This is a genomic window from Streptomyces sp. NPDC059248 (genome assembly GCF_042753905.1).
In the GTDB taxonomy this organism is placed as follows: Bacteria; Actinomycetota; Actinomycetes; order Streptomycetales; family Streptomycetaceae; genus Streptomyces.
Genome location: NZ_JBHYZV010000005.1, coordinates 57,672 through 151,766, shown reverse-complemented (window position 1 = coordinate 151,766; position 94,095 = coordinate 57,672). Strand labels below are relative to the sequence as shown.

At 72.4% G+C, this 94,095-nt stretch carries 83 protein-coding genes and 1 riboswitch (1 of these 84 cut by a window edge); of the genes, 64 read left to right on the top strand and 19 right to left on the bottom strand.

What is annotated here, in order from left to right; genetic code table 11:
• Positions 1-107: 107 nt before the first annotated feature.
• Complete coding sequence (locus ACFXG1_RS04150) at positions 108-1,772, bottom strand: hypothetical protein (RefSeq protein WP_384717433.1); 1,665 nt, start codon at positions 1,770-1,772, stop codon at positions 108-110.
• A 406-nt stretch (positions 1,773-2,178) separates the two neighbouring features.
• Positions 2,179-4,404 carry an elongation factor G-like protein EF-G2 gene (locus ACFXG1_RS04145; protein WP_384721595.1) on the bottom strand — a complete coding sequence of 742 codons (2,226 nt, stop codon included), beginning with the start codon at positions 4,402-4,404 and terminating at the stop codon, positions 2,179-2,181.
• Between the two features lie 520 nt (positions 4,405-4,924).
• Here ACFXG1_RS04145 and pgsA point away from each other — a divergent pair.
• The 15 genes from pgsA (at position 4,925) to ACFXG1_RS04070 (ending at position 20,626) form a co-directional block, all read left to right on the top strand.
• Complete coding sequence (gene pgsA, locus ACFXG1_RS04140) at positions 4,925-5,593, top strand: phosphatidylinositol phosphate synthase (RefSeq protein ID WP_384740826.1); 669 nt, start codon at positions 4,925-4,927, stop codon at positions 5,591-5,593.
• Positions 5,590-6,519, top strand: a complete 930-nt coding sequence (locus ACFXG1_RS04135; protein WP_384740823.1) for a phosphatidylinositol mannoside acyltransferase — start codon at positions 5,590-5,592, stop codon at positions 6,517-6,519. Before pgsA ends, ACFXG1_RS04135 begins: the two co-directional genes overlap by 4 nt.
• Complete coding sequence (locus ACFXG1_RS04130; protein WP_384740820.1) at positions 6,516-7,700, top strand: glycosyltransferase family 4 protein; 1,185 nt, start codon at positions 6,516-6,518, stop codon at positions 7,698-7,700. Before ACFXG1_RS04135 ends, ACFXG1_RS04130 begins: the two co-directional genes overlap by 4 nt.
• A 314-nt stretch (positions 7,701-8,014) precedes the next feature.
• Positions 8,015-8,560, top strand: a complete 546-nt coding sequence (locus tag ACFXG1_RS04125) for a hypothetical protein (RefSeq protein ID WP_384740817.1) — start codon at positions 8,015-8,017, stop codon at positions 8,558-8,560.
• Positions 8,561-8,766: 206 nt separating this feature from the next.
• Complete coding sequence (gene pdxS / locus ACFXG1_RS04120; protein ID WP_384740814.1) at positions 8,767-9,687, top strand: pyridoxal 5'-phosphate synthase lyase subunit PdxS; 921 nt, start codon at positions 8,767-8,769, stop codon at positions 9,685-9,687.
• On the top strand, positions 9,687-10,274 hold the full coding sequence (gene pdxT / locus ACFXG1_RS04115) for a pyridoxal 5'-phosphate synthase glutaminase subunit PdxT (protein ID WP_384740811.1): 588 nt from the start codon (positions 9,687-9,689) through the stop codon (positions 10,272-10,274). The genes pdxS and pdxT overlap by 1 nt, the downstream gene beginning before the upstream one ends.
• 76 nt (positions 10,275-10,350) lie before the next feature.
• Positions 10,351-11,103: a YebC/PmpR family DNA-binding transcriptional regulator gene (locus ACFXG1_RS04110; RefSeq protein WP_384719119.1), complete on the top strand. Its 753-nt coding sequence runs from the start codon at positions 10,351-10,353 to the stop codon at positions 11,101-11,103.
• Between the two features lie 117 nt (positions 11,104-11,220).
• Positions 11,221-11,775, top strand: a complete 555-nt coding sequence (ruvC, locus tag ACFXG1_RS04105) for a crossover junction endodeoxyribonuclease RuvC (RefSeq protein ID WP_384719121.1) — start codon at positions 11,221-11,223, stop codon at positions 11,773-11,775.
• Entirely contained in the window at positions 11,772-12,386 is a 615-nt protein-coding gene (gene ruvA, locus ACFXG1_RS04100) for a Holliday junction branch migration protein RuvA (RefSeq protein ID WP_384740806.1), read from the top strand. Before ruvC ends, ruvA begins: the two co-directional genes overlap by 4 nt.
• A gap of 95 nt (positions 12,387-12,481) precedes the next feature.
• Complete coding sequence (gene ruvB, locus ACFXG1_RS04095) at positions 12,482-13,594, top strand: Holliday junction branch migration DNA helicase RuvB (protein WP_384719125.1); 1,113 nt, start codon at positions 12,482-12,484, stop codon at positions 13,592-13,594.
• Positions 13,595-13,762: 168 nt separating this feature from the next.
• Positions 13,763-14,311, top strand: coding sequence for a preprotein translocase subunit YajC (gene yajC / locus ACFXG1_RS04090; protein WP_384740802.1), 549 nt, complete (start codon positions 13,763-13,765; stop codon positions 14,309-14,311).
• A 144-nt stretch (positions 14,312-14,455) separates the two neighbouring features.
• A complete protein-coding gene (gene secD, locus ACFXG1_RS04085) occupies positions 14,456-16,228 on the top strand; it encodes a protein translocase subunit SecD (RefSeq protein ID WP_384720079.1) in 1,773 nt (590 codons plus the stop codon).
• Positions 16,229-16,230: 2 nt separating this feature from the next.
• Positions 16,231-17,361, top strand: coding sequence for a protein translocase subunit SecF (gene secF, locus ACFXG1_RS04080; RefSeq protein WP_384720081.1), 1,131 nt, complete (start codon positions 16,231-16,233; stop codon positions 17,359-17,361).
• 5 nt (positions 17,362-17,366) lie between these two features.
• On the top strand, positions 17,367-17,909 hold the full coding sequence (locus ACFXG1_RS04075; RefSeq protein WP_384720077.1) for an adenine phosphoribosyltransferase: 543 nt from the start codon (positions 17,367-17,369) through the stop codon (positions 17,907-17,909).
• Positions 17,910-18,079: 170 nt separating this feature from the next.
• A complete protein-coding gene (locus ACFXG1_RS04070) occupies positions 18,080-20,626 on the top strand; it encodes a RelA/SpoT family protein (RefSeq protein WP_384740798.1) in 2,547 nt (848 codons plus the stop codon).
• Between the two features lie 492 nt (positions 20,627-21,118).
• On the opposite strand, the gene ACFXG1_RS04065 is transcribed toward ACFXG1_RS04070, so the two are convergent.
• Positions 21,119-22,348, bottom strand: coding sequence for a DUF349 domain-containing protein (locus ACFXG1_RS04065; RefSeq protein WP_384740796.1), 1,230 nt, complete (start codon positions 22,346-22,348; stop codon positions 21,119-21,121).
• Positions 22,349-22,537: 189 nt separating this feature from the next.
• Positions 22,538-23,338: a peptidylprolyl isomerase gene (locus tag ACFXG1_RS04060; protein WP_384740793.1), complete on the bottom strand. Its 801-nt coding sequence runs from the start codon at positions 23,336-23,338 to the stop codon at positions 22,538-22,540.
• A 269-nt stretch (positions 23,339-23,607) separates the two neighbouring features.
• Between ACFXG1_RS04060 and ACFXG1_RS04055 the strand changes: the two genes are divergently transcribed.
• On the top strand, positions 23,608-24,315 hold the full coding sequence (locus ACFXG1_RS04055; protein WP_384740790.1) for an MBL fold metallo-hydrolase: 708 nt from the start codon (positions 23,608-23,610) through the stop codon (positions 24,313-24,315).
• A gap of 13 nt (positions 24,316-24,328) precedes the next feature.
• Positions 24,329-25,600 (top strand): histidine--tRNA ligase, encoded by a 1,272-nt coding sequence (hisS, locus tag ACFXG1_RS04050; protein ID WP_384719561.1) that lies wholly within the window; start codon positions 24,329-24,331, stop codon positions 25,598-25,600.
• Positions 25,601-25,837: 237 nt separating this feature from the next.
• On the opposite strand, the gene ACFXG1_RS04045 is transcribed toward hisS, so the two are convergent.
• Genes ACFXG1_RS04045 through ACFXG1_RS04030 form a run of 4 tightly spaced genes read right to left on the bottom strand, consistent with a single transcriptional unit; the run spans position 25,838 to position 29,437 of the window.
• Positions 25,838-26,458 carry a response regulator gene (locus tag ACFXG1_RS04045; protein ID WP_384721457.1) on the bottom strand — a complete coding sequence of 207 codons (621 nt, stop codon included), beginning with the start codon at positions 26,456-26,458 and terminating at the stop codon, positions 25,838-25,840.
• On the bottom strand, positions 26,455-27,711 hold the full coding sequence (locus ACFXG1_RS04040) for a sensor histidine kinase (RefSeq protein ID WP_384721460.1): 1,257 nt from the start codon (positions 27,709-27,711) through the stop codon (positions 26,455-26,457). The genes ACFXG1_RS04045 and ACFXG1_RS04040 overlap by 4 nt, the downstream gene beginning before the upstream one ends.
• The gene (locus ACFXG1_RS04035) at positions 27,669-28,526 is read right to left on the bottom strand and encodes an ABC transporter permease (protein ID WP_384721463.1); all 858 of its coding nucleotides are present in this window, start codon (positions 28,524-28,526) and stop codon (positions 27,669-27,671) included. Before ACFXG1_RS04035 ends, ACFXG1_RS04040 begins: the two co-directional genes overlap by 43 nt.
• Positions 28,523-29,437: an ABC transporter ATP-binding protein gene (locus ACFXG1_RS04030; protein ID WP_384740785.1), complete on the bottom strand. Its 915-nt coding sequence runs from the start codon at positions 29,435-29,437 to the stop codon at positions 28,523-28,525. The genes ACFXG1_RS04035 and ACFXG1_RS04030 overlap by 4 nt, the downstream gene beginning before the upstream one ends.
• A 145-nt stretch (positions 29,438-29,582) precedes the next feature.
• Here ACFXG1_RS04030 and ACFXG1_RS04025 point away from each other — a divergent pair, with 145 nt between their 5' ends.
• Both ACFXG1_RS04025 and ACFXG1_RS04020 read left to right on the top strand, forming a co-directional pair.
• On the top strand, positions 29,583-30,221 hold the full coding sequence (locus tag ACFXG1_RS04025; RefSeq protein WP_384718028.1) for a vitamin K epoxide reductase family protein: 639 nt from the start codon (positions 29,583-29,585) through the stop codon (positions 30,219-30,221).
• 127 nt (positions 30,222-30,348) lie between these two features.
• Positions 30,349-31,698, top strand: coding sequence for a replication-associated recombination protein A (locus tag ACFXG1_RS04020; RefSeq protein WP_384718021.1), 1,350 nt, complete (start codon positions 30,349-30,351; stop codon positions 31,696-31,698).
• Between the two features lie 31 nt (positions 31,699-31,729).
• Here the strand turns inward: ACFXG1_RS04020 and ACFXG1_RS04015 are convergent, their stop codons facing one another.
• Positions 31,730-32,437, bottom strand: a complete 708-nt coding sequence (locus ACFXG1_RS04015) for a DUF2470 domain-containing protein (protein ID WP_384718026.1) — start codon at positions 32,435-32,437, stop codon at positions 31,730-31,732.
• A 194-nt stretch (positions 32,438-32,631) separates the two neighbouring features.
• Between ACFXG1_RS04015 and rpsD the strand changes: the two genes are divergently transcribed.
• The 15 genes from rpsD to nusB all read left to right on the top strand — a co-directional run bounded on the left by rpsD (position 32,632) and on the right by nusB (position 47,245).
• Complete coding sequence (rpsD, locus tag ACFXG1_RS04010) at positions 32,632-33,246, top strand: 30S ribosomal protein S4 (RefSeq protein ID WP_358824876.1); 615 nt, start codon at positions 32,632-32,634, stop codon at positions 33,244-33,246.
• 346 nt (positions 33,247-33,592) lie between these two features.
• Positions 33,593-34,054, top strand: coding sequence for a DUF948 domain-containing protein (locus tag ACFXG1_RS04005; RefSeq protein WP_384718018.1), 462 nt, complete (start codon positions 33,593-33,595; stop codon positions 34,052-34,054).
• Positions 34,055-34,060: 6 nt separating this feature from the next.
• Positions 34,061-34,414 (top strand): DUF6167 family protein, encoded by a 354-nt coding sequence (locus ACFXG1_RS04000; protein ID WP_384718016.1) that lies wholly within the window; start codon positions 34,061-34,063, stop codon positions 34,412-34,414.
• On the top strand, positions 34,414-37,083 hold the full coding sequence (gene alaS, locus ACFXG1_RS03995; RefSeq protein WP_384740778.1) for an alanine--tRNA ligase: 2,670 nt from the start codon (positions 34,414-34,416) through the stop codon (positions 37,081-37,083). Before ACFXG1_RS04000 ends, alaS begins: the two co-directional genes overlap by 1 nt.
• Positions 37,080-37,544 (top strand): Holliday junction resolvase RuvX, encoded by a 465-nt coding sequence (gene ruvX, locus ACFXG1_RS03990; protein WP_384740775.1) that lies wholly within the window; start codon positions 37,080-37,082, stop codon positions 37,542-37,544. The genes alaS and ruvX overlap by 4 nt, the downstream gene beginning before the upstream one ends.
• 107 nt (positions 37,545-37,651) lie before the next feature.
• Complete coding sequence (mltG, locus tag ACFXG1_RS03985; protein WP_384740772.1) at positions 37,652-39,592, top strand: endolytic transglycosylase MltG; 1,941 nt, start codon at positions 37,652-37,654, stop codon at positions 39,590-39,592.
• Between the two features lie 2 nt (positions 39,593-39,594).
• Positions 39,595-40,464, top strand: a complete 870-nt coding sequence (locus tag ACFXG1_RS03980; RefSeq protein ID WP_384723172.1) for a shikimate dehydrogenase — start codon at positions 39,595-39,597, stop codon at positions 40,462-40,464.
• 155 nt (positions 40,465-40,619) lie between these two features.
• Entirely contained in the window at positions 40,620-41,804 is a 1,185-nt protein-coding gene (gene aroC, locus ACFXG1_RS03975) for a chorismate synthase (RefSeq protein ID WP_384740770.1), read from the top strand.
• Positions 41,801-42,322, top strand: coding sequence for a shikimate kinase (locus ACFXG1_RS03970; protein WP_384740767.1), 522 nt, complete (start codon positions 41,801-41,803; stop codon positions 42,320-42,322). The genes aroC and ACFXG1_RS03970 overlap by 4 nt, the downstream gene beginning before the upstream one ends.
• Complete coding sequence (gene aroB / locus ACFXG1_RS03965) at positions 42,319-43,410, top strand: 3-dehydroquinate synthase (protein WP_384723512.1); 1,092 nt, start codon at positions 42,319-42,321, stop codon at positions 43,408-43,410. Before ACFXG1_RS03970 ends, aroB begins: the two co-directional genes overlap by 4 nt.
• Complete coding sequence (locus tag ACFXG1_RS03960) at positions 43,407-43,847, top strand: type II 3-dehydroquinate dehydratase (RefSeq protein WP_384723515.1); 441 nt, start codon at positions 43,407-43,409, stop codon at positions 43,845-43,847. Before aroB ends, ACFXG1_RS03960 begins: the two co-directional genes overlap by 4 nt.
• A gap of 182 nt (positions 43,848-44,029) precedes the next feature.
• A complete protein-coding gene (locus ACFXG1_RS03955) occupies positions 44,030-44,929 on the top strand; it encodes an AAA family ATPase (RefSeq protein ID WP_384740764.1) in 900 nt (299 codons plus the stop codon).
• Between the two features lie 151 nt (positions 44,930-45,080).
• A complete protein-coding gene (locus ACFXG1_RS03950) occupies positions 45,081-46,184 on the top strand; it encodes an aminopeptidase P family protein (protein WP_384740761.1) in 1,104 nt (367 codons plus the stop codon).
• A gap of 58 nt (positions 46,185-46,242) precedes the next feature.
• Entirely contained in the window at positions 46,243-46,809 is a 567-nt protein-coding gene (gene efp, locus ACFXG1_RS03945) for an elongation factor P (protein ID WP_006350346.1), read from the top strand.
• A gap of 1 nt (position 46,810) precedes the next feature.
• Complete coding sequence (gene nusB / locus ACFXG1_RS03940; protein WP_384722350.1) at positions 46,811-47,245, top strand: transcription antitermination factor NusB; 435 nt, start codon at positions 46,811-46,813, stop codon at positions 47,243-47,245.
• Between the two features lie 364 nt (positions 47,246-47,609).
• Here nusB and bldD read toward each other — a convergent pair whose 3' ends face one another.
• On the bottom strand, positions 47,610-48,110 hold the full coding sequence (gene bldD, locus ACFXG1_RS03935) for a transcriptional regulator BldD (protein WP_384721875.1): 501 nt from the start codon (positions 48,108-48,110) through the stop codon (positions 47,610-47,612).
• Positions 48,111-48,368: 258 nt separating this feature from the next.
• Between bldD and pyrR the strand changes: the two genes are divergently transcribed.
• From pyrR to ACFXG1_RS03865, 14 genes are all read left to right on the top strand, one after another.
• On the top strand, positions 48,369-48,950 hold the full coding sequence (gene pyrR, locus ACFXG1_RS03930; RefSeq protein ID WP_384721878.1) for a bifunctional pyr operon transcriptional regulator/uracil phosphoribosyltransferase PyrR: 582 nt from the start codon (positions 48,369-48,371) through the stop codon (positions 48,948-48,950).
• Positions 48,951-49,104: 154 nt separating this feature from the next.
• Complete coding sequence (locus ACFXG1_RS03925; protein WP_384740756.1) at positions 49,105-50,106, top strand: aspartate carbamoyltransferase catalytic subunit; 1,002 nt, start codon at positions 49,105-49,107, stop codon at positions 50,104-50,106.
• Positions 50,107-50,108: 2 nt separating this feature from the next.
• Positions 50,109-51,395, top strand: a complete 1,287-nt coding sequence (locus ACFXG1_RS03920) for a dihydroorotase (protein WP_384740754.1) — start codon at positions 50,109-50,111, stop codon at positions 51,393-51,395.
• On the top strand, positions 51,392-51,976 hold the full coding sequence (locus tag ACFXG1_RS03915; protein WP_384716420.1) for a hypothetical protein: 585 nt from the start codon (positions 51,392-51,394) through the stop codon (positions 51,974-51,976). Before ACFXG1_RS03920 ends, ACFXG1_RS03915 begins: the two co-directional genes overlap by 4 nt.
• Complete coding sequence (gene carA / locus ACFXG1_RS03910) at positions 51,973-53,121, top strand: glutamine-hydrolyzing carbamoyl-phosphate synthase small subunit (RefSeq protein ID WP_384716417.1); 1,149 nt, start codon at positions 51,973-51,975, stop codon at positions 53,119-53,121. Before ACFXG1_RS03915 ends, carA begins: the two co-directional genes overlap by 4 nt.
• Positions 53,114-56,431 (top strand): carbamoyl-phosphate synthase large subunit, encoded by a 3,318-nt coding sequence (carB, locus tag ACFXG1_RS03905; RefSeq protein WP_384740750.1) that lies wholly within the window; start codon positions 53,114-53,116, stop codon positions 56,429-56,431. The genes carA and carB overlap by 8 nt, the downstream gene beginning before the upstream one ends.
• Before the next feature lie 120 nt (positions 56,432-56,551).
• Positions 56,552-57,691, top strand: coding sequence for a quinone-dependent dihydroorotate dehydrogenase (locus ACFXG1_RS03900; RefSeq protein ID WP_384716410.1), 1,140 nt, complete (start codon positions 56,552-56,554; stop codon positions 57,689-57,691).
• Positions 57,688-58,533, top strand: coding sequence for an orotidine-5'-phosphate decarboxylase (gene pyrF / locus ACFXG1_RS03895; RefSeq protein WP_384740746.1), 846 nt, complete (start codon positions 57,688-57,690; stop codon positions 58,531-58,533). Before ACFXG1_RS03900 ends, pyrF begins: the two co-directional genes overlap by 4 nt.
• A 339-nt stretch (positions 58,534-58,872) precedes the next feature.
• Positions 58,873-59,196: an integration host factor gene (locus tag ACFXG1_RS03890; RefSeq protein ID WP_003956414.1), complete on the top strand. Its 324-nt coding sequence runs from the start codon at positions 58,873-58,875 to the stop codon at positions 59,194-59,196.
• A 61-nt stretch (positions 59,197-59,257) separates the two neighbouring features.
• Positions 59,258-59,830, top strand: coding sequence for a guanylate kinase (gene gmk, locus ACFXG1_RS03885; protein WP_384740743.1), 573 nt, complete (start codon positions 59,258-59,260; stop codon positions 59,828-59,830).
• A gap of 119 nt (positions 59,831-59,949) precedes the next feature.
• A complete protein-coding gene (rpoZ, locus tag ACFXG1_RS03880) occupies positions 59,950-60,222 on the top strand; it encodes a DNA-directed RNA polymerase subunit omega (RefSeq protein ID WP_358824854.1) in 273 nt (90 codons plus the stop codon).
• Between the two features lie 103 nt (positions 60,223-60,325).
• The gene (gene coaBC, locus ACFXG1_RS03875; protein WP_384740739.1) at positions 60,326-61,582 is read left to right on the top strand and encodes a bifunctional phosphopantothenoylcysteine decarboxylase/phosphopantothenate--cysteine ligase CoaBC; all 1,257 of its coding nucleotides are present in this window, start codon (positions 60,326-60,328) and stop codon (positions 61,580-61,582) included.
• 258 nt (positions 61,583-61,840) lie between these two features.
• The gene (gene metK, locus ACFXG1_RS03870) at positions 61,841-63,052 is read left to right on the top strand and encodes a methionine adenosyltransferase (protein ID WP_384720744.1); all 1,212 of its coding nucleotides are present in this window, start codon (positions 61,841-61,843) and stop codon (positions 63,050-63,052) included.
• Between the two features lie 197 nt (positions 63,053-63,249).
• On the top strand, positions 63,250-65,394 hold the full coding sequence (locus ACFXG1_RS03865; RefSeq protein ID WP_384740735.1) for a primosomal protein N': 2,145 nt from the start codon (positions 63,250-63,252) through the stop codon (positions 65,392-65,394).
• A 121-nt stretch (positions 65,395-65,515) separates the two neighbouring features.
• On the opposite strand, the gene ACFXG1_RS03860 is transcribed toward ACFXG1_RS03865, so the two are convergent.
• A complete protein-coding gene (locus ACFXG1_RS03860) occupies positions 65,516-66,043 on the bottom strand; it encodes a hypothetical protein (protein WP_384724065.1) in 528 nt (175 codons plus the stop codon).
• Between the two features lie 322 nt (positions 66,044-66,365).
• On the opposite strand from ACFXG1_RS03860, the gene fmt reads away from it, so the two are divergent.
• The 4 genes from fmt (at position 66,366) to ACFXG1_RS03840 (ending at position 70,642) form a co-directional block, all read left to right on the top strand.
• The gene (gene fmt / locus ACFXG1_RS03855) at positions 66,366-67,313 is read left to right on the top strand and encodes a methionyl-tRNA formyltransferase (protein WP_384740731.1); all 948 of its coding nucleotides are present in this window, start codon (positions 66,366-66,368) and stop codon (positions 67,311-67,313) included.
• Between the two features lie 96 nt (positions 67,314-67,409).
• A complete protein-coding gene (locus ACFXG1_RS03850; RefSeq protein WP_384722922.1) occupies positions 67,410-68,855 on the top strand; it encodes an RsmB/NOP family class I SAM-dependent RNA methyltransferase in 1,446 nt (481 codons plus the stop codon).
• A 153-nt stretch (positions 68,856-69,008) separates the two neighbouring features.
• Positions 69,009-69,416: a YciI family protein gene (locus ACFXG1_RS03845; protein WP_384740728.1), complete on the top strand. Its 408-nt coding sequence runs from the start codon at positions 69,009-69,011 to the stop codon at positions 69,414-69,416.
• Positions 69,417-69,433: 17 nt separating this feature from the next.
• Positions 69,434-70,642, top strand: coding sequence for an RNA polymerase sigma factor (locus ACFXG1_RS03840; protein ID WP_384740838.1), 1,209 nt, complete (start codon positions 69,434-69,436; stop codon positions 70,640-70,642).
• 15 nt (positions 70,643-70,657) lie between these two features.
• Here ACFXG1_RS03840 and ACFXG1_RS03835 read toward each other — a convergent pair whose 3' ends face one another.
• A complete protein-coding gene (locus ACFXG1_RS03835) occupies positions 70,658-72,400 on the bottom strand; it encodes an AIPR family protein (RefSeq protein WP_384740725.1) in 1,743 nt (580 codons plus the stop codon).
• A gap of 202 nt (positions 72,401-72,602) precedes the next feature.
• Between ACFXG1_RS03835 and rpe the strand changes: the two genes are divergently transcribed.
• On the top strand, positions 72,603-73,298 hold the full coding sequence (gene rpe / locus ACFXG1_RS03830) for a ribulose-phosphate 3-epimerase (protein ID WP_384712369.1): 696 nt from the start codon (positions 72,603-72,605) through the stop codon (positions 73,296-73,298).
• Between the two features lie 215 nt (positions 73,299-73,513).
• Positions 73,514-74,494, top strand: a complete 981-nt coding sequence (locus tag ACFXG1_RS03825; protein WP_384712387.1) for a sugar-binding transcriptional regulator — start codon at positions 73,514-73,516, stop codon at positions 74,492-74,494.
• Between the two features lie 94 nt (positions 74,495-74,588).
• Here ACFXG1_RS03825 and ACFXG1_RS03820 read toward each other — a convergent pair whose 3' ends face one another.
• Positions 74,589-75,434 (bottom strand): metallophosphoesterase family protein, encoded by an 846-nt coding sequence (locus ACFXG1_RS03820; RefSeq protein ID WP_384740722.1) that lies wholly within the window; start codon positions 75,432-75,434, stop codon positions 74,589-74,591.
• Between the two features lie 317 nt (positions 75,435-75,751).
• On the opposite strand from ACFXG1_RS03820, the gene ACFXG1_RS03815 reads away from it, so the two are divergent.
• The 3 genes from ACFXG1_RS03815 to ACFXG1_RS03805 all read left to right on the top strand — a co-directional run bounded on the left by ACFXG1_RS03815 (position 75,752) and on the right by ACFXG1_RS03805 (position 80,015).
• Complete coding sequence (locus tag ACFXG1_RS03815) at positions 75,752-77,218, top strand: GuaB1 family IMP dehydrogenase-related protein (protein ID WP_384722701.1); 1,467 nt, start codon at positions 75,752-75,754, stop codon at positions 77,216-77,218.
• A gap of 286 nt (positions 77,219-77,504) precedes the next feature.
• Positions 77,505-77,960, top strand: coding sequence for an Lrp/AsnC family transcriptional regulator (locus ACFXG1_RS03810; RefSeq protein WP_384740717.1), 456 nt, complete (start codon positions 77,505-77,507; stop codon positions 77,958-77,960).
• A 363-nt stretch (positions 77,961-78,323) separates the two neighbouring features.
• Positions 78,324-80,015, top strand: a complete 1,692-nt coding sequence (locus ACFXG1_RS03805) for a flavin monoamine oxidase family protein (protein ID WP_384722439.1) — start codon at positions 78,324-78,326, stop codon at positions 80,013-80,015.
• On the opposite strand, the gene ACFXG1_RS03800 is transcribed toward ACFXG1_RS03805, so the two are convergent.
• Complete coding sequence (locus tag ACFXG1_RS03800; RefSeq protein ID WP_384740714.1) at positions 79,976-80,764, bottom strand: TetR/AcrR family transcriptional regulator; 789 nt, start codon at positions 80,762-80,764, stop codon at positions 79,976-79,978. The two genes, ACFXG1_RS03805 and ACFXG1_RS03800, sit on opposite strands and share 40 nt — an antisense overlap.
• 154 nt (positions 80,765-80,918) lie before the next feature.
• Between ACFXG1_RS03800 and ACFXG1_RS03795 the strand changes: the two genes are divergently transcribed.
• Positions 80,919-81,665, top strand: a complete 747-nt coding sequence (locus ACFXG1_RS03795) for an SDR family NAD(P)-dependent oxidoreductase (RefSeq protein WP_384740710.1) — start codon at positions 80,919-80,921, stop codon at positions 81,663-81,665.
• Positions 81,666-81,750: 85 nt separating this feature from the next.
• Here ACFXG1_RS03795 and ACFXG1_RS03790 read toward each other — a convergent pair whose 3' ends face one another.
• The 3 genes from ACFXG1_RS03790 to ACFXG1_RS03780 all read right to left on the bottom strand — a co-directional run bounded on the left by ACFXG1_RS03790 (position 81,751) and on the right by ACFXG1_RS03780 (position 85,662).
• On the bottom strand, positions 81,751-82,437 hold the full coding sequence (locus ACFXG1_RS03790) for a DUF5995 family protein (RefSeq protein ID WP_384740707.1): 687 nt from the start codon (positions 82,435-82,437) through the stop codon (positions 81,751-81,753).
• A 71-nt stretch (positions 82,438-82,508) separates the two neighbouring features.
• On the bottom strand, positions 82,509-83,918 hold the full coding sequence (locus ACFXG1_RS03785) for a uracil-xanthine permease family protein (RefSeq protein ID WP_384740704.1): 1,410 nt from the start codon (positions 83,916-83,918) through the stop codon (positions 82,509-82,511).
• A 499-nt stretch (positions 83,919-84,417) separates the two neighbouring features.
• Positions 84,418-85,662: an MFS transporter gene (locus ACFXG1_RS03780; RefSeq protein ID WP_384740701.1), complete on the bottom strand. Its 1,245-nt coding sequence runs from the start codon at positions 85,660-85,662 to the stop codon at positions 84,418-84,420.
• Positions 85,663-85,869: 207 nt separating this feature from the next.
• Between ACFXG1_RS03780 and ACFXG1_RS03775 the strand changes: the two genes are divergently transcribed.
• Positions 85,870-87,036 (top strand): ROK family transcriptional regulator, encoded by a 1,167-nt coding sequence (locus tag ACFXG1_RS03775; protein ID WP_384740698.1) that lies wholly within the window; start codon positions 85,870-85,872, stop codon positions 87,034-87,036.
• A 153-nt stretch (positions 87,037-87,189) separates the two neighbouring features.
• Here the strand turns inward: ACFXG1_RS03775 and ACFXG1_RS03770 are convergent, their stop codons facing one another.
• Entirely contained in the window at positions 87,190-88,308 is a 1,119-nt protein-coding gene (locus ACFXG1_RS03770; RefSeq protein WP_384740695.1) for a response regulator, read from the bottom strand.
• A complete protein-coding gene (locus tag ACFXG1_RS03765; RefSeq protein WP_384723718.1) occupies positions 88,301-88,564 on the bottom strand; it encodes a hypothetical protein in 264 nt (87 codons plus the stop codon). Before ACFXG1_RS03765 ends, ACFXG1_RS03770 begins: the two co-directional genes overlap by 8 nt.
• Before the next feature lie 348 nt (positions 88,565-88,912).
• Here ACFXG1_RS03765 and ACFXG1_RS03760 point away from each other — a divergent pair, with 348 nt between their 5' ends.
• The 5 genes from ACFXG1_RS03760 to ACFXG1_RS03740 all read left to right on the top strand — a co-directional run.
• Positions 88,913-89,917, top strand: coding sequence for a D-2-hydroxyacid dehydrogenase family protein (locus tag ACFXG1_RS03760; RefSeq protein WP_384740692.1), 1,005 nt, complete (start codon positions 88,913-88,915; stop codon positions 89,915-89,917).
• A 277-nt stretch (positions 89,918-90,194) separates the two neighbouring features.
• Positions 90,195-90,325, top strand: a riboswitch (FMN riboswitch).
• A gap of 168 nt (positions 90,326-90,493) precedes the next feature.
• Entirely contained in the window at positions 90,494-91,612 is a 1,119-nt protein-coding gene (gene ribD / locus ACFXG1_RS03755; RefSeq protein WP_384740689.1) for a bifunctional diaminohydroxyphosphoribosylaminopyrimidine deaminase/5-amino-6-(5-phosphoribosylamino)uracil reductase RibD, read from the top strand.
• A 1-nt stretch (position 91,613) separates the two neighbouring features.
• The gene (locus ACFXG1_RS03750; protein WP_384740686.1) at positions 91,614-92,228 is read left to right on the top strand and encodes a riboflavin synthase; all 615 of its coding nucleotides are present in this window, start codon (positions 91,614-91,616) and stop codon (positions 92,226-92,228) included.
• Complete coding sequence (locus ACFXG1_RS03745) at positions 92,225-92,869, top strand: nicotinamide riboside transporter PnuC (RefSeq protein WP_384740684.1); 645 nt, start codon at positions 92,225-92,227, stop codon at positions 92,867-92,869. The genes ACFXG1_RS03750 and ACFXG1_RS03745 overlap by 4 nt, the downstream gene beginning before the upstream one ends.
• Positions 92,866-94,095: the 5' portion of a bifunctional 3,4-dihydroxy-2-butanone-4-phosphate synthase/GTP cyclohydrolase II gene (locus tag ACFXG1_RS03740; RefSeq protein WP_384740681.1), read on the top strand. 60 nt of this gene lie beyond the right edge of the window; only the first 1,230 of its 1,290 coding nucleotides appear in the window; its start codon is at positions 92,866-92,868; its stop codon lies off the right edge, out of view. The genes ACFXG1_RS03745 and ACFXG1_RS03740 overlap by 4 nt, the downstream gene beginning before the upstream one ends.

The following is a 94,095-nucleotide window of genomic DNA, read 5'->3' as shown; positions in this document are numbered from 1 at the left end:
GGTCGGCGGGGGGCCGGCGCCCCGGCCTCCCCGCGGCGGTCTCTGGGGGGGGGGGGGGGGGCCCCGCCCCCCCCCCCCCCCGTCATCCGTTCCGGTCGTACGGGACGCTACGCGTCGTACAGATCCGCCTTCTTCGGCGCCGGGTCCTGCACCGCGCCGCTGACCGCCAGGGACCGGCTGCCGAAGCGCTCGGTGTCCACGCCGTTCTCCTCCAGCACCTTCAGCGCCGCCGCGTGGGCGACCCGCAGAACCGGGGTCGCCGCGCGCATCGCGTCGTCCGCCATGAACCGGTGCCGCCACGGCTGCTCGGCCCAGGCGTGCCGCAGACCGAAGGGCTCCGGCAGCGCCAGCTTGCCGCCGAAGTACTCCAGCAGCGGCGGATACCAGGTGAGGGGCGCGCGCACCGCGAGCCGGACCACTTCCTTGGCCTCCACCAGCGGCAGTGTGATGTCCCGGGTCTCCCAGAACCGGATCGTCTTGCTCACGGTCTTCGTCTTGGGCGACGACTTGGTGGTGAACAGGCCGTGCACCGGGCCCAGGGCATGGCCGGTGACCTCCACCCGCAGCGTCTCGTGGAGCACCGTCACCGTGATCATCATGGTGATCACCAGCTGGCCGTCCCAGAGGACGAACTGCACCCCGAGATAGTGCCGGTTGCCGCCGCCGAACTGCACATGGTTGCAGATCCGCTGTATCTCGTGCGGCTTGACCTGGAACGCCTCCACGTCCTGGCCCTCCGGCCGGGAGACCCCGCCCGCGCCCTCCGCGACCGGTGTGACGATCCAGTGCTTGACCACCGGGGTGGGGAAGCCGCCGGAGTTCAGCGGGCCGCGCTCCAGCAGCTTCAGCCGGTCGTGGATCGCCCTTATGACATCCCAGCTGCGGAACTGGTTGATCTCCTTGCCCGCTTCCTTGGGCACCAGCTCCTCGGCCATCTGCCAGCTGCCCCAGCGCGTGCCCATGCCCAGTATCCCCTTGGGGCCCGCGTAGAACACCGAGTTCGCCTGCTGCTCGGCGGAGAGCTTCTCCAGCCCCTGGCGCAGCTCCTCACGGGCCGTCTCGTTGGGGTTGCCCGGCACGGCCTCCGGGACCTTCGCCGCTATCCCGCCGCCCGACAGCAGCCCGTCCCAGCGGGCGCGCATATCGACGGCCGACCGCTCGCAGACCCGCTTGGCCAGGAACCACCCCACCACGGGGGCGACGATCACCCCGCGGACGTACCAGCCGAGGATCCCGGTGAAGGGCAGCCGGATCAGCAGCACCACGGCCACCAGGGCGATCCCCACCAGCAGGACCGTGCCCAGTGCCCCGGCCTTCTTGTCCTGCGCCCCCGCCAGCGTCCTGCGGAGCTGGAAGACCCCCATCCACAGCAGCATCCCGGGCAGGAACAGCAGCCCGAATACGGCCGTGATCACGGTCAGCTTGGTGTCGCGCTCCTTGCGGAGCCCGGTGGCCGCCAGACAGTGCTCCACGATCGTCCTGGCGTCGGTGCCGAAGGACTGGATCAGCGCCCCGCGCCCACCGCCGAGCGTCCTGACCTGCACCGCCCGGGAGAACGCCTCCCCGAGATTGGGTTCGAAGAGGGAGAACTTCCCCTTCTTCACCTCCGACTTGTGCCAATCGTTGTTGGCGTCGAGGATCTGCTCGACCGGGCTGTCGCGGTACGCGGCCGAGGCCAGGGCGTTCGTCGCGGCCGTCTGGCCCGCCGAACCCTGGATGGGGATCTGTGCCCCGGGTGAGAAGTCGAATCCGTCCGCCACTGCCGCCCCCATCGCCCCGTCGCCGCCGCCTGCCGCTCTGCTGCGGCCCTTTCCCAACTGCCCTGTTCCGCACACCTGCTGAACTGGGCACCTCAGCGTATCCGGGGCGTAGGCGCTTCGTCACGGGAGCGCGGAAACGGCCGGATCCGCCCGCAGGTCCCGCCGGAGCGATCCGACGACGCCCGCCGCCGCCCGTCGCCGCCCGGTGGCTCCGGCGGGACCGCCGGGCGCACGCCCGGACGGTCCCGCGCCCCGCCGGGCGCGCGGCCGTGTGCCCGCCGTATCACCGCGTCGCCGCAGCTCCCGGCGGGGGCGCACGGCCGGCGTACGGGGCGGAGCGAGTCCCGCGCCCGGACGGGACCGCCGGTGCGCGCCGCGCGAACGGCGCGCACCCCCGGTGCCCCGCGCCCCGCGCGCCCTAGGTGTTCTCGGCGGGCTCCTCCCGGAGCCGGTCCGCGATCTGCTGGGGCATCGGCTCGTGCCGGGCGTACGAGCGGCTGAACCGGCCCGTGCCGTGCGAGATCGACCGCAGATCGACCGCGTACCGCCCGATCTCGATCTCGGGCACCTCGGCCCGGACCAGGGTCCGGGAACCGGCGGACTGCTCCGTACCGACGACTCTTCCGCGCCGCCCCGACAGATCGCTCATGACCGGCCCGACGTACTCGTCCGGGACCAGTACGGCCACCTCGGCCACCGGCTCCAGCAGATGGATCGGGGCGTCCGCCGCCGCCTCCCGCAGGGCCAGCGCGCCCGCGGTCTGGAACGCCGCGTCCGACGAGTCCACCGAGTGGGCCTTGCCGTCGCGCAGGGTCACCCGGATGTCGACCAGCGGATACCCGGCCGCCACCCCGCGCGCCGCCTGGGCGCGGACCCCCTTCTCCACCGACGGGATGAACTGCCGCGGCACGGCGCCGCCGACCACCTTGTCGACGAACTCGAACCCCGAGCCCGCGGGCAGCGGTTCGACGTCGATCTCGCAGATCGCGTACTGCCCGTGGCCGCCCGACTGCTTCACATGGCGCCCCCGGCCCCCCGAAGGACCGCCGAACGTCTCCCGCAGGGCCACCTTGTGCGGAATCACGTCCACCTCGACGCCGTACCGGGTCCGCAGCCGCTCCAGCGCCACATCGGCGTGCGCCTCGCCCAGACACCACAGCACCAGCTGGCGGGTGTCCTGGTTCTGTTCGAGCCGCATCGCCGGGTCCTCGGCGACCAGCCGGTTCAGCCCCTGGGACAGCTTGTCCTCATCGGCCTTGCCATGCGCCCGTACGGCCAGCGGAAGCAGCGCGTCCGGCATCTCCCAGGGCTCCATCAGCAGCGGATCGTCCCGGCCGGAGAGCGTGTCACCCGTCTCGGCCCGGCCCAGTTTGGCCACACACGCCAGATCACCGGCGATGACATGGGGCAGCGGACGCTGCTGCTTGCCGAACGGGACGGAGAGCGCGCCGACCCGTTCGTCCGCCTCGTGCAGATCCTCCGGCTCCCGGCCCCGGCCGTCCGCGCCGTGCGCGGCGACCCCCGACACATGCACCGTCTCATCGGGCCGCAGCGTGCCGGAGAAGACCCGGACCAGGGAGATCCGGCCGACATACGGGTCGGACGACGTCTTGACGACCTCGGCGACCAGCGGTCCTTCCGGATCGCACACCGGCCGCGGCCTGACCGCGCCCCGCGGCGACGTCACCCGCGGACACTCGGTCTCCAGCGGGGTCGGGAAACCCCGGGTGATCAGCTCCAGCAGCTCGACCGTGCCGATGCCCTCCCGGGCCCCGTCCGCGGCGGGCGCCGCGGCCAGCACCGGATGGAAGGTGCCCCGGGCGACCCCCTTCTCCAGATCGTCGATCAGTGTCTTGACGTCGATGTCCTCACCGGCGAGATACCGGTCCATCAGACTCTCGTCCTCGCTCTCGGCGATGATCCCCTCGATCAGCCGGTTGCGGGCGTCCTCGATCAGCGGCTCCTGCCCCGCGTCGGGCGGGACCTCCTCCCGGTGCCCACCGGAGTAGTCGTAGACCTTCCGGGTCAGCAGCCCGACGAGACCGGTGGTCGGGGCGTGCCCGTCAGGGCCCGGCTCCCCGTACTGCGGCAGATACAGCGGCAGTACGGCATCGGGGTCGTCGCCGCCGAACAGCTCCGCCAGTACCCGGGTCAGCTCCTCGTAGCCGGCCCTCGCGGTCTCCAGATGGGTGACGACGATCGCCCGCGGCATCCCGACGGCCGCGCACTCGTCCCACACCGCCCGGGTCGACCCGCCGATCGCGCCCGGCTCCTGCGCCGCCGACACCACGAACAGCGCCGCGTCCGCCGCGCGCAGCCCGGCCCGCAGCTCACCGACGAAGTCCGCGTACCCCGGGGTGTCCAGCAGATTGATCTTGTAGCCGTCCCATTCGAGCGGGACGAGGGAGAGCTGTACGGAGCGCTGCTGGCGGTGCTCGATCTCGTCGTAGTCGGAGATCGTGCCGCCGTCCTCGACCCGGCCCGCCCGGTTCACCGCCCCGGCGGTCAGCGCCAGCGCCTCGACCAGTGTCGTCTTGCCCGAACCGCTGTGGCCGACCAGCACCACATTCCTCACGGACGAGGGCCGGTCGGCCGTTGTCGCCCTTCCGGCGGCTCCGGGATGGGTGTTCGCCTTGTCGCCCATGAATCCTGCCTCCCGATCGATCGGAGCGATGCGTCGGTATCGCGGTACGCCGTCTTCGGTACGCCGTCTTCGGTCGTGCTCTGCCGGGCGTGCGGGGAAGAGATGCGGGTGCCGGGCCGCGGGCGGGGCGGGAAACGGGTCCTGAAAGGGCCGGGGAGGGGTTTCGGAGGGGTCGCAGGGAGCCGCTCCTCGGTGCCCGCGGTCGCCCTTCGAGCTTTCCACCGACGCCGGGGCGCGTCCATACGTCGCGCGCCGCCGACCGCCGGGAGGGAGCCGCGATGGCGCGTACCGGTCGGACCCGGCCCGGCCCGGCGGCCTGGGGGGACCCCGCGCGGCGGCCTGGGAGGACCCGGCGCGGCCGCCTGTGGGATCCGGCACCGGCCGCCGGGTGAGGGGCGCAGGAGCGGTCCCCGGGCCCGCCGTCCCGGGCGCCCGGCCGGTACCGGGCTCCGGTCGTGGCTACGATGGGGCGGCCGGTGGCCGATGGGGCCGCCTGGCGGAACCGAACCCCGGGAAGGCCATGCTGAACAAGTACGCGCGTGCATTTTTTACGCGTGTCCTCACACCGTTCGCCGCGTTTCTCCTCCGCCGAGGGGTGACGCCCGACGCGGTCACCCTGATCGGCACGGCCGGAGTCGTCGCGGGCGCGCTGGTCTTCTTCCCGCGCGGCGAGTTCTTCTGGGGCACGATCGTCATCACGCTCTTCGTCTTCTCCGACCTGGTCGACGGCAACATGGCCCGCCAGGCCGGGATCTCCAGCCGCTGGGGCGCCTTCCTCGACTCCACGCTCGACCGGGTCGCCGACAGCGCCATCTTCGGCGGCTTCGCGCTCTGGTACGCGGGCAAGGGCGACGACAACATCCTGTGCGCCGTGGCGATCTTCTGCCTCGCCAGCGGCCAGGTCGTCTCGTACACCAAGGCCCGCGGCGAGGCCATCGGACTGCCGGTGGCCGTGAACGGCCTGATCGAGCGGGCCGAGCGGCTGGTGATCTCCCTCGTCGCCGCCGGGCTCGCCGGACTGGCCGCCTTCGGGGTGCCCGGGATCGAGATCCTGCTGCCCATCGCCCTGTGGATCGTCGCCGTCGGCAGCGCCGTCACCCTCGGACAGCGGGTCGTGACCGTACGCCGGGAGTCCGCCGAGGCGGACGCGGCGGCCCGGGACTCCGGCCACGAGGCCGGGGCCGCATGAGCGGCGCAGCGCCCGCGACCGCCCGCGAACGGCTCGTGGACGGGATGTACGGACTCGGCTGGAGCACCGTGCAGAAGCTCCCCGAGCCCGTCGCAGCCCGGCTCGGCCGGACCATCGCCGACACCGCCTGGCGGCGGCGCGGCCCCGCGATACTGCGGCTGGAGGCCAATCTGGCGCGTGTCGTCCCCGACGCCGGGCCCGGGCGGCTCGCCGAACTGTCCAAGGCCGGCATGCGCTCGTACATGCGGTACTGGATGGAGTCCTTCCGGCTGCCCGCGTGGAGCACGGAGAAGGTCCGCGGCGCGGTCCACATCCACGACGTCCACCGGCTGACCGACGCGATCGCCGCCGACCGGGGCGCGATCCTCGCCCTGCCGCACCTCGCGAACTGGGACCTGGCGGGCGTCTGGGTCACCCGCGTCCTCGGGACCCCCTTCACCACCGTCGCCGAACGGCTGAAACCGGAGTCCCTCTACGACCGCTTCGTGGCCTACCGCGAGAGCCTCGGCATGGAGGTCCTCCCGCACGCGGGCGGCTCCGCCTTCGGCACCCTCGCCCGGCGGCTGCGGGACGGCGGACTCGTCTGCCTGGTCGCCGACCGCGATCTGTCGTCCTCGGGTGTCGGGGTCGACTACTTCGGGGAGACCGCGCGGATGCCCGCGGGCCCGGCGCTGCTGGCCCAGCACACCGGGGCCCTGCTGCTCCCCGTGACGCTCTGGTACGAGGACGACGCCGTGATGCACGGCCGGGTCCACCCGCCGGTCGAGGTGCCGGACTCGGGGACCCGCGCCGAGAAGGCGTCCGCCATGACACAGGCCCTGGCGGACGTGTTCGCCGCGGGCATCGCCGAGCACCCGGAGGACTGGCACATGCTGCAACGGCTGTGGGTGGCGGACCTGGAGCCCCGGGAGGTCGGCGCGGTATGAGGATCGGCATCGTCTGCCCGTACTCCTGGGACGTCCCCGGCGGCGTCCAGTTCCACATCCGCGATCTGGCCGAGCATCTCATCCGGCTCGGCCACGAGGTCTCCGTCCTCGCCCCCGCCGACGACGACACCCCGCTGCCGCCGTACGCCGTCTCCGCCGGGCGGGCCGTACCCGTCCCGTACAACGGCTCCGTCGCCCGCCTCAACTTCGGTTTCCTGTCGGCGGCCCGGGTCAGGCGCTGGCTCCACGACGGCACCTTCGACGTGATCCACATCCATGAGCCGACCTCGCCGTCGCTCGGTCTCCTCGCCTGCTGGGCCGCGCAGGGCCCCATCGTGGCCACCTTCCACACCTCGAACCCGCGATCCCGCGCCATGATCGCCGCGTATCCGATCCTCCAGCCCGCCCTGGAGAAGATCAGCGCGCGGATCGCGGTCAGCGAGTACGCCCGGCGCACCCTGGTGGAACACCTCGGGGGCGACGCCGTCGTCATCCCCAACGGCGTCGACGTCTCCTTCTTCGAACGCGCCGAGCCGCGCCCGGAATGGCAGGGCGGCCCGCACGGCGGCGTCCTCGGCTTCATCGGCCGGATCGACGAACCCCGCAAGGGCCTGCCCGTCCTGATGAAGGCGCTCCCCAGGATCCTCGAAGCCCGCCCCGGGACCCGGCTGCTCGTCGCCGGGCGGGGCGACGAGAAGGAGGCGGTGGCGTCCCTGCCGCCGGAGCTCCGCTCCCGGGTCGAGTTCCTCGGCATGGTCGGCGACGAGGACAAGGCACGGCTGCTGCGGAGCGTCGATGTGTACGTGGCACCCAACACCGGGGGCGAGAGCTTCGGCATCATCCTCGTCGAGGCGATGTCGGCGGGAGCGCCGGTACTCGCCGCCGACCTCGACGCCTTCGCCCAGGTACTCGACCAGGGCGCGGCGGGCGAACTCTTCGCCAACGAGGACTCCGACGCGCTGGCCGACGCCGCGATCCGGCTCCTCGGCGACCAGGGCCGCCGCGCGGAGCTGCGGGAACGGGGCCTGGCCCATGTCCGCCGCTTCGACTGGTCCACCGTCGGGGCGGACATCCTCGGGGTGTACGAGACGGTGACCGCGGGCGCGGCCTCCGTGGCCACGGACGACCGCCCGGGGCTCCGCACCCGCCTGGGCCTCTCCCGCCGCGTCGCCTCCCGCTAGGGTCCCGAGCCCGCTCGGGGCGCGCCTCTCCCGGGCGGCCCGGGACCCTGGACCGGACGCGTCCGGCGTCCACGGGTGTTCTTCGGACCGCGCCCCGGTGGGTGGTTGCTCGCGCAGTTCCTCGCGCCCCTAGAAGCCCTCGGCTGGGCGACCGGGTCAGGTGGGGTGGTCAGGGGCGCGGGGAACTGCGCGACAAGCCACGGACGGGCTGCGGACGAAGGACAACCTCGCCCGGAGGGGCGGGGACTCCGTGGGGGCGGCGGCGGCTCCGGGGCGACTCCACGGCACGAGGAGCCCCGTTAAGCTAGCGCAGCGTGACCGCAACGCTCATTTGGATTCTCGTGGCGCTCGTCGCCGTCGGGCTCTACCTCAGCTGGACCGCCGGCCGTCTCGACCGCCTGCACACCCGGATCGACGCCGCCCGCGCCGCCCTCGACGCGCAGTTGCTGCGGCGCGCATCGGTGACGCAGGAACTGGCGACGTCCGGCGTACTCGATCCCGCCGCCTCGATCGTCCTCTACGAGGCCGCGCACGCCGCCCGCCAGGCCGAGGAGGACCAGCGGGAGGTCGCGGAGAGCGAGTTGAGCGCCGCGCTGCGCGTGGTGTTCGAGGAGCCCGCGCAGGTGGAGGCCGTCCGCGAGGTCCCCGGCGGGGACGAGGCGGCGACGGAGCTGGCGCAGGCCGTCCGCCGGGTCCCCATGGCGCGGCGGTTCCACAACGACGCCGTACGCGCCGCCCGCGCCCTCCGCCGCCATCGCACGGTGCGCTGGTTCCGGCTGGCGGGGCACGCCCCGTTCCCCCTCGCGTTCGAGATGGACGACACGCCCCCCACGGCGCTCGCGGACCGCCCCGGCAGCTGATCCGAGCCGCCACCGCGCCATGGGGCGAAAAGAGCCACCCGCGGGAAACCGGCCCCTCGAAGCCCGCGGCCTTCCCTCGTGACCAGCCAAAACGATCCACCGGCTGTTCATTGGCCCTTGTCGCGGCCCGATGTGTGGTTGTTCCATCGGTGTCGCGGCCGTCATCGGCCGCACCGCCGCAGCAACCGTCATCGAGTGAGGTCCCCGTGTCCAGCACGCTCTCCAGCACCCCGCAGTCCGACGCTCCCGCGACCGGCACCGCCCGCGTGAAGCGCGGCATGGCCGAGCAGCTCAAGGGCGGCGTCATCATGGACGTGGTCGACGCCGAGCAGGCGAAGATCGCCGAGGACGCGGGCGCCGTCGCCGTCATGGCCCTCGAGCGGGTACCCGCCGATATCCGCAAGGACGGCGGGGTGGCCCGGATGTCCGACCCCAACATGATCGAGGAGATCATCGAGGCGGTCTCCATCCCCGTCATGGCCAAGTCCCGGATCGGCCACTTCGTCGAGGCCCAGGTGCTCCAGTCCCTCGGTGTCGACTACATCGACGAGTCCGAGGTGCTGACCCCCGCCGACGAGGTCAACCACTCCGACAAGTGGGCCTTCACGACGCCGTTCGTCTGCGGTGCCACCAACCTGGGCGAGGCGCTGCGCCGGATCGCCGAGGGCGCCGCGATGATCCGCTCCAAGGGCGAGGCCGGCACCGGCAACGTCGTGGAGGCCGTGCGCCATCTGCGGCAGATCAAGAACGAGATCGCGAGGCTCCGCGGCTTCGACAACAACGAGCTGTACGCCGCGGCGAAGGAGCTGCGTGCCCCGTACGAGCTGGTGCGGGAGGTCGCCGAGCTGGGCAAGCTGCCGGTCGTGCTGTTCTCCGCCGGTGGTGTCGCCACCCCCGCCGACGCCGCGCTGATGCGCCAGCTCGGTGCCGAGGGCGTCTTCGTCGGCTCCGGGATCTTCAAGTCCGGGGACCCGGCGAAGCGCGCCGCCGCGATCGTGAAGGCCACCACCTTCTACGACGACCCGAAGGTCGTCGCGGACGCCTCCCGGAACCTGGGCGAGGCCATGGTCGGCATCAACTGCGACACCCTGCCCGAGGCCGAGCGCTACGCGAACCGGGGCTGGTAGTGACCACCCCGCTGATCGGTGTCCTCGCCCTCCAGGGCGACGTACGGGAGCATCTGATCGCCCTGGCCGCGGCGGACGCCGTGGCCAGGCCCGTACGGCGGCCCGAGGAGCTGGCCGAGGTCGACGCCCTCGTCGTCCCCGGCGGCGAGTCCACCACGATGTCCAAGCTGGCGGGCCTCTTCGGGATGATGGAGCCGCTGCGGGAGCGGGTCCGCTCGGGAATGCCGGTCTACGGCACCTGCGCCGGTCTCATCCTGCTCGCGGACAAGATCCTCGACCCGCGTTCGGGCCAGGAGACCATCGGCGGCATCGACATGATCGTCCGCCGTAACGCCTTCGGCCGCCAGAACGAGTCCTTCGAGGCGGCGGTCGACGTCGCCGGGATCGCGGGCCCGGTGGACGGGGTCTTCATCCGCGCGCCGTGGGTGGAGTCCGTGGGCGCGGCCGTGGAGGTCGTCGCCGAGTACGACGGTCATATCGTCGCCGTACGCCAGGGCAACGCGCTCGCGACCTCCTTCCACCCGGAGCTGACCGGCGATCACCGGGTCCACGGTCTGTTCGTGGACATGGTGCGCGCCGCCGGGTGATCCGGTCCCGGTAGGATCGGCGGTCCGAGCACAGCGGCAACGCGGCAGCACTGGGTAACGCGAAGGAGACAGGCAGATGTCCGGCCACTCTAAATGGGCTACGACGAAGCACAAGAAGGCCGTGATCGACGCCAAGCGCGGCAAACTCTTCGCGAAGCTCATCAAGAACGTCGAGGTCGCGGCCCGGATGGGCGGCGCCGACATCGAAGGCAACCCGACCCTCTTCGACGCCATCCAGAAGGCCAAGAAGCAGTCGGTGCCGAACAAGAACATCGACTCCGCGGTCAAGCGCGGCGCCGGCCTGGAGGCGGGCGGCGCGGACTACGAGACGATCATGTACGAGGGCTACGGCCCCAACGGGGTCGCGGTGCTCATCGAGTGCCTCACCGACAACCGCAACCGCGCCGCGTCCGACGTCCGGGTCGCGATGACCCGCAATGGCGGCTCCATGGCCGACCCGGGCTCCGTCTCGTACCTCTTCAACCGCAAGGGCGTCGTGATCGTCCCCAAGGGCGAGCTGACCGAGGACGACGTCCTGGGCGCCGTGCTGGACGCGGGCGCCGAGGAGGTCAACGACCTCGGTGAGTCCTTCGAGGTGCTGAGCGAGGCCACCGACCTGGTCGCGGTCCGTACGGCGCTCCAGGAGCAGGGCATCGACTACGACTCCGCCGAGGCCAACTTCGTCCCGACCATGCAGGTCGAGCTGGACGAGGAGGGCGCGCGGAAGATCTTCAAGCTGATCGACGCGCTGGAGGACAGCGACGACGTCCAGAACGTCTTCGCCAACTTCGACGTCTCCGACGAGATCATGGAGAAGGTCGACGCCTGAACAGGCCGCGACAGGGCGGGCCGAAGGGGGAAACACCCTTCGGCCCGCCCTTCTTCGCGTCCGTTGTCGGTGGCGCCCGATAGCCTGCACAAACAGATGACCGAAGGAGGCGGCGGCGTGCGAGTGCTGGGGGTCGACCCGGGGCTGACCCGGTGCGGCGTGGGGGTGGTCGACGGTGTCGCGGGCCGCCCGCTGACCATGATCGGTGTCGGGGTCGTACGGACCTCGCCCGACGCCGACCTCGCCCGCCGGCTGGTCGCCGTCGAGGAGGGCGTCGAGAGCTGGCTCGACGAGTACCGCCCCGAACGGGTCGCCGTCGAACGGGTCTTCAGCCAGCACAACGTCCGTACGGTGATGGGCACCGCCCAGGCCAGCGCCGTCGCCATGCTCTGCGCCGCCCGGCGCGGCATCCCCGTCGTCCTGCACACCCCGAGTGAGGTCAAGGCGGCCGTCACCGGCTCGGGACGGGCCGACAAGGCCCAGGTCGGTGCCATGGTGACCCGGCTGCTGCGGCTCTCGGAGCCGCCCCGCCCGGCCGACGCGGCGGACGCCCTGGCGCTCGCCATCTGCCATATCTGGCGCAGCCCCGCGCAGAACCGTCTCCAGGAGGCCGTCGCCCGCCACCGCGCCCCCGCTCCGTCAGCCCGACCCCCGAAAGGCCGTACCGCATGATCGCCTTTGTCCGCGGCGAGGTCGCCGCGCTCGCCCCCACCACCGCGGTGGTCGAGGTCGGCGGGGTCGGCATGGCCCTCCAGTGCACCCCCGACACGCTCTCCCGGCTCCGGATCGGCCAGGAGGCGACCCTGGCCACGTCCCTCGTCGTCCGGGAGGACTCCCTCACCCTCTACGGCTTCGCCGACGAGGACGAGCGCCAGGTGTTCGAGCTGCTCCAGACCGCGAGCGGGGTCGGCCCCCGGCTCGCCCAGGCCATGCTCGCGGTCCACGCGCCCGACGCCCTGCGGCGCGCGGTGGCGACCGGCGACGAGAAGGCGCTGACCGCCGTCCCCGGGATCGGCAAGAAGGGCGCCCAGAAGCTGCTGCTGGAGCTGAAGGACCGGCTCGGCGCCCCGCTGGGCCCGGTCGGCGCCGCCCCCGGCGCCGTCGCGTCCGCCCCGGCCTGGCGCGATCAGCTGCACGCCGCCCTCATCGGCCTCGGCTACGCCTCCCGGGAGGCCGACGACGCGGTGGCGGCCGTCACCCCGCAGGCGGAGGCCGCCGGTGAGCGGCCCGCCGTGGGCACCCTGCTGAAGGCCGCGCTCCAGACCCTGAACCGCACCCGGTGACCGGCCCCCGCTGAGCCCCGGCCGGGACCGCCGACCGGTCACCCGCCCGCCCCACCGCGGCCCCGCGCCGCCCGACGACACGAGGCACACCTCCTGTGAACCGGTACGACAGCCCCGCCGACGACGGCGACCGGGAGTACCCGGCCCCCGCCGATCCGGACCCGGCCGACGACGGACGGCTCGTCGGCGCGTCCGCCGACGGGGAGGACCAGGCCGTCGAGGCGGCCCTGCGGCCGAAGTCGCTGGACGAGTTCGTCGGCCAGGAGCGGGTACGGGAGCAGCTCGACCTGGTCCTGACGGCCGCCCGCGCCCGCGGCGCCACCGCCGACCACGTGCTGCTGTCGGGCGCCCCCGGCCTCGGGAAGACCACCCTGTCCATGATCATCGCCGCCGAGATGCAGGCCCCGATCCGGATCACCTCCGGGCCCGCGATCCAGCACGCGGGCGATCTCGCGGCCATACTGTCCTCCCTCCAGGAGGGCGAGGTCCTCTTCCTCGACGAGATCCACCGGATGTCCCGGCCCGCCGAGGAGATGCTCTACATGGCGATGGAGGACTTCCGGGTCGACGTGATCGTCGGCAAGGGCCCGGGCGCCACCGCCATCCCGCTGGAGCTGCCGCCCTTCACCCTGGTCGGCGCCACCACCCGGGCCGGACTGCTGCCGCCCCCGCTGCGCGACCGCTTCGGCTTCACGGCCCATATGGAGTTCTACGACCCCGCCGAGCTGGAGCGCGTCGTCCACCGTTCGGCCCAATTGCTCGATGTGGAGATCGACACCGAGGGCGCGGCCGAGATCGCCGGGCGCTCCCGGGGCACGCCCCGGATCGCGAACCGGCTGCTGCGCAGGGTCCGGGACTACGCCCAGGTCAAGGCGGACGGCGTGATCAACCGGACGATCGCCGCCGCCGCCCTCGGGGTGTACGAGGTCGACGGCCGCGGCCTCGACCGGCTCGACCGGGCCGTGCTGCGCGCCCTGCTCAAGCTCTTCGGCGGCGGCCCGGTGGGGCTCTCCACCCTGGCGGTGGCCGTGGGGGAGGAGCGCGAGACCGTCGAGGAGGTCGCCGAGCCCTTCCTGGTCCGGGAGGGACTGCTCGCCCGTACGCCCCGGGGCCGGATCGCCACCCCCGCGGCCTGGGCGCACCTGGGGCTCACCCCGCCCGCCCAGGCACCGGGCGCAAGCGGACAACAGGGCTTGTTCGGGGCGTGACGGCGCGGATACTCCCGCTGCCAGGAACTACGGTGGGATGCTGGGCGTTGTTCCAATGATGCGGACTCGCCTAGACTCCGCCGATGCCGCCCTTCTCAGGTCGGCGCGCCCACCCCCGCAGATAAGGCCGCCTCACGCTGTGCGGTCGTGTGAAGGAAGTTTCGTCCCGTGAGTCTCCTGACTTTCCTCCCCTTCATCGTGCTCATCGGGGCCATGTTCCTGATGACCCGCTCCGCCAAGAAGAAGCAGCAGGCGGCGGCGCAGATGCGCGACAACATGCACCCCGGCACCGGGGTGCGGACGATCGGAGGCATGTACGCCACCGTCAAGGAGCTCCACGACGAAACCGTGCTGCTCGAGGTCGCTCCCGGCGTGTACGCGGTATACGCCAAGAACGCCATCGGCGCGGTCCTCTCGGACGAGGAGTACAACCAGATCGTCCACGGTGACGAGCCCGACGAGGAGCTTCCGGCCGTCCCGGACGACGCCTCGTCGCTGACGGAGGCCGCCGAGGAGGCGCCGGAGGAGAAGCCCGAGGGCAAGATCGACCTCGGCAAGAAGGCCGACGGCGGCGACGAAGCCGCCGACGCCGCCTCCGGTGAGCCGAAGGACGCCGCGCCGTCCGGGAAGGCCGACGCCGCCGACAAGACCGAGCAGGCCGACGCCGCTGACAAGGCCGAAAAGGGCGCCGACGCGAAGGCGGACGGCGAGAAGTAGCCATCACGGGGACCGCCGGGCACAAGAGGGTGCCCGGCGGTCCCCTGATCGTGTTGACTTCTGCGGGGGCTGGGCCCCACAACACTTCGTGGCCGCCCCGTCGCACACCCGGCGCGGGACGGTTGGACAGGGAGAATCGAGAAGGTGGCAGCACCGAAGAGGGGCCGAAGGCCCACGGGGGCTCAGGGAAAGCCAGGACGCACCCTGGTCTTCATGTTGATCGTCATGGCCGCGCTCGCCGGTGGCATGTTCTGGTCGGGGCACACCACGCCGCGGCTGGGCATCGACCTCGCCGGCGGTACGTCGATCACGCTGAAGGCCAAGGCGCAGCCCGGCAAGGAAAGCGCCGTCAACGAGACCAATATGAACACGGCGGTCGGGATCATCGAACGCCGTGTCAACGGTCTCGGTGTCTCCGAAGCCGAGGTCCAGACGCAGGGCGAGTCCAACATCGTCGTCAACATCCCCAAGGGGACCGACGCCGAAGAGGCCCGCAAGCAGGTCGGCACGACCGCTCAGCTCTACTTCCGACCGGTGCTGAACGTCGCCGCCGGAGGCCCGGTGGCGCCGGAGACCCCGAAGCCCTCGCCGAGCGGCTCCGCCTCCGCCGGTACCGGCGACAAGGAGAAGCCCGCCGGTGACAAGGCCGAGTCCTCCACGAAGCCCAGCGACAAGGCCACCGCTCAGGGCCGGGCGCTCACCGAGGGCCTGAAGGCGCCGTCCCCGGGCGCTTCCGGCTCCCCGGACGCCTCCGGTAAAACCGCCGACAAGCCCGCCGACAAGCCCGGTGACGCGAAGACCCCGGACCCGGCCGTCTCCGACATCGAGCAGCGCTTCGCGACGCTGAACTGCCAGGACCCCAAGGCCCGCACCGCCATCAGCGAGAACGTCAAGCCCGAAGAGACGATCGTCGCCTGTGGCAAGAACAGTGCCAAGCAGTGGGAGAAGTACATCCTCGGCCCCGCCGAGGTGAACGGCAAGGACGTCGACGAGGCCAAGGGCCAGCTGGACCCCCAGCGCGGCATGTGGATCGTGACCATGGACTTCACCAAGTCCGGCTCGAAGAAGTTCGAGAAGATCACGTCCAAGCTCTCCCAGCAGCAGCCGCCGCTGAACCAGTTCGCGATCGTGCTCGACGGCGAGGTGATGTCCGCCCCCAGCGTCGAGACCACCCTCAGCGCCAACGCCGAGATCTCCGGCAGCTTCAACCAGGAGTCCGCCCAGAACCTGGGCAACATTCTCTCCTACGGTGCCCTGCCGCTCAGCTTCGAGGAGCAGAGCGTCGACACCGTCAGCGCCGCCCTCGGCGGCGAGCAGCTGCGGGCCGGCATGATCGCGGGCGCCATCGGCCTCGCGCTCGTCATCATCTACCTGGTGGTCTACTACCGCGGCCTGTCGCTGATCGCCATCCTCAGCCTGCTGGTCTCCGCGGCCCTCACCTACACCCTGATGTCACTGCTGGGCCCGGCCATCGGCTTCGCGCTGAACCTCCCGGCCGTCTGCGGTGCCATCGTGGCCATCGGTATCACCGCCGACTCGTTCATCGTGTACTTCGAACGGATAAGGGACGAGATCCGCGAGGGCCGCACCCTGCGTCCCGCCGTCGAGCGGGGCTGGCCACGCGCCCGGCGCACCATCCTCGTCTCCGACTTCGTCTCCTTCCTCGCGGCGGCGGTGCTCTTCTTCGTCACCGTCGGCAAGGTGCAGGGCTTCGCCTTCACCCTGGGTCTGACCACCCTGCTCGACGTCGTCGTGGTCTTCCTCTTCACCAAGCCGCTGATGACCCTGCTGGCGCGGACCAAGTTCTTCGGCAACGGACACCCCTGGTCCGGGCTCGACCCGGAGCGCCTCGGCGCCAAGCCGCCGCTGCGCCGCACCCGCCGGATCACCGCCCCCACCGACCCGAAGGAGGCGTGAGCATGTCGCGTCTCGGCACCATCGGCGCCAGGCTCTACCGCGGCGAGATCGGCTACGACTTCGTCCGCCACCGCAAGTTCTGGTACGGCGTCTCCATCCTGATCACCATCGCGGCCATCGCGGGCGTGGCGATCCGCGGCCTGAACATGGGCATCGAGTTCAAGGGCGGTGCCGTCTTCACCACCCCGAGCACCAAGGTGTCCGTCGCCGACGCCCGTGAGTACGCGGAGGAGGCGTCCGGCCACCCGGCCATCGTCCAGAAGCTGGGCAACGACACCCTCCGGATCCAGGTCGCCCAGCTCAACACCGACCAGGCCGCCCAGGTCAAGAGCGATCTGGCCCGGGATCTCAAGCTGGACGCCGACAAGATCGGCGCCGAGCTGGTCGGCCCCAGCTGGGGCAAGCAGATCGCCAACAAGGCATGGACCGGTCTGGCCATCTTCATGGTCCTGGTGGTGATCTATCTGGCGATCGCCTTCGAGTGGAGAATGGCGCTGGCCGCGTTGATCGCCCTGATCCACGACCTGACGATCACCGTCGGTGTGTACGCACTCGTCGGCTTCGAGGTCACCCCGGGTACGGTGATCGGTCTACTCACGATCCTCGGCTACTCCCTCTACGACACCGTCGTCGTCTTCGACGGTCTCAAGGAGGGCGGAAAGGGGATCACCAAACAGAACCGCTTCACCTACAGCGAGCTGGCCAACCGCAGCCTCAACAGCACCCTGGTCCGCTCGATCAACACCACCGTCGTGGCCCTGCTCCCGGTCGCCGGTCTGCTCTTCATCGGCGGCGGCGTCCTCGGCGCCGGCATGCTGAACGACATCTCGCTCTCGCTCTTCGTCGGCCTCGCGGCCGGCGCGTACTCCTCGATCTTCATCGCCACCCCGCTGGTCGCCGACCTCAAGGAGCGCGAGCCGCAGATGAAGGCCCTGCGCAAGCGGGTCCTCGCCAAGCGCGCCAAGGGTGAGCACGAGCCCGAGGAGTCCGGCGACGCCGGTTCCGAAGGCCCCGACGGGGCGGACGACGAACCGCGGGGCGCGGCCCCCGGCGACCCGGAGGCCACCGCCGCCGGGGCGTCCGGAGTGGTCGGCCAGCGCGGCCGCGGCCGGTCGTCGGGCAGACGGCGGTGACCGCCGTGTCCGGCGACATCCGGGAGCTGCTGCTCAGCCGGATCCGTGATGTGAGCGACTATCCCCAGCCCGGAGTGGTGTTCAAGGACATCACCCCGCTGCTCGCGGACCCGGCGGCCTTCACGGCGCTGACCGACGTACTGGCCGGGCTGTGCGTCCGGCACGGGGCGACCAAGATCGTCGGCCTGGAGGCCCGGGGCTTCATCCTGGCCGCGCCCGTCGCGGTCCGGGCCGGGCTCGGCTTCGTCCCTGTGCGCAAGGCGGGCAAGCTGCCCGGTGCGACGCTCTCCCAGACGTACGACCTCGAATACGGCAGCGCCGAGATCGAGATCCACGCCGAGGACCTGTGCCCGGAGGACCGGGTCATGGTGATCGACGACGTCCTCGCCACCGGTGGTACGGCGGGCGCGGCGGCGGAGCTGATCCGCCGCGGCGGCGCGCGGGTCGCGGGGGTCGCCGTCCTGATGGAGCTGGGCTTCCTCGGCGGCCGGGACCGGCTGGAACCGGTACTCGGCGGCGCCCCTGTGGAGGCGCTGCTCGCCCTCTGACCGGGCCCGGCACGCACCATCGAGCACCCTGTTACCACCAGACCCCCGAAGCCCGGGAATGCCGGGCTCCGGGGGTCTGTTTTCAGCCTCGGGGGCATTGGATCGGCCGGGTGGATACGATGGGCTCTCCGGACCAGTCCCGGGGGACCCGGACCGCACGAGGAGCGCTCTTGCCAGACGAGGCCCGTCCCGCCGCCGCACAGCCCGGCCAGAAGGCCGACAGGGCCGCGGCGCCAGCCGCCGCGCCCGAGCCGACGCCCGAGGGGCGCCCCGGGCGGACGACGCCCGCCCGCCCGCTCGGCGGTGGTACGAATCCGGCCCCGGGCGCTGCGGTACGCTCCGCCGCCCCCCAGGCCGGCCGTCGCGGCCCGGCGCCCGCGAACCGGCCCGCGCCTCCGGCCGCGTCATCGGCGCGCTCCGGCGGCTCCTCCAACCGGGTCAGGGCCCGGCTCGCCCGGCTGGGCGTCCAGCGGTCCTCGCCGTACAACCCGGTCCTGGAGCCGCTGCTGCGGATCGTCCGCGGCAACGACGCCAAGATCGAGACCGCCACGCTCCGCCAGATCGAGAAGGCGTACCAGGTCGCCGAGCGCTGGCACCGCGGCCAGAAGCGCAAGAGCGGCGATCCGTACATCACCCATCCACTGGCCGTCACCACCATCCTGGCCGAGTTGGGCATGGACCCGGCGACCCTGATGGCGGGGCTGCTGCACGACACCGTCGAGGACACCGAGTACGGGCTCGACACCCTGCGCCGCGACTTCGGCGACCAGGTCGCCCTGCTCGTCGACGGCGTCACCAAGCTCGACAAGGTGAAGTTCGGCGAGGCGGCCCAGGCCGAGACCGTCCGCAAGATGGTCGTCGCCATGGCCAAGGACCCCCGGGTCCTGGTGATCAAGCTCGCGGACCGGCTCCACAACATGCGCACCATGCGCTATCTCAAGCGGGAGAAGCAGGAGAAGAAGGCCCGCGAGACGCTGGAGATCTACGCCCCGCTCGCCCACCGGCTGGGCATGAACACCATCAAGTGGGAGCTGGAGGACCTCGCCTTCGCGATCCTCTACCCCAAGATGTACGACGAGATCGTCCGGCTCGTCGCCGAGCGCGCGCCCAAGCGGGACGAGTACCTCGCCATAGTGACCGACGAGGTGCAGTCCGATCTGCGGGCCGCCCGGATCAAGGCGACCGTCACCGGCCGCCCCAAGCACTACTACAGCGTCTACCAGAAGATGATCGTCCGCGGCCGGGACTTCGCGGAGATCTACGACCTGGTCGGCATCCGTGTCCTCGTCGACACGGTCCGCGACTGCTACGCGGCGCTCGGCACGGTCCACGCGCGATGGAATCCGGTCCCCGGCCGGTTCAAGGACTACATCGCGATGCCGAAGTTCAATATGTACCAGTCGCTGCATACGACGGTCATCGGACCCAACGGCAAGCCCGTCGAACTCCAGATCCGCACCTTCGACATGCACCGGCGGGCCGAGTACGGCATCGCCGCGCACTGGAAGTACAAGCAGGAGGCCGTCGCCGGGGCCTCCAAGGTGCGGACCGACGTCCCCAAGAAGACCGGCAAGGACGACCACCTCAACGACATGGCGTGGCTGCGCCAGTTGCTGGACTGGCAGAAGGAGACCGAGGACCCCTCGGAGTTCCTGGAGTCCCTCCGCTTCGACCTCTCCCGCAACGAGGTCTTCGTCTTCACACCCAAGGGCGATGTCATAGCGTTGCCCGCCGGCGCCACCCCCGTCGACTTCGCCTACGCGGTCCATACCGAGGTCGGCCACCGCACCATAGGGGCCCGCGTCAACGGGCGCCTCGTCCCGCTGGAGTCGACCCTCGACAACGGCGACCTGGTCGAGGTCTTCACCTCCAAGGCCGAGGGCGCCGGGCCCTCCCGGGACTGGCTGGGCTTCGTCAAATCGCCCCGCGCCCGCAACAAGATCCGTGCCTGGTTCTCCAAGGAGCGCCGCGACGAGGCGATCGAGCAGGGCAAGGACGCCATCGTCCGGGCCATGCGGAAGCAGAACCTCCCCATCCAGCGGATCCTCACGGGCGACTCGCTGGTGACCCTGGCGCACGAGATGCGCTACCCCGACATCTCGTCGCTGTACGCGGCCATCGGCGAGGGCCATGTCGCCGCGCAGGGCGTCGTCCAGAAGCTGGTCTCGGCGCTCGGCGGCGAAGAGGCCGCGACCGAGGACATCGACGAGTCCGCGCCGCCGTCGCGCTCCAAGCGGGGCAAGCGGCGCTCGAACGCCGACCCCGGGGTCGTGGTCAAGGGCGTCGAGGACGTCTGGGTGAAGCTGGCGCGCTGCTGTACTCCGGTACCGGGCGACCCCATCATCGGCTTCGTCACCCGCGGCAGCGGGGTCTCCGTCCACCGGGCGGACTGTGTGAACGTCGACTCCCTGTCGCAGCAGCCGGAGCGGATCCTGGAAGTCGAATGGGCGCCCACCCAGTCGTCGGTCTTCCTGGTCGCCATCCAGGTCGAGGCGCTCGACCGGTCCCGGCTGCTCTCCGACGTCACCCGGGTGCTGTCGGACCAGCACGTCAACATCCTGTCGGCGGCCGTCCAGACCTCCCGCGACCGGGTCGCGACCTCCCGCTTCACCTTCGAGATGGGCGACCCCAAGCACCTCGGCCACGTCCTGAAGGCGGTCCGGGGCGTGGAGGGCGTCTACGACGTGTACCGCGTGACGTCCGCCCGCCGCCCGTAGCCTCCGGCTGGGGTCCGGGGTTCCGGGCCCGCGCCGTGGGGGTTCATGCCGTGTGCCGCCCGCGCCCCGGTGCGTGGTTGCCCGCGCAGTTCCTCGCGCCCCTGGACGCCCTGCTGGGCGTGCCTGCGCAAGGCGGGGTCAGGTGATGGTGTCCGGGGACCCCCGTGCCCCTGGGCCTCGTGATGGCCGCCCTGTTCAAGGAGACGGCCCCCGCCGGGGTGGCGGGGGCCGTGGGGGGCGGTGTTGAGGGCCGCCCGCGCCCCGGTGGGTGGTTGCTCGCGCAGTTCCTCGCGCCCCTGGATGCCCTGGTGGGCGTGCCTGCGCAAGGCGGGGTCAGGTGGAGGTATTTGGGGGCGCGGGGAACTGCGCGAGCAAGTACCGACAGGGGGCGGACGACGTACGAGCCGCGGGGGCACGGTCGTAGTCGAGGCGCTTGGAAAAGACCGCGGCCCCCGCCGGGGAAGGCGGGGGCCGTGGGGTGGGGCGGGGGTGTTAGCCGCCGAACTCCTGGAGGCCCTTCAGGGCCTGGTCCAGAAGCGCCTGGCGGCCCTCCAGCTCCTTGGTGAGCTTGTCGGCCCGGGCGTTGTTACCGGCGGCGCGCGCCGTGTCGATCTGGCCCCGGAGCTTGTCCACCGCCGCCTGGAGCTGACCCGTCAGACCCTCGGCGCGGGCCCGCGCCTCCGGGTTCGTCCGGCGCCACTCGTTCTCCTCGGACTCCTGGATCGCCCGCTCCACCGCGTGCATCCGGCCCTCGATCCGGGGCCGGGCGTCCCGCGGTACGTGACCGATGGCCTCCCAGCGCTCGTTGATGCCCCGGAACGCGGCCCGCGCCGCCTTGAGGTCCGCGACCGGCACCAGCTTCTCCGCCTCGGCCGCCAGCTCCTCCTTGAGCTTCAGGTTCTCCGTCTGCTCGGCGTCCCGCTCCGCGAACGCCCCGCCGCGCGCCGCGAAGAAGACGTCCTGCGCGCCGCGGAAGCGGTTCCACAGATCGTCCTCGGCCTCGCGCTGCGCCCGGCCCGCCGCCTTCCAGTCGGCCATCAGCTCACGGTAACGGGCCGCCGTGGCACCCCAGTCGGTGGAGTTGGAGAGCGCCTCGGCCTCGACGACCAGCTTCTCCTTGGCCTTGCGGGCCTCCTCGCGCTGGGCGTCGAGGGACGCGAAGTGCGCCTTGCGGCGCTTGGAGAAGGCCGAGCGGGCGTGGGAGAAGCGGTGCCACAGCTCGTCGTCCGACTTCCGGTCGAGCCGGGGCAGGCCCTTCCAGGTGTCGACCAGGGACCGCAGCCGCTCGCCCGCGGAGCGCCACTGCTCGCTCTGGGCCAGCTCCTCGGCCTCGGCGACCAGCTCCTCCTTGGCCCGGCGGGCCTCGTCGTGCTGCTTCGCCCGCTGGACCTTGCGCTCCTCGCGGCGCCGGTCGACCGTCTCGACGAGGCCGTCGAGGCGCTTGCCCAGCGCTTCGAGGTCACCCACGGCGTGGTGCTCGTTCACCTGCTGCCGCAGATGGTCGATGGCCGTCTGGGCGTCCTTGGCCGACAGGTCGGTGGTCTTCACCCGCTTCTCGAGGAGACCGATCTCGACCACCAAACCCTCGTACTTGCGCTCGAAATAGGCGAGGGCCTCCTCGGGGGTCCCGGCCTGCCACGATCCGACGACCTTCTCGCCGTCGGCTGTACGCACGTACACGGTGCCCGTCTCGTCGACACGGCCCCACGGGTCGCTGCTCACAGCGCCTCCTCCACCTGATGCCCACCGAGGGTCACCCCGGGCATCGTCCACAGTTTCCAGGGGCGAGCCGCGCCCGCCCTGCACAACGCCAATCTAGGCGACCGGTCGCCCGGCTGTCCGCACTCGGCGCCCACACATTTCCCCGGTCCGCGCCGGGAGACCGCCCCGGCGCGGACCGGGGCCGGACGATCACCCCTTGCTCACGGTCGCTTTCTCCACGGTGACCGCCGACTTCGGGGCGCCGTCCTTCGCGTCGCCCGCGACGCCGGCCGCGGCGACCTTCTGGACCGCCTTCAGCCCGGCCGCGTCCATCTTCCCGAAGGGCGTGTACGTGGGCGGGAGCTTGGTCTCCTTGTAGACCAGGAAGAACTGGCTGCCGCCGGAGTTCGGCTGGCCCGTGTTGGCCATGGCGACCGTCCCGGCCGGGAAGACCACGGTGCCGTCCGCGCCCGCCTTGCCGAGAGCCGTCAGATTCTCGTCCGGGATGTTGTAGCCGGGCCCGCCGGTGCCGTCGCCCTTGGGGTCGCCGCACTGGAGGACGAAGATGCCCTCCGTGGTCAGCCGGTGGCACTTGGTCCCGTCGAAGTAGCCCTTGTCGGCGAGCGCCTTGAAAGAGTTCACGGTCCGGGGCGTCTTCGCCGCCTCCATCCCGATGGAGACCGTGCCCTGGCTGGTCCTGAACGCCATCGTGTACGGAGACTTGGCGTCGATCGCCATCTTCGGCTCCGGCACCTTGGGCTCCTCCGGCGGCGGCTTGGACGCCGTCTGCGACGGGGTGGGCCGGTCCCCGACCACGGTCTGCTTCTCCTTGTCGTCCTTGCCGTCCACGATCGTCGCCGCCGCGATCGCCCCGCCGACGAGGACCAAAACCACGAGCGCGGCGATCGCCACGGTCGTCTGTCGCCGTCTGCGGGCCGCCGCACGGCGCTGCTGCTGACGCTCGAACTTCTCCCGGGCGAGCTGCCGCCGCCGCTGATCGCTGCTGACCACCGAGTCCGCTCCTTCTCCATGCGCGGGACCCCTGGTGTCGATGGGTACCGCGGGTCCTGGGTTCCTGGTGTGCTGGGGTTATCGTGTCGTGCCGGACGCGCCGTGGGCCCCGTTCGTCCCACCGTACGCACGCGCCGGTCCGTCGCGCGTGCCCGTACCGTATACGGGTTGGCTGTGGGAGCAGCAGGGCCGGTAGGCTCTGACCTGTCGCGATTCCGCGTCGCCCGTGCCGCGCCGGACAGTCGGCCGATCACCCAACGAGGACGAACGTGCTTATTGCCGGGTTCCCCGCCGGGGCCTGGGGGACCAACTGCTATCTGGTCGCCCCCGCCGCCGGGGAGGAATGCGTGATCATCGACCCCGGCCACCAGGCCGCCGACGGTGTCGCCGAGGCCGTCGCCAAGCACCGGCTGAAGCCCGTCGCCGTCGTCCTCACCCACGGCCATATCGACCATGTCGCCTCGGTGGTCCCGGTCTGCGGCGCGCACGACGTGCCCGCCTGGATCCACCCCGCCGACCGGTACATGATGAGCGACCCGGAGAAGGCCCTGGGCCGCGCCTTCGGCGCCCAGCTCATGGGCGAGCTGACCGTGGGTGAGCCGTCCGACGTGCACGAGCTGACCGACGGCTCGGTGCTGAACCTGGCGGGGCTCGAACTGACCGTGTCGCACGCGCCCGGCCATACCAAGGGGTCGGTGACCTTCGGGCTGCCCGACGCCGGTGACGTACCGCCGGTGTTCTTCTCGGGCGACCTGCTCTTCGCCGGCTCCATCGGACGCACCGACCTGCCCGGTGGCGACCACGCCGAGATGATCGAATCGCTGGCACGCGTCTGCCTGCCGCTCGACGACTCGACCGTGGTGCTGTCCGGACACGGTCCCCAGACGACCATCGGCCGCGAGCGCGCCACCAACCCGTATCTGCGCGAGGTGGCGGCCGGCCGGGGGAGCTCCGACGCTCCCCGACGAGGAATGTGACGAGAGACCTGCCGTGAGTACTTTCCAGGCCCCCAAGGGCACCTACGACCTCCTGCCGCCCGCCTCCGCGACCTTCCTCGCCGTCCGCGAGGCGATCGCCGCGCCGCTGCGCGACTCGGGCTACGGCTATGTCGAGACCCCGGGCTTCGAGGACGTCGACCTGTTCGCCCGCGGTGTCGGTGAGTCCACCGACATCGTCACCAAGGAGATGTACACCCTCACCACCAAGGGCGGCAGCCGGCTCGCGCTGCGCCCCGAGGGCACCGCGTCCGTGCTGCGCGCGGCGCTGGAGGCCAACCTCCACAAGCAGGGCGCCCTGCCGGTCAAGCTCTGGTACTCGGGCTCGTACTACCGCTACGAGCGCCCCCAGGCGGGCCGCTACCGCCACTTCTCCCAGGTCGGTGCCGAGGCCATCGGCGCCGAGGACCCGGCGCTCGACGCCGAGCTGATCATCCTGGCGGACCAGGCGTACCGCTCCCTCGGGCTGCGCCACTTCCGGATCCTGCTCAACAGCCTCGGCGACAAGGAGTGCCGCCCCGTCTACCGGGACGCCCTCCAGGGCTTCCTGCGCGGACTCGACCTCGACGAGGAGACCCGCGGCCGGATCGAGATCAACCCGCTGCGGGTACTCGACGACAAGCGCGCCGAGGTCAAGCGGCAGCTCACCGGGGCGCCGGTGCTCGCGGACTACCTGTGCGACGCCTGCCGGGCGTACCACAAGGAGGTCCGTGAACTCCTCGCCGAGGCGGGTGTGGCCTTCGAGGACGACGACCGGCTGGTCCGCGGCCTCGACTACTACACCCGGACGACCTTCGAGTTTGTCCACGACGGGCTCGGCTCGCAGTCCGCGGTGGGCGGCGGCGGCCGTTACGACGGCCTCTCCGAGATGATCGGCGGCCCGGCGCTGCCGTCCGTCGGCTGGGCGCTCGGCGTCGACCGTACGGTCCTGGCGCTGGAGGCCGAGGGCGTCGCCCTGGACCTGCCGCCCGCCACCAGTGTGTACGCGGTCCCGGTCGGCGAGGAGGCGCGCCGCGTCCTCTTCGGCGTCGTGACGCGACTCCGCAAGGAGGGCGTCGCCGCGGACTTCTCGTACGGCGGCCGGGGCCTCAAGGGCTCCATGAAGGCGGCGAACCGGAGCGGGGCGCGCTACACGATCGTGGCCGGGGACCGCGATCTGGCCGAGGGCCACGTACAGCTCAAGGACATGGAGTCCGGTGAGCAGACGCCGGTCCCGCTCTCGGAGATCACGGACACCCTCCGCACCCGTCTCTCGCCCCCGGCGTAGCCCCGGGGACCCTAGGCCGTGTCTTCAAAGTCCCGCCTGGCCCGCGACGCCCGGCACGCACACTCGCTGCGTTGTCGGGATTTCCCAAGTACGTCCAGTACGAGGGAAACCCTCCGCCTTGCGATTGCACGCACCGGACGCCGCGGGCCCCGCCCTGCGGGCGGACGGCGCTACTTTGAAGACACGGCCTCGGTCGCGGGCGGTGGCATGGGGACGGCGCTCTCCGTCAGACAGGCCCTAGAGAAGGCCCCGGCGGGTGGCGTGGGTGACCGCCGCCGTGCGGTCGTCGACCTCCAGTTTGGCGAAGACCCGCAGCAGGTGGGTCTTCACCGTGGACTCCCCGATGAACAGCCGGCGCCCGATCTCCGCGTTGGTGCAGCCCTCCGCCACCAGCCGCAGGACCATCGTCTCGCGGTCGGTGAGCCGGACCTGTTCGGAGTGGTCCCGCAGCCGGTCGACCAGCCGGGTGGCGACCGACGGGGCCAGTACGGTCTCGCCGCGCGCCGCCGCCCGGATCGCGCTGGCCAGGTCGGCGCGGGCCAGGTCCTTGAGGAGATAGCCCGCGGCGCCCGCCTCCACGGCCCGCAGGATGTCCGAGTCGGTCTCGTACGTGGTCAGGACGATCACCCGGCACGGCAGTCCGGCGGCCCGCATCCGGGCGATGGACTCGACCCCGCCGCCGCCCGGCATCCGCAGGTCCATCAGGACGATGTCGGGGCGCAGTTCGGCGCTGAGCGCCTCCGCCTGCGGCCCGCTGGCGGCCTCGCCGACGACCGTCAGACCGGGTTCGGCGCCGAGCATGCCGCGCAATCCCTCCCGTACCACGGGATGGTCGTCGGCCAGCAGGATCCGGATCATCGGAAGGCCTCCTCGGAGGTGACGGGGGTGACGGGGGCGACCGGCAGCCGGACGGTGACCGTGGTGCCGTCGCCCGGCGCGCTGTGGACGACGGCGCTGCCGCCCACCTCGGCGGCCCGGGCCCGCAGCCCCGGCAGCCCGTAGCCGGGGCGCGGCGGCGCCGGGTCGAACCCCCGGCCCTCGTCGTGGACGTCGAGCCGCAACTCGGTCTCCGTACGGTCGAGGACGACGGTGACGCGTGCCCCGGGCCCGGCGTGCCGGGTGGCGTTGGCGAGCGCCTCCTGGCAGGAGCGCAGGGCCACCACCTCCAGGGCGGGCGGCAGCGGACCCGCGGGCCCGGTAACCCGGAACACCGCGGGCGGCTCGTGGCGTGCGGCGAGCCGGCGCAGCGCGTCCGGCAGGGTGCTGCCTTCGAGGTCGGCGGGGGCGCCCCGGGCGACCAGCGCCCGCGCCTCGGCCAGGTTGCGGCGGGCGGTGTCGGCCATCAGCGCCAGATGGCGCCGGGCCTCGGGCGGATCGCGGTCCATCTCCGCCTCCACGGCCTGGACGAGCATCAGCAGACTGGTGAACCCCTGGGCGAGGGTGTCGTGGATCTCCCGGGACATCCGTTCCCGTTCGGTGAGGGCTCCGTGCGCGGCGGAGAGCCGGGCGATCTCCTCCCGGCCGGCCTCCAGTTCGGCGATCAGCTCGCCCCGGCCCCGGCTGCGGTCGATCACCCGGATGATCCAGTAGCCGAAGACGGCGGAGAAGGCGATGGCGACGGCGCTCGACAGCAGTCCGTAGCCGATGTCCCGGCCGGTGGGGTCGGCCAGTACGGCCCAGCCGGCCACCGGGACGATATTGACCAGGGCCACGGCCGCCAGCGCCGGACGCATCCGCAGGAACATGAAGCACTGCGGGACCAGGCCGAAGGTCGCCAGCCGCATGTCCTCGACGAGTACGGCGGCGGGCAGATAGAGCACGACCGCCCCGGCGAGGTACCGCGCGGCCCGCCGCCCGTCCGGGTTCCGGGCCGCCAGTTCCCGCCGCCCGGTCGCCACGTACCACGGCAGCAGCAGGGCGAACAGCCCGGCGGCCAGGGCCCGTACCCCGCCGCCGTGGCCGGGCGACACCAGGGTGTAGGCCAGCGTTCCGGCCCACACCACGGCGAAGTAGGCGTCCCAGGGCAGGGATGTGCTGTCCCACACCTGGGCGGTACGCCCCCCGGCCCTCACCCCTCGTCGCGGCTCCGCCGGCGGAAGGTCAGCAGACACAGCGCCAGTCCTCCGATGCACCAGGCGCCCAGGACGAGGGCGACCAGACCCGGTTCCCAGGAGCCGGCGGGTTCCAGTACCCGCGCCGACTCCGGCAGGAACACCCCACGCAGCCCCTGCGCCAGCCACTTCAGCGGGAACAGCGCCGCGATGTTCAGCAACCAGTCGGAGAGACTGGTGATCACAACATAGACACCCGAGATGAACTGGAGCACCTGGAACGGCAGGTTCACCACGGCCGACGCGCTCTGCGCCGATCTCGGGACGCTGCTGATCGCGATCCCGAGCAGGGTGCAGGAGACCAGACCGAGCAGGAAGACCCAGCCGAAGGTGAGCCAGCGGCCCGCCTCCGTCGGCGGGTCGACGTCGTAGAGGAGGGATCCGACGGCGAGCAGGGCGGCCGTCTCCAGGACCGAGGTGACCAGGACGAGCCATATCTTGCCCAGGAAGTACGCGGCCGGAGGCATCGGCGTGCCCCGGAGCCGCCGCAGCTGCTTGAGCTCCCGCTCGACCGCGATCGAGACGCCCAGCGACAGAAAGCTCGTCGACATGATGCCCGCGGCGATCATCGCCGGGACGTAGAGCTGGGCCGCGGTGATGCCGCCCTCTTTGGTGTCGCCGCCGAAGACCGAGGCGAAGAGCACCAGCATGAGGACGGGGAACGCGAAGGTGAAGACCGCCTGCTCGCGCTGGCGGAAGAAGACCTTGATCTCCATCGCGCCGCGGACCAGACCCAGCCGCCAGGCGCCGGGCGGCCGGGCCGCCTCGGTACGGGGGCAGGGGCGCCCGGCGGGCGCTACGGCACCGTGCCTCATCGCCGCCCGCCCTCCGCCGGTCCGTCCTGGCCGGCCTCGTCTCCGGTGTCCGCCGCCGGGTCGGCGGCGGCCTCCCCGGTCAGCCGGAGGTAGATCTCCTCCAGTGTCGGGCGGACGATACGCAGCCCCGGTACGTCGTCCCCGTAGCGTGCCGCGAGCGCCGCGACCGTACGGGTCGGGGTCGTGGTCCACTCGGTGCGTTCCACACCGCCGGGCTCGGTCCAGCTGACCCGGGTCCGGCGCCCGTGGGCGCGCCGCAGCTCCTCCGTGCCGCCCTCGGCGACCACCCGGCCCCGGGCGATCACGGCGATCCGGTCGGCCAGCGCCTCGACCTCGTCCAGATAGTGGGTGGTGAGGACGATCGTGGTGCCTTCGGCGGCGAGGAGCCGTACCAGCTCCCGGAACCGGCGGCGCGCGGCCGGGTCGAAGCCCGTCGTGGGCTCGTCCAGCAGCAGCAGCTCGGGACGGCCGATCACCCCCAGCGCCAGATCGAGCCGTCGCCGCTGGCCGCCGGAGAGCGTCGCCACGCGCCGGTCCGCCCGGTCCGCGAGACCGACCAGGCCGAGGACCTCACGAGGGTCACGGGGGCGGGGGTAGTAGTGCGCGAAGTGGGTCACCGTCTCCCGTACCGTCAACTCGGCGGGAGCCGATTCATCCTGCCAGACGACGCCGATTCGAGACCGCCAGAGGCGATTTCCGGTCGCCGGATCGCTGCCGAGTACCGTCACATCGCCGCCGTCCCGCCGCCGGTGACCCAGCAGGACACCGACCGTGGTGCTCTTGCCCGCGCCGTTGGGCCCCAGCAGCCCGAACACCTCACCCCGGCGGATCCGCAGGTCCACGCCGTCAACCGCCGTCACATCCCCGTACCGCTTGCGGAGCCCCGTCACCTTCACCGCGAGTTCTGTCATGCCCTCCACCCTGGTCACCGCGGCGGAGGACCGGTACGACCATCCGTCCATCACGCCGTCCACCGAACGACGGACACACAGCTCCGTGCGGCACAATGACCCCAGCCCGAGCGGGTCCCGGACGGAGGGGAACGGCGATATCGATATGGCGACAGTGGCGGTGGACGACGACGTGATCGCGGACGAACGGACCGAGGGTCCGCGCGACGGGATCGGCGGCAGCCGCTCCCTGGCCTGGCTGCTGGTGATCACGGGAGCGGCGGGCCTGCTCGCCGCCTGGGTCATCACACTCGACAAGTACAAACTGCTGGAGGACCCCTCCTTCACCCCCGGGTGCAGCCTCAACCCGGTGGTCTCCTGCGGCAACATCATGAAGAGCGACCAGGCGTCGGTCTTCGGCTTCCCCAACCCGATGCTGGGTCTGGTCGCGTACTCGATGGTGATCGCGATCGGGGTCGGCATCCTGGCCGGCGCCCGCTACAAGCGCTGGTACTGGCTGGGCCTCAACGCCGGCTGTCTGTTCGGCGTGAGCTTCTGTATGTGGCTGATGTATCAGTCGCTGTACAACATCAACTCGCTCTGCCTGTGGTGCTCCCTCGCCTGGGCCGCCACCATCGTGATGTTCTGCTACGTCACCGTGCACAACGTCCGGCACCGCATCATCAAGGTCCCCGAGGGGCTGCGCCGCGGACTGCTGGAGTTCCACTGGATGCCGCCGGTGCTCTGGATCGGGATCATCGGAATGCTGATCCTGACCCGCTGGTGGGACTTCTGGACCAGCTGACCGGGCCCGGCCGACAGGCCCCCGGGACCGGCTGACGGCCTCCGCGCGGACATCCGCGCCCCGCGCCCTCGTACCGGCACCGGCCGGGCGGGGGCGTTGTCGGTGGTCTGGCATAGGCTTCCGGATTGTGGAGCCCGATCTCTTTACCGCCGCCGCCGAAGACCGTGCGGAGAAGGAGCCGTCCGCCAGCCCCCTGGCCGTGCGGATGCGCCCGCGCACCCTCGACGAGGTCGTCGGCCAGAGCCATCTGCTGCGCCCCGGCTCCCCGCTGCGGCGGCTGGTCGGCGAGAGCGGGGGCGGCCCGGCCGGAGCCTCGTCGGTGATCCTCTGGGGGCCGCCGGGCATCGGCAAGACGACCCTCGCCTATGTGGTCTCGCAGGCCACCGAGAAGCGGTTCGTGGAGCTGTCGGCGATCACCGCGGGCGTCAAGGAGGTGCGGGCCGTCATCGAGGGCGCCCGCCGGGCGGCGGGCGGCTTCGGCAAGGAGACCGTCCTCTTCCTCGACGAGATCCACCGCTTCTCCAAGGCGCAGCAGGACTCGCTGCTGCCCGCGGTGGAGAACCGCTGGGTGACCCTGATCGCCGCCACCACCGAGAACCCCTATTTCTCGGTGATCTCCCCACTGCTCTCCCGGTCGCTGCTGCTGACACTGGAGCCGCTGACCGACGACGACCTCAAAGGGCTGCTGCGGCGCGCGCTCACCGAGGAGCGGGGGCTGCGCGGCGCGGTGACGCTGCCCGAGGACGCCGAGGCGCATCTGCTGCGGGTCGCGGGCGGGGACGCGCGCCGGGCGCTGACCGCCCTGGAGGCCGCGGCGGGTGCCGCCATCGACAAGGGCGAGCCGGAGATCACCCTGGCGACGGTGGAGGAGACGGTCGACCGGGCCGCGGTGACCTACGACCGGGACGGGGACCAGCACTACGACGTGGCGAGCGCGCTGATCAAGTCCATCCGGGGCTCCGACGTGGACGCGGCGCTCCACTATCTGGCCCGGATGATCGACGCGGGGGAGGATCCGCGGTTCATCGCCCGCCGGCTGATGATCTCGGCGAGTGAGGACATCGGGCTCGCCGATCCCCAGGCACTGCCGCTGGCGGTGGCCGCGGCCCAGGCCGTGGCCATGATCGGCTTCCCGGAGGCGGCGCTGACCCTCAGCCACGCCACGATCGCGCTGGCGCTGGCACCCAAGTCGAACACCGCGACCACGGCGATCGGGGCGGCGCTCGCCGACGTGCGCGCGGGCCACGCCGGTTCCGTACCGGCCCATCTGCGGGACGGGCACTACAAGGGGGCGGCGTCCCTGGGGCACGCCAAGGGCTATGTCTATCCGCACGACGTCCCCGGCGGGATCGCCGCCCAGCAGTACGCGCCGGACGGGCTGCACGGCAAGCGGTACTACGAACCGACGCGGTACGGCGCCGAGGCGCGCTACTCGGACGTGGTGGAGAAGGTGCGGGAGCGGCTGCGCGGCGGCTGATCCTCCCGGGGCGCCGGCGCACCGCGCGGGGTCAGTGCGCGGCGGCCTCGAAGAGGGTGTGCATGGCCCGGCGCAGCTCCGTGATGTCGCGTACCGGCCGGGGAAAGTCGAAGCGGGCGTCGAAGCAGCGGTCCCCGGTGAACCGCACCCGCAGTCCGAACCGGTCAAGCGCGAGCGGCACCGCCCGCGGCGCCCGGCCCGTACGCCCGTCGTCGGCGGTCGTGGCGACCCGGTCGCCGAGCAGGTCGCGGAGCTCCTGCACCTGCGCGCCGTGCGCGGAGTCCAGATGCTGGAGCAGCTCGGCCTCGTGGGCGGCCAGGGGGTCGGCGCAGGCGCGGGAGAAGTCGTCGGGGTCGACCGCCGCCGTGCCCCACAGATCGTCCACCCGCAGCTCGCCCACCTCCAGCCGGAGCATCATGGAGCCCGGGGCCGCGATCCCCGGGGCGCAGGTCAGCCAGCCGGAGACCCAGGCCCGGCCGCGGACGCGGTGGGGGACGGCGACCGGGGCCACATCGGTGACCTCCAGCACGGCGGCCAGCTCGTCGTCCTGGGCGTGGGTCGCGGCCCGGACGACCGGGGAGTCCGCGGCGAAGAGCAGGAAGACCTCGCCGTCCGCGCCGATCACCCGGGCGTCGGGCATCAGCTGCTCCGGACGGGCGGTCTCCAGGCCGGTGACGAGCAGCACCGCCGAGCATGTACCCTGTACGAGAGTTCGTGTGCGTTCGGCTGCTGACGGCATCCGGGCGGATTCAAGCCCGCTGGGACGCGGCTGACCATGAGCTGATCGGACCTCCGTCGCCTCGACACCCGCCACAGTTGCGGGGTCGATGTCATTTGTGCTGTCCGCGATGCGCTTGGTGTTCCCAGGGCGAGACATGCGATCTCCTTGAGTAAGGTGAGCCTAACCTAACCTATATCGGAGGTCTGGAGAACGTGCCTAACCAGTCGCGTCCCAAGGTCAAGAAGTCTCGTGCCCTCGGCATCGCCCTGACGCCGAAGGCCGTCAAGTACTTCGAGGCCCGCCCGTACCCGCCGGGCGAGCACGGCCGTGGCCGCAAGCAGAACTCGGACTACAAGGTCCGTCTGATGGAGAAGCAGCGCCTGCGCGCGCAGTACGACATCAGCGAGCGGCAGATGGCCCGCGCCTACGACCGCGCCCGCAAGGCCGAGGGCAAGACCGGCGAGGCGCTCGTCGTCGAGCTGGAGCGTCGTCTGGACGCCCTGGTGCTCCGTTCGGGCATCGCCCGCACGATCTACCAGGCCCGTCAGATGGTCGTCCACGGCCACGTCGAGGTCAACGGCGGCAAGGTCGACAAGCCGTCCTTCCGCGTCCGTCCCGACGACGTCGTGACGATCCGCGAGCGCTCCCGCGAGAAGGCCCTCTTCCAGGTCGCCCGCGAGGGCGGCTTCGCCGCGGACGGCGAGACCCCGCGCTACCTCCAGGTGAACCTGAAGGCGCTGGCGTTCCGTCTGGACCGGGACCCGAACCGCAAGGAAATCCCGGTCATCTGCGACGAGCAGCTGGTCGTCGAGTACTACGCCCGCTGATCCACCGCGCCCGGGACCCGCTCCCGGGCGCAGGGGCCTCTTTCGCGAGAGGCCCCGGGTGCGACCGCGCGCCGCGCAGGCCCGCCCTCGTCCCGCCGCCCGGCGGGGGGAGCGGCGGGCCTTCGTGCACTACGTCCTTCCGTGCCCGATCGCTCCGTATCCCGGCCCCGGCGGGCCGGACGCGCCCGTCCCGCACTCCTCGCCCTCCCGCATGCGGGCCTGTCGCTCCCGCGCGGAATGCGGTATGGGGGGCCGACGGGATCGCGATAGGGTCGGAGGACGAGAATTTCCCCCGGAAGAACCGGGGAAACCCGAGAAGATCCGGACGAGCAGGAAGCGGTGCAGTGTGACCGGTGGAGAGGTTGCCGGGCTCCTGGTGGCCGTCTTCTGGGCGATTCTGGTCTCCTTCCTCGCCGTGGTGCTGGTGAGGCTGGCCCAGACGCTCAGGGCGACCACCCGGCTCGTGACGGAGGTGACGGAACGGGCGGTCCCGCTGCTCACCGACGCCTCCGATACCGTCCGCTCCGCGCAGACCCAGCTCGACCGGGTCGACGCGATCGCCTCGGACGTCCAGGAGGTCACCTCCAACGCCTCGGCGCTCTCCTCCACGGTCGCCTCGACCTTCGGCGGCCCGCTGGTCAAGGTCGCGGCCTTCGGCTACGGCGTACGCAAGGCGATGGGCCGGACCCCCGGGAACGGCGGTGAGGAACCCGCGCCCCGCCGCGGACGGGCCGCCCGCACGGTGATCCTCGGACGTACGGTGCCCCCGGCGCGCGGCGGGCGCGGTCGCCGGGGCGGAAAGGGCTGAGCCGACATGTTCCGCCGTGCCTTCTGGTTCACCGCGGGCGCCGCCACCGGCGTCTGGGCGACCAACAAGGTCCACCGCAAGATCCAGCAGCTCACCCCCGAGCACCTCGCGGCCCGGGCCGCGAACCGGGCGGTCGACGCGGGTCACCGGCTGCGCGAGTTCGCCCTCGACGTCCGCGCCGGAATGATCCAGCGCGAGGAGGAGTTGGGGGACGCACTGGGGATCAACGCCCCGCCGGGCCCCGAACTGCCCGCCCAGCGGGTCCGCCCCCTGCTCCGCGGCCCCGGCCCGGACGACGGGACCCCCGGGACCCGTCCGAACCGCCCCTACCACCCGTACAACCGGAATGAGGACCACTGATGGAGTCGGCTGAGATCCGCCGCCGCTGGCTGAGCTTCTTCGAGGAGCGCGGGCACACCGTCGTGCCCTCCGCGTCGCTCATCGCGGACGACCCGACTCTGCTGCTGGTCAACGCGGGCATGGTGCCCTTCAAGCCGTATTTCCTCGGTGAGAGCAGGCCGCCCGCCCCGCGCGCCACCAGCGTGCAGAAGTGTGTCCGGACGCCGGACATCGAAGAGGTCGGCAAGACCACCCGCCACGGCACCTTCTTCCAGATGTGCGGCAACTTCTCCTTCGGGGACTACTTCAAGGAAGGGGCCATCAAGTACTCCTGGGAGCTGCTGACCTCGTCCCTGGAGGAGGGTGGCTACGGTCTCGACCCCGAGCGCTTGTGGATCACGGTCTACAAGGAGGACGACGAGGCCGAGCGGATCTGGCGCGATGTGATCGGCGTGCCCGCCGAGCGCATCCAGCGTCTCGGCATGGGTCCGAACTTCTGGTCGATGGGCGTCCCCGGCCCCTGCGGACCCTGCTCCGAGATCAACTACGACCGCGGTCCCGAGTTCGGCGAGGAGGGCGGCCCCGCCGTCAACGACGAGCGGTACGTGGAGATCTGGAACCTGGTCTTCATGCAGTTCGAGCGGGGACCGGGGGAGGGCAAGGAGGACTTCCCGATCCTCGGTGAGCTGCCGTCGAAGAACATCGACACCGGGCTCGGCCTGGAGCGGCTCGCCATGATCCTCCAGGGCGTGCGGAACATGTACGAGACGGACACGCTCCGGGTCGTCATGGACCGGGCCACCGAGCTGACCGGCGTCCGGTACGGCGCCGACCACACCTCCGACGTGTCCCTGCGGGTCGTCGCCGACCACATCCGCACCTCGGTGATGCTGATCGGCGACGGCGTCACCCCCGGCAACGAGGGCCGCGGCTACGTCCTGCGCCGCATCATGCGCCGCGCCATCCGCAATATGCGGCTGATGGGCGCCACCGGGCCGGTCGTCGCCGAGCTGGTCGACGTCGTCATCCGCACCATGGGGCAGCAGTACCCCGAGCTGATCACCGACCGCTCCCGGATCGAGGCCGTCGCCCTCGCCGAGGAGGCCCGCTTCCTCAAGACGCTGAACGCCGGCACCAACGTCCTCGACGGCGCCGTGACGGAGGCCAAGCAGGCCGGTTCCGGCGTCCTCGCCGGGGACAAGGCGTTCCTGCTCCACGACACCTGGGGCTTCCCCATCGACCTCACCCTGGAGATGGCCGCCGAACAGGGGCTCTCCGTGGACGAGGACGGCTTCCGGCGGCTCATGAAGGAGCAGCGCGAGCGCGCCAAGGCCGACGCCCGCGCCAAGAAGACCGGCCACGCCGACCTCTCCGCCTACCGCGAGGTCGCCGACACCACCGGCACCACCGAGTTCACCGGCTATGTCACCAACCAGGGCGAGGCCACCGTCGTCGGCCTGCTCGTGGACGGCGTGCCCTCGCCGGCCGCCGTGGAGGGCGACGAGGTCGAGGTCGTCCTCGACCGCACCCCGTTCTACGCCGAGGGCGGCGGCCAGCTCGCCGACCAGGGCCGGATCCGGCTGGACTCCGGTGCCGTGATCGAGGTCCGCGACGTACAGCAGCCGGTTCCCGGGGTCTCCGTGCACAAGGGCTCCGTACAGGTCGGCGAGGTCACCGTGGGCGCCTCCGCCCATGCCGCCATCGACGCCAAGCGGCGCCGGGCCATCGCCCGCGCCCACAGCGCCACCCATCTGACCCACCAGGCGCTGCGGGACGCCCTCGGCCCCACGGCCGCCCAGGCCGGTTCCGAGAACTCCCCGGGCCGGTTCCGCTTCGACTTCGGCTCGCCTGCGGCCGTCCCCGGGACGGTCCTCACCGACGTCGAGCAGCGGATCAACGAGGTGCTCTCCCGCGAGCTGGACGTCCAGGCCGAGGTCATGAGCCTGGAGGAGGCCAAGAAGGCCGGCGCCATCGCCGAGTTCGGCGAGAAGTACGGCGAGCGGGTACGGGTCGTCACCATCGGCGACTTCTCCAAGGAGCTGTGCGGCGGCACCCATGTCGGCAACACCTCCCAGCTCGGTCTGGTGAAGCTGCTCGGCGAGTCCTCCATCGGCTCCGGCGTCCGCCGGATCGAGGCCCTGGTGGGCGTGGACGCCTACAACTTCCTCGCCAAGGAGCACACGGTCGTCGCCCAGCTCCAGGAGCTGGTGAAGGGCCGTCCCGAGGAGCTGCCCGAGAAGATCTCCGGCATGCTCGCCAAGCTCAAGGACGCCGAGAAGGAGATCGAGAAGTTCCGCGCGGAGAAGGTGCTGGCCGCCGCCGCCGGGCTCGCCGAAGGCGCCCGGGACGTCCGGGGCACCGCCCTGGTCGCCGGCCGGGTACCGGACGGCACCTCCGCCGACGATCTGCGCAAGCTGGTCCTCGACGTCCGCGGCCGGATCCCCGGCGACCGCCCCGCCGTCGTCGCCCTGTTCACCGTGGCGGGCGGCCGTCCGCTGACCGTGATCGCCACCAACGAGGCCGCCCGTGAGCGCGGGCTCAAGGCCGGTGACCTGGTCCGTACCGCCGCCAAGACCCTCGGCGGCGGAGGCGGCGGCAAGCCGGACGTCGCCCAGGGCGGCGGCCAGAACCCGGACGCCCTCGACGACGCCGTCGCCGCCGTCGAGCGACTGGTGGCCGAGGTCTCGTGAGGCGCGGACGCCGTCTCGCGATCGACGTCGGGGACGCCCGGATCGGGGTTGCTTCGTGCGACCCCGACGGGGTCCTCGCCACCCCGGTGGAGACCGTGCCGGGACGGGACGTCCCGGCCGCCCACCGGCGGCTGCGCGCCCTCGTCGGCGAGTACGAACCCCTGGAGGTCGTCGTCGGGCTGCCCCGCTCCCTCAGCGGACGGGAGGGCCCGGCCGCGGGCAAGGCCCGCACCTTCGCCCGGGAGCTGGCCCGGGGGATCGCCCCGGTCCCGGTCCGGCTCGTCGATGAGAGAATGACCACGGTGACGGCCGGACAAGGGCTGCGTGCCGCCGGTGTGACCGCCAAAAAGGGCCGGTCGTTCATCGATCAGGCCGCCGCCGTGGTGATCCTTCAGAACGCCCTGGAGTCCGAACGGGCGTCAGGGGCGCCCCCCGGTGAGAGCGTCGAAGGGATTGTCTGATCGCGATACGGTAACGTTCCGCGCCATCGGGCGGCTTTTTCGAACGGATGCCGCACCGAGCACACAGCGGGACGGAAACCCGCCCGACTCGCGGCCCTAGGGGATCGATGACTGAGTATGGCCGGGGGCCCGGCTCCGAACAGTGGCATCCGGACGACCCTCTGTACGGCGACCAGGGCTACGTACCGCAGGCCGGATCCGGCCATGATCCCTACGGCGGGCAGCCGCAGCAGCACTACCCCCAGCAGCATCCGCAGGAGGGGCAGGGCTACGGCGGGCAGGACCCGTACCAGCAACAGCAGCAGTACGGCGGCGGCCGGCAGCAGCCGTACGGCGAGCACCAGCAGCCGTACGGCGGGCAGCAGGCACATCCCCAGCAGTACCAGCAGCAGCACCAGCAGTACGAACAACACCAGCAGCACCAGCAACATCCGGACGCGGCGCACTACGGCGGCGGACCGCAGCAGCACGGCGGTCCGCAGCCGGGGTACGACACCACCGGCGGTCAGCAGGGCGACTGGGGCCAGGGCCAGGGCCAGGGCCGGGTTCAGGGGCACCAGCAGCAGCCTCAGGCGCCGTATCAGGACCAGCAGGCGGCCGTCGCCTACGGGGCGGCGCCCGCGGACACCTACGCCGCCAACCCCGCCGACACGTACAGCGGATCCGTGCCCGGCTACCACGGCCAGGCCGAGAACGACTACTACGCGACCCCCGACGCCTATCCGCCGCCGCAGCCCCCGGGCCGGCGTCCCGCCGAACCGGAAGCCGCGCAAGGCGCCGGGGACGGCCCCCGGGACGACGACGCGGAGGAGGAGAGACACCCCTTCTTCACCGGTGAGGACCGTGAGGACGGCGACGGCCGCGACGACGGCGAAGCCGCCCACCAGGACCCGCCGGGCCGGTCGGGGCGCCGCCGCGGCACCTCGGAAGGCCCGGGGGACGGCCGGGGACGGCCCAAGAAGAAGAGCCGCAACGGCTTCGCCTGTCTCGTGGTCTCCGTGGTGCTCCTGGGCGGGCTCGGCATCGTCTCGTACTTCGGCTACCAGTTCTGGCAGGGCCAGTTCGGTACCGCCCCCGACTACGCGGGCGCCGGCTCCGGCTCTGTCGTCGTCGAGATCCCGCCGGGCAGCGGGCTCTCGGAGATCGGCCGGATCCTGAAGGAGAACGGGGTCGTCAAGAGCTCCGGGGCGTTCGTCTCCGCCGCCAACAGCAACCCCCGGGCCAAGGGCATCCAGGCCGGGGTCTACACCCTCCCCAAGGAGATGTCCGGGGCCAATGCCGTCAAGGCCATGCTGAACCCGGCCAGCAGCAGCAACCTGATCATCCCCGAGGGCAAGCGGAACGCCGAGATCTACGCCATGGTCGACAAGCGGCTCCAGCTGAAGGCGGGCACCACCGCCAAGACCGCCAAGGAGCAGTCGGCGAAGCTCGGACTCCCGGCCTGGGCCAAGGGCGGTCCCGACATCATGGACCCGCTGGAGGGCTTCCTCTTCCCGGCGTCGTACCCCGCGGCCAAGGGCATGAAGCCCGAGGCGGTCCTCAAGAAGATGGTCGCCCGCGCCAACGAGGAGCACACGAAGGCCGGTCTCGCGGACAAGGCCCGGGAACTGGGCCTGAAGAACCCCCTCCAGGTACTCACCGTCGCCAGCCTGGTCCAGGCCGAAGGCAAGTACAAGGAGGACTTCGACAAGGTCGCCCGGGTCGTCTACAACCGGCTGAAGCCCGACAACACCGAGACCAACGGCCTCCTCGACTTCGACTCCACCGTCAACTACGCCCGGGGCGAGAGCAAGCTCGCCATCGGCAGCGTCGACGACACCCGGAAGTTCAAGCACCCGTACAACACCTACAGCATCGTGGGTCTGCCGCCGGGACCGATCGGCAATCCGGGCATGGCCGCCATCAACTCCACGTTGAAGCCGGCCGACGGCGACTGGTACTACTTCGTCTCGGTCACCGAGGACGAGACGGTGTTCTCGGAGACCAACGCGGAGCACGAGCGGGCCCGTCAGCGGTATCTGGAAGAGCAGAAGAAGAACCAGGAGTGACCATCGTGACACCGGCGCGCACCGGCGCGGACGACGGAGCGGCGGACGGTACGGCGAAGCGGCGTGCGGCGGTCCTCGGATCGCCGATCGCCCACTCCCTGTCCCCCGCCCTGCACCGGGCCGCGTACGCCGCGCTGGGGCTCACGGAGTGGACGTACGACCGGTTCGAGGTCGACGAGGCGGCGCTGCCCGCCTTCGTCCGCGGCCTCGGTGCCGACTGGGCCGGTCTCTCCCTGACGATGCCGCTCAAGCGCGCGATCATCCCGCTGCTCGACTCGGTCGGCCCCGCCGCCGCTTCGGTGGAGGCCGTCAACACCGTCGTACGCGCCGAGGACGGCGCGCTGACCGGCGACAACACCGATATCCCGGGAATGGTCGCCGCCCTGCGCGAACGGGGCGTCGAATCGGTGCCGTCCGCCGCCGTGCTCGGCGCGGGCGCCACCGCGGCCTCGGCCGTCGCCGCCCTCGCCCGGATCTGCGCGGGACCCGTCACCGCGTACGTCCGCGGCCCGGCGCGCGCCGCCGAGATGCGCGGCTGGGGCGAGCGCCTCGGCGTGGACGTCCGTACCGAGGACTGGGAGCGGGCGGCCGACGCGCTGACCGCCCCCCTGGTCGTCGCCACCACGCCCGCCGGCGCCGCCGACGCCTTCGCCGACCGGGTACCGGAGCACCCCGGCACCCTCTTCGACGTCCTCTACGACCCCTGGCCCACCCCCCTCGCCGCCCGCTGGGCGGAGCGGGGCGGAGCCGTCGTCGGCGGCCTCGACCTCCTCGTCCACCAGGCCGTGCTCCAGGTGGAGCTGATGACCGGCCGCCCCGGGCCCCTGGCGGCGATGCGCACGGCGGGCGAGACGGCCCTGCGCGCCCGCTGACCCCGGCACCGCCCTCCCCGCGGGGCCGTCCGCGCCGTCCGACTGCTGGACCGGGCGCGGGTACGCCCCAGGGACGTGGGAGGATCGGGTCAGGCGGGCCGGGGCCGCGCACCCGGCCGGGCCGGCAGTACGAGGCGCGAGCATGAGGAGCACCGTTGAGCAGGTTGCGTTGGCTGACCGCGGGGGAATCGCACGGACCCGCACTGGTGGCGACGCTGGAGGGACTTCCCGCCGGTGTCCCGGTCACCACGGAGATGGTGGCCGATCACCTCGCCAGGCGGCGCCTGGGCTACGGGCGCGGCGCACGGATGAAGTTCGAGCGCGACGAGATCACCTTCATCGGGGGCGTACGCCACGGGCTCACCCTCGGCTCCCCGGTCGCGATCATGGTCGGCAACAGTGAATGGCCCAAGTGGGACAAGATCATGGCGGCCGACCCCGTCGACCCCGACGAGCTGGCCGACCTCGCCCGCAACGCCCCCCTGACCCGCCCCAGGCCCGGCCACGCCGACCTCGCGGGCATGCAGAAGTACTCCCTCGACGAGGCCCGGCCGATCCTGGAGCGCGCCAGCGCCCGTGAGACCGCCGCCCGGGTCGCCCTCGGCGCCGTCGCCCGCTCCTACCTCAAGGAGACCGCGGGCATCGAGATCGTCTCCCACGTCGTCGAGTTCGGCGCGGCGAAGGCGCCCAAGGGCGTCTACCCGACCCCGGCCGACGTCGAGCGGCTCGACGCCGACCCGGTGCGTTGCCTCGACGCCGACGCCAGCAAGGCGATGGTCGCCGAGATCGACCAGGCCCGCAAGGACGGCGACACCCTCGGCGGAGTCGTCGAGGTGCTGGCGTACGACGTCCCCGTCGGGCTCGGCTCCCACGTCCACTGGGACCGCCGTCTCGACGCCCGGCTCGCGGGCGCGCTCATGGGCATCCAGGCCATCAAGGGCGTCGAGGTCGGCGACGGGTTCGACCTCGCCCGGGTGCCCGGCTCCCAGGCGCACGACGAGATCGTCGCCACCCCCGAGGGGCTGCGCCGCACCTCCGGCCGCTCCGGCGGCACCGAGGGCGGTATGTCCACCGGTGAACTGCTGCGGGTACGGGCCGCGATGAAGCCCATCGCCACCGTCCCCCGGGCCCTCGCCACCGTCGACATCACCACCGGCGAGGCCACCGTCGCCCACCACCAGCGCTCCGACGTGGCCGCCGTCCCGGCCGCCGGGATCGTCGCCGAGGCCATGGCCGCCCTGGTCCTCGCGGACGCCGTCGCGGAGAAGTTCGGCGGCGACAACGTCTCCGAGACCCGGCGCAACGTCCGCTCCTACCTCGACAATCTGCGCATCCGGTGAGCGCCCCGCTGATCGTCCTGGTCGGGCCCATGGGCGCCGGCAAGTCCACGGTGGGCGAGGTGCTCGCCCGCCGCCTCGGAGTGCCCTTCCGCGACACCGACGCGGATGTCGTCGCCACCGACGGCCGTGAGATCTCCGACATCTTCGTCGAGGACGGCGAGCCGCACTTCCGCGAGCTCGAGAAGGCCGCCGTACGGGAGGCGCTCGCCGTCCACAGCGGTGTCCTCGCCCTCGGCGGCGGCGCGGTCCTCGACCCGGTCAGCCGCGCCCTGCTCGCCGGACTGCCCGTGGTCTATCTGTCGCTTGAGGTCGACGAGGCGGTCCGCAGGAACGGCCTCGGCCAGGCCCGGCCCCTGCTCGCCGTCAACCCGCGCCGCACCTGGCGCGAGCTGATGGAGGCCCGCCGCCCCCTGTACACCGAGGTGGCGCGGATCGTGGTGGCCACCGACGACCGCACCCCCGACGAGGTCGCCGACGCGATCCTCGACGCCCTGGAACTGAAGGACTACCCCGCATGACCGAGCAGCCAGTGACCCGGATCGCGGTCGGCGGCACCGAGGGCACCGACCCCTACGAGGTACTGGTCGGACGGCAGCTCCTCGGCGAGCTGCCCGGACTGATCGGCAACGCCCAGCGGGTCGCCGTCCTCCATCCGGAGGCACTCGCCGGCACGGGCGAGGCGATCCGGGAGGACCTGAGCGCCCAGGGGTACGAGGTCGTCGCCGTCCAGGTGCCCAACGCGGAGGAGGCCAAGACCGCCGAGGTCGCCGCCTACTGCTGGAAGGCGCTCGGGCAGAGCGGCTTCACCCGGACCGATGTGATCGTCGGCGTCGGCGGCGGCGCCACCACCGACCTCGCGGGCTTCGTCGCCGCGACCTGGCTGCGCGGCGTCCGCTGGATCGCCGTACCGACCACCGTCCTCGGCATGGTCGACGCGGCCGTCGGCGGCAAGACCGGTATCAACACCGCCGAGGGCAAGAACCTGGTGGGCTCCTTCCACCCGCCCGCCGGTGTCCTGTGCGATCTGGCCGCGCTGGAGTCGCTGCCCGTCAACGACTACGTCAGCGGGCTCGCCGAGATCATCAAGGCCGGATTCATCGCCGATCCGGTCATCCTCGATCTGATCGAGGCCGACCCCGAGGCCGCCAGGACCCCCGCGGGGCCGCACACCGCCGAGCTGATCGAGCGGTCCATCCGGGTCAAGGCGGAGGTCGTCTCCGGCGACCTCAAGGAGTCCGGCCGCCGGGAGATCCTCAACTACGGCCACACCCTCGCCCACGCCATCGAGAAGAACGAGCGCTACAAGTGGCGGCACGGCGCCGCCGTCTCCGTCGGCATGGTCTTCGCGGCGGAGCTGGGCCGGCTCGCGGGCCGGCTCGACGACGCGACGGCCGACCGGCACGCGGCCGTCCTGAAGTCGGTCGGGCTGCCGCTGACGTACCGCGGCGACCAGTGGCCCCGGCTGCTGGAGACCATGAAGGTCGACAAGAAGTCCCGCGGCAACCTGCTCCGCTTCGTCGTCCTCGACGGGCTCGGCAGGCCGAACACGCTGGAGGGCCCCGACCCCGCGCTGCTGCTCGCCGCGTACGGGGAGGTGTCGGCGTGAGCCGCCGGGTACTGGTCCTCAACGGGCCCAACCTGGGGCGGCTCGGCTCCCGGGAGCCCGATGTCTACGGCACCACGTCGTACGCGGTCCTGGTGGAGACCTGCCGGGCGCTGGGCGCGGAACTCGGCCTCGACGTCGAGGTCCGGGAGACCAACGACGAGGCGGAGATGATCGGCTGGCTCCACGAGGCGGCCGACGGCGCGATCCCGGTGGTGCTCAACCCCGGCGCGTTCACGCACTACTCGTACGCGATGCGCGACGCGGCGGCCCAGAAGACGGCGCCGCTGATCGAGGTCCACATCTCCAACCCGTACACCCGCGAGACCTTCCGGCACACCTCGGTGGTCGCGGCGGTCGCCACGGCCACCATCGCGGGCCTGGGCCTGGGCTCCTACCGGCTCGCCCTGCGCGCCCTCGTGGAGGAACTGCCGGTCTGAGACCGGTCCGTACCGCGCGGGGCCCGGTCCGAGACCCGGGCCCCGCGCGGTAGGTGTTCCGGGGTCGCGGCGGACACCGCCAACGCGGGCGTGGGGGTCTCCGGAGCCTCGGGAGGGTACGGTTCGGTGGCAGGGGCAGGGAGACGCCTGTCACAGACGCCCACGAGACGGAGTCGCACCGGATGCAGCACGCAGTGGGGGCTCCGCTGCCGCCGCCCCACGGCCCGGGACACCACGGCCATCATGGTCACCCCGGTCCCGGAGGGGGAGGCGCGGCCGGATCCGCGGGACCGCCCCCGGCACCCGGCGGCCCGGCGCCCGGAGCCGTACCGCCGCAGGCACCGCCCGGCGCCGTCCCCCCGCCGCCGACCGGCGCGCCCGGAGCCGTACCGCCCGCTCCCGGCTGGACTCGGCCCGGGCCGCCGCATCCCGCCGGGCCGCCCGCGCGGGAGGCCGCCGGGCACGTCCAGCTCCCGCCGGTGCCACCGGTGCCGCTGCCCGCGGCGCCGGAGAGCGGTACGGGCGCGACCATGCTCGCCGTCCTCCTCATCGGACCCGCCGGGGCGGGCAAGACGACCGTCGCCCGGTACTGGGCCACCCACCGCCGGGTGCCCACCGCGCACATCAGCCTCGACGACGTCCGCGAATGGGTGTGCTCCGGTTTCGCCGACCCGAAGACCGGCTGGAACGAGAACTCCGAGGCGCAGTACCGCCTCGCCCGCCGCACCTGCGGCTTCGCCGCCCGCAATTTCCTCGCCAACGGGATCTCCTGCATCCTCGACGACGCCGTCTTCCCAGACCGCCCGGTGGTCGGTCTCGGCGGCTGGAAGCGGCATGTGGGGCCGGGGCTGCTGCCCGTCGTCCTGCTGCCGGGCCTGGAGACCGTGCTGGAGCGGAACGCGGAACGCAGCGGCAACCGGCGGCTCTCGGACGAGGAGGTCGCCGGGATCCACGGCCGGATGGCGGGCTGGTACGGATCGGGCCTGCCGATCATCGACAACACGAAGTACGACGTGGAGACCACCGCCCGGGTCCTCGACGAGACCCTGGCGCGGGCGATCGCCAGTCCGCCGTCCTGGTAGCCGGGGCCGCGGGTGGTCCGTGCGCCTCGGGTCGGGGCGCGGTCCCGAGACGGCCTTCCGGGCCATGGACGGGACGGCCCCTGGGAGAGCGAGCCGCACCGTCGGACGCGCTGGACGCGCCGCCCGGCGGGATCGCTCCTACGCTCGGATCATGGCAGAGGTGTTCGCGGCCCGCCGCGACCGGGTGCGGGAGCGGTGCGCGGGTGACGGCGGCGGGGCGCTGATCTCCCGCCCGGCCAATGTGCGCTATCTCGCCGGCGGCGCCCCGCCGGGCGCCGTTCTGCTGATCGGGCCCGACGAGGACGCGCTGCTCTGCCCCGCGACCCCGATCCAGGGCACCGGCGCTGGACGGCCCGACGACACCCTCAGGCTGGCCGTGCTGCCCGAGGACGGCGCCGACCCGGCCGTCGCCGCCGCCGAACTGGCCCGCCGGGCGAAGGCGGAGACCCTCGCCGTCGAGGAGCACCATCTGACCGTGGCCCGGCACCGGGCGATGCGCTCCGCCGTGCCCCGGCTGCGGCTGACCGACACCGGTCCCGTGGTCGAACGGCAGCGGATCGTGAAGGACGAGGAGGAGATCGCCTGTCTGCGGATCGCCGCCGAGATCACCGATCAGGCGCTGGGCGAACTGCTGGAGTCGATCCTGGTGGGGCGTACGGAGCGGCATCTCGCCCTGGAGCTGGAGCGCCGCCTCGTCGACCACGGCGCCGACGGACCCGCCTTCCCCACCTCGGTCGCCACCGGCCCGAACTCCGGGCGCCGGGGCCACCGGCCCACCGACCGCCGGGTCGAGGAGGGCGATTTCCTCACCGTCTGTGTCGGCGCCGACTACCGGGGATACCGCTGCGAGATCGGCCGGACCTTCGTCATCGGCACCACGCCCGCCGACTGGCAGATCGAGCTGTACGACCTCGTCTTCGCCGCTCAGCGGGCCGCCCGGGAGACCCTGCGGCCCGGGATCGCCTACCGTGAGGTGGACCGGGCGGCACGCCGGATCCTCGACGGCGCGGGGCACGGCGCGGGCCTCGCGCCGCTCACCGGGCACGGGGTCGGCCTCGAAATCGACGAGGACCCGCAGTTGACCCCGGCGGCCATGGGTAAACTGGACGCTTGCGTGCCGGTCACCGTCGAACCGGGGGTCCACCTTCCGGGCCGGGGCGGGGTCCGGATCGATGACACGCTCGTCGTACGCCAGGAGGCGGACGGCGGACCCGAGCTACTCACCATCACGACCAAGGAGCTGCTCGCGCTCTAGCGGGCGCGTACCGCGGTGGCCCCAGGTCGTCCACGTCAGTCCAGGAGATTCCGCAACCGTGGCTTCCACGAACGACCTCAAGAACGGCATGGTGCTCAAGCTCGACAACGGCCAGCTGTGGTCCGTCGTCGAGTTCCAGCACGTCAAGCCCGGCAAGGGCCCGGCCTTCGTGCGCACCAAGCTCAAGAACGTGCTCTCCGGGAAGATCGTCGACAAGACGTTCAACGCCGGCGTGAAGGTCGAGACGGCCACCGTCGACCGCCGCGACATGCAGTTCTCGTACATGGACGGCGATTACTTCGTCTTCATGGACATGCAGACGTACGACCAGCTGCACATCGAGCGCAAGGCCGTCGGCGACTCCGCCAACTTCCTGATCGAGGGCTTCGAGGCCACCGTCGCCACCCACGAGGGCGAGGTGCTCTACGTGGAGCTGCCGGCCGCCGTGGAGCTGGTCATCGCCGAGACCGAGCCGGGCGTCCAGGGCGACCGCTCCACCGGTGGCACCAAGCCCGCCAAGCTGGAGACCGGCTACGAGGTCCAGGTCCCCCTCTTCATCACCACCGGTGAGAAGATCAAGGTCGACACCCGCTCCGGCGACTACCTCAGCCGGGTGAACAGCTAAGGTGTCCGCTCGCAGCAAGGCCCGTAAGCGTGCCTTCCAGATCCTCTTCGAGGCCGACCAGCGGGAAGTGACCGCGCGGACGGTGCTCGCGGACTGGATCCGGCACTCACGGACCGACGACCGGCAGCCGCCGGTCAACGAGTACACGATGCAGCTGGTCGAGGGGTACGAGGGCTACGCGGCCCGGATCGACGAGCTGATCTCCACCTATGCGACGGACTGGGACCTCGACCGGATGCCGGTCGTCGACCGGAACATCATCCGGCTCGGCGCCTATGAACTGGTCTGGGTCGACGAGACCCCGGACGCCGTGGTGATCGACGAGGCGGTCCAGCTCGCCAAGGAGTTCTCCACCGACGATTCGCCGTCGTTCGTCAACGGGCTCCTGGGCCGTTTCAAGGAGCTGAAGCCGTCCCTGCGGCGCGAAAGCGCCTGACGGACCGACGGGCCGGACCTGCCGTACCGGGCCCGGACCCCCATGGACCGACCGCGGTCCGGGGGTCCGGGCCCGCGGCATGTCCCGGCCCGGGGCGCCATGAGGGGCGTACGGGGCGTACGGGGGCGGAGGGCGGCACCCGGGGGAGCACCGGCCCCCCGGGCCCGGCAGTCGGCTCGTACGGCGGTGGAGCGGCGCGTACGGCCCGTACAGCCGCTCGAACGACTCGTACGGCCGGACACGGCCGGGTCGAGACGGGCTACGGACGGATACGGACGCCGATGGGCGGGCACCCTCCAGGGGGTGCCCGCCCATCGGCGTGACGATTCTTCGCGGCCGTCCCCGCGGGGCCCGGCCGCCGGGCTCAGTTCTCCTCGTGGCCGACCGCGCGCCGCGCGTCCGCGTCCAGCACACCCCAGCTGATCAGCTGCTCGGTCAGGACCGACGGCGACTGGTCGTAGATGACCGCGAGCGTGCGCAGGTCGTCCTGGCGGATCGACAGCACCTTGCCGTTGTAGTCGCCCCGCTGGGACTGGATCGTGGCCGCGTACCGCTGGAGGGGGCCCGCCTTCTCGGCCGGCACGTGCGCCAGCCGCTCCAGGTCGAGCACGAGCTTCGGCGGCGGCTCGGCGGCCCCGCCCGGCGTCGTACCCGGCAGCAGCTCCTGGACCGGGACCCCGTAGAAGTCGGCCAGCTCGGCCAGGCGCTGGACCGTCACAGCGCGGTCGCCGCGCTCGTACGACCCGACCACCACGGCCTTCCAGCGGCCCTGGGACTTCTCCTCCACGCCGTGGAGGGACAGCCCCTGCTGCGTGCGGATGGCGCGGAGCTTGGCCCCGAGCTGCTTTGCGTATTCGCTGGACATATAGCTCCCCGGACGCTGTGACAACGTGCGGCTCCGAACCGCTGCTGGTGACTCACTGTGAGGTTACGCAGCGTGATTCGGGGGCGTCAAGCCGAACGGGTCCAGACCGGTGGCCTGTCATGATCACAACGCGCATCGTGCCTGGTCCGGACCACACCCCGTGGGGTTCCCCCGAATGGCCCTGGTACGGTAGGGGGCGCACTATCCGACGTCCTTTAAGGTCCGTCCCGTGAGGCGGAGAAGGAGGTCTGTTTCTCCATGGAATCCATGGATACGAACAGCCACACAGGCGGCTCCGAAACGGCCCGCCCCGTACTGGAAGCACCCGATATCGCCCGGGTGCTGACCCGTATCGCCCACGAGATCGTCGAACGCGCCAAAGGCGCCGACGACGTGGTGCTCCTCGGCATCCCCACCCGCGGCGTCTTCCTCGCCCGCAGGCTCGCCGAGAAGCTGGCGCAGATCACCGGGCGCACCGTCCCGGTCGGCTCCCTCGACATCACCATGTACCGCGACGACCTGCGGATGCGGCCCACCCGCGCGCTGGCCCGTACCGAGATCCCCGGCGACGGCATCGACGGCCGGCTGGTCGTCCTCGTCGACGACGTGCTCTTCTCCGGCCGCACCATCCGCGCCGCGCTCGACGCCCTCGGCGACATCGGCCGCCCCCGCGCGGTCCAGCTCGCCGTCCTCGTCGACCGGGGCCACCGCGAGCTGCCCATCCGAGCCGACTACGTGGGCAAGAACCTGCCCACGTCCCTGCGCGAGACCGTGAAGGTCCTCCTCTCCGAGGAGGACGGCCGCGACACCGTCCTGCTCGGCGTCCGCGACACCCCCTAGCACTCCCAGCGGCCCCGTACGCCCGCCCAGCGGCGTCCGGGCGCCCCCGTGCGCCCAAGGCCCCCGAACGCGGTGGCGCACCCCCGTACGCCGCACCCTCGTACGCCGCACGCCGCATGTGCCGACCCGAGCCGAACCCACCGGAGCCCACCAGATGAAGCATCACCTCATCTCGGCCGCCGATCTCACGCGGGACGACGCCGTCCTCGTCCTCGACACCGCCGAGGAGATGGCCCGCGTCGCCGACCGGCCGATCAAGAAGCTGCCCACCCTCCGCGGCCGTACCGTGGTGAACCTCTTCTTCGAGGACTCGACCCGGACCCGGATCTCCTTCGAGGCCGCCGCCAAGCGCCTCTCCGCCGACGTCATCAACTTCTCCGCCAAGGGGTCGTCGGTCTCCAAGGGCGAGTCCCTCAAGGACACCGCCCTCACGCTGGAGGCCATGGGCGCCGACGCCGTCGTCATCCGCCACCACGCCTCGGGAGCGCCCTACCGGCTGGCCAACTCCGGCTGGATCGACGGCTCCGTCGTCAACGCCGGCGACGGCACCCACGAGCACCCCACCCAGGCCCTCCTCGACGCCTTCACCATGCGCCGCCGGCTGGTGGGGCGCGACGCCGGAATGGGCCGTGACCTGGCCGGACGCCGGATCACCATCGTCGGCGACATCCTGCACAGCCGGGTCGCCCGCTCCAATGTCCTGCTGCTCCACACCCTCGGCGCCCAGGTCACCCTGGTCGCCCCGCCGACCCTGGTCCCGATCGGGGTCGACAGCTGGCCGTGCGAGGTCTCCTACGACCTCGACTCCGTACTGCCCAAGTCCGACGCCGTGATGATGCTGCGGGTGCAGCGCGAGCGGATGAACGCCGCGTTCTTCCCCACCGAGCGCGAGTACGCCCGCCGCTACGGCCTCGACGGCGACCGGATGGCCCGGATGCCCGAGGACTCCATCGTGATGCACCCGGGGCCGATGAACCGGGGTATGGAGATCACCGCCCAGGTCGCCGACTCCGACCGCTGCACCGCCGTGGAACAGGTCGCCAACGGCGTGTCCATCCGGATGGCGGTCCTCTACCTGCTGCTCGGCGGCAACGAGTCCGCCGCCGCCCACACCGCCGCCCGCACCGAGACCGCCCGTACCGAGGAGACCAAGTAACCATGAGCAAGATCCTGATCCGCGGCGCACAGGTGCTCGGCGGGGAGCCGCAGGACGTCCTGATCGACGGCGGCACGATCGCCGGGGTCGCCCCCGTGATCGAGCCCGGCGACGCCACCGTCGTCGAGGCCGCAGGGAAGATCCTGCTGCCCGGCCTGGTCGACCTCCACACCCATCTGCGCGAGCCCGGCCGCGAGGACTCCGAGACCGTCCTCACCGGCACCCGCGCCGCGGCCGTCGGCGGCTTCACCGCCGTCCACGCCATGGCCAACACCTTCCCCGTCGCCGACACCGCCGGCGTGGTCGAGCAGGTCTACCGGCTCGGCAAGGAGTCCGGCTACTGCGACGTCCGGCCCGTCGGCGCCGTCACCGTGGGCCTGGAGGGCAAGCAGCTCGCCGAGCTGGGCGCCATGCACGACTCCGCCGCCGGGGTGACCGTCTTCTCCGACGACGGCAAGTGCGTCGACGACGCCGTGATCATGCGCCGCGCGCTGGAGTACGTGAAGGCCTTCGACGGCGTCGTCGCCCAGCACGCCCAGGAGCCCCGGCTGACCGAGGGCGCCCAGATGAACGAGGGCGTCGTCTCCGCCGAACTCGGACTCGGCGGCTGGCCCGCCGTCGCCGAGGAGTCGATCATCGCCCGCGACGTCCTGCTCGCCGCCCACGTCGGCTCCCGGGTCCACATCTGCCATCTCTCCACCGCCGGTTCCGTGGAGATCATCCGCTGGGCCAAGTCCAAGGGCTGGGACGTGACCGCCGAGGTCACCCCGCACCACCTCCTCCTCACCGACGAGCTGGTCCGCACCTACGACCCGGTCTACAAGGTCAACCCGCCGCTGCGCACCGCCACCGATGTGATGGCCCTGCGCGAGGCGCTCGCCGACGGCACCATCGACTGCGTCGCCACCGACCACGCCCCCCACCCCCACGAGGACAAGGACTGCGAGTGGGGCGCAGCCGCCATGGGCATGGTCGGTCTGGAGACGGCGCTCTCCGTCGTCCAGGAGACGATGGTCGAGACCGGGCTGCTGGACTGGGCCGGGGTCGCCGACCGGATGTCCTTCCGGCCCGCCCGCATCGGCCGGCTCGAAGGACACGGCCGCCCGGTCGCCGCGGGTGAGCCCGCCAACCTGGTCCTGGTCGATCCGGCATACCGTGGGACCGTGGACCCCGCGGACTTCGCCTCCCGCAGCAGCAACACCCCCTATCGGGGCCGTGAGCTGCCGGGACGCGTGACCCACACCTTCCTGCGGGGCCGGGCAACGGTCGTCGACGGGAAGCTGACGTGACAACACTCACCACCATCGCAGCAGGCATCGAGATCATCGCGGCCGAGGAGCGCAAGTCCGCGGAGGTCACCGACTGGGCCGCCCGGATCGGCTGGGTCGTCGGACTGCTGCTCTTCATCGCCCTCGTCTACTGGCTGATGCGCCAGGGCTGGAAGTGGCGCGGCAGCCTCCAGTCGGGCCTCCCCGACCTGCACCCCGTACCCGAGGCCGGCGGCGCCCCGCTGGCCGCCCTCGACGGCCGGTACCACGGCTCCACCACCGCCGGGCAGTGGCTCGACCGGATCGTCGCCCACGGCCTGGGCGTCCGCAGCCGGGTCGAGCTGACCCTCACCGAGGCCGGGATCGACGTCGTACGCCCCGGGGCGCGCGACTTCCACATCCCCCGGGCCGCCCTGCGCGAGGCCCGCCTCGACAAGGGCATCGCGGGCAAGGTCCTCGCCGAGGGCGGCCTGCTGGTCCTCACCTGGGAGCACGGCGACACCCTGATCGACTCCGGCTTCCGCTCCGACCGGGCCGCCGAGCACAACGACTGGGTCGCCACCCTGAACAACCTGATCACCACGAAGGAAGGCGCACGATGACCACCTCCACCAGGGGAGCCGCCGCACGGCGGACCACGGCTCCCGCCGTACTCGTCCTGGAGGACGGCCGCACCTTCCGCGGCCGTGCCTACGGGGCCGTGGGGGAGACCTTCGGCGAAGCGGTGTTCAACACCGGGATGACCGGGTACCAGGAGACCCTGACCGACCCCTCGTACCACCGCCAGGTCGTCGTCATGACCGCCCCCCACGTCGGCAACACCGGCGTCAACGACGAGGACGACGAGTCCCGGAAGATCTGGGTCGCCGGCTATGTGGTCCGCGACCCCGCCAGGACCCCGTCCAACTGGCGCTCCCGCCGCACCCTCGACGACGAGCTGACCGCCCAGGGCATCGTCGGGATCAGCGGTATCGACACCCGCGCCCTCACCCGCCATCTGCGCGAGCGCGGCGCCATGCGGGTCGGCATCTTCTCCGGCGACGCCGTCGCCGACGAGCCGGCCCTGCTCGACCGGGTGCGGTCCGCGCCCCAGATGACGGGCGCCGACCTCTCCGCCGAGGTCGCCACCGCCGAGACCTACGTCGTCCCCGCCGTCGGCGAGAAGCGGTTCACCGTCGCCGCCCTCGACCTCGGCATCAAGGGCATGACACCGAGGCTGATGGCCGAACGCGGCATAGAGGTCCACGTCCTGCCCGCCACCGCCACCGTCGACGAGGTCTACGCCGTCCGGCCCGATGGCGTCTTTCTGTCCAACGGCCCCGGCGACCCGGCCACCGCCGATCTGACCGTCGTCCGGGCGGTCCTGGAGAAGAAGACCCCCCTCTTCGGGATCTGCTTCGGCAACCAGCTCCTCGGCCGCGCCCTCGGCTTCGGCACCTACAAGCTGAAGTACGGCCACCGCGGCATCAACCAGCCGGTCCAGGACCGTACGACGGGCAAGGTCGAGGTCACCGCCCACAACCACGGCTTCGCCGTCGACGCCCCCCTCGACGCCGTGTCCGACACCCCCTTCGGCCGTGCCGAGGTCTCCCACGTCTGTCTCAACGACGACGTGGTGGAGGGGCTGCGGCTCCTCGACCGGCCGGCCTTCAGCGTCCAGTACCACCCCGAAGCGGCAGCGGGTCCGCACGACGCCGCGTACCTGTTCGACCGCTTCGTCACCCTGATGGAGGGCCAGCGTGCCTAAGCGCACCGACATCCAGTCCGTCCTGGTCATCGGCTCGGGCCCGATCGTCATCGGCCAGGCCGCCGAGTTCGACTACTCCGGCACCCAGGCGTGCCGGGTCCTCAAGGCCGAGGGCCTGCGGGTCATCCTGGTCAACTCCAACCCGGCCACGATCATGACCGACCCGGAGATCGCCGACGCCACCTACGTCGAGCCCATCACCCCGGAGTTCGTCGAGAAGATCATCGCCAAGGAGCGCCCCGACGCCCTGCTGCCCACCCTCGGCGGCCAGACCGCGCTCAACACCGCGATCTCCATGCACGAGCAGGGCGTCCTGGAGAAGTACGGCGTCGAGCTCATCGGCGCCAATGTCGAGGCCATCAACAAGGGCGAGGACCGCGACCTCTTCAAGGGCGTCGTCGAGGCCGTCAAGGCCGAGATCGGCTACGGCGAGTCCGCCCGCTCGGTCATCTGCCACTCCATGGACGACGTCCTCCAGGGCGTCGACACCCTCGGCGGCTACCCCGTCGTGGTCCGCCCCTCCTTCACCATGGGCGGCGCCGGCTCCGGCTTCGCCCACGACGAGGAGGAACTGCGCCGGATCGCCGGCCAGGGCCTGACGCTCTCCCCGACCACCGAGGTACTCCTGGAGGAGTCCATCCTCGGCTGGAAGGAGTACGAGCTGGAGCTGATGCGCGACAAGAACGACAACGTCGTGGTCGTCTGCTCCATCGAGAACTTCGACCCGATGGGCGTCCACACCGGCGACTCCATCACCGTCGCCCCCGCGATGACCCTCACCGACCGCGAGTACCAGCGGCTGCGCGACATCGGTATCGCGATCATCCGCGAGGTCGGCGTCGACACCGGCGGCTGCAACATCCAGTTCGCGATCGACCCCGCCGACGGCCGGATCATCGTCATCGAGATGAACCCCCGGGTCTCCCGCTCGTCGGCGCTCGCCTCCAAGGCCACCGGCTTCCCCATCGCCAAGATCGCCGCGAAGCTCGCCGTCGGCTACACGCTCGACGAGATCCCCAACGACATCACCGAGCAGACCCCGGCGTCCTTCGAGCCCACCCTCGACTACGTCGTGGTCAAGGCCCCCCGCTTCGCCTTCGAGAAGTTCCCGTCCGCCGACGCCACCCTCACCACCACCATGAAGTCGGTCGGCGAGGCCATGGCCATCGGCCGCAACTTCACCGAGGCCCTCCAGAAGGCCCTGCGGTCCCTGGAGAAGAAGGGCAGCCAGTTCGACTTCGCCACCCCCGTCGCCGACCTCGGCGACAAGGCGGAGCTGCTGCGCGAGGCCGTGAAGCCCACCGACGGCCGGATCAACACCGTGATGGCCGCCATCCGCGCCGGGGCCACCGCGGACGAGGTCTTCGACGCCACCCGGATCGACCCCTGGTTCGTCGACCAGCTCTTCCTGATCAAGGAGTACGCGGACGAGCTGGCCGCCGCCGACAAGCTCACCCCCGAGCTGCTCGCCGAATCCAAGCGCCACGGCTTCTCGGACGCCCAGATCGCCGGGATCCGCGGACTGCGCGAGGACGTCGTCCGCGAGGTCCGCCACGCGCTGGGCATCCGCCCGGTCTACAAGACCGTCGACACCTGCGCCGCCGAGTTCGCCGCGAAGACCCCGTACTTCTACTCCTCGTACGACGAGGAGACCGAGGTCGCCCCGCGCGACAAGCCCGCCGTGATCATCCTCGGCTCCGGGCCCAACCGCATCGGCCAGGGCATCGAGTTCGACTACTCCTGCGTCCACGCCTCCTTCGCGCTCAGCGACGCCGGCTACGAGACCGTGATGGTCAACTGCAACCCCGAGACCGTCTCCACCGACTACGACACCTCCGACCGGCTCTACTTCGAGCCGCTCACCCTGGAGGACGTCCTGGAGATCGTGCACGCCGAGGCCCAGGCCGGACCGATCGCCGGAGTCGTCGTCCAGCTCGGCGGCCAGACCCCGCTCGGCCTCGCCCAGGCGCTCAAGGACAACGGCGTCCCCGTCGTCGGCACCCCGCCGGAGGCCATCCACGCCGCCGAGGACCGCGGCGCCTTCGGCCGGGTCCTCAAGGAGGCCGGACTCCCCGCGCCCAAGCACGGCACCGCCACCACCTTCGCCGAGGCCAAGGCCATCGCCGACGAGATCGGCTACCCCGTCCTGGTCCGCCCCAGCTACGTACTCGGCGGACGCGGAATGGAGATCGTGTACGAGGAGGCCCGCCTCCAGTCGTACATCGCCGAGTCCACCGAGATCAGCCCCACCCGGCCGGTCCTGGTCGACCGCTTCCTCGACGACGCCATCGAGATCGACGTCGACGCCCTCTACGACGGCCACGAGCTGTACCTCGGCGGCGTCATGGAGCACATCGAGGAGGCCGGGATCCACTCCGGCGACTCCGCCTGCGCCCTGCCCCCGATCACCCTCGGCGGCTTCGACATCAAGCGGCTGCGCGCCTCCACCGAGGCCATCGCCCGCGGCGTCGGGGTCCGCGGCCTGATCAACATCCAGTTCGCCATGGCCGGGGACATCCTCTACGTCCTGGAGGCCAACCCCCGCGCCTCCCGTACGGTCCCCTTCACCTCCAAGGCGACCGCCGTACCGCTGGCCAAGGCCGCCGCCCGGATCTCCCTCGGCGCCACCGTCGCCGAGCTGCGCGCCGAGGGCCTGCTGCCCGCCACCGGCGACGGCGGCACCCTGCCCATGGGCGCCCCGATCTCCGTCAAGGAGGCCGTGATGCCGTGGTCCCGCTTCCGGGACATCCACGGCCGCGGCGTCGACACCGTCCTCGGCCCGGAGATGCGCTCCACCGGTGAGGTGATGGGCATCGACACCGTCTTCGGCACGGCCTACGCCAAGTCGCAGGCGGGCGCCTACGGACCGCTGCCCACCAAGGGCCGCGCGTTCATCTCGGTCGCCAACCGCGACAAGCGCTCGATGATCTTCCCGGCCCGGGAGCTGGTCGCCCACGGCTTCGAGCTGCTCGCCACCTCCGGCACCGCCGAGGTGCTCAAGCGGAACGGCATCAACGCCACCGTCGTGCGCAAGCACAGCGAAGGCGAGGGGCCGAACGGCGAGAAGACCATCGTCCAGCTGATCCACGACGGCGGGGTCGATCTGATCGTCAACACCCCGTACGGCACCGGGGGCCGCCTCGACGGCTACGACATCCGTACCGCCGCCGTCGCCCGCGCCGTCCCCTGCCTCACCACGGTCCAGGCGCTCGCGGCGGCCGTCCAGGGCATCGACGCGCTCAACCGCGGTGATGTCGGAGTCCGCTCCCTCCAGGAGCACGCGGAACAGTTGACCGCGGCGCGCGACTAGCCGACACGGACGAGGGGGACACCGACGACGCGGTGTCCCCCTCCTCATGAGGAGCCCATGAGGGGTCTTCATGAGACCCCCTTGAGGACGCCCTTCCTTACGGACCGAGGACCCCACCCCATGTACCAGCTGTTCTTCTCCCTCTTCTTCAAGCGGATGGACCCGGAGGCCGCCCACCACCTGGCGTTCCGGTGGATCCGGCTCGCCGCCCGGATCCCCGTGCTGCGCACCTACGCCGCCGCCGTGCTCGCCCCCCGCCACGAGGAGCTGCGCACCGAGGCGCTCGGGCTGCGGATGCACGGCCCCTTCGGGCTCGCGGCGGGCTTCGACAAGAACGCCACCGGGATCGACGGCCTGGCGATGCTCGGCTTCGATCACGTGGAGATCGGTACGGTCACCGCGATGGCCCAGCCCGGCAATCCGAAGCAGCGGCTCTTCCGGCTCGTCCCCGACCGGGCCCTGATCAACCGGATGGGCTTCAACAACGAGGGCTCGGCCGCGGTCGCCCGACGGCTGGGGGAGCGGCGCCCGGTCTTCCGTACGGTCGTCGGCGTCAATATCGGCAAGACCAAGGTCGTCCCCGAATCGGAGGCCGTCGCCGACTACGTCACCTCCACCGAGCGGCTCGTCCGGCACGCCGACTATCTCGTGGTGAACGTCTCGTCGCCCAACACCCCCGGGCTGCGGAACCTTCAGGCCACCGAGTCGCTGCGGCCCCTGCTGACCGCGGTGCGCGAGGCAGCCGACCGGACCGAGACCCGCCGGCGCGTACCGCTCCTCGTCAAGATCGCCCCCGATCTCGCCGACGAGGACGTCGACGCCGTCGCCGATCTGGCGGTCGAGCTGGGTCTCGACGGCATCATCGCCACCAACACCACCATCGCCCGTGAGGGCCTGCTCTCGCCCGCCGAGCTGACCGCCGAGACCGGCGGGCTCTCCGGCGCCCCGCTCAAGGAGCGGTCCCTGGAGGTCCTGCGGCGGCTCTACGCCCGGGTCGGCGACCGGATCACCCTCGTCGGCGTCGGCGGCGTGGAGACCGCCGAGGACGCCTGGCAGCGCATCCTCGCCGGGGCGACCCTTGTCCAGGGCTACAGCGCCTTCGTCTACCAGGGCCCCTTCTGGAGCCGTGCCGTCCACAAGGGCCTCGCCGCCCGGCTGAAGGCCAGCCCCTACGCCACCCTCGCCGAGGCCGTCGGTGCCGATGTCCGTGCCGACGGTTCCGCCGGTGACCGGGCCGAGAACGAGGAGACCGCCGCATGACCGCCCCGAACCTCCCCTTCGGCGCCCGGCTGCGGGCGGCCATGGACGAGCGTGGCCCCCTCTGCGTGGGGATCGACCCCCACGCGTCCCTGCTCACGGCCTGGGGGCTCGACGACGACGTCGCGGGCCTGGAGCGGTTCTCCCGCACCACCGTCGAGGCGCTCGCCGACCGGGTCGCCGTCCTCAAGCCGCAGGCGGCCTTCTACGAGCGGTTCGGCTCCCGGGGCGTCGCGGTACTGGAGAAGACGGTCGAGGAGGCGCGGGCCGCGGGCGCGCTCGTCCTGATGGACGCCAAGCGGGGCGACATCGGCTCCACCATGGCCGCCTACGCCGCCGCCTTCCTCGACCCCGCGTCCCCGCTCTTCTCGGACGCCGTCACCCTCTCGCCCTATCTGGGCTTCGGCTCCCTGCGTCCGGCGCTGGACGCCGCGTACGCGGCCGGCGCGGGCGTCTTCGTCCTCGCCCTGACCTCCAACCCGGAGGGGGCCGAGGTCCAGCGGGCCACCGCGGCCGACGGCCGTCCGCTGGCCCAGGTGATGCTCGACCATCTGGCCGCCGAGAACGCCGGCGCGCGCCCGCTGGGCTCGGCCGGCGCGGTCGTCGGCGCCACCCTCGCCGACGCCGGGGTGAATCTGGCGATCAACGGCCCGCTGCTCGCCCCGGGCATCGGCGCCCAGGGCGCGACCCCCGCCGACATTCCGCGCGTCTTCGGCGCGGCGGCCCGCCAGGTCGTGCCCAGCGTCAGCCGGGGCGTACTGCGCCACGGTCCGGATCCGGCCGACCTGCGGGCCGCGGCCGAGCGCTACGCGGAGGAGTGCCGGGCCGCCGTCGCGGGGGTCTGACGACCGTCCCGCACGGCGCCCGGCGGGGCGTGCGCCCCGCGCATAGATGTACTGACCAGCGGATTTGTCCGCGGGGCGCGCGGAGCGGCCGGGAAACCCGCCCTGACAACGAGTTGACACAAACTTGACGCAAATCCCGGTCGTTATGTCGTAAAAGTCCTGGTCGGTCGATGCTGACCAGGACTTTTCGTCGGTTCTCGCTGACTGGAGCGGTGCGGCCCGCTAGTCTCCGTCGAAGAGCGGCACGAGCACTGCGTTGCTCGTTGCTCGCCTGGTGTGGGGCGACTAGGTTCCTCACCGGTCCGTATCCGACAGTTCGACATCCGAGGTGACGTAGGCGTGGCTCTTCCGCCCCTTACCCCTGAACAGCGCGCAGCCGCGCTCGAAAAGGCCGCCGCGGCTCGCCGGGAGCGGGCCGAGGTCAAGAATCGACTCAAGCACTCCGGCGCCTCGCTCCACGAGGTCATCAAGCAGGGCCAGGAGAACGACGTCATCGGCAAGATGAAGGTCTCCGCGCTCCTGGAGTCCCTGCCCGGCGTCGGCAAGGTCCGTGCCAAGCAGATCATGGAGCGGCTCGGCATCTCCGAAAGCCGTCGTGTTCGAGGTCTCGGCTCCAACCAGATCGCGTCCCTGGAGCGCGAGTTCGGCGGCGGCCCCGCCTGATCGTCCCCTGGTGTCCGGGGCAGCGGTCCCGGACACCCCGGGGAACCGGGATAATCGCTGCATGGCAGCAGAGGTACGACCGCGGCTGACCGTGCTCTCCGGCCCCTCGGGGGTCGGCAAGAGCACGGTCGTCGCGCATATGCGCAAGGTTCACCCCGAGGTCTGGCTCTCGGTGTCGGCCACCACGAGAAAGCCGCGCCCCGGCGAGCGTCACGGCGTCCAGTATTTCTTCGTCACCGACGACGAATTCGACAAGCTGATCGCCAATGGCGAGCTGCTGGAGTGGGCGACCTTCGCGGGCAACCGGTACGGCACCCCCCGGCGGGCGGTCCTCGACCGCCTTGAGGCGGGCGAGCCGGTCCTGCTGGAGATCGACCTCCAGGGCGCCCGGCAGGTCAAGGAGTCCATGCCGGAGTCCCGGCTGGTCTTCCTGGCCCCGCCGAGCTGGGACGAGCTGGTCCGCAGGCTCACCGGCCGGGGCACCGAGTCGGCCGAGGTGATCGAGGAGCGGCTGGCCGCGGCCCGGGTCGAGCTGGCCGCCGAATCCGAGTTCGACACGTCCCTGGTCAACACCTCCGTCGAGGACGTGGCCCGTGAGCTGCTAGCCTTGATGGCGGTGCCTTCCGACAAGTGATCGTTCACAGACGATCCCGTCGGCTCGGCGGAACATCGCGGGACTTCCGCGCCCCCGCCGCACACCGGTTTTCCAGTTTCAGCTTTTCCAGACTTTTTCCCTCCTTCGGAAGGTAGAGCGTGTCCTCTTCCATCACTGCGCCCGAGGGCATCATCAACCCGCCGATCGACGAGCTGCTCGAGGCCACGGACTCGAAGTACAGCCTCGTGATCTACGCGGCGAAGCGGGCGCGCCAGATCAACGCGTACTACTCGCAGCTCGGTGAGGGCCTGCTCGAGTACGTCGGTCCGCTCGTCGACACCCACGTCCACGAGAAGCCCCTCTCGATCGCCCTGCGCGAGATCAACGCCGGTCTGCTCACCTCCGAGGCCGTCGAGGGCGCGACCAACTGAAGCGCCTGACGCACAACGCGCCACACCGGGCCCGGCGGGAACACCGCCGGGCCCGTGGTGTGTCATAGGAGTGACAGCCGAGAGCCGAGAGTGGGGAGAGGCAATGGCCGAGCCGGGCACACCGTCGGACGTATCGGGGCTCGCGGAGAAGCCGCGGGTCGTCCTGGGGGTCAGCGGGGGCATCGCCGCGTACAAGGCGTGCGAGCTGCTGCGCAGGCTCACCGAGTCGGGCCATGACGTCCGGGTCGTACCGACCGCTTCGGCCCTGGAGTTCGTCGGCGCCCCCACCTGGGCCGCGCTCTCGGGCCACCCGGTGTCGACAGAGGTGTGGTCCGACGTCCACGAGGTGCCGCACGTCCGGATCGGGCAGCGCGCCGACCTCGTCGTCGTCGCCCCCGCCACCGCCGACCTGCTGGCGAAGGCCGCCCATGGACTCGCCGGCGATCTGCTGACGAACACCCTGCTCACCGCCCGCTGTCCGGTGGTCTTCGTGCCCGCCATGCATACCGAGATGTGGGAGCACCCGGCGACCCGGGAGAACGTGGCCACGCTCCGCCGCCGGGGCGCGGTCGTCGTGGAACCCGCCGTCGGCCGGCTCACCGGGGTCGACACCGGCAAGGGCCGGCTGCCCGACCCGGGCGAGATCTTCGAGATCTGCCGCCGGGTGCTGGCCCGGGGCACCGCGGGACCCGATCTCGCCGGCCGCCATGTGGTGATCAGCGCCGGGGGCACCCGGGAGCCGCTCGACCCGGTGCGCTTCCTGGGCAACCGCTCGTCGGGCAAGCAGGGGTACGCGCTGGCGCGGACGGCCGCCGCCCGGGGCGCCAGGGTCACCCTGATCGCCGCGAACACGGCCCTGGCCGACCCGGCGGGCGTCGATGTGGTGCCCGTCGGCACGGCCCGGGAACTCCGCGCGGCGGTGCTCGCCGCCGCGGCCGACGCCGACGCCGTGGTGATGGCCGCCGCGGTGGCCGACTTCCGGCCCGCCGACTATGCCACCGGCAAGATCAAGAAGAAGGACGGCGAAGAGCCCGCGCCGATCGTCCTGGTCCGCAACCCGGACGTCCTCGCCGAGATCTCGGCCGAACGGCCGCGGGCCGGTCAGGTGATCGTGGGCTTCGCCGCCGAGACCGACGACGTCCTCGCCAACGGCCGCGAGAAGCTCCGCCGCAAGGGCTGCGATCTGCTGGTCGTGAACGAGGTCGGGGAGCGCAGGACCTTCGGGGCCGAGGAGAACGAGGCGGTGGTCCTCACCGCGGACGGCGCCGAGACCCCGGTGCCGTACGGGCCGAAGGAGACCCTCGCGGATGTGGTGTGGGACCTGGTGGTGCCCCGTATCGACGGTCCCTCGCGCGCCTGAGTACCCGGTTTTGGCCCCCGGTGACGGCGGCGACACGCTGAAAGGCGGTGGGCACCGACCGCGACTTTCGGCCGTTCGTCGCGGTCGCCGAGGGCATTACCGCAGCTCAGAGATCGACCACTCGATTCTCACGAATCGGGACGGGTGGACCGCCGGCGGACGGTGGCGGATAAACTGGTCCGCGGAACGTCGCGGGGCGCAGCCCCCTGCCGGTCCACCCATGATCAGCCAGCAGCCGCTGCAACCCCAGGGAGCGATGTGTCCCGCCGTCTTTTCACCTCGGAGTCAGTGACCGAGGGTCACCCCGACAAGATCGCCGATCAGATCAGTGACACCGTTCTCGACGCGCTGCTCGCGGAGGACCCCACGTCCCGCGTGGCCGTCGAGACCCTGATCACCACCGGCCTGGTGCATGTCGCCGGCGAGGTGACCACCAAGGCGTACGCCGACATTCCGACGCTGGTCCGCAACAAGATCCTCGAGATCGGTTACGACTCGTCGAAGAAGGGCTTCGACGGCGCCTCCTGCGGTGTCTCGATCTCCATCGGCGCGCAGTCCCCGGACATCGCGCAGGGTGTGGACGAGGCGTACGAGAAGCGGGTCGAGGGCACGGGTGGTGACGATCTCGACAAGCAGGGCGCGGGCGACCAGGGGCTGATGTTCGGCTATGCCTGCGACGAGACGCCCGAGCTGATGCCGCTGCCGATCCACCTGGCGCACCGGCTGTCGCGCCGTCTCTCCGAGGTCCGCAAGAACGGCACCATCCCCTACCTGCGGCCGGACGGCAAGACGCAGGTCACCATCGAGTACGACGGTGACAAGGCGGTCCGTCTGGACACCGTCGTCGTCTCCTCGCAGCACGCCTCCGACATCGACCTCGACTCGCTGCTCGCGCCCGACATCCGCGAATTCGTGGTCGAGCACGTGCTGAAGGAGCTGGTGGAGGACGGTATCAAGCTGGACACGGAGGGTTACCGGTTGCTGGTGAACCCGACGGGCCGGTTCGAGATCGGTGGTCCGATGGGTGACGCGGGGCTGACCGGCCGGAAGATCATCATCGACACCTACGGCGGTATGGCCCGTCACGGTGGCGGGGCGTTCTCGGGCAAGGACCCGTCGAAGGTGGACCGCTCGGCGGCGTACGCGATGCGCTGGGTGGCGAAGAACGTGGTGGCGGCTGGTCTGGCGGCGCGCTGCGAGGTGCAGGTGGCGTACGCGATCGGCAAGGCGGAGCCGGTGGGTCTGTTCGTGGAGACCTTCGGCACGGCGACGGTCGAGGTGGAGCGGATCGAGCAGGCCATCTCGGAGGTCTTCGACCTGCGCCCGGCGGCGATCATCCGCGACCTCGACCTGCTGCGGCCGATCTACGGTCAGACGGCGGCCTACGGGCACTTCGGCCGCGAACTCCCCGACTTCACCTGGGAGCGCACCGACCGCACCGACGCACTCCGCCGGGCCGCGGGCCTCTGACGCCCGGCCCCGAGACCCCGAGACCCCGCCATGCCCCTCCCGGGGGGTGGCGGGGTCTCGCGCGTTCCCGCGCCCCGGTATCCCTGTCGGCGGCGCGACAAGCCAATGGCGGGGCGCGGTCGACACGGATACGTCAGGGCGCGGCTCCCCTCCCGGAGAGGATCGGGAGTGTCAGGGGGCTCTGACAGAATTGGCCCGTGGGCAGGGACGACGCGGTGGAGGAGAGCGACCCGGCGGCCGCACCCGAGCAGCTCGCGCTGATCCGGGAGACGGTCCGGCGCGCCGACGTGCCCCGCGCCAAGCCCCGTACCTGGCGCGGCGCCGCCCTCGCGGAGGAGCTTCCGGTGGCGCGGGTCGTGGTCAACAAGGGTGTGCTCCATCTCGACCAGTTCTTCGACTACGCCGTGCCGAAGGAGCTGGACGCCGACGCCCGGCCCGGGGTCCGGGTCCGGGTCAGGTTCGGGGCCGGCGGCACCCGGGTGCGGCAGGGCCGCCGGGAGGGCGGCGGGCTCATCGACGGGTTCATCGTCGAGCGCCGGGCCTCGTCGGACTACGGCGGCGCGCTCGCCGCGCTCGCGAACGTGGTGTCGCCGGAGCCCGTGCTCAGCCCCGAGGCCCTCGCCCTGGCCCGGGACGTGGCCGACCGGTACGCGGGGTCGCTGGCGGACGTCCTCCAGCTCGCGGTCCCGCCGCGCAACGCCCGCGCCGAGGGCAGACCGTCGCCCGAGCCGCTGCCGCCGCCCCCGCCGCCGTCCCCGGGGACCTGGCAGCGGTATCCGAGCGGCCCGGAGTTCCTGACCGCCCTCGCCGGCGGGGCGGGCCCGCGCGCCGTGTGGACGGCCCTGCCGGGGGCCACCTGGCCCGACGAGCTGGCCCGCGCCGTGGCCGCCGCGCTGGCGTCGGGTCGCGGCGCGCTGGTCGTCGTCCCGGACGGACGCCGGGTCGCCCGGGTCGACGAGGCGCTGACCGCGCTCCTGGGCCCCGGCCGGCACGCGGTGCTGACCGCGGACTCGGGCCCCGAGAAGCGGTACGGCGAGTGGCTGGCAGTGCGCCGGGGTTCCGTCCGCGCGGTCGTGGGGACCCGGGCCGCGATGTTCGCGCCGGTACGCGATCTCGGCCTGGTCGCGATCTGGGACGACGGCGACTCCAGCCACAGCGACGACCGCGCGCCCTTCCCGCACGTCCGGGAGGTGCTGGAGCTGCGGGCCCGCAACGAGTCGTGCGGATTCCTGCTGGGCGCCCTGAGCTGCACGGTGGAGGCGGCGCAGCTCGTCGACAGCGGCTGGGCCCGCCCGCTGGTCGCCGACCGGGAGCGGGTCAGGGCCGCCGCGCCCCTGATCCGTACCGTCGGCGACGAACAGCTGGGCCGCGACGGGGCCGCGCGGGCGGCCCGGCTGCCGTCGCTGGCGTGGGAGACGGCCCGGGAGGGGCTGAAGCACGGCCCGGTGCTGGTGCAGGTGCCCCGGCGGGGCTACGTGCCTCGGCTGGCGTGCGAGCGGTGCCGTACACCCGCGCGCTGCGAGCACTGCTCCGGGCCGCTCCAGGCGCCCGAGGAACGCGCCCTGGCGTGCGGCTGGTGCGGCCGGGAGGTGCCCGGGTGGCACTGCGTGGCCTGCGGCGGTACGCGGCTCAGGGCGCGGGTCGTGGGGGCGCGGCGCACGGCCGAGGAGCTGGGCCGGACATTCCCCGCGGTCCCCGTACGGACCTCGGGCCGGGACCATGTGCTCGACGCCGTCCCCGGGCGCCCGGCCCTCGTGGTCAGCACCCCCGGGGCCGAGCCCGTCGCGGACGGCGGCTACGCGGCCGCGCTCCTCCTCGACGGCTGGGCGATGCTCGGGCGGCCCGACCTGCGCTCGTCCGAGGAGGCGCTGCGGCGCTGGATCGACGCCGCGGCGCTGGTCAGGGGCGGTGCCGAGGGCGGCGCCGTCGTGATCGTCGCGGAGCCGACGCTACGGCCGGTGCAGGCGCTGGTCCGCTGGGATCCCGTGGGCCACGCCCGGCGCGAGCTGGCGGACCGGGCGGAGCTGGGGTTCCCGCCGGTGTCGCGGATGGCCGCGGTGTCGGGCCGGACGGACACGCTGGCCGCGTTCGTCGCGGCGGCCGGGCTGCCCCCGGAGACCGAGGTCCTGGGCCCGGTGCCGCTGCCCGCGCCCCCGCCGGGGCGCCCGCGGCGTCCTGGCGACCCGCCACCGGGGGAGATGTGGTCGCGGGCCCTGCTGCGGGTGCCGCCGGGCAGCGGCGCGGCCTTGGCGCGGGCGCTGAAGGAGGCACGCGCGGCGAGAACGGCGCGCGGCGGTACGGACCAGATACGGATCCGTATCGACCCCCTCGACATCGGCTAGCCGCCTGCGGCCCGCGCCAGGGGTTCGGGCAGCCTTGAGGCATCAGTGCCGACCGCGCCCCCCCCGCCGGGCCGCGGCCGACCCGCAGACACCAGATGGCAGCTCCTCACCCCTCCGGGGGCTACCCGTTGCGGGGCCCCGGGAACGCGTTGGGGCGCGCGTCGGCGGCCGGGGGCGTCGGCTGCGGCGGCATGCTGCGGGCCGCGGGGACGGCGGGGACCGCCGGGAGGGCCGGGAGCGCCGGGGCCGGGAAGACCCGCGGCTGGTCCGGCTCGGGCGTGCCGACCGCCGTCGGCTGGGCCGTGCGCCGCGCTCCGTACCGCCGGTGCACGGCCTGCTTGGTGACCCCGAGCGCGGAGCCCACCGCGTCCCAGGAGAAGCCGAGCGACCGGTCGAAGTCCACCGCCGCCGTGACCAGCGTCTCAACGCTGTCCCGCAGCTCTTGGGCGAGGCGGACGGTGGGCGCCGGGGCCCGGCCGTAGACGACGAACCCCGTGGAGGGACCGGTGCGGCGCGGGCGGTACACATTGCCCAGCTGGGCGGTGAGCGTGCGCAACGCGTCCACCTGCCGGCGGACCCGTTCGATGTCCCGCACCAGAAGGTGCAGGCTGGCCCGGGCTTGGGCGTCGTGGGTTGCGTGGTCGGCCATCGGGAAGCCTCTCGGACCGGCGTGGAATAAGGGGCCGGGCCGCTGACGGGGCGGCCCGCGTCGGCCGATCCCCGCGGGACCGTAAGAGGCGTTCCCCGGAGAGTCGGTCAATCTTCCTTGACCAACGCCGCACCCGCCGTTGTGGTCACGGTGCGGGGGCGTAAGCGCACACGTCGCGGGCGCGCGGGCTACCGTACGCCCCCTGCGCCGGGGTCGGTACGGTACGGGCCCCGGCGCCCCGGCGATGCCCCGAACCGAAGACCCTAGACTGGTGCGTCGCCCGTTCGCAGCGTTCGTACAGCCGAGAGGCAGTCAGCCACCCATGAAGCTCGTCTTCGCCGGGACCCCCGAGGTCGCCGTGCCCGCCCTGGACGCCTTGATCGCCTCCGACCGCCACGAGGTCGCCGCGGTGATCACCCGCCCGGACGCCCCCGCCGGGCGCGGCCGGCGGCTGGTGGCCAGTCCGGTCGCCCAGCGGGCGGAGGAGGCCGGGATCGAGGTGCTGAAGCCCGCGCGGCCCCGGGACGAGGACTTCCTGGCCCGGCTGCGGGAGATCGGGCCGGACTGCTGCCCGGTCGTGGCGTACGGCGCGCTGCTGCCGAGGGTCGCCCTGGACGTCCCGGCGCGCGGCTGGGTGAATCTGCACTTCTCGTTGCTGCCCGCCTGGCGCGGCGCCGCCCCCGTCCAGCACGCCGTGATCGCCGGGGACGAGATGACGGGCGCCGCGACCTTCCTGATCGAGGAGGGGCTGGACTCCGGTCCGGTCTACGGGGTGGTCACCGAGCGGGTCCGGCCCGCCGACACCAGCGGCGATCTGCTGACCCGGCTGGCCTTCGCCGGGGCCGGACTGCTCGCGGCCACCATGGACGGCATCGAGGACGGCACCCTGACGGCGGTGCCGCAGCCCGCCGACGGGGTGTCGCTCGCCCCGAAGCTCACCGTCGACGACGCCCGGATCGACTGGCGGGCGCCCGCGCTGCGCGTCGACCGGCTGGTGCGCGGCTGCACCCCGGCGCCGGGCGCGTGGACCGTCTTCCGCGGCGAGCGGCTGAAGCTGGTCGCCACGGCCCTGGACCCGGAGCGGACGGATCTCGCCCCCGGCACGCTCGCGGCGGGCAAGAACGACGTGCGCGTCGGTACCGGGTCGCACGCCGTGGAACTGCTGTGGGTCCAGCCGCAGGGCAAGAAGCCGATGAAGGCGGCGGACTGGGCGCGGGGCGTCCGGATCGCCCCGGGGGAGCGGCTCGACCCCGCCCCCGACACCGCCTGACGCCCGCCCGCCGGGCCCGCGGGGGGCCGGCGGCCGTCCCGCCCCGGCGGACGTAACCTGGAACGACCCCGACTGATCGATGACCGCGGAGCACCTTTGAACGACCAGGCACGTCCCCGGGGCGCTCGTCGCCCCCGTCCCCACAAGCCCTACCGGCGCCCGGCGAAGGATCCCGTACGGGTTCTCGCCTTCGAAGCGCTGAGGGCCGTCGACGAACGCGACGCGTACGCCAACCTCGTCCTTCCGCCCCTGCTGCGCGCGGCCCGGGAGAAGGACGGCTTCGACGACCGGGACGCGGCGCTCGCCACCGAGCTGGTGTACGGGACGCTCCGGCGTCAGGGCACCTACGACGCGATCATCTCGGCCTGTGTCGACCGGCCGCTGCGCGAGGTCGACCCGCCGGTGCTGGACGTGCTGTCCCTGGGCGCGCACCAGCTGCTGGGTACCCGGATCCCGACGCACGCGGCGGTGTCGTCGAGCGTGGAGCTGGCGCGGGTGGTGCTGGGCGACGGGCGGGCCAAGTTCGTCAACGCCGTCCTGCGGAAGATCTCCCGCGACGATCTCGACACCTGGATCGAGCGGGTGGCGCCCCCTTACGACGAGGACCCCGAGGACCATCTCGCCGTCGTGCACTCCCACCCCCGGTGGGTCGTCGCGGCGCTGTGGGACGCCCTCGGCGGGCCGCGTGCGGGGATCGAGGCGCTGCTGGCCGCCGACAACGAGCGGCCCGAGGTGACCCTGGTGGCCAGGCCCGGCCGGTCCACCGCCGGTGAGCTGTTGGAGCGGGAGTCCGTCGAGCCCGGGCGCTGGTCGCCGTACGCGGCACGGATGACGGACGGCGGTGAGCCGGGCGCGGTCGACGCGGTACGGGAGGGCCGGGCCGGGGTCCAGGACGAGGGCAGCCAGCTGGTGGCGATCGCCCTGGCCAACGCCCCCGTCGACGGCCCGGACACCCGCTGGCTCGACGGCTGCGCGGGCCCCGGCGGCAAGGCCGCCCTGCTGGCGGCGCTGGCGGCCCGGCGGGGCGCCGCCCTGCTGGCCGCCGAGAAGCAGCCCCACCGCGCCGGGCTCGTCGCCCGCGCGCTGGCCGGGAACCCCGGCCCGTACCAGGTGATCACCGCCGACGGGACCCGGCCCCCGTGGCGGTCCGGCGTCTTCGACCGGGTGCTGGTCGACGTCCCCTGCTCGGGCCTGGGCGCCCTGCGCCGCCGCCCCGAGGCCCGCTGGCGCCGCCGTCCCGAGGACATGGAGGGCTTCGCCCCGCTCCAGCGCTCCCTCCTCCGGGAGGCGCTGAAGGCGGTCCGGGTCGGCGGCGTCGTGGGCTACGCGACCTGCTCGCCCCATCCCGCGGAGACCCGGATCGTCGTCGACGACGTCCTGCGCGGCCGGGGCGGCGCGGCGCCGGTCGAAGCGGAGTGGGTGGACGCCAGACCGCTGATGCCGGGCGTCCCGGAACTCGGCGAAGGACCGGACGTCCAGCTCTGGCCGCACCGGCACGGTACGGACGCGATGTACCTGGCGCTCCTGCGGCGTACCGGCTGAGACCGGCCTTTTCCGGCTCGGAACGGGTCGCGTCGGGTCGCGTCGGAAAAGGATCCTGAAATATCGCGCGGTCATGTCGAGAACGCGCGCCGGGCTCCGTCCCAGGGGTGAGGACGGCCACAATGGGCCGTCACGGCACCGAGGAGCGACATCATGGCCAAGTACCTGCTGCTCAAGCACTACCGCGGCGCCCCTGCCGCGGTGAACGACGTACCGATGGAGCGGTGGACGCCGGAGGAGATCTCGGCGCATGTGCGGTACATGGAGGACTTCGCGGCCCGGCTGGAGAAGACCGGCGAGTACGTGGACGGTCAGGCGCTCGCCCCCGAGGGGACCTGGGTCCGGTACGGGGGCGAGGGGCGCCCGCCCGTCACCGACGGGCCGTTCGCCGAGACCAAGGATCTGATCGCCGGCTGGATGGTGATCGACGTGGACGGCTACGACCGCGCCGTCGAGCTGGCCGGGGAGCTGTCCGCCGCCCCCGGGGCGGGCGGCCGGCCGATCCACGAGTGGCTGGAGCTGCGCCCGTTCTACGGCACTCCGCCCACCATCACGGAGTGACCCCCGGCCGGACCCCGGTGGACGAGACCCTGCTGCGGAGCCTGACACCGGTCGTCATCGGGACCCTCGTCCGCCGCGGAGCCGGCTTCGCGGCGGCCGAGGACGCCGTACAGGACGCGCTGGTGGAGGCGGTACGGGTCTGGCCCGCCGAACCCCCGAGGGACCCCAGGGCCTGGCTGACCACCGTCGCCTGGCGCAAGTTCCTCGACGGGAGGCGGGCGGACGCCGCCCGCCTCCGGCGCGAGGAGCGCGCCGAGGAGGAACCGCCCCCTGGCCCCGCTCCGGCGGTGGACGACACCCTCCGGCTGTACTTCCTCTGCGCCCATCCGTCGCTGACGCCGTCGTCGGCGGTGGCGCTGACCCTGCGGGCCGTCGGCGGCCTGACCACCCGGCAGATCGCCCTCGCCTACCTGGTGCCCGAGGCGACCATGGCCCAGCGGATCAGCCGCGCCAAGCGGACCGTCTCCGGTGTCCCCTTCGACCGGCCCGGCGATGTCTCCACCGTGCTGCGCGTCCTCTATCTGGTCTTCAACGAGGGCTACTCCGGCGATGTCGACCTCGCCGCCGAGGCCATCCGGCTCACCCGGCAGCTCGCGGCCGCGATCGACCACCCCGAACCGGCGGGGCTCCTCGCCCTGATGCTGCTCCACCACGCCCGCCGCGCGGCCAGGACCGCGCCGGACGGGAGCCTGGTGCCGCTCGCCGAGCAGGACCGGAGCCGCTGGGACACCGGACTGATCGCCGAGGGCACGGGGATCCTGCGGGCGGCGCTCGCCCGCGGCCGGCCGGGCGAGTACCAGGCCCAGGCCGCCGTCGCGGCGCTGCACGCCGACGCGCCCACCGCCGATGAGACCGACTGGCCGCAGATCGTCGAGTGGTACGACGAACTGGCGCGGCTGACCGACAGTCCGGTCGTCCGGCTCAACCGGGCGGTCGCCGTCGGCGAGGCCGAGGGACCGCGCGCCGGGCTGGCGGCGCTGGCGGAGCTGGACCCGGGCCTGCCCCGGTACACGGCGGTGGCGGCCCATCTCCACGAGCGCGACGGAGACCCGGCGGTGGCGGCCCGGCTGTACGCGGAGGCCGCCCGCAAGGCGACCGACACCAAGGAACGCGACCATCTGACCCGCCGGGCGGCCCGTCTCAACGCCCACCTCGACGCCCGCGACGATGCCCGGCCCGACGCCCGTGGCGACACCCGTGGCGGCGCGGGCCCCGGCCCCGTATGACGCCGGGACCGGGCCTCAGTGCTGGATGTGGAAGCGGGCCTGGGAGACCACGGACTGCCGCAGCCGGCTGGTGAACTCCGGCGTCCTGGCGATCCGGTCGACCCCGCTCGCCTTGCTGTGCCGCAGCGCGCTCTTGAAGCCGGTGTCGAGCGTGCCCGTCATCCGCTGCATCAGTTCGTCGTCGAGATGGTCGAGATCGATGTTGAGGAGGTCCCGCTCGGTGGGCTGTCGCAGCCGGGTGAGGGTGTACGCCGACATCGACGCCAGCGGATAAAGCCAGTTCTCCTGGGATTCGCCCAGCAGCGGCTGGTCCGCCGTGTACTCCTGGAGGAAGCCGCGCAGCCTGGTGTGGACGTCGAGACAGAGCCGGTAGATGTCCAGGTCGTGCCGGGTGGAGAAGATCTGCGCGTAGTACGTCTCGTTCAGCAGCAGCTCGTCCGAGTGGCGCAGGGCCGTATGCGGCTCGCGCAGGGCGAAGGCGGTGAACTCCCGGGCCAGCCGGGCCATCGTGACGATACGGTCGAGGGGAAGGCCGAGGTTGCGGTAGTGGCTGGCGCGGCGTTCGTAGCGGTATCCGCCCGAGTAGGCGAGGCTCTCCTCGATGTCCTTCTGGATGGACTCCGTCGCCCGCAGGGCGCCGGCGGGCAACTGGGTCTGGCTGTTGGTGGCCCGGATGATGCGGTCGCGGGCGGTACCGGACTCCGGTGCCACGACTATCTTGACCAGCAGCGACCGGTCGCGGTGATGGCCGCCCTGCTGGAAGTAGCTGTAGACCTCGTGGCTGGTCTGTAGGCCGTTGACGATCTGGGGATCCTTGACGACGATCCGCTTGCCGGCGATCTGGGCCGCGTCCGCGACGATCGTGACCCCGTTGTTGAACCACCAGAAGTCCTCGCCGGTACCGGACTTCAGGGTGTCGCCGATGGCGTTGTTCACCATCGTGGATCCCGCGTAGTCACGGACGTTGGACTCGAACAGCTCCAGCCGCAGCGCCTCGTTGTCGGAGGTGATGAAGCGGTAGTACTCGTCCAGCCGGGCCAGACAGACATAGCCCTCGCCGAGCGACGTACTCATCGGGGTCTCGGTGAAGACGAGCTGGGCGACCGCCTTGGCGCCCCGGGCGGTCCGCTCACGGAGGTCGGCGGCGTTGAGGTACTCGAGGTCGGCCACGGTGTCCGAGGTGATCAGCGGGGCCAGCTCCCGGCGCAGCCGGTCGCCCTTTGCCTTCACATTGGGGTGCGGCCCCTCCGCCGCCTTGTTGGCGTAGATGACCTTGATCCGCACCTTGGGGAACGAGGACGCCAGCTCTTCGAGCACCTGGAGGAACCGCCAGGTGCGGTCGAGCAATTTGGCGTTGGTGTGGGGCGCCAGCTCCTCCTCGTTCCGGCTCATGTCCAGCAGGGCGGGCAGATGGAAGTGGAGCTTCTCGATCACCGACTCCTGATAGCCCGCGGTGTTCTTCGCCTGCAGGATCACCAGCTCGATCTTGTTGGCCCGGGACGACAGGAAGCGATGGGAGTCGGCGGTGATGAAGCGTTCGTCGACGAAGGTCCAGATGCCGTCGATACCGCAGTCGTGGGCGCCGTCGACGATCCCGTCCATGATCTCGTCGTAATCGAGATCCCAGTCCTGCAGGGCGTTGTCGGCGGCGAAGTAGGTGAAGAAGTCGTCCCGGCTCTTCTCGGGGGCCAGCGTGCGATGCCGGTCCTCCAGAATCCGGTTGAGCAGACGCTGGTCATTGCTCTGTGCCGCTGTCATTCCGCGATCCCCCACACACCGTCGGTAGCCGGAAGGACCGATGGTGGCAGGCGGAAGGGGTGGTGTGAACATCTTTGCCGGGTTGTGTCCGGTGGCCGAACTCGTTGCGTACCGCGGCGGGCGGACGATCCCGGCGGGCCCCGTCCGTACCGGAGAACGGACGGAGGCCGGGAACCGCGCCCGGACGTGGCAGGCTTGGCCCATGGCCGTACAGATCAATCCCAGTATTCTCTCCGCCGACTTCGCCCGACTGTCGGCGGAGGCCGAGGCCGTGGGGGGTGCCGGCGGCGCCGACTGGCTCCATGTCGACGTGATGGACAACCACTTCGTGCCCAACCTCACGCTGGGCGTCCCGGTCGTGGAATCCCTCAGCCGCGCAACCGACATCCCGCTGGACTGTCATCTCATGATCGAGGACCCCGACCGCTGGGCGCCGCGGTACGTGGAGGCCGGTGCCGGTTCGGTGACCTTCCATGTGGAGGCCGCCGCCGCGCCCGTGCGCCTCGCCCGGGAGATCAGGGCCAAGGGCGCGCGGGCCTCGATGGCGCTGAGGCCCGCCACACCCATCGAGCCGTACGAGGATCTGCTCCCCGAACTGGACATGGTGCTGATCATGACCGTGGAGCCCGGCTTCGGCGGCCAGGCGTTCCTCGACATCATGCTGCCCAAGATCCGCCGGACCCGGGAGCTGATCGGCAAGCACGGGCTCGACCTCTGGCTCCAGATCGACGGCGGGGTCGCCGATGAGACGATCGAGCGGTGCGCCGAGGCGGGCGCCGACGTCTTCGTCGCCGGATCCGCGGTCTACGGGGCCCAGGATCCGGCCGCCGCCGTCCGCGGGCTGCGGGCAAAGGCCGAACAGACCATCGCCACGGCGGGCTGGGCCTGCGCACACTGACCGGGAAACGCCCGCGCGGCATCCGCCCGCGGGCCCGACCGCCCGGTGCGGCCCGAACGGTCACTCCGGGCGACCACCGGACCACACGGAGATGAACACGGCCCGACCGGGCTGATCCACAACAGCCGGATCTGACAGGATGACGGATCCGGAGTCAGAACAGGAGTGAGGAGAGCGCGGTGTCTGCTAGGTCGGCGGGACGGTCCGCCCTGCGGATGGGACCCGCGGAGCTCGTACAGGCGGCGGCGATGGCCCGCCGGTTCTATCTGGAGGGCAAGTCCAAGATCCAGATCGCGGAGGAGTTCGGCGTCAGCCGCTTCAAGGTCGCCCGGGTCCTGGAGACGGCGCTGGAACGGGATCTCGTACGGATCGAGATCCGGGTCCCGGCGGAGTTGGACGCCGAGCGCTCCGACGCGATCCGCGCCCGGTTCGGACTGCGGCACGCCGTGGTCGTCGAGTCCCCGGCCGAGGCCGACGAGTCGCCCGACCCGGAGAACCTGGGCGAGGTGGCCGCGGATCTGCTGGGGGAGCTGGTCGACGAGGGCGACGTACTGGGGCTGGCGTGGGGGCGGTCGACCATTCATATGGCGGCGGCGCTCGACCGGCTGCCACCGTGCACGGTCGTCCAGCTCACCGGCGTGTACGACGCGGGAACCGCGGAACGCGGCTCGGTGGAGGCGGTCCGCCGCGCCGCCCAGGTGTCGGGGGGCGACGCCCACCCCATCTACGCCCCGATGCTGCTGCCGGACGCCGCGACGGCCGCGGCGCTGCGGCACCAGACCGGGATCGCCCGCGCCTTCGACTACTTCGACAAGGTCACGGTGGCCGCGGTCTCCATCGGCTCGTGGGAGGCGGGTATCTCCACGGTCCACGACATGCTCACCGACGCCGAGCGGGCCCGTTACGCCTCCTACGGCGTCGCCGCCGAGATGTCCGCGCACCTCTTCGACCGCGACGGCCGCCGGGTCGGCCGCGACCTGGGCGAGCGGTGCATCACGGTCGAAGCCGACCGGCTGCGGCGGATCCCCGAGGTGGTCGCGATCGCCGGGGGAGTCCGCAAGGCGGAGGCGATCGGGGCCGTACTCCGCTCCGGTCTCGTCACCAGCCTGGTCACCGACACCGCGGCGGCGGATCTGCTGCTGAACTCCCCGCCGGGGCTCCGGCCGGCCCTGGAGCGCGCCGACCCCGACGACTGAGGCCCTTCCCCGGGCGGCCGCCGCCGCCCGGGGAAACGTTTACCCACGAGGCGGGCGGTTCCCCGGCGGGGCGGAGGCCGTCCGGGCCCCCGCGTCATGCGTCCGGGCGCGGAAGGATCTGGCGGGCCAGCTCCGAGCGGAGCCCGTAGCGGCGCCACTCGCGCGGGTAGCCCAGCGACACCTCCTCGAAGGGGACGCCGTCGTAGACGGTGCTCCGGGGGATGTGCAGATGGCCGTAGACCACCGCGCGCGCCCCGAACCGGGTGTGCCAGTCCGCCGTTCTGACCGTGCCGCACCACTGGACGAACTCCTGGTGGATCATCACCTCGGTCGGGGTGCGCACCAGGGGCCAGTGGTTCACCAGCACCAGCGGCAGATCGCCCGCGACCTCGGTGAGGCGCCGCTCGGTCTCCTCGACCCGGGCGGCGCACCACTCGGCCCGGCCCGGATACGGATCGGGATGGAGGAAGAACTCGTCGGTGCAGACGATCCCCGCCTCCCAGGCCTTGGCCAGGGACTCCTCGACCGTGCTGGTGCCCGGGGTCAGGAACGAGTAGTCGTACAGCAGGAAGAGCGGCGCGATCCGGACCGGGCCGCCGGCGCCGTGCCAGACCGGGTACGGGTCCTCCGGGGTGACCACCCCGATCCGGCGGCACATCTCCACCAGGGCCCGGTAGCGCTCCACCCCGCGCAGCGGGCTGGTCTCCTGCTTGACCGTCCACAACTCGTGATTGCCGGGGACCCAGATCACCCGGGCGAACCGCTCCGCCAGCAGGGTGAGGGCCCACTCGATGTCCGCCATCAGCTCGCCGACGTCCCCGGCCACGATCAGCCAGTCGTCGGGGGACGAGGGCTTCAGCCCCGCCGTGATCTCGCGGTTCTCGTCGTAGGAAAGGTGCAGATCGCTGATCGCCCGTAACGCTCCGTCGGTTCTCGCCACGTCCGCCAGCCTAACTCGCCGCCCGTCCCCGCCCCGGTGACCGGGCCGGTGACCGGGCCGGTGACCGGCCCGCGGTGACCGTCGCGGCCCCGTGCCCCCCGGCCCCCGTACCGCGGTGCCGAGGGCGCACGGTATCGCTGATCCGTTCGGACTCGGGTAACCTTTCGACGTAAGGCAGGCCCACAATCCTGCGCATCAGCCCCCGTATCTCCACGGGCGTCCTTCGGGGCGACCTGGAGGAAAACACAGCACGGGGGTTCTTTGTTGTGTCGTTCGTGGGAGTGACCTGCTCCGTTTCGCTTGAAAATGTGAGACTTATGCGTTTTCTTGAGCCCGGTACGGGCCGGCTGACTGCCAGTCCCTCGGTCCCCTACGACCTGACCTACGACGATGTGTTCATGGTGCCGAGCCGCTCCGCCGTCGGGTCCCGCCAGGGCGTGGACCTTTCGTCGAAGGACGGCACTGGCACCACCATCCCGCTGGTCGCCGCGAATATGACGGCGATCGCCGGACGCCGGATGGCCGAGACGCTCGCCCGCCGCGGCGGTCTCACCGTGATCCCCCAGGACATCCCGATCGAGGTCGTCGCGGATGTCGTCGCCTGGGTCAAGTCCCGGCACCTGGTGTTCGACACCCCGATCGTGCTCGCCCCCCACCAGACCGTCGCCGATGCCCTCGCCCTGCTGCCCAAGCGGGCGCACGAGGCCGGTGTCGTCGTCGACGATGACCACCGCCCGGTGGGCGTGGTCACCGACGCCGATCTGCTCGGCGTCGACCGCTTCACCCAGCTCTCCGAGGTGATGTCCCGCGATCTGGTGCTGCTGGCCGCCGACATAGACCCGCGCGAGGCGTTCATCCGGCTCGACAACGCCAACCGCCGCTACAGCCCGGCCGTCGACGAGGAGGGCCGTCTCGTCGGCATCCTCACCCGCAAGGGCGCCCTGCGCGCCACCCTCTACACCCCCGCCGTGGACGACGAGGGCAGGCTGCGGATCGCCGCCGCCGTCGGGATCAACGGCGATGTGGCGGGCAAGGCGAAGCAGCTGCTCGACGCGGGTGTCGACACCTTGGTCGTGGACACCGCCCACGGCCACCAGGAGAGCATGATCGCCGCGGTGCGCGCGGTCCGCTCCCTCGACCCGAAGGTGCCGATCGTCGCGGGCAACATCGTCGCCGCCGAGGGCGTACGGGACCTGATCGAGGCGGGCGCCGACATCATCAAGGTCGGGGTGGGTCCGGGCGCGATGTGCACGACCCGGATGATGACCGGCGTCGGCCGTCCCCAGTTCTCCGCCGTGCTGGAGTGCGCCGCGGAGGCGAAGAAGTACGGCAAGCACGTCTGGGCCGACGGCGGGGTGCGCCACCCGCGCGATGTGGCGATGGCGCTGGCCGCCGGTGCCTCGAATGTGATGATCGGTTCCTGGTTCGCGGGGACGTACGAGTCGCCCGGCGACCTCCAGCAGACCGCCGACGGGCGGCTGTACAAGGAGTCGTTCGGCATGGCGTCGGCGCGTGCTGTGCGCAACCGGACCAGCGACGAGTCCGCGTACGACCGGGCCCGCAAGGCGCTCTTCGAGGAGGGCATCTCCACCTCGCGGATGTTCCTGGACGCGGCCCGGCCGGGCGTCGAGGACCTGGTCGACTCGATCATCGCGGGCGTCCGTTCCTCCTGCACCTACGCGGGCGCGGGGTCGCTGGAGGAGTTCGCCGAGCGGGCGATCGTCGGCGTCCAGAGCGCCGCGGGCTATGCCGAGGGCAAGCCGCTGCACGCCAGCTGGAGCTGATTCCGGCCACGGCCTCCGGGCCACGGCCTCCGGCGCCCGGGAATCCCCGGGCCCGGAGGCCGTCTCCCGGGCGCTCCGCGCTCCCCGTGGACCGGTGCCGGATCGTCTCCGTACGACCGTGCCCGCGGTGGCCGGAACGTCCCGGCCCGTCCCCGGCCGGGCGGTGTGTTCTACTGCGTTCCACGGCGACGGCCGGGGCGTGTCTCGTGGATCGGGCCCGATCGGGGAGAACCGCACCGGCCCGCCGCCCAGGACCGGCCCGACGAAGAAGAGTGACCCACCCTCCGTGCGACTCAACGACCTCGACGAACGCATCGTCCACGCCCTGGCCGAGGACGCCCGCCGCTCCTACGCCGATATCGGCGCCCTGGTCGGCCTCTCGGCGCCCGCCGTGAAGCGCCGGGTGGACCGGCTCCGCGACTCGGGGGCCATCACCGGTTTCACCGTACGGGTGGATCCGGCGGCCCTGGGCTGGGAGACGGAGGGGTTCATCGAGCTGTACTGCCGCAGCAATACGTCCCCGGAGGCCATCGAGCGGGGTCTGGAACGGTATCCGGAGATCGCGTCGGCCTCCACGGTCACGGGTGAGGCCGACGCCGTGGTCCAGGTCTTCGCCGCGGATATGCGCCACTTCGAGCGGGTGCTGGAGCGGATCGCCGGTGAGCCGTTCGTGGAGCGCACCAAGTCGGTGCTGGTGCTCTCCCCGCTGCTGCGGCGCTATACGCCCGGGCCGCCCGCCTGACCCTCGGGCCGTGCCCGGCGGATGCCCTTCCCGGGCCCTCTCCGAGCCTTTCCCGAGCCCTTCCCAGGCCCTTCCGGGGTCGGATGGCACCCCGTACCACCTGCGACGACGCCCCCGCACAACGAATCGACGCGACGGGCCCGCCGGACGCAACGAATCGCCCGTCCGAGCGCAACGGACGCGCCTTGTCCCGGGTGGCGGCGGGACCGTAGATTTCTGGGAGTGCCCGCCTCCCGGGCGCCCCCACCCCATCGGCCCCGGCCGGCCGTGCCGCCGCCGCGCACCGCGCCGGTGACACCCACCCGTACCACCGCGACCCCGCGGCACCGCCGCGCCCGTCGTTCCCGCAAGGAGCCCGACCCGATGACGTCCACGGTGCCCACCGCCGTCCAGCACACCGACGCGCAGCCGCCGATCACCATGTTCGGGCCGGACTTCCCCTACGCCTACGACGACTTCCTCGCCCACCCCGCCGGGCTCGGGCAGATCCCGGCCACCGAGCACGGCACCGAGGTCGCGGTGATCGGCGGCGGGCTCTCCGGTCTTATCACCGCCTACGAGCTGATGAAGATGGGCCTCAAGCCGGTCCTCTACGAGGCGGACCGGATCGGCGGACGGCTCCGTACCGTCGGCTTCGACGGCGGCGACCCGGAGCTGACCGCGGAGATGGGCGCCATGCGGTTCCCGCCGTCCTCGACGGCCCTCCAGCACTACATCGACCTCGTCGGGCTCACCACCCGGCCGTTCCCCAACCCGCTGGCGCCCTCGACCCCGTCGACCGTGGTCGACCTCAAGGGCGAGTCGCACTACGCCGAGACCATCGACGACCTCCCGCAGGTCTACCGCGATGTTATGGACGCGTGGAACGCCTGCCTGGAGGAGGGCGCCGACTTCACCGAGATGAACCGCGCCATGCGGGAGCGGGACGTGCCCCGGATCCGGGAGATCTGGGCCCGGCTGGTGGAACAGCTCGACAACCAGACCTTCTACGGCTTCCTGTGCGCCTCCGAGGCGTTCCGCTCCTTCCGGCACCGGGAGATCTTCGGCCAGGTCGGCTTCGGTACGGGCGGCTGGGACACCGACTTCCCCAACTCCATCCTGGAGATCCTCCGGGTCGTCTACTCCGAGGCCGACGACCACCACCGCGGCATCGTCGAGGGCAGTCAGCAGCTTCCGCTGCGGCTGTGGGAGCGCGCCCCGGGGAAGATCGTCCACTGGCCGCAGGGGACGTCGCTGGCCTCCCTGCACGAGGGCGGCCACCGGCCCGCCGTGACCCGGCTCAACCGGACCGCGGGCAACAGGATCACCGTCACGGACGCCTCCGGCGACATCCGCACCTTCCGCGCCGCGGTCTTCACCGCCCAGTCGTGGATGCTGCTGTCCAAGATCGCCTGTGATGACGCGCTCTTCCCGATCGACCACTGGACCGCGATCGAGCGGACCCACTACATGGAGTCGTCGAAGCTCTTCGTCCCGGTCGACCGGCCGTTCTGGCTGGACAGGAACCCGGTGACCGGCCGGGACACCATGTCGATGACGCTCACCGACCGGATGACCCGCGGGACGTATCTGCTGGACGACGGTCCCGACAAGCCGGCCGTCATCTGCCTCTCGTACACCTGGTGCGACGACAGCCTCAAGTGGCTGCCGCTGTCGGCGAACGAGCGGATGGAGGTGATGCTGGCGTCCCTCGGCGAGATCTACCCCGATGTCGACATCCGCGCCCACATCACCGGCAACCCGGTCACCGTCTCCTGGGAGAACGAGCCCTACTTCATGGGCGCGTTCAAGGCCAATCTGCCCGGCCACTACCGCTACCAGCGGCGGCTGTTCACCCACTTCATGCAGGATCTGCTGCCCGAGGGCAAGCAGGGCATCTTCCTCGCGGGCGACGACATCTCGTGGACCGCGGGCTGGGCCGAGGGCGCCGTGCAGACCGCGCTCAACGCCGTCTGGGGCGTGATGCGGCACTTCGGCGGCGCGACCGACCCGTCGAACCCGGGTCCCGGCGACGTCTACGACGAGATCGCGCCGGTCGAACTGCCGGAGGACTGACTGCCGGAGGACCGGGCGGAGGACCGGGCGGAGGACCCGGCGGAGGAGCCGGCGGGCGGCCGGGCCTGCGGCCGGGCGGGGGAATCGGCGGAATACCGTACGGGAGCCGGGCCCCGCTCAGCGGTGTCCCGGGGCGCCACGGGCCGGGCGGGGGCGCCCGTCACGGCCTCCCACGCCCCGATGGCCCGCTCGGCGACCCGGGCCACCTCCTCGTACCCGGCACCGTCCCTGGCCTGGACGGACATGCCCTGAACGATGGCGGTGTAGAAGCGGGCCGCGGTCGCCGTGTCCGTGTCCGGCGGCAGATCCCCCTCCCGGATCCCCCGCTCCAGCCGCTCCCGGATCTGGTCGGTGCCCGCCGCGCGGACCTCGGCCAGACACCGCCTGGCCGCGTCGTCGGCGGTGTTCACGGCCGACAGGACCACCATGCAGCCGGTCGGCCGGTCGTCGCCCGTGAAGGCCCGGGCGTTCCACCGCAGCACGGCGGCGACGGCCTCGAAGGCCGTCGGCTCCTCGGTCAGTGCACGGTCGATCGGCGCGCCCTCGACCGCCGCGTACAACTCCACCGCCTCCCGGAACAGCTGTTCCTTGGAGCCGAAGGCGGCGTAGAGGCTGGGCGAGTTGATGCCCATGGCGGCGGTCAGATCGGCCAGCGACGCCGTTTCGTACCCCCGGCGCCAGAACGTCTCCATCGCCCGGGTCAGGGCGACGGTCCGGTCGAAACTCCTGGGGCGTCCACGTCCCGCCATACCGGTGCCTCCTCGTTCTCGCCACGGCGACCGCCGGGTGCCGTCCGGACCCTCGACTCTTTCTGTGTCGCTCGATAAAAATATACCTTGACGCGCCCCGGAGGGCCGTGTTCGTATTTCTGTGTCGATCAATACGGAATTGGGGAACGCACTCATGGGCACACTGCTGGGCAAGGTGGCACTGGTGACGGGCGGCAGCCGGGGGATCGGCGCGGCGATCGTGCGCCGACTGGCGCGCGAGGGGGCGGATGTGGCGTTCACCTATGTCTCGCCGACCAGCGCGGAGAAGGCGAAGGAGCTGGTGGCCGAGGTGGCGGCGGAGGGCCGCCGGGCGGTCGCCGTCGAGGCCGACTCGGCGGTCGCGGACGCCGTGACGGCGGCGGTCGACCGGACCGCGGCGGAGCTGGGGCGGCTGGACGTCCTCGTCAACAACGCGGGCGTGTTCCCGTACGGCCCCGTGGGCGATGTGACGGCCGATGAGCTGGACCGGGTCCTGGCGATCCACGCCAAGGCGCCGTTCGTGGCGGCGCAGGCGGCCCTCCGGCATCTGCCGGACGGCGGCCGGATCATCACCATCGGCACCAACTTCAGCGACCGCGCCGTGCTGCCGAACATCGTGCTCTACACGATGAGCAAGTCGGCCGTCACCGGGCTGACCCGGGCGCTGGCGCGGGAGCTGGGGCCCCGGGGCATCACGGTCAACGCGGTCAACCCCGGCCCCACGGCCACCGATATGAACCCGGTGGACGGCGAGGGCGCGGACGAGGTGCGGGCCGGTACGGCGCTCGGCCGGTTCCTCCAGCCGGACGACGTGGCCGCGACCGTGGCGCATCTCGCCGGGCCCGGCGGCGATCTGATCACGGGGACGGTGCTCACCGTCGACGCGGGCGTCAACGCCTGAAGGGCCAACGCCTGAAGGGCCGACGCCCGTGGTGGTCGATGCCCGAGCCGACCGGATGCGCGCCCTGGCCGTACCCGGCCGGCGATCAGGGCCAGGGCGTCAGCAGACAGCGGCCGACCAGCCCGACGCCGGTGTCGACGCGCTCGGTGAACTCCTCCGCGAGACCCGGGAGTTCCCGGACACCCCACAGCAGCCGGGCCGCCGACCAGGCCGCGTCCCGGGCCCGGTCGAGACTCCAGGCGCCGACGAGATGGGTGAGCGGATCGGCGACCTCCAAGAGGTCGGGGCCCGGCATCAACTCCTCCCGGATCCGCTCCTCCAGCAGCACCAGTACCTCGCCGACCTGGTCGAACTCGTTCTCCAGGTCCGGCGGGCCGCAGTCCAGCGCCCGGCAGGCGTCGACCACCGCGAGCGCCAGATCGTGCCCGATGTGGGCGTTGATCCCGGCCAGGGCGAACTGGAGCGGCCGTACGCCGGGATGCCGCCGGTACTGGAACAGCGGGCGCCAGCAGGCGGGTGGCCGTCCGCCGGACTCGGCCAGCGCGACCGCCGACAGATACCGCTCGGCGAAGAGCGCGCCGAGGACGGTCGCGGCCCGGCGGTCCGGGAACTCGCCCCCCTCGATCCGCCGGGCGATGTCCTCGGTGACCGTCAGATAGACACGGTTGAAGACGGCCACGCCGTCACGGGCGGGCCAGCGGGCGTCGAGCGCCCGCATCCGGTCGGCCGCGTCCACCACGCCGACCGCCGCGCTCTGTTCGATCCGGACCATGGGGTCAGGGTCCCAGCCCGGACCCCGCCCCGGGCCGGATCGGCGGAGCCGTCCCCGGAACGGGCGAAGGGTCAGTCCTTGCCGGAGCTCGTTCCGGTGTCGGTGTCGGTGTCGGTGTCGTACCGGGACGTGCCCTCGTCCAGCAGCGGCTCCTGCGTCTTCAGATGCGCCGGGGCGAATGCCCGCAGGACGTGGTAGCCGGTGATCACGACGATCGTGCCGAGGGCGATACCGCCCAGCTCGAAGTCGTCGCCGATCTTCAACGACACCCCGCCGACACCGATGATGATGCCCGCGGCGGCCGGGACCAGATTGAGCGGATTGCTCAGATCCACCTTGGCGTTGATCCAGATCTGGGCGCCGAGCAGGCCGATCATCCCGTACAGGATCACGGTGATACCGCCGAGCACCCCGCCCGGGATCGCCGCCACGACCGCGCCGAACTTGGGGCAGAGCCCGAAGAGCAGGGCGAAGACGGCGGCGGCCCAGTAGGCGGCCGTGGAGTAGACCCGGGTCGCCGCCATCACCCCGATGTTCTCGGAGTACGTGGTGTTCGGCGGGCCGCCCACCGCGGTGGAGAGCATCGACGCCGCGCCGTCCGCCGCGATCGCGGTTCCCAGCTTGTCGTCCAGCGGATCGCCCGTCATCTCGCCCACGGCCTTGACGTGCCCCGCGTTCTCGGCGATCAGCGCGATCACGACGGGCAGCGCGATCAGGATCGCGGACCACTCGAAGGCGGGGGCGTGGAAGGACGGCAGCCCCACCCAGGCGGCGTCGCCGACCGCGGAGAAGTCGAGCCGCCAGTGGTCCACGGCCGCACCGCCGCCCAGCGGGGAGTGGATCTTGCCGAAGACCCGGTCCAGCACCCAGGAGAGGCCGTAGCCGAAGAGGAGCCCGAGGAAGATGGCGATCCGGGAGAAGAAGCCGCGCAGACAGACCACGGCCAGCCCGGTGAAGAGCATCACCAGCAGCGCCGTCCACTGGTCCTGCGGCCAGTAGGTGCTGGCGGTCACCGGCGCCAGATTGAAACCGATCAGCATGACGACGGCGCCGGTGACGATCGGCGGCATCGCCGCATGGATGATCCGGGCGCCGAACCGGCGCACCGCGAGACCGGAGAGGAAGAGCGCGACACCGACGACGAAGACCGCGCCGGTGACGGTCGCGCTGTCCCCGCCGCCCGCGCGGATGGCGGCCGCGACACCGACGAAGGAGAGCGAGCAGCCCAGATAGCTGGGGACCCGGCCGCGGGTCGCCAGCAGGAAGATCATGGTGGCGACGCCGGACATCATGATCGCGAGATTGGGGTCGAGACCCATCAGTACCGGAGCGACGAAGGACGCCCCGAACATCGCGACCACGTGCTGGGCTCCGAGGCCCGCCGTCCGCGGCCAGGAGAGCCGTTCGTCGGGGCGTACGACGGCGCCAGGAGCGGGGGTCCGCCCGTCGCCGTGCAGGGTCCAACGCACGCCGAGATTCACCGGGCGGCTCCACTTCTCACGGGGGTTCGGTCTGACGGGACCGAGGCGCGCGGCCGGGACGGACGTCCGGGGCGGCGGCTCGGCGGATCGGCACGCGGGTCGTGGACGATCGGCGCCATGTTAGTGGCACTTTTCGGCCGTTCGTCGCACGGGCGGAACCCGGCCGCCGTGCCGTGGTCCGCTTTCGGGACGTACGGCCGGGCCGTCGCCCTTGCCGCGGGCGGCGGTCCACCGTGTTGCGGCGGAGGTCCCCGGGCTCGACCGGGCCCTGTCCGGCGACTCGCTACAGGCTGAGGTCGTCGCTCCGGTCGTCGCTGCGGTCACAGCTGAGGTCACCGCTCAGGTCGCGATGGCACGGGCCGGTGGTGGATGGCCGAAAACCCCCGGTGCCGGGGGCGCGGGGGAGAAGGGGAGGGTTCGGCCCCGGACGGACGGGGTGGCAGTGGGTCCGCCCGGGGCCGGATCGGGGGGCGGCGCTCGGGAGCGCCGCCGGGTCGGGTCAGCCGCGGGGCTCTCCGGCCGGTACGTCCGTGGTGGCATCGGCGGGTGAGGGCTTCGCCCCGCCGCCCGCCGTCGGGCCGCGGCCCGCCGAACGGAGCACACCGGCGCCCAGGACCAGGCCGAACGCCAGCGCCGTCACCAGGCCGAAGGAGGTCACCAGGCTGGTCAGATCGGCGATCCCGCCGATCGCGGACGGCGCGATCAGGCTCGATGTATAGGTGATGGTCGCGACGCCCGCGATGGCCTGGGCGGGCCGCGGCCCGCTGCGGCCCGCGGCCGCGAAGGCGATGGGGACGACGATCGCGACGCCGAGCCCGATGAGGGCGAAGCCGGTCAGGGCCGTCGCCGGCTGCGAAGCCAGCACCACGAGCAGCCCGCCCGCGGTCGCCACGACCCCGCCGGTCCTCACCGTACGCACCGGGCCGAAGCGGTCCACGATCCGGTCGCCCGCCAGCCGGGCCACGGCCATGGTCAGGGCGAAGGCGGTGGTGGACGCCGCGGCGAGACCGGGGGACGTGCCCAGGACGTCCCGCAGATAGACCGCGGACCAGTCCAGGCTGGCGCCCTCGGCGAAGACGGCGCAGAAGCCGATCGCCCCGATGACCACCGCCGACCGCGGCGGGATCGCGAAGTGCGGCGGCGGCTCCTCGTCCGGGGCGCTCCGGACGTCGAGGACACCCCGGCAGGCCAGCAGGCCGAGGACGGTGAGGACCGCGGCGGCCAGCGCGTGATGGATCCGGGCGTCGGTGTCCAGATGCGCGGCGAGCGTGCCGCCCGCCGAACCGACCAGGGCCCCGACGCTCCACATGCCGTGCAGCCCCGACAGGATGGACCGCTCCATCCGGTTCTCGACCTCGACGCCCACGGCGTTCATCACCACGTCCGAGGTGCCGGACGTGGCGCCGTAGACGAAGAGCGCCGCGCACAGTCCCAGCAGATTGGGGGCGAGGGCCGGCAGGGTCAGGGCGAGGGTCCACAGGGCGAGCAGCCAGCGCAGGGCCGTACGGGCGCCCAGCCGATGGCTGATCGCCCCGGCCAGCGGCATCGCCAGCGACGCGCCGATCGCGGGGAAGGCGAGGGCGAGTCCGAGCTGTCCGGCGCTGACCCCGGTGTGGTCCGAGATCCACGGGATCCGGGTGGCGAAGCTGCCGGCCACCGCGCCGTGCACACAGAACACCGCGGCCAGCGCGAACCGTGCCCGCCGGAGCTGCCCGGGGTCGAGAACCGTCCCGCCCGACGCCATACGCCCACGCTCCCCCTGGTTTCGGAGTCCGCCGTTCCGCGGACTCCCGTAAACTATCAGGAAGGTTGCCTGATAGTTAATCCCCGCGCATCCGGTTTTTCGCCGGGGAACCGTGCGGACCGTGCGTACCGGCCGGGTCCGGTACGTCTCCCTCTCTCTCCGTGACCCGTCGGCCGGGCCCGGAAACCGATCTGGAAGGATTCCGGCATGCCCGCATCCCCGAGCACCGCCCGGGCCATCAACGACCGGCTCGCCCTGGGGCTTCTCCAGCGCGAAGGCCCGCTGACGGCGGGGGAGTTGAAGGTCCTGACCGGGCTCTCCCGGCCGACCGTCGCCGATCTCGTCGAACGCCTCCAGGAATCCGGGCTGATCCGGATCGTGGGGGAGGCCGGTGTCCGGCGGCGCGGCCCCAACGCGCGGGTGTACGGGATCGTGGCCGACCGCGCCCAGCTGGCCGCCCTCGACGTCCGGACCCAGGGGGTGTCCCTCGTCGTCGCCGACCTCCTGGGGACGACCCTCGCCGAGGCGTCCCTGCCGATCGCCCGCGACACTCCCGCGGGGCCCGCCGTCGAGCAGGCGGCGGCGCTGCTGGAGCGCACCGCCCGGGACGCCGGGGCCGCCCGGCTGCACACCGTCGCCGTCGGCGTGCCCGGCCTGATCGACCCCGGCACCGGGGAGCTCCGTGAATCGGGGCTGCCCGGCTGGCACCGCAGCCTCGTCGCCGCGCTCCAGCAGCGGCTGCCCGCCCGGATCGTCCTGGAGAACGAGACCAACCTGGCCGCCGTCGCCGAACAGCGCTCCGGCGCCGCCCGGGACCGCGACACCTTCGCCTTCCTCTGGCTCGGCCACGGCGTCGGCGCGGCCCTCTTCCTCGACGGGCGGCTGCGCCGGGGCGTGTCCGGCGGCGCGGGCGAGATCGGCTTCCTGCCCGTGCCCGGCACCGGCGGGCTGCCGTCCGCGTCCGGCTGCGACGGCGGGTTCCACTCCCTGGCCGGTTCGGCGGCGATCGGCGCGCTCGCCGCCGACCACGGACTGAAGGCCCCCGACGCCTCGGAGTCCACCGCCTCGACGGTCGTCGCCGAGGCCGTCGCGGCCGGGGCGGCCGGCTTCCTCGACGCCCTCGCCGACCGGGTCGCCCTCGGCGCCGCGGCCGTCACCTCGGTGCTCGACCCCGGGTGCGTCGTCCTCGGCGGCGAGGTCGGCCTGGCGGGCGGCACGGACCTGGCGGACCGGGTGGCCACCCGGCTGGCCGCCCTCAACCCGCTGCCCACGGAGGTCCGCCCCGGCGAACTCGGCGGCAGGGCCATCCTCCGCGGCGCCCTCCTCACGGCCCGCGACCACGCCCAGGACGACGTCTTCGCCCCGGGCGCGTAGTCCCCGCCGTGCCCGGTTCCCGGGTGGGGCCGCACCGACCGCCGTACGCCGCCGTACCCGCCCGGGGCGTACCGGCGACGCCCCGCGGGTGAAGGCTCGGGCGGCCCCGGCGGACCAGGGGAGGTGCGGGACCGTGCCCGCCCCGGCAGATACTCAGCGCGTCCCGCCGTCGCCGTGGCGTTCGAGATAGATGCCGGTGAAGACCGCGACCTTCGCCCGGAGCACCCAGGGGTCGAACGGCTTGCCGATGTAGTCCACCGCCCCCGCCGCGTAGCCGCGCGCCGAGTGTTCGGGGTCCGCACCCATCGCGGTCAGGAAGATGATCGGCACCTTGCTGCTCCGGCCGCGCCGCTTGATGTGCGCGGCCGTCTCGTAGCCGTCCATCAGGGGCATCTGGACATCCATGATGATCACCGCGAAGTCGTCGTGGTCGAGGAGCGCCTTGAGCGCGTCGCGGCCCGACGACACGGCCACCAGCTCCTGGCTGAGCGTCGACAGGACCGCCTTCATGGCCATCAGGTTGTCCCTCTGGTCGTCCACGATCAGCACCTTCGGCAGGCTCCTGGTCACGGGCCCGGCCGCCGGCGGGACCAGTGGGGGCAAGCCGTCGCCGCGCTGGACCTTCTCCATCGCCTCCAGCTGCCGTTCCAGCAGCCCGCACCGCTCCTCCGCGCGGTCCCGCTGGAACCGGGTCGCCGTCAACTCCTCCGCCAGCCGGCCCACCTGGGCCCGGAGGGCGTCCCGTTCGCGTAAGAGCTCCGACACGTCGGGCGCCGCGTCGGCCGCCCGGTCGGCGCGCTCCCGCTCCGCGATCCGCGCCGCCTCCAGCTCACTGATCCGTACCTCCAGATCGGCGATCCGGTGCTGCCGGTCCAGCAGCGCCTCGCCGATCACGTCCCCCTGGACGGCGGAGCGGCGCGAGACCCGGTCGGCGTCGGCCAGCTGACGCTCCAGGACCTCCAGGGCGTGCCGCGGCGAGGGCACCGAGGTCGCCAGCGCCTCCTCGTGCAGCCGCCGTACCAGCGCGATCGCCTCCGGGGTTGCCGCCCTGCCCCGGTGCTCGGCGAGATCGGTGAACAGATCCACCACCACCTCCCACGGCGGTACCCGGGTGCCGTTGAGATAGCGGGAGAGCGTGCCGGGGTCCCGCAGCCGCCGTGCCGCGTACCGCCGTACCGAGACGCCCAGCGCGTGGAAGAGCCCGCGCAGTTCCTGGGCGAGCGCCCGGGCCTGCGGGGTCAGCCCCGGGCCGAGCGGCCTGAGTTCAGTCACGGACCTCACCCCCGGCCCCGGCCGCGCCCGCCCGTTCCCCGGCCCCGGCCGCGCCCGCGCCGCCGCCGGACCGCTCCGCAGGCCCCACCAGCCGGTCGAAGAACGGGACCGCGAGGCCCGCCGCGGCGAACCCGCACAGCACACTGCGCGCCGTGCCCTCGCCCGCGAACCCGGTGAGCACCCCCGCCCCCACCCCGGCGAGTACCGCGAGCAACAGCACGAGAGTGGCTCTCAACGACAGCAGCGGGCGCTCCATGGCGTCCCTTCCTTCCTGCGACGCCCCACCGGACCCGGCGGGGACCGAACCCCTCCGGACGGACGCCGGAAGCTGAGGCACAGCATGGGGCGCGGGCCGGGTGTTGCGCCGCCCGGCCGGCCCGATGGCAACGGCGGCGACGGCGGAGCCGTATCCGCCGCACTCCCGTCGATGGGCGTCGCCGCTGGTCCGGCGGCCGCGCCCGCCGCCCGGCCGCGGGCCGCGGTACCGGTGTTGCCGCGCAACGCGTCCGCCGCCGCACCACATCCGCCGAGGTCGGTTGTGCGCCTGGGGCGCACGGTCGTGCACTACGCTCCCGCTGAATCGGTGACGGAGGAGGCTGACGGGATGACGGCAGTGACGGGCAGATCGGAACCGGCCGCGCGCGACGAGGCGGTCCTGCGGTGTGCCGTGCTCGACGACTACCAGGGCGTCGCCCGCGGGCTCGCCGACTGGGACCGGCTCGGCGACCGGGTCGAGACCCGCTTCATCCGCGATCCGCTGCCGACCCACGACGCGGTCGCCGCGGCCGTCGGCGACTGCGAGATCCTCGTGGTGATGCGGGAGCGCACCCCCTTCCCCGCCGAGCTGTTCGCCCGGCTGCCCCGGCTCCGGCTGCTGATCACCTCCGGGATGCGCAACGCCGCGATCGACCTGGCCGCCGCCGCCCGCCACGGCGTCACCGTCTGCGGTACGGCCAGCAATCCGGAGCCGCCCGCCGAACTGACCTGGGCCCTGATCCTCGGTCTGGCCCGCGGGGTCGCCGTGGAGAACGCGGCCCTGCGCTCCGGCGGCCCCTGGCAGCAGACCCTCGGCGCCGATCTGCACGGCCGCCGGCTCGGCGTCCTGGGCCTCGGGAAGATCGGGACCCGGGTCGCCCGGGTGGGCGCCGCGTTCGGGATGGAGGTCACCGCCTGGAGCCGCAACCTCGACCACGGACACGCCGCCGCCGTGGGCGTGACACCCGCCGCCTCCCGGGAGGAACTGCTGGAGACCAGCGACGTCGTCACCGTCCACCTGGTCCTCGGCGACCGCACCCGGGGCCTGATCGGGGAGCCCGAGCTGAGGCGGATGCGCCGTACCGCCCTCCTCGTCAACACCTCGCGCGCGGGCATCGTCGACCAGGACGCGCTGCTGCGGGCGCTGCGCGAGGGCTGGATCGCGGGCGCGGGCGCCGATGTCTTCGCCACCGAGCCGCTGCCCGCGGACGATCCGTGGCGCACGGCCCCGAACTTCCTCGGACTGCCGCATCTGGGCTATGTGACCCGGCGCAACTACGAGGGCTACTTCGGGCAGGCGGTCGAGGACGTCGAGGCGTTCCTGGCGGGCCGTCCGGTACGCGTCCTGGGCTGACACCCCCGCGACCACGACCGGCTCCGGGCGCACCGGAACGCCCGGCGGCGGCAAGGGCCGGGACTCCGCCGCCGGGCGTACGCACCCCGCGCGCGTGAGCGGAGTGGCGCCGAGACTAAGAGGACTAGACCACTGCGTCAATAGCCCGGTACGACTCGTTCCCCGTCGTTCCCGGCGGGGGCGGATCGCGGATTCCGTGACGGCCTGTGAGTCAGCCCACAGAGGTTCACCCGTTTGGCCGACGGCGGCCCATGGCAGACTGGCCCTGTATCAGCAGCAGCGTACTCCGGGGTCGGTGCAATTCCGAGCCGGCGGTTAAAGTCCGCGACCCGGCCGCAGCCAGCGGCCGGTTGACCAGGTGAAACTCCTGGACCGACGGTGAAAGTCCGGATGGGAGGCAGTGCGCGGCGGGCGGCCCTTCGGGCCCGTCGGCCGGAATGAGCTGATCGCTCCCCCTGACGGGGCGGGCGGTCGCCCGTCCACGGCCCGGCGCGGCCGTATCACGTGGGGATCGCGCGTCCATCTGTCGTTCGTCGACAGGCCCCGGAGTCCGTGCCCGAGAGGCAGGAGGACCCGGTGGCCACCGCAGCCGACATTGCCGCCATGCGCCGAGCCGTCGCGCTCGCCGCCCGCGGCCTCGGCTCCACGAGCCCCAACCCCGTCGTCGGCTGTGTCGTCACGGACGCCGCCGGCCGCACCGCGGGCGAGGGCTACCACCGCCGCGCGGGCGGACCCCACGCCGAGGTCCACGCCCTGACCGCCGCCGGTGAGCGGGCCCGCGGCGGTACCGCGTACGTCACGCTCGAACCCTGCGACCACGCCGGCCGTACCGGCCCCTGCACCCGGGCGCTGATCGACGCCGGGATCGGCCGGGTCGTCTACGCGGTCCCCGACCCCACCCCGCAGGCCACCGGGGGCGCCGCCACCCTGCGCGCCGCCGGGATCACCGTCGAGGAGGGCCTGCTCGCGGCCGAGGCCAAGGCCGGGAACACCGCCTGGCTCACCGCCGTCCGCACCGGCCGCCCCCATGTGCTGTGGAAGTACGCGGCCACCCTCGACGGCCGGATCGCCGCCGAGGACCGCACCAGCCGCTGGATCACCTCCCCGGAGGCCAGGGCCGACGTCCACCGGCTGCGCGCCGAGGCGGACGCCGTCGTCGTCGGCTCCGGCACCCTCGCCGCCGACGACCCGCACCTCGCGGCCCGCGGCGTCCCGGGCGCCGTCCAGCCGCTGCGGGTCGTCCTCGACACCCGGGCCACCGTCCGGCCCGGCGCCCGCGTCCTCGACGGTACGGCCCCGACCCTCGTCGCCGTCGGCGAGGACGCCGACACCAGCCGTATCGCCGGAGCCGGAGCCGGAGCCGGCGGCGTTGACGTGGTTCGGCTCCCGGCCGCCGACACCGGAACCGGACTCTCGGTCCCGGCACTGCTCACGGAGTTGTACGGGCGGGGCGTCCGTTCCGTCCTCCTCGAAGGCGGCCCCACCCTCGCCGGGGCGTTCGTCGCGGCGGGCGCGGTCGACCGCGTCGTCGGCTATCTCGCCCCCGTCCTCCTCGGCGCCGGACCCGCCGCCCTCTCCTACGCAGGAATCGGCACGATCGCCGACGCGTTGCGTCTCGACATGACCGAGACCGTCCGGATCGGTCCCGATCTGCGGATCACCGCCGTGCCCGCCATCACCCCCAAGGAGCGCTGAAGTGTTCACCGGAATCGTCGAAGAACTGGGTCAGGTCACCGCCGTCGAGCACCTCGCGGACGCCGCCCGCTTCCGGCTGCGCGGCCCGGTCGTCACCGACGGCGCCCGGCACGGCGACTCCATCGCCGTCAACGGCGTCTGCCTCACCGTCGTCGACACCGCCGACGGCGAGTTCACCGCCGATGTGATGGCCGAGACCCTCAAGCGCTCCGCCCTGGGCGCGCTGGAGCCCGGCTCGCGGGTCAATCTGGAACGCCCCACCCCGGTCGGCGGACGGCTCGGCGGCCATATCGTGCAGGGCCATGTCGACGGCGTCGGCACCATCACCGCCCGCACCCCGTCCGAACACTGGGAGACCGTCGAGATCTCCCTCCCCGGCCCCCTCGCCCGCTATGTCGTCGAGAAGGGGTCCATCACCGTCGACGGGGTCAGCCTGACCGTCGTGGACGCGGGCGACGACCGCTTCACCGTCAGCCTCATCCCGACCACCCTCGCCCTGACCACCCTCGGGGTGAAGGGCCCCGGCGACCCGGTCAACCTGGAGGTCGACGTGATCGCCAAATACGTGGAGCGGCTGCTCGGTGCCCGCGCCGGAGCCGGGGAGCCCACCCCATGAGCGCGTTCTCCTGGCTGAACGCCGAGGCGTTCACCGCCTTCGGCCAGCACATCATGTGGTCCGACATGATCGGCAACACCGTCGGTCTGCTCGCCCTCGCCCTCGGCTGGCGGCGCTCCGTATGGACCTGGCCCGCCCAGCTCGCGTCCGGCGCGGTCCTCGTCACCGCCTACGCCTCCGCCCAGCTCACCGGCGGCGTCGGCAAACAACTCCTGGTGATCGTGGTCGCCGCCTGGGGCTGGCACCAGTGGACCCGCGGCACCCGCAAGGCCCGGGACGGCTCCGTCGCCGTCCGCTTCGCCACCTGGAAGGAGCGCGCCTTCCTCGCGGGCGGCGCGGCCCTCGGCACCGCGGCCGTCGGCGGGCTCTTCACCCTCTACCCGTCGCTCTCCTGGAGCCCCTGGGCCGACGCCTACATCTTCGTCGGGACCGTCGTCGCGATGATCGCCCAGGCCCGCGGCCTGGTCGAGTTCTGGTTCGCCTGGCTGCTGGTCGACATCGTCGGCGTGCCCCTCGCCTTCAACAGCGGACTCGCCTTCTCCGGGCTGGTCTACATGATCTACTTCGCCCTCGTCCTGTGGGGGATGCGCGACTGGTGGCTGCGCTCCCGTACCCCCGCTCTGGAAGGAGCACCGGCATGATTCCGGCACCCACGTGGTACTCCACCGACAACCTCGAGGACTTCGCCCTCGACCCCGTCGACCAGGCCGTCCGCGATATCGCGGCGGGCCGCCCGGTCGTCGTCGTCGACGACGAGAGCCGTGAGAACGAGGGCGACCTCGTACTCGCCGCCGAGAAGGCCACCCCCGAGATCGTGGCCTTCATGATGAGCGAGTGCCGCGGGCTGATCTGCGCCCCGATGGAGAGCGGTGAACTGGACCGGCTCGACCTGCCGCAGATGGTGGAGCGGAACACCGAGTCGATGCAGACCGCCTTCACGGTCTCCGTCGACGCCGGACCGTCCTACGGCGTCACCACCGGCATCAGCGCCGCCGACCGCGCCACCACCCTGCGCCTGCTGGCCTCCGGCGGCGTCGAGCCCGCCGACCTGGTCCGGCCGGGACACATCTTCCCGCTGCGGGCCAAGCCCGGGGGAGTGCTCGCCCGCCCCGGCCACACCGAGGCCGCCGTCGACCTGGCCAGGCTCGCCGGACTCCGCCCCGCCGGGGTGGTCGTGGAGATCGCCGGTGAGGACGGGGTGATGCTGCGGCTGCCCCAGCTGATCCCCTTCGCCCGCCGGCACGGACTGACGATCATCTCCATCGAGGACCTCATCGCCCACCGGCTGGCCACCGAGCCCACCGTCCACCGGGAGGCGGAGGTCGACCTGCCCACCGCCTTCGGCCGGTTCACCGCCTACGGCTACCGCTCCGTCCGCGACGGCATCGAACATGTCGCCCTGGTCCACGGCGACCTCGCGGGCGACCCCGACGACGTCCTCGTCCGGGTCCACTCCGAGTGCCTGACCGGCGACGTCTTCCACTCCCTGCGCTGCGACTGCGGCCCCCAGCTCCAGGAGTCCCTGCGGCGGATCGCCGACGAGGGCCGGGGCGTCGTGGTCTACCTCCGCGGCCACGAGGGCCGCGGCATCGGACTGCTGCCCAAGCTGCGCGCGTACGAACTCCAGGAACGCGGCGCGGACACCCTCGACGCCAATCTGGAGCTCGGCCTCCCCGCCGACGCCCGCGACTACGCCGCCGGGGCCCAGATCCTGGCCGACCTCGGGGTCCGCGGACTGCGGCTGCTCACCAACAACCCCGACAAGATCAGCGCCCTGACCGGTCTCGGGCTCACCGTCCACGGCCGGGAGTCGATGCCGGTCCAGGCCGGTGAGCACAATCTGCGCTATCTGCGGACCAAGCGCGAC

Bases quoted from the DNA above. Each gene is read 5' to 3' on its own strand.
- ACFXG1_RS04150 (WP_384717433.1), bottom strand. From the start codon at position 1,772: ATGGGGGCGGCAGTGGCGGACGGATTCGACTTCTCACCCGGGGCACAG.
- ACFXG1_RS04145 (WP_384721595.1), bottom strand. From the start codon at position 4,404: ATGGGCGACAAGGCGAACACCCATCCCGGAGCCGCCGGAAGGGCGACA.
- pgsA (WP_384740826.1), top strand. From the start codon at position 4,925: ATGCTGAACAAGTACGCGCGTGCATTTTTTACGCGTGTCCTCACACCG.
- ACFXG1_RS04135 (WP_384740823.1), top strand. From the start codon at position 5,590: ATGAGCGGCGCAGCGCCCGCGACCGCCCGCGAACGGCTCGTGGACGGG.
- ACFXG1_RS04130 (WP_384740820.1), top strand. From the start codon at position 6,516: ATGAGGATCGGCATCGTCTGCCCGTACTCCTGGGACGTCCCCGGCGGC.
- ACFXG1_RS04110 (WP_384719119.1), top strand. From the start codon at position 10,351: ATGTCCGGCCACTCTAAATGGGCTACGACGAAGCACAAGAAGGCCGTG.
- ruvA (WP_384740806.1), top strand. From the start codon at position 11,772: ATGATCGCCTTTGTCCGCGGCGAGGTCGCCGCGCTCGCCCCCACCACC.
- secF (WP_384720081.1), top strand. From the start codon at position 16,231: ATGTCGCGTCTCGGCACCATCGGCGCCAGGCTCTACCGCGGCGAGATC.
- ACFXG1_RS04045 (WP_384721457.1), bottom strand. From the start codon at position 26,458: ATGATCCGGATCCTGCTGGCCGACGACCATCCCGTGGTACGGGAGGGA.
- ACFXG1_RS04035 (WP_384721463.1), bottom strand. From the start codon at position 28,526: ATGAGGCACGGTGCCGTAGCGCCCGCCGGGCGCCCCTGCCCCCGTACC.
- ACFXG1_RS04030 (WP_384740785.1), bottom strand. From the start codon at position 29,437: ATGACAGAACTCGCGGTGAAGGTGACGGGGCTCCGCAAGCGGTACGGG.
- ACFXG1_RS04025 (WP_384718028.1), top strand. From the start codon at position 29,583: ATGGCGACAGTGGCGGTGGACGACGACGTGATCGCGGACGAACGGACC.
- ACFXG1_RS04015 (WP_384718026.1), bottom strand. From the start codon at position 32,437: ATGCCGTCAGCAGCCGAACGCACACGAACTCTCGTACAGGGTACATGC.
- ACFXG1_RS04000 (WP_384718016.1), top strand. From the start codon at position 34,061: ATGTTCCGCCGTGCCTTCTGGTTCACCGCGGGCGCCGCCACCGGCGTC.
- alaS (WP_384740778.1), top strand. From the start codon at position 34,414: ATGGAGTCGGCTGAGATCCGCCGCCGCTGGCTGAGCTTCTTCGAGGAG.
- mltG (WP_384740772.1), top strand. From the start codon at position 37,652: ATGACTGAGTATGGCCGGGGGCCCGGCTCCGAACAGTGGCATCCGGAC.
- aroB (WP_384723512.1), top strand. From the start codon at position 42,319: ATGACCGAGCAGCCAGTGACCCGGATCGCGGTCGGCGGCACCGAGGGC.
- ACFXG1_RS03955 (WP_384740764.1), top strand. From the start codon at position 44,030: ATGCAGCACGCAGTGGGGGCTCCGCTGCCGCCGCCCCACGGCCCGGGA.
- ACFXG1_RS03950 (WP_384740761.1), top strand. From the start codon at position 45,081: ATGGCAGAGGTGTTCGCGGCCCGCCGCGACCGGGTGCGGGAGCGGTGC.
- bldD (WP_384721875.1), bottom strand. From the start codon at position 48,110: ATGTCCAGCGAATACGCAAAGCAGCTCGGGGCCAAGCTCCGCGCCATC.
- pyrR (WP_384721878.1), top strand. From the start codon at position 48,369: ATGGAATCCATGGATACGAACAGCCACACAGGCGGCTCCGAAACGGCC.
- ACFXG1_RS03925 (WP_384740756.1), top strand. From the start codon at position 49,105: ATGAAGCATCACCTCATCTCGGCCGCCGATCTCACGCGGGACGACGCC.
- ACFXG1_RS03920 (WP_384740754.1), top strand. From the start codon at position 50,109: ATGAGCAAGATCCTGATCCGCGGCGCACAGGTGCTCGGCGGGGAGCCG.
- carA (WP_384716417.1), top strand. From the start codon at position 51,973: ATGACCACCTCCACCAGGGGAGCCGCCGCACGGCGGACCACGGCTCCC.
- ACFXG1_RS03900 (WP_384716410.1), top strand. From the start codon at position 56,552: ATGTACCAGCTGTTCTTCTCCCTCTTCTTCAAGCGGATGGACCCGGAG.
- pyrF (WP_384740746.1), top strand. From the start codon at position 57,688: ATGACCGCCCCGAACCTCCCCTTCGGCGCCCGGCTGCGGGCGGCCATG.
- gmk (WP_384740743.1), top strand. From the start codon at position 59,258: ATGGCAGCAGAGGTACGACCGCGGCTGACCGTGCTCTCCGGCCCCTCG.
- coaBC (WP_384740739.1), top strand. From the start codon at position 60,326: ATGGCCGAGCCGGGCACACCGTCGGACGTATCGGGGCTCGCGGAGAAG.
- ACFXG1_RS03860 (WP_384724065.1), bottom strand. From the start codon at position 66,043: ATGGCCGACCACGCAACCCACGACGCCCAAGCCCGGGCCAGCCTGCAC.
- fmt (WP_384740731.1), top strand. From the start codon at position 66,366: ATGAAGCTCGTCTTCGCCGGGACCCCCGAGGTCGCCGTGCCCGCCCTG.
- ACFXG1_RS03845 (WP_384740728.1), top strand. From the start codon at position 69,009: ATGGCCAAGTACCTGCTGCTCAAGCACTACCGCGGCGCCCCTGCCGCG.
- ACFXG1_RS03835 (WP_384740725.1), bottom strand. From the start codon at position 72,400: ATGACAGCGGCACAGAGCAATGACCAGCGTCTGCTCAACCGGATTCTG.
- rpe (WP_384712369.1), top strand. From the start codon at position 72,603: ATGGCCGTACAGATCAATCCCAGTATTCTCTCCGCCGACTTCGCCCGA.
- ACFXG1_RS03825 (WP_384712387.1), top strand. From the start codon at position 73,514: ATGGGACCCGCGGAGCTCGTACAGGCGGCGGCGATGGCCCGCCGGTTC.
- ACFXG1_RS03815 (WP_384722701.1), top strand. From the start codon at position 75,752: ATGCGTTTTCTTGAGCCCGGTACGGGCCGGCTGACTGCCAGTCCCTCG.
- ACFXG1_RS03805 (WP_384722439.1), top strand. From the start codon at position 78,324: ATGACGTCCACGGTGCCCACCGCCGTCCAGCACACCGACGCGCAGCCG.
- ACFXG1_RS03800 (WP_384740714.1), bottom strand. From the start codon at position 80,764: ATGGCGGGACGTGGACGCCCCAGGAGTTTCGACCGGACCGTCGCCCTG.
- ACFXG1_RS03795 (WP_384740710.1), top strand. From the start codon at position 80,919: ATGGGCACACTGCTGGGCAAGGTGGCACTGGTGACGGGCGGCAGCCGG.
- ACFXG1_RS03790 (WP_384740707.1), bottom strand. From the start codon at position 82,437: ATGGTCCGGATCGAACAGAGCGCGGCGGTCGGCGTGGTGGACGCGGCC.
- ACFXG1_RS03780 (WP_384740701.1), bottom strand. From the start codon at position 85,662: ATGGCGTCGGGCGGGACGGTTCTCGACCCCGGGCAGCTCCGGCGGGCA.
- ACFXG1_RS03775 (WP_384740698.1), top strand. From the start codon at position 85,870: ATGCCCGCATCCCCGAGCACCGCCCGGGCCATCAACGACCGGCTCGCC.
- ACFXG1_RS03765 (WP_384723718.1), bottom strand. From the start codon at position 88,564: ATGGAGCGCCCGCTGCTGTCGTTGAGAGCCACTCTCGTGCTGTTGCTC.
- ACFXG1_RS03760 (WP_384740692.1), top strand. From the start codon at position 88,913: ATGACGGCAGTGACGGGCAGATCGGAACCGGCCGCGCGCGACGAGGCG.
- ACFXG1_RS03745 (WP_384740684.1), top strand. From the start codon at position 92,225: ATGAGCGCGTTCTCCTGGCTGAACGCCGAGGCGTTCACCGCCTTCGGC.